General features: G+C 46.5%; 97 protein-coding genes, 1 tRNA gene and 1 pseudogene (2 of these 99 running past the window's edge). 41 read left to right on the top strand and 58 right to left on the bottom strand.

Annotation, left to right across the window (positions count from 1 at the left end):
• The 4 genes from QEP07_RS14910 to QEP07_RS14895 all read left to right on the top strand — a co-directional run.
• On the top strand, positions 1-565 hold the 3' end of the coding sequence (locus tag QEP07_RS14910; RefSeq protein WP_285011147.1) for a dihydroorotase. 770 nt of this gene lie to the left of the window's left edge; the window shows 565 of its 1,335 coding nt (coding positions 771-1,335); its start codon lies beyond the left edge, outside the window; its stop codon occupies positions 563-565.
• Positions 565-1,632 carry a DUF3810 domain-containing protein gene (locus tag QEP07_RS14905; RefSeq protein WP_285010945.1) on the top strand — a complete coding sequence of 356 codons (1,068 nt, stop codon included), beginning with the start codon at positions 565-567 and terminating at the stop codon, positions 1,630-1,632. The genes QEP07_RS14910 and QEP07_RS14905 overlap by 1 nt, the downstream gene beginning before the upstream one ends.
• Positions 1,633-1,641: 9 nt before the next feature.
• On the top strand, positions 1,642-3,498 hold the full coding sequence (gene hscA, locus QEP07_RS14900) for a Fe-S protein assembly chaperone HscA (RefSeq protein WP_285010944.1): 1,857 nt from the start codon (positions 1,642-1,644) through the stop codon (positions 3,496-3,498).
• Positions 3,499-3,566: 68 nt separating this feature from the next.
• Positions 3,567-4,358 carry a zinc dependent phospholipase C family protein gene (locus QEP07_RS14895; protein WP_256007366.1) on the top strand — a complete coding sequence of 264 codons (792 nt, stop codon included), beginning with the start codon at positions 3,567-3,569 and terminating at the stop codon, positions 4,356-4,358.
• Here QEP07_RS14895 and QEP07_RS14890 read toward each other — a convergent pair.
• From QEP07_RS14890 to QEP07_RS14855, 8 genes are all read right to left on the bottom strand, one after another.
• The gene (locus QEP07_RS14890; protein WP_256007365.1) at positions 4,355-5,032 is read right to left on the bottom strand and encodes a DedA family protein; all 678 of its coding nucleotides are present in this window, start codon (positions 5,030-5,032) and stop codon (positions 4,355-4,357) included. The two genes, QEP07_RS14895 and QEP07_RS14890, sit on opposite strands and share 4 nt — an antisense overlap.
• Before the next feature lie 75 nt (positions 5,033-5,107).
• Positions 5,108-5,779: a DUF4397 domain-containing protein gene (locus tag QEP07_RS14885; RefSeq protein ID WP_256007364.1), complete on the bottom strand. Its 672-nt coding sequence runs from the start codon at positions 5,777-5,779 to the stop codon at positions 5,108-5,110.
• A gap of 82 nt (positions 5,780-5,861) precedes the next feature.
• Positions 5,862-6,986 (bottom strand): DNA polymerase III subunit beta, encoded by a 1,125-nt coding sequence (dnaN, locus tag QEP07_RS14880; protein ID WP_256007363.1) that lies wholly within the window; start codon positions 6,984-6,986, stop codon positions 5,862-5,864.
• A gap of 32 nt (positions 6,987-7,018) precedes the next feature.
• Positions 7,019-8,698 carry a gliding motility-associated ABC transporter substrate-binding protein GldG gene (gene gldG, locus QEP07_RS14875; protein ID WP_350223382.1) on the bottom strand — a complete coding sequence of 560 codons (1,680 nt, stop codon included), beginning with the start codon at positions 8,696-8,698 and terminating at the stop codon, positions 7,019-7,021.
• Positions 8,695-9,423 (bottom strand): gliding motility-associated ABC transporter permease subunit GldF, encoded by a 729-nt coding sequence (gene gldF / locus QEP07_RS14870; protein WP_256007361.1) that lies wholly within the window; start codon positions 9,421-9,423, stop codon positions 8,695-8,697. The genes gldG and gldF overlap by 4 nt, the downstream gene beginning before the upstream one ends.
• A gap of 38 nt (positions 9,424-9,461) precedes the next feature.
• The gene (locus QEP07_RS14865) at positions 9,462-10,436 is read right to left on the bottom strand and encodes a c-type cytochrome (protein WP_285010943.1); all 975 of its coding nucleotides are present in this window, start codon (positions 10,434-10,436) and stop codon (positions 9,462-9,464) included.
• Between the two features lie 131 nt (positions 10,437-10,567).
• Positions 10,568-11,110 carry an outer membrane beta-barrel protein gene (locus QEP07_RS14860; RefSeq protein ID WP_285010942.1) on the bottom strand — a complete coding sequence of 181 codons (543 nt, stop codon included), beginning with the start codon at positions 11,108-11,110 and terminating at the stop codon, positions 10,568-10,570.
• 151 nt (positions 11,111-11,261) lie between these two features.
• Positions 11,262-11,972, bottom strand: coding sequence for an ATP-binding cassette domain-containing protein (locus QEP07_RS14855; RefSeq protein WP_285011144.1), 711 nt, complete (start codon positions 11,970-11,972; stop codon positions 11,262-11,264).
• Positions 11,973-12,027: 55 nt separating this feature from the next.
• Between QEP07_RS14855 and QEP07_RS14850 the strand changes: the two genes are divergently transcribed.
• Entirely contained in the window at positions 12,028-13,509 is a 1,482-nt protein-coding gene (locus QEP07_RS14850) for a glycine--tRNA ligase (RefSeq protein WP_285010941.1), read from the top strand.
• A 34-nt stretch (positions 13,510-13,543) separates the two neighbouring features.
• Here QEP07_RS14850 and ccsB read toward each other — a convergent pair whose 3' ends face one another.
• From ccsB to QEP07_RS14820, 6 genes are all read right to left on the bottom strand, one after another.
• Positions 13,544-16,822: a c-type cytochrome biogenesis protein CcsB gene (gene ccsB, locus QEP07_RS14845; RefSeq protein WP_285010940.1), complete on the bottom strand. Its 3,279-nt coding sequence runs from the start codon at positions 16,820-16,822 to the stop codon at positions 13,544-13,546.
• 126 nt (positions 16,823-16,948) lie between these two features.
• A complete protein-coding gene (locus QEP07_RS14840) occupies positions 16,949-18,202 on the bottom strand; it encodes a TlpA family protein disulfide reductase (protein WP_285010939.1) in 1,254 nt (417 codons plus the stop codon).
• A 1-nt stretch (position 18,203) separates the two neighbouring features.
• Positions 18,204-19,529: a RagB/SusD family nutrient uptake outer membrane protein gene (locus QEP07_RS14835; protein ID WP_285010938.1), complete on the bottom strand. Its 1,326-nt coding sequence runs from the start codon at positions 19,527-19,529 to the stop codon at positions 18,204-18,206.
• A 15-nt stretch (positions 19,530-19,544) separates the two neighbouring features.
• Positions 19,545-23,135 (bottom strand): SusC/RagA family TonB-linked outer membrane protein, encoded by a 3,591-nt coding sequence (locus tag QEP07_RS14830; RefSeq protein WP_285010936.1) that lies wholly within the window; start codon positions 23,133-23,135, stop codon positions 19,545-19,547.
• Between the two features lie 126 nt (positions 23,136-23,261).
• Entirely contained in the window at positions 23,262-24,464 is a 1,203-nt protein-coding gene (locus QEP07_RS14825; RefSeq protein WP_285010935.1) for a FecR family protein, read from the bottom strand.
• A gap of 249 nt (positions 24,465-24,713) precedes the next feature.
• Positions 24,714-25,322, bottom strand: coding sequence for an RNA polymerase sigma factor (locus QEP07_RS14820; protein ID WP_285010934.1), 609 nt, complete (start codon positions 25,320-25,322; stop codon positions 24,714-24,716).
• 120 nt (positions 25,323-25,442) lie between these two features.
• Here QEP07_RS14820 and QEP07_RS14815 point away from each other — a divergent pair, with 120 nt between their 5' ends.
• The 5 genes from QEP07_RS14815 (at position 25,443) to QEP07_RS14795 (ending at position 29,896) form a co-directional block, all read left to right on the top strand.
• Positions 25,443-26,144, top strand: a complete 702-nt coding sequence (locus tag QEP07_RS14815) for a CAP domain-containing protein (protein ID WP_285010933.1) — start codon at positions 25,443-25,445, stop codon at positions 26,142-26,144.
• A 62-nt stretch (positions 26,145-26,206) separates the two neighbouring features.
• Entirely contained in the window at positions 26,207-26,695 is a 489-nt protein-coding gene (locus tag QEP07_RS14810) for a GtrA family protein (protein WP_256007349.1), read from the top strand.
• Between the two features lie 88 nt (positions 26,696-26,783).
• Positions 26,784-28,571, top strand: a complete 1,788-nt coding sequence (locus QEP07_RS14805; protein ID WP_285010932.1) for an aromatic amino acid hydroxylase — start codon at positions 26,784-26,786, stop codon at positions 28,569-28,571.
• A gap of 15 nt (positions 28,572-28,586) precedes the next feature.
• The gene (locus tag QEP07_RS14800; protein ID WP_285010931.1) at positions 28,587-29,288 is read left to right on the top strand and encodes an SDR family NAD(P)-dependent oxidoreductase; all 702 of its coding nucleotides are present in this window, start codon (positions 28,587-28,589) and stop codon (positions 29,286-29,288) included.
• 65 nt (positions 29,289-29,353) lie between these two features.
• Positions 29,354-29,896, top strand: coding sequence for a C40 family peptidase (locus QEP07_RS14795; RefSeq protein ID WP_256007346.1), 543 nt, complete (start codon positions 29,354-29,356; stop codon positions 29,894-29,896).
• An 8-nt stretch (positions 29,897-29,904) separates the two neighbouring features.
• Here the strand turns inward: QEP07_RS14795 and QEP07_RS14790 are convergent, their stop codons facing one another.
• A complete protein-coding gene (locus tag QEP07_RS14790; protein WP_285010930.1) occupies positions 29,905-30,792 on the bottom strand; it encodes a flavin reductase family protein in 888 nt (295 codons plus the stop codon).
• Positions 30,793-30,810: 18 nt separating this feature from the next.
• Positions 30,811-31,806, bottom strand: a complete 996-nt coding sequence (locus QEP07_RS14785; protein WP_285010929.1) for a fumarylacetoacetate hydrolase family protein — start codon at positions 31,804-31,806, stop codon at positions 30,811-30,813.
• A gap of 374 nt (positions 31,807-32,180) precedes the next feature.
• Here QEP07_RS14785 and QEP07_RS14780 point away from each other — a divergent pair, with 374 nt between their 5' ends.
• The 3 genes from QEP07_RS14780 to QEP07_RS14770 are packed head-to-tail and all read left to right on the top strand — an operon-like array spanning position 32,181 to position 35,518.
• Positions 32,181-33,347: a homogentisate 1,2-dioxygenase gene (locus QEP07_RS14780; RefSeq protein ID WP_285010927.1), complete on the top strand. Its 1,167-nt coding sequence runs from the start codon at positions 32,181-32,183 to the stop codon at positions 33,345-33,347.
• A 31-nt stretch (positions 33,348-33,378) separates the two neighbouring features.
• On the top strand, positions 33,379-34,509 hold the full coding sequence (hppD, locus tag QEP07_RS14775; RefSeq protein WP_285010925.1) for a 4-hydroxyphenylpyruvate dioxygenase: 1,131 nt from the start codon (positions 33,379-33,381) through the stop codon (positions 34,507-34,509).
• A gap of 43 nt (positions 34,510-34,552) precedes the next feature.
• Positions 34,553-35,518 (top strand): YihY/virulence factor BrkB family protein, encoded by a 966-nt coding sequence (locus QEP07_RS14770; RefSeq protein ID WP_285010924.1) that lies wholly within the window; start codon positions 34,553-34,555, stop codon positions 35,516-35,518.
• Here QEP07_RS14770 and QEP07_RS14765 read toward each other — a convergent pair.
• Entirely contained in the window at positions 35,515-35,802 is a 288-nt protein-coding gene (locus QEP07_RS14765; RefSeq protein ID WP_256007340.1) for a hypothetical protein, read from the bottom strand. The genes QEP07_RS14770 and QEP07_RS14765 overlap by 4 nt on opposite strands.
• 106 nt (positions 35,803-35,908) lie before the next feature.
• Positions 35,909-36,496, bottom strand: coding sequence for a porin family protein (locus QEP07_RS14760; protein ID WP_285010922.1), 588 nt, complete (start codon positions 36,494-36,496; stop codon positions 35,909-35,911).
• A 145-nt stretch (positions 36,497-36,641) separates the two neighbouring features.
• On the opposite strand from QEP07_RS14760, the gene QEP07_RS14755 reads away from it, so the two are divergent.
• Positions 36,642-38,423 (top strand): sensor histidine kinase, encoded by a 1,782-nt coding sequence (locus QEP07_RS14755; protein WP_285010921.1) that lies wholly within the window; start codon positions 36,642-36,644, stop codon positions 38,421-38,423.
• A gap of 23 nt (positions 38,424-38,446) precedes the next feature.
• Positions 38,447-39,439, top strand: coding sequence for a tetratricopeptide repeat protein (locus QEP07_RS14750; protein WP_285010920.1), 993 nt, complete (start codon positions 38,447-38,449; stop codon positions 39,437-39,439).
• On the opposite strand, the gene QEP07_RS14745 is transcribed toward QEP07_RS14750, so the two are convergent.
• Positions 39,440-40,027 carry a riboflavin synthase gene (locus QEP07_RS14745; protein ID WP_285010919.1) on the bottom strand — a complete coding sequence of 196 codons (588 nt, stop codon included), beginning with the start codon at positions 40,025-40,027 and terminating at the stop codon, positions 39,440-39,442.
• Positions 40,028-40,032: 5 nt separating this feature from the next.
• Positions 40,033-41,514, bottom strand: a complete 1,482-nt coding sequence (accC, locus tag QEP07_RS14740; protein WP_285010918.1) for an acetyl-CoA carboxylase biotin carboxylase subunit — start codon at positions 41,512-41,514, stop codon at positions 40,033-40,035.
• A gap of 317 nt (positions 41,515-41,831) precedes the next feature.
• Between accC and QEP07_RS14735 the strand changes: the two genes are divergently transcribed.
• Positions 41,832-42,692 carry an N-acetylglucosamine kinase gene (locus tag QEP07_RS14735; RefSeq protein ID WP_256007333.1) on the top strand — a complete coding sequence of 287 codons (861 nt, stop codon included), beginning with the start codon at positions 41,832-41,834 and terminating at the stop codon, positions 42,690-42,692.
• 48 nt (positions 42,693-42,740) lie between these two features.
• Here QEP07_RS14735 and QEP07_RS14730 read toward each other — a convergent pair whose 3' ends face one another.
• The 3 genes from QEP07_RS14730 to QEP07_RS14720 all read right to left on the bottom strand — a co-directional run bounded on the left by QEP07_RS14730 (position 42,741) and on the right by QEP07_RS14720 (position 44,101).
• Positions 42,741-43,430, bottom strand: coding sequence for an NUDIX hydrolase (locus QEP07_RS14730; protein WP_256007332.1), 690 nt, complete (start codon positions 43,428-43,430; stop codon positions 42,741-42,743).
• A gap of 208 nt (positions 43,431-43,638) precedes the next feature.
• A complete protein-coding gene (locus QEP07_RS14725; RefSeq protein WP_285010917.1) occupies positions 43,639-43,848 on the bottom strand; it encodes a hypothetical protein in 210 nt (69 codons plus the stop codon).
• 82 nt (positions 43,849-43,930) lie between these two features.
• Complete coding sequence (locus QEP07_RS14720; RefSeq protein WP_285010916.1) at positions 43,931-44,101, bottom strand: hypothetical protein; 171 nt, start codon at positions 44,099-44,101, stop codon at positions 43,931-43,933.
• Between the two features lie 167 nt (positions 44,102-44,268).
• Here QEP07_RS14720 and QEP07_RS14715 point away from each other — a divergent pair, with 167 nt between their 5' ends.
• The 5 genes from QEP07_RS14715 to QEP07_RS14695 all read left to right on the top strand — a co-directional run bounded on the left by QEP07_RS14715 (position 44,269) and on the right by QEP07_RS14695 (position 48,857).
• Positions 44,269-45,009, top strand: a complete 741-nt coding sequence (locus tag QEP07_RS14715; protein WP_285010915.1) for a DUF72 domain-containing protein — start codon at positions 44,269-44,271, stop codon at positions 45,007-45,009.
• Between the two features lie 118 nt (positions 45,010-45,127).
• Positions 45,128-46,114, top strand: coding sequence for a 6-phosphofructokinase (pfkA, locus tag QEP07_RS14710; protein ID WP_285010914.1), 987 nt, complete (start codon positions 45,128-45,130; stop codon positions 46,112-46,114).
• 2 nt (positions 46,115-46,116) lie between these two features.
• Positions 46,117-46,959 carry a hypothetical protein gene (locus tag QEP07_RS14705; protein ID WP_285010913.1) on the top strand — a complete coding sequence of 281 codons (843 nt, stop codon included), beginning with the start codon at positions 46,117-46,119 and terminating at the stop codon, positions 46,957-46,959.
• Between the two features lie 10 nt (positions 46,960-46,969).
• On the top strand, positions 46,970-47,968 hold the full coding sequence (gap, locus tag QEP07_RS14700) for a type I glyceraldehyde-3-phosphate dehydrogenase (protein ID WP_285010912.1): 999 nt from the start codon (positions 46,970-46,972) through the stop codon (positions 47,966-47,968).
• A gap of 439 nt (positions 47,969-48,407) precedes the next feature.
• Positions 48,408-48,857, top strand: coding sequence for a GNAT family N-acetyltransferase (locus QEP07_RS14695; protein ID WP_285010911.1), 450 nt, complete (start codon positions 48,408-48,410; stop codon positions 48,855-48,857).
• On the opposite strand, the gene QEP07_RS14690 is transcribed toward QEP07_RS14695, so the two are convergent.
• The 6 genes from QEP07_RS14690 to QEP07_RS14665 form a co-directional block, all read right to left on the bottom strand.
• The gene (locus QEP07_RS14690; RefSeq protein ID WP_285010910.1) at positions 48,851-49,255 is read right to left on the bottom strand and encodes a VOC family protein; all 405 of its coding nucleotides are present in this window, start codon (positions 49,253-49,255) and stop codon (positions 48,851-48,853) included. The genes QEP07_RS14695 and QEP07_RS14690 overlap by 7 nt on opposite strands.
• 69 nt (positions 49,256-49,324) lie before the next feature.
• A complete protein-coding gene (locus QEP07_RS14685) occupies positions 49,325-49,951 on the bottom strand; it encodes a class I SAM-dependent methyltransferase (protein WP_285010909.1) in 627 nt (208 codons plus the stop codon).
• Positions 49,952-49,985: 34 nt separating this feature from the next.
• Positions 49,986-50,318, bottom strand: coding sequence for a hypothetical protein (locus QEP07_RS14680; RefSeq protein WP_285010908.1), 333 nt, complete (start codon positions 50,316-50,318; stop codon positions 49,986-49,988).
• Positions 50,319-50,356: 38 nt separating this feature from the next.
• Entirely contained in the window at positions 50,357-52,282 is a 1,926-nt protein-coding gene (gene glgB / locus QEP07_RS14675) for a 1,4-alpha-glucan branching protein GlgB (RefSeq protein WP_285010907.1), read from the bottom strand.
• Positions 52,282-54,750, bottom strand: a complete 2,469-nt coding sequence (locus QEP07_RS14670) for a glycoside hydrolase family 31 protein (protein WP_285010906.1) — start codon at positions 54,748-54,750, stop codon at positions 52,282-52,284. Before QEP07_RS14670 ends, glgB begins: the two co-directional genes overlap by 1 nt.
• 302 nt (positions 54,751-55,052) lie before the next feature.
• A complete protein-coding gene (locus QEP07_RS14665; RefSeq protein ID WP_285010905.1) occupies positions 55,053-57,968 on the bottom strand; it encodes a TonB-dependent receptor domain-containing protein in 2,916 nt (971 codons plus the stop codon).
• 231 nt (positions 57,969-58,199) lie between these two features.
• On the opposite strand from QEP07_RS14665, the gene QEP07_RS14660 reads away from it, so the two are divergent.
• Genes QEP07_RS14660 through QEP07_RS14650 form a run of 3 tightly spaced genes read left to right on the top strand, consistent with a single transcriptional unit; the run spans position 58,200 to position 61,931 of the window.
• Positions 58,200-60,557 carry a penicillin acylase family protein gene (locus tag QEP07_RS14660; protein WP_350223381.1) on the top strand — a complete coding sequence of 786 codons (2,358 nt, stop codon included), beginning with the start codon at positions 58,200-58,202 and terminating at the stop codon, positions 60,555-60,557.
• Between the two features lie 3 nt (positions 60,558-60,560).
• Positions 60,561-60,911 (top strand): hypothetical protein, encoded by a 351-nt coding sequence (locus tag QEP07_RS14655; protein WP_285010904.1) that lies wholly within the window; start codon positions 60,561-60,563, stop codon positions 60,909-60,911.
• Positions 60,912-60,956: 45 nt separating this feature from the next.
• Positions 60,957-61,931 carry a LuxE/PaaK family acyltransferase gene (locus tag QEP07_RS14650; RefSeq protein ID WP_285010903.1) on the top strand — a complete coding sequence of 325 codons (975 nt, stop codon included), beginning with the start codon at positions 60,957-60,959 and terminating at the stop codon, positions 61,929-61,931.
• Here QEP07_RS14650 and tyrS read toward each other — a convergent pair whose 3' ends face one another.
• Positions 61,932-63,218 carry a tyrosine--tRNA ligase gene (gene tyrS, locus QEP07_RS14645; RefSeq protein WP_256007303.1) on the bottom strand — a complete coding sequence of 429 codons (1,287 nt, stop codon included), beginning with the start codon at positions 63,216-63,218 and terminating at the stop codon, positions 61,932-61,934. It abuts the gene before it with no gap.
• A gap of 74 nt (positions 63,219-63,292) precedes the next feature.
• Between tyrS and QEP07_RS14640 the strand changes: the two genes are divergently transcribed.
• From QEP07_RS14640 to dapA, 3 genes are read left to right on the top strand one after another with little or no spacing between them, the layout of a single operon-like run.
• Complete coding sequence (locus QEP07_RS14640) at positions 63,293-63,964, top strand: ACP phosphodiesterase (RefSeq protein ID WP_285010902.1); 672 nt, start codon at positions 63,293-63,295, stop codon at positions 63,962-63,964.
• Positions 63,965-63,983: 19 nt separating this feature from the next.
• Positions 63,984-66,014 (top strand): NAD-dependent DNA ligase LigA, encoded by a 2,031-nt coding sequence (gene ligA, locus QEP07_RS14635; RefSeq protein WP_285010901.1) that lies wholly within the window; start codon positions 63,984-63,986, stop codon positions 66,012-66,014.
• A 3-nt stretch (positions 66,015-66,017) separates the two neighbouring features.
• Positions 66,018-66,908, top strand: coding sequence for a 4-hydroxy-tetrahydrodipicolinate synthase (gene dapA, locus QEP07_RS14630; RefSeq protein ID WP_285010900.1), 891 nt, complete (start codon positions 66,018-66,020; stop codon positions 66,906-66,908).
• 68 nt (positions 66,909-66,976) lie between these two features.
• Here dapA and QEP07_RS14625 read toward each other — a convergent pair whose 3' ends face one another.
• The 18 genes from QEP07_RS14625 to QEP07_RS14540 all read right to left on the bottom strand — a co-directional run bounded on the left by QEP07_RS14625 (position 66,977) and on the right by QEP07_RS14540 (position 87,498).
• On the bottom strand, positions 66,977-67,153 hold the full coding sequence (locus QEP07_RS14625; RefSeq protein ID WP_256007299.1) for a BF3379 family histone-like protein: 177 nt from the start codon (positions 67,151-67,153) through the stop codon (positions 66,977-66,979).
• Positions 67,154-67,326: 173 nt separating this feature from the next.
• Complete coding sequence (locus tag QEP07_RS14620; RefSeq protein WP_256007298.1) at positions 67,327-68,568, bottom strand: aminotransferase class I/II-fold pyridoxal phosphate-dependent enzyme; 1,242 nt, start codon at positions 68,566-68,568, stop codon at positions 67,327-67,329.
• Positions 68,569-68,688: 120 nt separating this feature from the next.
• A complete protein-coding gene (gene ftsZ / locus QEP07_RS14615) occupies positions 68,689-70,329 on the bottom strand; it encodes a cell division protein FtsZ (RefSeq protein ID WP_285010899.1) in 1,641 nt (546 codons plus the stop codon).
• A 129-nt stretch (positions 70,330-70,458) separates the two neighbouring features.
• A complete protein-coding gene (ftsA, locus tag QEP07_RS14610; protein WP_256007296.1) occupies positions 70,459-71,817 on the bottom strand; it encodes a cell division protein FtsA in 1,359 nt (452 codons plus the stop codon).
• Positions 71,818-71,819: 2 nt separating this feature from the next.
• On the bottom strand, positions 71,820-72,686 hold the full coding sequence (locus QEP07_RS14605; protein ID WP_285010898.1) for a cell division protein FtsQ/DivIB: 867 nt from the start codon (positions 72,684-72,686) through the stop codon (positions 71,820-71,822).
• On the bottom strand, positions 72,679-74,031 hold the full coding sequence (gene murC, locus QEP07_RS14600; RefSeq protein WP_285010897.1) for a UDP-N-acetylmuramate--L-alanine ligase: 1,353 nt from the start codon (positions 74,029-74,031) through the stop codon (positions 72,679-72,681). Before murC ends, QEP07_RS14605 begins: the two co-directional genes overlap by 8 nt.
• Positions 74,022-75,140: an undecaprenyldiphospho-muramoylpentapeptide beta-N-acetylglucosaminyltransferase gene (gene murG / locus QEP07_RS14595; RefSeq protein ID WP_285010896.1), complete on the bottom strand. Its 1,119-nt coding sequence runs from the start codon at positions 75,138-75,140 to the stop codon at positions 74,022-74,024. Before murG ends, murC begins: the two co-directional genes overlap by 10 nt.
• Before the next feature lie 5 nt (positions 75,141-75,145).
• Entirely contained in the window at positions 75,146-76,312 is a 1,167-nt protein-coding gene (locus QEP07_RS14590) for an FtsW/RodA/SpoVE family cell cycle protein (protein ID WP_256007292.1), read from the bottom strand.
• A 1-nt stretch (position 76,313) separates the two neighbouring features.
• Positions 76,314-77,663, bottom strand: coding sequence for a UDP-N-acetylmuramoyl-L-alanine--D-glutamate ligase (gene murD / locus QEP07_RS14585; protein WP_285010895.1), 1,350 nt, complete (start codon positions 77,661-77,663; stop codon positions 76,314-76,316).
• Positions 77,663-78,910: a phospho-N-acetylmuramoyl-pentapeptide-transferase gene (mraY, locus tag QEP07_RS14580; protein WP_285010894.1), complete on the bottom strand. Its 1,248-nt coding sequence runs from the start codon at positions 78,908-78,910 to the stop codon at positions 77,663-77,665. Before mraY ends, murD begins: the two co-directional genes overlap by 1 nt.
• A complete protein-coding gene (locus tag QEP07_RS14575; RefSeq protein WP_285010893.1) occupies positions 78,910-80,367 on the bottom strand; it encodes a UDP-N-acetylmuramoyl-L-alanyl-D-glutamate--2,6-diaminopimelate ligase in 1,458 nt (485 codons plus the stop codon). Before QEP07_RS14575 ends, mraY begins: the two co-directional genes overlap by 1 nt.
• 1 nt (position 80,368) lies before the next feature.
• Positions 80,369-82,471: a penicillin-binding protein gene (locus tag QEP07_RS14570; protein WP_285010892.1), complete on the bottom strand. Its 2,103-nt coding sequence runs from the start codon at positions 82,469-82,471 to the stop codon at positions 80,369-80,371.
• Positions 82,461-82,868, bottom strand: a complete 408-nt coding sequence (locus tag QEP07_RS14565) for an FtsL-like putative cell division protein (RefSeq protein WP_285010891.1) — start codon at positions 82,866-82,868, stop codon at positions 82,461-82,463. Before QEP07_RS14565 ends, QEP07_RS14570 begins: the two co-directional genes overlap by 11 nt.
• Complete coding sequence (rsmH, locus tag QEP07_RS14560) at positions 82,865-83,770, bottom strand: 16S rRNA (cytosine(1402)-N(4))-methyltransferase RsmH (protein ID WP_285010890.1); 906 nt, start codon at positions 83,768-83,770, stop codon at positions 82,865-82,867. The genes QEP07_RS14565 and rsmH overlap by 4 nt, the downstream gene beginning before the upstream one ends.
• Positions 83,760-84,233: a division/cell wall cluster transcriptional repressor MraZ gene (gene mraZ, locus QEP07_RS14555; protein ID WP_285010889.1), complete on the bottom strand. Its 474-nt coding sequence runs from the start codon at positions 84,231-84,233 to the stop codon at positions 83,760-83,762. Before mraZ ends, rsmH begins: the two co-directional genes overlap by 11 nt.
• A 209-nt stretch (positions 84,234-84,442) precedes the next feature.
• Positions 84,443-85,630, bottom strand: a complete 1,188-nt coding sequence (locus QEP07_RS14550) for a phosphoglycerate kinase (protein ID WP_285010888.1) — start codon at positions 85,628-85,630, stop codon at positions 84,443-84,445.
• 74 nt (positions 85,631-85,704) lie between these two features.
• Complete coding sequence (gap, locus tag QEP07_RS14545; protein ID WP_285010887.1) at positions 85,705-86,694, bottom strand: type I glyceraldehyde-3-phosphate dehydrogenase; 990 nt, start codon at positions 86,692-86,694, stop codon at positions 85,705-85,707.
• A gap of 51 nt (positions 86,695-86,745) precedes the next feature.
• Positions 86,746-87,498: a glycosyltransferase family 2 protein gene (locus QEP07_RS14540; protein WP_285010886.1), complete on the bottom strand. Its 753-nt coding sequence runs from the start codon at positions 87,496-87,498 to the stop codon at positions 86,746-86,748.
• Between the two features lie 135 nt (positions 87,499-87,633).
• On the opposite strand from QEP07_RS14540, the pseudogene QEP07_RS16565 reads away from it, so the two are divergent.
• The 11 genes and pseudogenes from QEP07_RS16565 to QEP07_RS14490 all read left to right on the top strand — a co-directional run.
• Positions 87,634-87,912 (top strand): annotated as a pseudogene (locus QEP07_RS16565) (Wzz/FepE/Etk N-terminal domain-containing protein); the annotation flags it as partial.
• Positions 87,913-87,915: 3 nt separating this feature from the next.
• Entirely contained in the window at positions 87,916-89,907 is a 1,992-nt protein-coding gene (locus tag QEP07_RS14535; RefSeq protein ID WP_285010885.1) for a polysaccharide biosynthesis tyrosine autokinase, read from the top strand.
• On the top strand, positions 89,908-91,008 hold the full coding sequence (locus QEP07_RS14530; protein WP_285010884.1) for a glycosyltransferase family 4 protein: 1,101 nt from the start codon (positions 89,908-89,910) through the stop codon (positions 91,006-91,008). It abuts the gene before it with no gap.
• Positions 91,005-91,847: an ABC transporter permease gene (locus QEP07_RS14525; RefSeq protein ID WP_285010883.1), complete on the top strand. Its 843-nt coding sequence runs from the start codon at positions 91,005-91,007 to the stop codon at positions 91,845-91,847. Before QEP07_RS14530 ends, QEP07_RS14525 begins: the two co-directional genes overlap by 4 nt.
• Positions 91,844-92,578, top strand: a complete 735-nt coding sequence (locus tag QEP07_RS14520; RefSeq protein ID WP_285010882.1) for an ABC transporter ATP-binding protein — start codon at positions 91,844-91,846, stop codon at positions 92,576-92,578. Before QEP07_RS14525 ends, QEP07_RS14520 begins: the two co-directional genes overlap by 4 nt.
• Positions 92,575-93,639 carry a glycosyltransferase family 4 protein gene (locus tag QEP07_RS14515; RefSeq protein ID WP_285010881.1) on the top strand — a complete coding sequence of 355 codons (1,065 nt, stop codon included), beginning with the start codon at positions 92,575-92,577 and terminating at the stop codon, positions 93,637-93,639. Before QEP07_RS14520 ends, QEP07_RS14515 begins: the two co-directional genes overlap by 4 nt.
• Complete coding sequence (locus QEP07_RS14510) at positions 93,626-95,059, top strand: exosortase Y-associated Wzy-like protein (protein ID WP_285010880.1); 1,434 nt, start codon at positions 93,626-93,628, stop codon at positions 95,057-95,059. The genes QEP07_RS14515 and QEP07_RS14510 overlap by 14 nt, the downstream gene beginning before the upstream one ends.
• Positions 95,028-96,182 (top strand): XrtY-associated glycosyltransferase XYAG1, encoded by a 1,155-nt coding sequence (locus tag QEP07_RS14505; RefSeq protein ID WP_285010879.1) that lies wholly within the window; start codon positions 95,028-95,030, stop codon positions 96,180-96,182. The genes QEP07_RS14510 and QEP07_RS14505 overlap by 32 nt, the downstream gene beginning before the upstream one ends.
• Positions 96,179-97,561, top strand: a complete 1,383-nt coding sequence (locus QEP07_RS14500; RefSeq protein WP_285010878.1) for a glycosyltransferase — start codon at positions 96,179-96,181, stop codon at positions 97,559-97,561. Before QEP07_RS14505 ends, QEP07_RS14500 begins: the two co-directional genes overlap by 4 nt.
• 21 nt (positions 97,562-97,582) lie before the next feature.
• Positions 97,583-98,128, top strand: a complete 546-nt coding sequence (locus QEP07_RS14495; protein ID WP_285010877.1) for an LbetaH domain-containing protein — start codon at positions 97,583-97,585, stop codon at positions 98,126-98,128.
• Between the two features lie 33 nt (positions 98,129-98,161).
• A complete protein-coding gene (locus QEP07_RS14490; RefSeq protein WP_256007271.1) occupies positions 98,162-99,391 on the top strand; it encodes a TCR/Tet family MFS transporter in 1,230 nt (409 codons plus the stop codon).
• Here the strand turns inward: QEP07_RS14490 and obgE are convergent.
• The 5 genes from obgE to QEP07_RS14465 form a co-directional block, all read right to left on the bottom strand.
• A complete protein-coding gene (gene obgE, locus QEP07_RS14485; RefSeq protein ID WP_256007270.1) occupies positions 99,375-100,376 on the bottom strand; it encodes a GTPase ObgE in 1,002 nt (333 codons plus the stop codon). The two genes, QEP07_RS14490 and obgE, sit on opposite strands and share 17 nt — an antisense overlap.
• A 12-nt stretch (positions 100,377-100,388) precedes the next feature.
• The gene (locus QEP07_RS14480) at positions 100,389-100,958 is read right to left on the bottom strand and encodes an adenylate kinase (RefSeq protein ID WP_256007269.1); all 570 of its coding nucleotides are present in this window, start codon (positions 100,956-100,958) and stop codon (positions 100,389-100,391) included.
• A 56-nt stretch (positions 100,959-101,014) separates the two neighbouring features.
• Positions 101,015-101,731, bottom strand: coding sequence for a peptidylprolyl isomerase (locus tag QEP07_RS14475; protein WP_285010876.1), 717 nt, complete (start codon positions 101,729-101,731; stop codon positions 101,015-101,017).
• Positions 101,732-101,873: 142 nt separating this feature from the next.
• A tRNA-OTHER gene (locus QEP07_RS14470) sits at positions 101,874-101,943 on the bottom strand.
• A gap of 51 nt (positions 101,944-101,994) precedes the next feature.
• Positions 101,995-104,655 carry a family 78 glycoside hydrolase catalytic domain gene (locus QEP07_RS14465; protein ID WP_496196563.1) on the bottom strand — a complete coding sequence of 887 codons (2,661 nt, stop codon included), beginning with the start codon at positions 104,653-104,655 and terminating at the stop codon, positions 101,995-101,997.
• 161 nt (positions 104,656-104,816) lie between these two features.
• Between QEP07_RS14465 and QEP07_RS14460 the strand changes: the two genes are divergently transcribed.
• Complete coding sequence (locus QEP07_RS14460) at positions 104,817-106,217, top strand: alkaline phosphatase PhoX (RefSeq protein ID WP_285010874.1); 1,401 nt, start codon at positions 104,817-104,819, stop codon at positions 106,215-106,217.
• Positions 106,218-106,286: 69 nt separating this feature from the next.
• Positions 106,287-107,543 carry an ornithine--oxo-acid transaminase gene (gene rocD, locus QEP07_RS14455; RefSeq protein WP_285010873.1) on the top strand — a complete coding sequence of 419 codons (1,257 nt, stop codon included), beginning with the start codon at positions 106,287-106,289 and terminating at the stop codon, positions 107,541-107,543.
• An 11-nt stretch (positions 107,544-107,554) separates the two neighbouring features.
• On the opposite strand, the gene QEP07_RS14450 is transcribed toward rocD, so the two are convergent.
• Positions 107,555-110,797, bottom strand: coding sequence for a S41 family peptidase (locus QEP07_RS14450; protein ID WP_285010872.1), 3,243 nt, complete (start codon positions 110,795-110,797; stop codon positions 107,555-107,557).
• 327 nt (positions 110,798-111,124) lie between these two features.
• Here QEP07_RS14450 and QEP07_RS14445 point away from each other — a divergent pair, with 327 nt between their 5' ends.
• Positions 111,125-111,757 (top strand): DUF6266 family protein, encoded by a 633-nt coding sequence (locus QEP07_RS14445; protein WP_285010871.1) that lies wholly within the window; start codon positions 111,125-111,127, stop codon positions 111,755-111,757.
• A 10-nt stretch (positions 111,758-111,767) separates the two neighbouring features.
• Here QEP07_RS14445 and QEP07_RS14440 read toward each other — a convergent pair whose 3' ends face one another.
• From QEP07_RS14440 to QEP07_RS14425, 4 genes are all read right to left on the bottom strand, one after another.
• Positions 111,768-112,448 (bottom strand): MgtC/SapB family protein, encoded by a 681-nt coding sequence (locus QEP07_RS14440; protein ID WP_285010870.1) that lies wholly within the window; start codon positions 112,446-112,448, stop codon positions 111,768-111,770.
• Between the two features lie 3 nt (positions 112,449-112,451).
• Positions 112,452-112,976 carry an RNA polymerase sigma factor gene (locus QEP07_RS14435; protein WP_285010869.1) on the bottom strand — a complete coding sequence of 175 codons (525 nt, stop codon included), beginning with the start codon at positions 112,974-112,976 and terminating at the stop codon, positions 112,452-112,454.
• A 114-nt stretch (positions 112,977-113,090) separates the two neighbouring features.
• Positions 113,091-114,725 carry a glycoside hydrolase family 32 protein gene (locus QEP07_RS14430; protein WP_285010868.1) on the bottom strand — a complete coding sequence of 545 codons (1,635 nt, stop codon included), beginning with the start codon at positions 114,723-114,725 and terminating at the stop codon, positions 113,091-113,093.
• A gap of 24 nt (positions 114,726-114,749) precedes the next feature.
• Positions 114,750-115,343, bottom strand: partial view of a carbohydrate kinase family protein gene (locus QEP07_RS14425; RefSeq protein WP_285010867.1) — the 3' portion only. It continues 330 nt past the right edge of the window; only the last 594 of its 924 coding nucleotides appear in the window; the start codon falls outside the window, past its right edge; its stop codon occupies positions 114,750-114,752.

The following is a 115,343-nucleotide window of genomic DNA, read 5'->3' as shown; positions in this document are numbered from 1 at the left end:
GGCAGAGGCCTGTATACATCACCTGTGGTTTGACGACCGTGACTATGCAACTAAAGGCAACTGGATCAAATGGAATCCGGCCGTTAAAACGGAATCCGATAAAAAAGGTATTTTGCAAGGTGTCCTTGATGGTTATATCGATGTGATTGCTACAGACCATGCCCCACATACTATTGCAGAAAAAGAGCAACCTTACTTACAGGCTCCTTCCGGCGGCCCATTGGTTCAGCATGCGCTCTCAGCCTTACTGGAAATGTATCATCAGGGAAGAATTAGTCTGGCACAGATCGCAGAAAAGACCGCACACAATGTGGCAACATGCTTTAACATTGACAGGCGCGGCTATATCCGTGAGGGCTATTGGGCAGATTTGGTGCTCGTAAATTTGAATGACCCGGTCAAGGTGACGCGTGCAAACGTGCTTTACAAGTGCGGTTGGTCGCCTTTCGAGGGGCAGATCTTTCAATCGGAGATTACGCACACTTTGGTATCCGGCGTACTCGCATACCATAAGGGTAAGTTTATGACCAACCAAACCGGAAAGCGATTAAACTTCAACAGGTAATGTATGTCGCCGCCAGCCCCGCCTTAAGAAAGCTTCTCTGGCTGATGCTGGCGTCTATTATCGTATATATATTGGGCTATAGCGATATTACGGTTGAGGTGCTGTATTCACGTGGCCTTTATCAGCTTACTGCAATTCTCCAGCGTACGATCAGCAGTATGCTACCATTCGCTATCGGCGATTTGTTGTATGTATCACTCGTTATTTATATTATCCGGCAGCTAGTCCGCTTTTGTATCCGATTAAAGTCTGGTGGCGCAGGTCGCCCTGAGTTTAAGTTGCTCTTTATACAGACTGCCAGCTTCTTGTTAATACTTTATCTCCTATTTAAGCTGTTATGGGGATTAAACTATTCGCGCCCTCAGGTACACAAGCAATTAGGCATCGCCAACGAGAAATACACAACCGCGCAGCTTGTGCAACTCGGATCGTTTTTTATAGGGAGGCTGAATAGTCTGGATCACGTCGAAAACAGGCGCTACAATATCAATGAACTTCGCGACATCGCTAGTGCAGCCTACCGGAGACTGGAAAATCAATATCCGCTCTTTCGATACAACCAGCCTTCGGTGAAGCCCGTGCTGAACAGTTACCTGATTACGCGGGCGGGGATTGAAGGCTATTACAATCCGCTTTCTGGAGAGGCTAATGTAAACATGCGCCTGCCGTCAGTATCTCTACCCTTCGTAACCTGCCATGAAATCGCTCACCAATTGGGCATAGGCCGAGAAGACGAAGCCAACCTGGTTGGTTACCTCGCAGCGGTCAACAGCACGGATGATAATTTTCGCTACTCGGCTGCATACGCTATGCTCAAAAGCATCCTGTTTGAAATCAGGATCAAATCGCCTGAAGACTATGAAAAACTCTATCAGACAATAAATCAGAAAACCATCAAAAATCTCGAGAAAGACCGTAACTTTTGGCGTCAGTACAACAGCGGGATGTTTGCTTATATGGATGTCGCGTTCGACCGCTTTCTTAAGCTGAACAACCAAAAAAAAGGCACCGACAGCTACCAGGATATAGTACTTTGGCTTTACAATATCCATAAAAAAGATTTGTAAATTTGCCATATGGCAAAGATATCCATTAACCTGGCAACAGGCTCTATACAGCAGGAAGAGATTATCGTTGGAATTGATCTGGGAACAACCAACAGTCTGGTAGCCTTCATCAACCCCGAAAAAAAACCCCAGGTGATCAATGATACCGGGAAGGGTGTACTGGTACCGTCAGTTGTCCATTTCAATGAAAATGGGGAAGCACTGGTCGGAAATGAGGCTAAAGAATTTCTCGTCTCCGACCCTGCGAATACGATATTTTCAGTTAAGCGGTTGTTGGGAAGAGCTTATAGGGATGTTGTTGACCATCAGGATACTTTTTCCTACAAAATAATTGACGATGAAACTGACTCGATGGTCAGGATCAAGGCGGGCGACAAATTTTACACCCCAGTAGAGCTTTCTGCTCAAATACTCAAGGAACTTAAGGCAAGAGCAGAGCATGCACTAAAGACTCCCGTGAACCGGGCAGTGATCACTGTTCCTGCGTATTTTAACGACAGTCAGCGTCAAGCCACCCGGGATGCCGGTAAGCTTGCGGGCCTTGATGTTTTGAGAATTGTTAACGAACCAACAGCGGCTAGCCTAGCGTATGGACTTGGCCTGGACCCCAGCGAACAGAAAACTATCGCTGTATATGACCTCGGCGGAGGAACATTCGACGTTTCTATACTGTCTATCCAAAACGGCATATTTGAAGTTCTTGCCACCAATGGGAATACTTACCTTGGGGGAGACGACTTTGACCGTGCTATCGTACATTACTGGATCGAAAAGAATCAACTAAATAGCGAAGTTGTCGCAACGGATACCGCGCTTATGCAGTCGCTTCGACTCAAGGCTGAAGCCGCTAAAAAGGCGCTTTCTACACAAAATCTTTTTAATGAGCAATTGGGAGATATCTGGTGTACGCTTGACAAACAAACCTTTGAAGACCTGATTGCGGATAAAGTTGCTGAAACGATAACCTCATGCAAACATGCGCTGGCTGATGCGAAACGGGAAATTGAAAATATTGATGAGGTTGTTTTGGTTGGAGGATCTACCCGTATGCCTTATGTAAGACAAGAAGTGGAGAGCTTTTTCAAAAAGAAACCGCACGATCAGCTAAACCCCGATGAGGTGGTTGCGCTCGGGGCAGCCATACAGGCAGACATTCTGGCGGGTAACCGGTCTGATATCCTCTTACTTGATGTTACGCCGCTGTCTCTTGGCATAGAAACGGTTGGCGGACTTATGGATGTGATCATCCCACGAAACTCGAAAGTACCCACCAAAGCTGGCCGGCAGTACACGACGTCCGTTGACGGACAGGTAAACATGAAGATATCGGTTTTTCAGGGTGAACGTGATCTGGTAAACGAAAACCGTAAACTGGCTGAATTTGATTTGAAAGGGATACCCGCTATGCCTGCAGGTTTACCGAAAGTTGATATTAATTTTCTGCTCAATGCCGACGGGATCTTAACGGTTCAAGCCATCGAACTTCGTTCGGGTGTAAAGCAGGAGGTTGACATCAAGCCGAGTTATGGTCTTACAGACGAAACGGTGGAACAAATGCTGATCGATAGCATTACCCATGCCGAAGCAGACGTCACCCAGCGTATGCTCATAGAAGCAAGAAGAGAAGGAGAACAACTTGTTTATACGGCTGAACGGTTTTTAGAAAAGCACGGCGAATATCTTTCACCTGAAGAGATCGCCGATACAAGAAGCCATATCCTCTCATTAAAAACGGCTTTAGGTCAGGGTCAGAAAGACGATATTCTTAAGAAAGCAGATGAGCTCAATGAATTTACCCGCCCATTTGCCGAACGTGTGATGGATATAGCTGTATCTTCAGCCATGAAGGGCAAAAGTATAGAATGAGGTTTGTCATTTTGGCGACAGCCGTCATAACTGTCATGCTGTGCAGTTCCTGGGGGTTTTTTGCCCATATGGAAATTAACAGAAAGGCGATATATACGCTTCCGTCAGGAATGCTCCGCTTTTATAAAAACAATGTATCCTACCTCTCCGATCATGCCGTGGATGCCGATAAAAGGCGATACGCTGATACGGCAGAGGCGCCAAGGCATTATCTTGACGTGGAACTATACGAGAAAAACATCGACAGTATACCGCGCAAATGGAATGATGCCATTACGCGATACGGGCAATCTACCTTACATAAGCAGGGCATTTTACCCTGGCAGATCGAAAAAAGCTATTATAAACTGGTGGATGCTTTTAAAGAACGTGATTCGATGAAGATACTCACCTATTCTGCTTATCTGGGCCACTATGTTGCAGACGCACACGTACCATTGCACACCAGCAGCAATCACGACGGCCAACTCACCAATCAGGTCGGCATTCATGCCTTCTGGGAAAGCAGGCTGCCGGAACTTTTCGCAGGCAATTATAATTTCATGGTTGGAAGAGCGAAATATATTGAAAATCCATTAACGGAAGCCTGGCGTGTCATTGCCCACTCACATTCACTTCTTGCATGTGTCCTGTCCAGTGAAGCAAAGGTAAGCGCGAGTTTTCCTGCACATAAAAAATACGGTTTTTCCAAAAGAAACAACAAGCTGCTAAAGCAATATTCAAAAGCCTATGCCAAAGCCTATGAGCTAGAGATGAACCACATGGTGGAGCTGCAAATGCGAGCTTCCATGCTCTCTATCGGAAGTTTCTGGTATTCCGCATGGGTAGATGCAGGTCAGCCGACGCTAAATAACTTTTAACTAACCGGAATATCTGCGTTGTCCGTAGCCGGCTTCTTTTTAAGCTTAGCCTTTATGGCAGCAAAAATAGCAGGGAAGAAGGTCACGACGGCAATTACAACGATAACCAGATCGAAGTTCTTTTTAACTACGGGTATCTGACCAAGCAGATAGCCAGCCATGAGCAAGCTTACGATCCAGGCCACTCCTCCTATAATGTTGAAAAACGTAAATCTGGCGAAAGGCATCTTTGCAACGCCCGCAACAAAGGGTGCTATAGTTCTAAAAATCGGCAAGAAGCGGCTAAAGATGATGGCTTTTCCGCCGTGCTTCTCAAAGAAAAGGTGCGATTGATTATAGTACTCCAGCTTCAGTATGCGATTCTTTTCTTTAAAAACTTTAATTCCGAGTAATCCACCGAGTTTGTAATTTAAAGTGTTGCCTAGTATCGCAGCAGCAATAAGCAGCAGCATCATAACCCAGATGCTTAAGCCTGTATTTCCTCCTGCAATAAGGGCTCCCATCGCAAATAACAGCGAGTCTCCCGGAAGGAACGGTGTAACTACAAAACCGGTTTCAGCAAAAATAATAAGGAACAGAATAGCGTACGTCCAATGCTGATAATTTCTGACGATTTCTTCCAGATGCGTATCGATATGCAACAGGAAATCTACTAACCAATTAAATACTTCCAAGACGAATAAATTAAGCCCAAAAATAAAAATATCATGGCAATAACCATGATATTTTTATTTTCAGATCACGAAAATCTAATTATCGATCACTTTATGACTTCGCAATTGCATACCCGTCTCGCCGTCCAGCCAAACCGTATAATTTTTTCCTGCTTGCAAATCCAGATCAATTACAGGTGAATCGGTAACGTCTGTTGCAGTTGCAGTAAACCTCATTCCCGGTTCCACAACAAAATACTTTGAGGTCTGTGCAAATTCCAAACCATTGCCCTCTGTCAAAACCTGATTGTTTTCGTCAAGTATTTTCACGTGACGCTCCAGATAACGGTTGAGATGCGCAAATCTCACCTTAGCTTTTCCCGCAACCGGCTCTGTATCGTTCACCAGTACTCCGGCCCTGTATTCGTCGCTTTGGGACTTAAGGAGCTGAAAAAAAACAACGGTGTAACTGCCACCAATAACACCGCTGTATGCTATGCTTGCGCTAGCTGTTTTTCCGTCAGATGAAAGCTCATACAAGTTTCCTCCTGAAAGAATTGTAGTAAATGGTGAATAAGTACCATATTCAAGAGCTACAGAATTCGCTACTTTACCGCCATTAATGTACATATCCTGAGGCGCAGAGCCCAAAGCAGCATTTAAAAACCTCACTTTTGCCTCGCCAACAGGTTCCGGCGGATCTTCTTTGATACAAGAACCCATGAGCAACACAAGGCTAAACAGGCTCAAAAAATATAATCTTTTCATGTTGATTTGTTAATTAAAGTGTTTACCAAACATAACAATGGCTCGGTCAAAAACCAAGCCATTACGTATTCTTTAACATAAATTAACCATAGTTATTCAGCATCACCGGCATTACCAGCATCAACACATCCTCGTTTTCGTCATTGGTTTGAGGAATAAGCAACCCAGCGCGGTTCGGCGTAGACAGCTCCAGGGTCACTTCATCGCCGCTCAAGTTACTTAACATTTCTATCAGGAATCTGGCATTAAATCCAATTTCCATATCTTCACCATCATACTGACAGCTAAGCCTTTCATGGGCTTCATTTGCGAAATCCAGATCTTCCGAAGATATATTTAACTCACTGCCGTTTATTTTTAACCTTACCTGATGCGTTGTCTTATTCGCAAATATCACAACACGACGCAGCGTATTTAAAAACAGGGAACGGTCTATAACCAGTTTATTTGGGTTATTAGCAGGAATGACTGCCTCATAATCCGGATAGCGCTCATCAATTAAACGACATACCAGATTAATATTTTCAAACTTAAAAAACGCACTTGTTGCATTATAATCCACGGAAACATTCACATCGCTGGACGGAAGCGCCGCTTTCAGTAAGGTAAGCGCTTTCTTAGGCAGAATAAATGCTGACGTCTTATCAGCTTTGCCGTCCTTCCGGCGATATCTGACAAGCTTGTGCGCATCGGTAGCCACAAAAGTGATATTTTGATCAGATAACTGGCAGTAAACGCCCGTCATGGCCGGTCTCAATTCATCGTTGCTTACAGCAAAAATGGTCTTTGTAATCGCCTCAGTAAGTACTGACGCCGGCAGATTCACTGACGAGGCATTTTCAACAACCGGTATCTTCGGAAAATCATCGCCATTCTCACCGCTCAATTTATACTTTCCATCACCGGCACTTATTTCAATAGAAAATGAGTTGTCATCAATGTTAAAAGAGATCGGCTGGTCAGGAAGCGTCTTAAGTGTATCAAGCAGTATCCTGGAAGGAACTGCCACCTTACCTTCCTCCTTAGATTCCACAGCCAGGGAGGTTGTCATACTCGTCTGCAGGTCGGTAGCCGAAATTGTTAAATTACCATCCTTTATTTCAAACAGAAAGTTTTCAAGTATTGGCAAAACCGTACTGGTGCTCGAAGCACCGTTCACCGTTTGCAGATGTTTTAATAACGTAGATGTTGATACAATGAATCTCATGGTTGTTTTAGTCTGTCTCAAAAATATAAAAATTACCTCGCATACCTGTACTTACGCAAGTAATGTTGAAAAATCGCAAATGATATCAACATCAGTAATGGAAGACCAATATTTAAGGCCTGCCACAATATTTTCTCGCTTTGAAGCCTTGCCCTGTCAAGCAATCTCATTTTGACATTCTTATTGCGGAGCGAGAAGAGATCATTATCACTCGTAAGGTAATCTACAATATTTAACAAAAGCACTTTATTGCCATAATTTCGGCCAGTAAATCTGTCAAATCCTAAAGGAAAAACAGATCCGTCCCTGCTGCTTACCTGATTTTTAAAGATATCCCCATCCCCAATAACAATCATTTTAGTCGCCTTACTGCGTTCAGGCACGACATACGTTTCACGAATACCTGAAGGTACCTGACGGTGGGCAAAAACAGAGGGGAAAGATCCTTCCAGCAGAACTGCGACACGCTTCGGAACACTTAAATAATCTTTAGGATCAGGCTGCTCAGCCACCGACTGCAGCGACAACAATCGCGGCGTATCATATACTTTATTGAAGGCAGAACTCCAAAGCAGGGTACGTTTAGTTATACCTTTCACACCTATCGTATCCACAGTACTTGCAAACTCAGTCCTGACGGCGTCGATATTCCTAACCAGGCTGCTCGCTGTATCAGGCATAAGAAGCGGATAATATACCCAGGGTGCCAGTTGAATTCCGGCTTCCCTCCCGCCCATACTTAAGGGAATTTCCGCACAATTGGCGTCGGCAATTAGATTGTAATTCACGCGTGCGCCATATACAAAGAGCATATCGTCCAGGTTCAGTTTCCTGTTAAAAGCAAGTTGCTCGTTCTCCTTTCCCATACTGTCCAGTTCGGCACCCACCTGATCGATACACCATACCACTTTGCCTCCCCTCATTACAAAATAGTTCAGTTTATATTTTTGGGCCTCCGTAAATTCCTGTTGCGGCTTAGCGACAATAAGAGCACTGAGTTTATCCAGACCAGCTTTTGTGATGGTGTTCAGATCTACTCTGCCAACCTCCAGATGAGCCGATAAGCTCTCCATTGCGTCGCCGAGCATGGCGTCGCTCAGTTCGCCATTTCCTTCCGTAAACCCAATTCTGAGTTGATCGTCGCTCAAAACTTTCTCGATTGCTGAGGTGAATGCATATTCGAGATTTTCAATCGAACTATTGATGTTATGCTCATAACCACCACCGGCATCCTGGTTTTGAAGCAATTTGAGAGGAATCTGTCGGCCATTCGCCTCAATCAGGGCCATCGGAAAAATGGTCTTCTGTGCAAATCCCGCATCATTCTTAATATTAAGGGTAGTGGGCTCAATACCCGCTTCATACAAGCTGTTGATGACCGAATCCTGCATGGCTACCGTAAGATCGGCTATCGGATCAACGAAATTGATCTGCACGCTGCTTCCACCGTACGCCTGATAGTCTTTAAGCAAATCCTTCGTACTATTTCTAAGACGTTTAAAAGCAGAAGGCAGATCCCCGTCCAGAAAAACCGTTATCACTACGGGCTTATCTATATTTTCGACGAGCGACCGGGTTTGCTGACTAAGCGTATATCTTTTCTCCTCCGTAAGATCGAATCGCGCGTACACAAAACTTGAGACCACATTAGCCACAAGAATTACCAGAGACAGCATAAGCCATCTACCCCATCTGTTAAACCATCTGTTCACCACTTACGCCCCTCCAGTAACACCCTGGTACCCCCCAGAAAAAACAGGATAAAGCTTAAGAAATAGACCACATCCCGCGTATCCAGCACACCTCTCGACATCGATTCGAAATGCGTGTTAACACTCAGGCTGAGCAACAGATTTTCCATATGACGCAGTGCAAAGACAGCACTCACAGCCTGAAGTCCGGAATAAGCAATAAAACATATAAAAACTGACACAGCAAAAGCTATCGCCTGGTTCTTGGTCATTGCCGATGCAAACACACCGACGGCAATAAAAGACGCACCAAGAAGGATCAACCCGAAATAGGATCCGATTACAGCACCAGTATCTATATTTCCTTCCGGCATTGCCAGACGGTGAACAGAATAAAAATAAACCAATGTCGGTACAAGCGCAAAAAGCAAAAGTACAAAGCAGGCCAGATATTTCCCAAAAATGATCTGCCAGTCGGTGAGCGGACGCGTAGCCAGCAAAATATACGTTCCCTCCTTTCGTTCCTCCGCGAAGGAACGCATCGTTAGCGCCGGAGCAAGAAACATAAGCAAAAACGGCGAAAGGCTGAAAAAGCCTGTTAGCTCTGCATATCCATATTCCAATATGGATGTATCTGGAAAAAGCCACAGCAACAACCCCAGGGCAAGCAGAAACACGCCGATGGTGATATAAGCCATCAGCGAGTGGAGTAAACTGAATAATTCCCGTTTAAAAACTGCGCGCATGCATCTTTGTTAATGCTGCCGAAGTTAGAAAAAATCCGTTATTTTTTCTCGGTAAAGCGGGTTACACGGTTACCGATCGGCTTAACTGTTTTCAGGTAGACATACATCGCCCCCAGGTCCGACTCCCTCATTCCTGCATACATTACCCATGGCATTACGGTCTGAAAGCCCCCCTTCCCTACGTCCGACGACACATTCGAAGGCGAGTGGGATTTGAAGCGTGCGATGAACTGTGCTTTGGTCCAATTGCCAATTCCGGTGGCCCGGTCTGATGTAATGTTAGCTGAAGACACTGTGCCGGTTGGCATGACGAAATCCCTTCCTCCGGCAAACTCCATTCCTTCGACATTAGCACCCTTGTCCTGTTTAGTGTGACAATCCACGCAGGCCGCCGCGTTTACCAGATACGCACCGTATTTCAGCGTATCTGATTCAGCAGGACGGTTCTGATGTACAGCCTCGGATGGAATGGTGTTCACAATAAAGTTCAACGGAAAATCCAGTTTCCTTTCCGGAACAGTAGACGACTGAGCGGGAAGTGTTCTCAAATAAGCTATGATTGCATAGATGTCTTCCCTGTCCATCCTGCCATATGCAGGATAAGGCATAATATTCATCAGTGCCCGGCCCTCTTTGGTCACACCCGTGGTAATCACCCTGTAGAGCTCTCCATCTGTCCAGTCCTTTAGGTTAAAGGGCGTAATATTGGGCGAATAAACCGAGCCGGGAAAACCTATGCTGTGGTCAAACTTCTCTCCGCCCTTTCCCAGCGAAGTTAACACAGGCGGACCGGCAAACTTAGACCAGTCGCGTTGCGAGTGGCAGTCCACACACAAGGTAACATGATTGGCAAGATAACGGCCTCTTTCAATCCGTTCAGGACTGGAGTCAACCTTCAGATCTATGGCCTCACCCACATTGGGCAAACCAAATTTAACATAACCCAGGACGCATCCGATGAGCAGTACAATAATTAAAATGACATAGCCGAGAACCTTAAACAATTTTTTCATTATTGGCGTAATTTAAATGGTCGGCAAATATAAGATATTCTGACATTTAAATTACAAAGCACAGGCAAAAAAGAAGCGGGGCCTCCACTTGAAGACCCCGCCCGTAAATTATTAACCTAAAAATATAAATCTTAGAGACCGAAGTTCCAAGCCAGTCTTAAGCCGATAGTCTGAGGAGTAACAATACCATCGCCCTTAGTCCAGCCCTCATAACGGGCGCTTAATTCCAGGGCCGACTTATCTGCTACCGGAAACTCAACACCCAGTCCAGGTGAGTAGGCAAACCGGGTTCCGAAACCGTCTTCGGTTCCAAATACAGCACCTGCCTCAGCATTAACGAAAATGTTTTCAGCTAAAAAATAACGCAAACCAGCTTTAACAGGAATCACGCCTATGCTGCCGCCATCAATAGTGACTCCACCCAATTGATAGTCCTTACCTTGAAAACTCAAATACCCCGCATTTGCCGTAAAGTTCAGTTTGTTGGCAATCGGGTGCTGATACAACAAAGATCCGCCTACGCCAAAATCAGATACATCACCGAAATCGCCGATTGGAAAACCAAATTCAACGCCAACACCCAACTTAGGTCCGGACATCGCTGGATCTTGTGCTTTCACACCAGAGAACGCAAATACACCTGCAATTGCAGTCAATAAAAATAGCTTTTTCATGCTTGTTTAATTTAAATGTTTAATCATTTTTAAACATGAGATGCAAAAAGTTGGCCATAGTTACTTGGCAAAAGCAAACTTCTCTACAAAAAATCTAAAGTCGCTTATAAACGTTTAAGTATCTGCCCAAAAACCATCGTTTTGACCATTATCATAAAATAGTCAATTTTCTGAAGATGTCTTCGAGCGAAGATGAGGGGTGTGCATTTTTAAGATCAGCGAGACTACCGTTTGTAACAATCTGTCCCTGGTGTATAATAATAACGTCATCGCACAACGCCTCTACCTCCTGCATAATGTGCGTAGAAAGGACAACTGTTTTCTTTTCGCCAAGTATTTTTATCAGCGACCTGATCTCAGTAAGCTGGTTTGGATCCAGTCCGGATGTAGGCTCGTCCAGGATCAATACCTCAGGATCGTGAATGATGGCTTGGGCCAGGCCTACCCGTTGCCTGTATCCCTTCGACAGCATTTGAATTTTCTTGTGCTGTTCGGCTTCCAATCCCACCAACGAAATAACGCGGGCTACCCGTTGAGAAATTTGCTTCAAGCCATAGGTTTCTGCTACGAAATGCAGAAACTCCTTCACATACATATCAGTATACAGCGGTGTATTTTCCGGCAGGTAACCGACTATCCTTTTTACTTCCATGCCTTGCAAACGGGTATCATAACCGCCTACCGAGGCGGAACCTGCACTTGGCTGCAAATAACAGGTAAGCATCCGCATGGTGGTCGACTTACCCGCGCCGTTCGGGCCTAAAAAGCCGAGTATCCTGCCTGGAGCTGCCTCAAAACTGATCCTGTCTACCGCTATATGGCTTCCGTAATGCTTACTTAAATCCTTGACTTTAATGCTCAACTGTGCCGACTTTAGGTGAACCAAAATTAAATATTTTCTATAAGTTTGCACCATTATGGCAAAACAGACTAACGACGAGCAATTTAAGAATGTAATATCCCATGCCAAAGAATATGGTTTCGTATTCCAGAGCAGTGAAATATATGACGGTTTAAGCGCTGTGTATGACTACGGGCAACTGGGCGCTGAGTTGAAGAATAACATCAAGACGTACTGGTGGAAAGCCATGGTGCAAATGCACGAGAATATCGTTGGAATCGATGCCGCCATCTTCATGCATCCTAAAGTGTGGAAAGCGAGCGGCCACGTCGATGGTTTTAACGATCCGATGATCGACAACAAGGATTCCAAGAAGCGCTATCGTGCCGACCAGCTGCTGGAAGATAAAATAGCGCGCTATGAAAAAGACGGTAAGACAGAAAAAGCTGCCAAGCTACAGGCCGATATGGACGACGCACTTAAAGCGGAAAACCTGCCATTGCTAAAAACTCTGATCGAAGAACACGAAATAGCCTGCCCGATAAGCGGCACCCGCAACTGGACTGACGTCCGTCAGTTTAACCTGATGTTCAGCACACAGTTTGGCGCCATGTCGGAAGATTCGGACCAGGTCTACCTCAGACCTGAAACCGCACAGGGCATTTTTGTTAACTTCCTTAACGTCCAGAAAACAGGGCGTATGAAAATACCGTTTGGCATAGCACAGATCGGTAAGGCGTTCCGCAACGAAGTAATCGCGCGTCAGTTTATTATGCGTATGCGTGAGTTCGAACAAATGGAAATGCAGTTCTTTGTACGCCCAGGCGAAGACCAGAAATGGTTTGCCTATTGGAAAGAAGCCCGTCTTAAGTGGCATCAGGCTTTAGGCACCTCACCCGAAAAGTACCGCTATCACGACCACGTCAAACTGGCGCATTATGCCAACGCGGCTACGGATATCGAATTTGAATTCCCCTTTGGCTTCAAGGAAGTCGAAGGTATTCATAGCCGTACCGACTTCGACTTGTCGCAGCACCAGGAATACTCAGGTAAAAAGATGCAGTACTTCGATAACGACCTGAACGAGGAAGGCAAGCCATATGGTAATTATATCCCATATGTTATTGAAACGTCCATCGGTTTAGATCGCATGTTCCTGCTCACCATGATCAATGCTTATGATGAAGAAGATCTAAGCGAGGGCGACAAGAAAGATAGCCGCACTGTGCTCAGGTTACACCCCTGCCTGGCTCCTTATAAAGTTGCGATTTTCCCGCTCACTAAAAAAGACGGCTTGCCAGAGAAAGCACGTGAAATCATGAACAGCCTTAAGTTCGACTTCAATTGTGTTTACGAAGAGAAAGACGCTATAGGTAAGCGCTATCGCCGTCAGGACGCCATCGGCACGCCTTTCTGCCTAACTATCGATCACCAGACACTGGAAGACAATACCGTTACCATCCGCCACCGGGATACCATGGAGCAGCAGCGGATTGAGATCAGCCACCTGCATGAAATTATCGATGCGAAAACCAACTGGAAAAATCTGTTAAGATAATCCAGGCAGGATATTACGAGAGCCGCTTAATTAATTAAGCGGCTTTTCTTTTGCTATATCTGTTGTAAGACACTACTGCCAGCACAAAAACAACCCCTAAGGTAACATACACCCAAGCGGGAACCGGAACCGGATCGCCCTGCGCATAAGAATGCAGACCTGTGAGATAATAGTTTACACCGAAATAAGTCATAATGATGGTCGAGAAGCTAACCAGCGACAACAGGTTAAACAGATACTTGCCTCTCATATTTGGAATCAGGCGCACATGCAGCACGAAAGCGTATACAATAACAGAGATAAAAGCCCAGGTCTCTTTCGGGTCCCAGCTCCAGTACCGCCCCCAGCTTTCATTAGCCCATATTCCTCCCAGAAAGGTACCTACCGTTAGCAGGAAAATGCCTATTGTGAGCGACATTTCGTTAACGATCGTTAATTCGGCTACCGACGATCTTACCTTCCCGGAAATCTTGTCGTTGTTAATGGTAAAAAGAACCAGCACCACGGTACCCAGGAGAGCGCTTAGTCCGAAAAATCCGTAACTCGAAGTAATGATGGCCACATGGATCATAAGCCAGTAAGATTTCAATACCGGAACCAGGGGTGTAATCTGTGGGTTCATCTGGGAACCGCCATGGGCAAATCCCATCAAAATTACGGCGATCAAGCAGCCAGCAGCCGGAATAAAGGCATTACTGTTACGGTACATCAGCATACCCGATAAAACACCGATCCAACTGATAAACAATACCGCCTCATAACCATTGCTCCAGGGTTCGTGGCCCGAAATATACCAACGTACACCTAAACCCATTGCCTGAAGTGCGGCAGCGGTAGCAATTAACACAAGCAGCACATTTACCATACGGTCCAGCGTCTTGTTCTGCTTAAAAAGACGTACAAAAGCCAGCGTGAGAATAATGGCGCCCAACACCGCATATACGATCATCACCTTAAGAAAAAGATTCCAGGAATTGTACCGGATCTCCCATTCCACTTTTGCGGCCGATGGCACAACATCTTTACCATGCTTCTGCTGCAAATCCGAGATATGATTCAATTTAGCATCAACGCCGCTCCAGTCGGCCGACTGCTGAGCGGCCAGCACACTCGAAAAGTACATCGCTACAGGATTGGTAAGCTTCTCATCACCAACCGGATTAAAAGGCATAGCCACCCAGCTGTTATTTTTATCGCCCGCTACCGGTAAGACCCTCAGATAGTGCCCCTCCAGCAATTGCTGCATCGCATACAGTTTATCATTAAGCTCCAACACAAACTTATCATATGTGCCCTGATCGGCCGGCTTCTTTGCAAAAGCTGTCCTGTAATCATCTGCCAGAATAAACTCTGCGGAACCATCAGCTTCCAGCCTGAGCATGTTTACCATCGTTGTGTAACCGCTTTCATCTGCCTTGAGCGTTTTTAAGACATCCTTTCCACCTTTATTGCCAACTTTTACCACAGGAACGTTAAGCCATACATACGGATTTGTAGAAACCGACAGCAGAAACTGGTTGGCATTCAGGTTATGGAAACGGTCTTTCCCATGCACCTTACGCAAGATCTCGAGAGCAAGGGTATTCACCGGTTCAATCCTACCGTCAATGTTCTGAACAAGCAGCCGCCCAAACCTTTCGGCATGCGCCTCATCTATTTTCACGCCGGCGGCAAACGACTTGGCGTCGACCGACTCCATAGTAAGCACCTGCTGGTTTTCAGCACGCTGAGCCTGACTTGGCCCTTCTGCATGTCCTGATTCATGGTCATGGTCGTGATCATGCCCGGGTTCGTGTATATGGCTGCCGCCATCCTTGCCATGCATGTCAATTTTCTGAGCATAGCTTGTTTGCGTAGCTGCCAGCAAGCCGGCAAACAGTATAAAGATCTTCGTTGTCCTCGACATGCTTTTAAGCTGCTCATGAAGTTTGTGGAAATGCGTACCTCTCCAGAACAAGGTCAGGAACATACCAAGAAACAGCAGCGTATAACCCAGATAAGTAATGTTAGTTCCCCAGGCATCATGATTCACCGAAAGAATAGTCCCTTTTTCATCAGGATAAAAACTCGACTGGAAGAAACGGTACCCCGAATGGTCAAGTACATGGTTCATATAAATCTTGAAAGGCGTTTCGGTACCATTGTCCTGTATAATTACATCCGACGAATACGACGAGGGACTTTCACTTCCCGGATATTTTTCCATCTTAAAATCGGCCAGTTTGAGTGAAAAAGGCGTTTTATAAACCTTGGACCCATAACCCAGTGAAAAACGTAGATTGCCTATCTGCGATTGATGCTGAAAATTCGTCATGCCCTTGCCGCCGTAAAAAGATATCGTATCAGTAACTGAACCGGTCTCAACTTCAAGCTTGATCAGATCAGGATCGTTTTCATGTGTCTTCTTATCGCCCTCAAAATACATGACTTTACCTCGCTCTGCAGGCTGAGGCACCACAAATGCCAGGCTGCCAAACGTATACAAACTCCTCAGATTGAAATCCTGAACCTCATTATGACCGGCTACAGGTTTCCGCTCCTGTGTGGTCATGATCATATAATCACCATCATAAGGCGAGGAAATCTGAAATTTCCCATCCCGCTCGCTGATGTTAATGGCGCCAGGGGTGTCGTTATTGAAACCAATAAGCAGATTCTGGATCAGCTGTACCGTTCCCGAAGGGATATACTTGTTCACACGCTGACCCTGTTCCAGTACCACCAGGTGCAAAGTAGGAACGCCCGAAGCATCCCTCACCAGGGAATCCTGTGCGCGTGGATAAAAACCCACCACCTTCAGCTTAACCCGTTCGCCTTTGAAATCATACTCCTCTTCGAAATCATTTTTGAAAGGCTTCAGATAAAACGGCACACGGTCAGACAGCAGCGTTACCGGCAAATCCTTATAGGCCAGCGCATCGTTGTCGTTACCGATCTGCACCTTAAAAAATGTTTTGTCCGAAATAACCTCATCACTTGATTCCCCTTCCCGAATGGCCATAGAGCCCTCGAAACTAATATAACGCGTAACTGCCCCGCCAATAAAAATGATCACGAAAGCCAGGTGAAACATCAGTAAAGGCAGCTTTTTACGCTCGTACAGGCGATACCTTCCAATGTTCCCGATGAAGTTGAGCACCAATATGATCATGATCAGTTCAAACCACCAGCAGTCATAGATCAGCGCTTTAGCTACAGGCGTGCCATAATCATTTTCCACAAAAGTGGCCATCGCCATAGAGAATGCATACAAAAGTAACATCAACCCCATAGTGCGGGTAGAGAACAGGATAGAGCTCAGTTTTTTAATCATTTCTTATATTCGGTATTATCCAACCCTTCGGTTCAAACCGCAAAGGTACACATCTAAAAACAGTTAGCACCCTGTTCAGGTGCTAACTGTCACAAATGCCCTAGAAATGACACAACTTGTCACAAATCAGTCACTAACCAGCTCCTCAAGTTGCTTTACCAGCGCCGGATCGGAAGGCCTTCTGGCGTTTGTCTCCACAATGTTACCCTTAGGATCAATTAGCAGGAACCTCGGAATATAACTGATACTGAATTTCTTAATGAAATCAGATTCGATATTATTGTCAGCGATCACCTGTATACCCTGAAGCTTATTGTCGTTGACATACGATTTCCATGCCGCATGGCTGCTCATCTTATCCACCGAGATGCTCACGAAATGAATGTTCTTACCCTCAAAACGCTCTTCGATTTTAGTGAGGTATGGGATCTCCGCTTTACAGGGACCGCACCAGGTTGCCCATACATCAATATACACATATTTTCCTTTCAGATCTTTAAGCGAAACCGGCTTACCGTCAACATCCTTATACGTGAACAGCGGGGCAGGCTTGCCCGCCACATACATCAGCGCATTGTTCAGTCCGCTTTTCATATACTCCCGGTAATAAGGTTCTTTTACCTCAGGTAAGATCGTATTATAAATCTTCTGCAGCGCTAAACTGTCCTTATCCCGGTTGAGGGCCTCCTCCATCACCTGGTAAGCATAATAATCGCGAATGAACGGATCGGTAACCAAACGCTTCACCACCGTCATTTTTAAGAGACCCTCCTCCTCGCCGGCCATCAGTTCCTTCTGATACTCCTTAAACAGCAGGTTCTGGATCTTATTGTCGAGCGCCCGTCGGTGTGGCAGCGACCGTCTGAACAGTTCTGCATTGTTCATGTCCATGGGCTTATTTAGCAGCTCCGCAATTCTGGAGCTGTCGGCCGGCGACATCTTCAGGATAAATCTCGCACGCTCGGCCTGCTCTACTTTTTTCTCATAATCGCCGCTCCTGTCCTCCTGCTGTAAAAGCGTGAAGAAGGCGGCATCCCTGGCAGAATCCAGACCATAATTCGCCTGATAATCGCGAAGCAGCATGGCACAATAAGCATCTGTCGCAGCACGCTCCAGCTGGTTCCCAGTGAAAGAACTCAGCACCGCCGCATTCGTGTAACCAGCCTCTCTCATTTGCTGAAGCCTATTCAAGAAATCCTGGGGCGACAAGTTATATACGCTATAGTCAAGCCCCTGCCCCGTTACACCAAAATACTTCGTCAGCAAATCAAATTTCCGGGCAAACAGGTCGTCGCCGATCACCGGCTTTTTAGTCTGCGCCATACTGCCTGCGCACAACAGCAACAGGACAAACGCGGTTATTATTTTCTTATACATCATGTTAATGGTTTTTAGTCATACCAGGATTAAACAACAACACCCGGCTTGGTATTTCAAATACATAGTTCGGGCTCTTAGGCGGCAGGCTGCCCAAAACTTCCCCCGTTTCGATGTCCTGCCGGCGAACCTCGGGCATACGTCCCTCCCTGTCGAGCCGCTTCATATCCATCCATCGCAAGCCACTAAAAGCCAGCTCCCTTCTACGCTCGGCCAGCACCTTTTGCAAGGCGTCCTCATCCGAACTCGCAGAAAGGTCGGTATATGCAGCCGTCTTTATGCGCTTAGCGCGAAGCATATTCACTATAGTCATGGCCTCCGATCTGTTCCCTGTTCTGGCCAGCGACTCCGCTTTGGTCAGATAAACCTCCGGAAAGCCTATGCCGAAGCTCACATTTCCATTCGGTAATGTCCGCTCCTCAGGTGTGGCGTCGCGGGTCAAATAGTCGAGCCGCAGATCATTCTCATCCAGGTAACTCAGCAGGTCGGCCGAGTAGATCATATAGCCCGGCACCACCCAGTTTTCTGAGAACCGCACCCACAGCGATTCCGGATTCAACTCAGCGATGGGCATCGACTCCCTGTCGGGCACCTCGTTCAGGTCCAGCAGCACATGAGGGACAGCTAAAGCCTTATCGGCATAAAGCAAAGCGTTGCTGTAATCGCCCATATACAGGTACACCCTGGCCAGTAAAGCATAAGCACCGTAGCGGTTTATCCTGACTTTACTTTTACTGCTCAGGGGCAAGTGCTCCGATGCCTTCTTCAGATGAGCGATCACCTCGTCGAACGTTGCCTGTAAAGTGGCCCGAGGAGGCGTCGAGTTGGTTACATCAGTACTTGTCACCAAAGGCAGGCCCGGCGCAGTTGCTGCCGCCGCCTGATCGTAAGCCTTCGCAAATACCGTCAGCAGCGTAAAATAACATTCGGCCCTGATGGCCAGCGCCTCGGCAAGCACCTCATTTTTTTTCTGTTCGGCCGCGCTGGTCTCGCCAATGTAGTTGATCACCACATTGCAATTGTAGATGGCGCGGTACAGTTGCCCCCATACCGGCGGACTAACCTCCGTATTTGGTTCCAGCTGGGGTCTCCAGAAGTACATGTTTGCTGAGCTTCCCCGGTCATTTTTGCTGTACAAACCTTGCAGGTCGTCCGTACAGTTTATCAGGATACCTGGAAAAGTTTCGGTAAGCGTAGACGAATTGAACATCGCCTCATAATCGGCCAGTTTCTCCGGCAGTACTACCCCTTTTGGCTTCACGTCCAAAAACCTTTCGCAGGAACTGAACATCGCTGCAAGCAGGATAAACGGGACCATATATCGTTTCATTTTCATGTCTTAGAATTAAAAGTTCGCATATAAAGAAAAGCTGTAGAAAGGTTGCAGCCTGAGCGTACGGATGCCAGATCTTCTTTCCATGGCATCAGGATCGATATCGTTGCCGCTAAACGTATAATTCCAGAGGTTCTGCCCCTGAAAGCGCAACTGTGTATTGCTTAGCCCCAGCCGTTCAAAAACCTTCTGCCTGAAATTATAGGTAAGCACCACATCCCGGAGCCGGATATGATCAGCCTTTCGCACATAACGATCTGCATAAATGTAGCCAGCACGCGAATACGCGTCAAAATCGCCTTCCGAACCATATTCCGGCAGCCCCGGCACATCGGTGTGCAATTCATCGCCAGGCTGCTTCCAGTAGTTATCAGAACCCTGCAGGATGCGCTCAAAATTAATGTCATCAGGGTTCGGCTGCTCCACCCGCGTCACGTGACCGCCATAGTACATGAACAAAAAGGACAGGTCGAAATTCCGCAGGCTGAACTGGTTGTTTAAGCCCAGTACATACTTCGGCGTAGTGGTTCCGCTGTAAACCAGGTCGTTCATCGTTACATCCACCTCGGGGTTCATGGTCATGATCACCTCAGCATTGTTCCGGTCGTACACCACGGGCTGACCAAGCGCATTCAAGCCTTTATAGCGATAGCTAAACAGTGCATCCATCGGATAGCTCTTTTGAACCGAAACGGCGTTAACGATATAATACGTTGAAGAAATATCGCTAGGCATCACTTCTGTTACCTTGTTGTGATTGAGCGTGGCCGTGAGACCGGTACGCCAGTTGAAGCGCGGACCTTGAATATTAAGGCTGTTCAGACCAAGTTCAACACCTCTGTTAAGTATGCTCGCCGTGTTAGCCGTATAACCGTTGAACCCGGTGGTTGGGTCCGACGAGAACTGTCCGAAAACGTCATTGGCATCCTTGTAATAGTAATCAGCCGTACCCGCCAGGCGGTTGTTAAACAAAGCAAAATCCAGCCCCACATTATAATTCTTGGTGCTTTCCCAGCGTATCGACTGATTTTCTGGCGAAAGAATGTCGTTATAGATCTCCGCGGTGTTCAGTCTGCTGTTCAAACCTGATTGCAATATAAGGAAAGGCCCGTTGTTGCTCGTAGGCACGTTGCCGTTAAAGCCATACGAAGCACGTAGTTTAAGTTCATTTACCCATGCCGCATCTCTTAGAAAGGTTTCCTTGTTGAGCCGCCAGCCTAGTCCGGCCGACCAAAACGGCTTGTTACGGTACTCCGGTGATGTGCCGAAAAGGTTAGAGCGGTCGAACCGGATACTTCCCGTAGCAATATATTTCTGCTGATACATATACGTACCTTCGCCATAAGCAGAAAAGAACCGCCTGTCGTCAAACGACTCGGCAAAATATTCTGACGTTACAAAGGAAGGGCTCACATTGCCAGCCTCCGGGAATGCCGGCGCCGTGCTCGAGGCCAGCGCCTGCAGGTTCACCGGTTTAATGGTGAGCGACTGTCCGTCATATCCGAACGCAGTACTCTTATCGCCCGAAACCGCCTGACGGCGCTGCTCTACACCCATAATGCCCGAAAGATCGTGCACCTGGTCCTTGGTATTATAATCAAAATTAAGCTGCCCTCTTACTGTATAGCCCCAGTTACGGGTATTGATCCTGGTCAGGAACGCGCCCTGCGGAAGGTCGGTAAAAAGGGGCTGACCGGTAGACGGGTCTTTCAAAGCTTTGCCATTCAGCAAACTCCGCACCTGGTACGATTCCTCCGTCCGCAACTGATCTTCTTTCGATGATTCATGCTCATAAGCGCCACCCAGATCAACATTAAGCCAGTCTGTTATCCTGGCATTTAAGCGGCCCTGGAAACGCACCGCATCACGTTTTCCCGAAAAAGTATTGGCATTCAGTTCCCCGTAAGGAAAATAACGCTGGTCGTACAAGCCCTGCGCAATCAAGGCGTCGTTACGGGTCTTATTGATGGCACCGTAGAATTGTCCCCCAGGTGCATTAACCACAGGCAGCGGATGGCCGTTATCATCGGCCAGTCGCTCGTAAGGCAAAGCATCGTTAAAGGTCGGGATCGAACCGCGTTCGGTAGCTGTACGTGTATATGAGCCTCGATAATCGAGCTTAAAAACATCTGAAAAGTTATAAGTATTGGCCGAGTTCAGGATCAAGCGCTGATACTTAGACCTGCGTTCATTCGGACTTTCCCCAATATAGTTCAGGCCGAGCAGGTAGGTCGACTTATCGCTGCCTCCGCTTACATCAAAGTCGATTTGATGGGTCTGCCTCGCACGGTAGAAAAGATCGTTGTACTCGTTCAGGTTATTGTAAGTACCTATCTGCGCTAGTTGGGCCTGTGCCTGTGCATCTGTAATTTCATTGCTTTGCCGGTCGAACACCACCTGCTGCACGGGGTTCACCGGCCATCCTATCAGGTCAAAAATAAACTCTGGGATGCCTTGCAACTGCAGGAAATCGTACTGCACCTTAGCGTATGTAAGTCCATCCCCTATCTTCAGATAATCAAAATCCGGCTTATCCTGTACAGCATATGTACTCCGGAAGCTGAACACCGGTTTGCCCTGCATACCGCGCTTAGTCTCGATAACAATGACCCCGTTCGAAGCCCGCGCGCCATATATCGATGCAGCCACCGCATCGCGGAGCACGTTCACCGACACAATATCGTTGGGGTTGATCGTGTTGATGTCGATCTCAGTAGGAAAACCATCTACCACGATCAAGGGCTTTTTAACTGCGTTAAAAGTAGATACGCCTCGGATGGACAAGTTGCCCGACTGACCATTGTACACCAGACCAGGTATTTTTCCTTCCAGACTTTCCAGGAAGTTGCCGCTCACAGCAACCCGCTGGTCGTATGTTTTCTGGGAAATTGAACTCGCAGCGCCCGTAAGCTGGTACTTCTGGATTTTCTGATAACCTGTACTGATCACCCCCACCTCTTCCAGATCGCTCGCACTTTCCTGTAAGGTGATTACCAGTTCCGTATCTGTACCACCCAGGGTACGTTCCTGCGTGCTGTAACCTACATAGGTGATCACCAGCGTAGCATTCTTTTCCACCACGAGCGAAAATCGTCCGCCACTTTCTGTGACCGTGCGGTTCTCAGTGCCCTTTTCCGTAATTCCCGCACCGGGTATACCGTTTCCGTTGCGGTCGACCACCGTGCCCGTTACCCGTATGCCCTGCTGCGCCTCGGCCGCAGGCATTATAGTCATATCACGCTGGATGACCACCGTTTTATGCTTTATCGTATATTTTAACTGATAACCTTTGAAAACTTCAGACAACACTTCGTGGATATCCGCATTTTTAAAGCTAACGGATACCTTACGGTTCGTTCCAAGCATTTCATTGGTGTAAAAGAAGTCGTAACCACTCTGCTGACTGATCTTATCGAGCAAAACAGGCAGGGAAATATTTCGTTCAGTCAGGTTGATCATCTGCGCCGTGGCGCCAAGTCCGGCCTGGAGAAAAAATGATGTCAGTATTAAAATGGTCAGGTTTAGTCGCATTAACAATTTTCTTTTATCAGCATGGCACAAATACCACCATACCGAATGGATCATTAACGTATAAAATTTCATAAATTTGGTTGTTTGGATTAATTGAATGGTTGCTAAACATCAAGTTCAATGGCTTATCCGAATACCGACCGGGGGTATTGCCGTACCTCCGGTTATATTTCAGGATCGCCAGCTGCTGGGTAGAATTTACGGCATAACGATCACCCTCCTTCCCTCTATCTTAAAATGAACAAGACCGGTCAGTTCTACCAGATCGAGTACTTCCGACAGGTTTCTGAACCGGGATATTTTTCCGCCGAAGTTTTCCTCCGATACTTTTCCGCGGAACACAAACTCCACGTCGTACCAGCGGGACAACTGGCGGGTAATGCTCTCGATGTTATCGCCGTCGAAGATGAACTTATTGTTTTTCCAGGCGATAAACTGCTCGGGGTTAACCTGCTTTATTTTTAATCCGCTGCCCGTTAAGGCCGACTGCTCGCCTGGTTTAAGCATCGCTGTGCGCTTTGCTGCACCACCGCCCGCCGCCAAAACCGACACACGCACACTACCTTCCAGCAAAGTGGTTTTCCATGCCGGTTCGTCGGGGTAAGCGTTCACGTTGAAATGCGTGCCCAGCACCTCGATCTCCTGCAAGGCCCGCCCGGCCATGCCGTCTAGCGCCACGATAAAGGGTCTTTTTTGGTCGTGGGCGACCTCAAAATAGGCTTCCCCGGTAATTTCCACCTTTCTGCGGCTCGCTCTGGCGAGGTTTGTCGGAAACCTGATGGTCGACCCCGCATTTAACCAAACGCGAGTGCCATCGGGCAAACTGATCTGGTACTGCCCGCCTTTTGGCGTAGAGATCATATGATACACCACCTCAGCGCTGCTTTGCTGAGCCAGGGTATCTACCACATAGTTGAGCTGCCCATCTGCCTGTTTCAGTACTTTCAAACCAGCTTGTTTCAATATTTGGCCATTATCCAGACCGGTCAGCACCACCTGTTTTCCACCGGCCAGCGTAAGCACGGCCTTATTGCCTCCCGGGCGTATTTCATTGCTCAGGCTTACTGCAGGTCTGCCAGTATCGGAAACCCGTCGACGGCCAAGATAGGAATACAAACCAACCGACAGGATCATCACCACAATCGCTGCAGCAACCGATCCCCATATCCGCAGCGCCCTGAACACAGGTCTGCGTTCGGCTAAATGCGTGAAAATGTGCAGGTCGCTTCCGGCAACAATCCGGTTTACCGCCTCCGTGCGGTCGGGCAGAATATCTGTTCGACCTATTTCAGCATTAACCTGCTCGCGAAGCCAGGCCTGGTCTTCGGGGCTGCCAAAAAGTTCGATCAGCTCAGCCAGTTCTTCCGGCGAACAACGGTCTTCAAGGTACCGTTTATACAAATCCCTTTTATTTCCCTCAGTTTTCAATTTGCTTTTTTATGGCTAATACGCTTAACGGAAAAAAACTACCTGCTCCTGTCAATAAAACAGCCACTTCGTAGCTAGTGAGTCCGCCGTGAGTCCGCCATGAGTCCGCGGTGAGTCCGCCTTTTCGCTGAAAAAAGGCGGACTCACCGCAGTGCCATAGTTGTGGCAAAGCGCACTCATATGTAACCAGGCAGCCAGGAAGGCCGTCCTATATTTTAACCATCAGGAAATCCCGGTAAACATCGCGCTGAGCAATACCAGCTTTACCATACCGGAATCTGACCGGAAATAAGCTTTAAGAAACAGGTTGGCTTTATACAAATGATCGTTGATGGTGGAAGGTGAAATAGACAACAGTTCCGCTACTTCCTTGTACGACTTGCCCTCCATTTTACACAAGATGAACACCTGTTTACGCTGGGGCGGGAGCTGATCAATTGCCTCCTGAAGCAGGCGGCTGTTTTCCTTGCTGAATATATCTTCCTCTATATGAGAATAAAGTTCTGAGACCGCAGCGGTCAGTTTTTCGCGCATTCTTTTATCCCTAGCCATCCTTCGGTAATAGTCCATGACCTTGTTTTCGGCCACCCTGAAAAGATACGATCGGAAAGACTGTTCGGGGTTTATGGACGATCGGCGGTCCCACAAACGGACAAACATATCCTGCAATATTTCTTCTGCAAGCTCTTCCGACTTAAGCAACCGGAGGAGGTTTGCGGCTATTCGGTGTTTGTAGCGATGGTATAAGCTTTCGAACGCCTGCTTATCGCCCGCCTTTAAGCGGATCAGCAATTCTTTTTCCTCAAAATCATCAGATTCTTTCCCCTGCATCAGAAAAAACTTATCCCTTCGTAAATGTAAAAATGTTTTCGTGATCTTGTATCAACGCTGTGTTCTTTATTTGATGCTCCGGTAACTTTCAAATGGCCTTTTATTTGTAATAGCTTTTTTATGAAGAAGCTGATCATACTTTTCCTGGCCATTGCACCGGCTTTTGGTTTCAGGTCTGCAAGCTCCGGTGAACTGAGCCAATCAGGTGCGAACGGTTGGACCAAAGAGGAACTGAGCCGGGCCAACACTGCTGGTGCCGCTAAATATCTTACGCCCGAGGAGCGCGACTTTATCATGTATACCAATTTGATCCGGATGGACGGTCCGCGTTTCCTTAATACGTTTTTTGAGGAATTTATGGAAAGTCATAACCGGCAAATGCGGCAGTACAGCAATTACAACGATCTTAAAATAACAAAATCGGATCGATATTATAAAAGCCTGCAGAAAGACCTTGAAGGTATTAAAGATCTGCCCGTGCTATGGCCGGATGAGGCGCTGAGCTGGGTGGCCAGGCAACATGCTAAGGACATGAATAAGTACAATTACGCCGAGCATAAATCGCGCGACGGCCGGTCGGCGAAAGACCGGATCAGCCAGATGTATCCTAAAAAATCTATGGGAGAAAATCTGTCGTTCGGCTTTGCTACGGGACTTGGAAATGCATGTATGCTGGTGCTCGACAAGAATGTGCCCGACCTTGGTCACCGTAAACTTATACTGGACACCGGCTATAAATTTAACTTCGTGGGCGTAAGCATACAGCCTCATAAAGGCTACCGCTATTGCGCTGTAATGGATTTTGTTGCCCTGCCCAGGTAAAATTTTAATCACCATCATGGCAATATAAAAGGTTCTGATAACTTTGTGGTCTTAACCACAATATGCGCAAGGCCTTATTAAAACTCATAGATTTCTTTCATCCACCCTTTGCCAGATGGCTGCCCATACACACTTTCCGGTATATCGTATCGGGCGGCACCACGGCGGTATGCGGCATCGTCTCTTACTATATCGCGTACAACTGGATTCTGCGCCAGGAGGATATTCAAGTTGATTTTCCTTTTTTGCCGGAGCTGATTACTGCGCACTCCATGGCGCTGGTCATAAGCACTTTCGCTGCTTTCCTTGTAGGCTTTATTCTTAATAAGTACCTGATCTTTACAGAATCGAACCTGAAGGGGCGCATACAGATGTTTCGCTATGCGGTGGTACTCTGCGTTAATTTCGGGTTGAATTATGCCATTCTGAAATATCTTGTGGAGGGACTTCATTTCTATCCTTCCGTTGCCCAAGCGCTGATTACGATAACACTGTCGCTTTGCAGCTACTTCCTGCAAAAGCATTTTACGTTCAGGGTGCGCCGCGATTAGCTCATCACCTAAGCGTCATTACCGGGTGCCGATTTGGTTGGTAAGCGCATATTGGATTATATTAGTCGCACATCAGTAAGACAGCGAGATGAACGATTTCAATGACTTTAACAATCCGCAGGTAGCCCGGTTGCCTAAGCACCTGAGACAGTATATTGTAGATCAGCATTATGAAAAGTATACACCGGTAGATCAGGCTGTATGGCGTTATGTGATGCGGCAAAATTACAGCTACCTGAAGCATGTGGCCTACTATCCGTACATCAAAGGACTACAGCGTGCGGGATTAAGTATAGAATATATCCCCGATCTGCAGACGATGAACGACAACCTGGGCAAAATTGGCTGGGGCGCCGTAACTGTCGACGGTTTTATACCTCCCGCGGCCTTTATGGAATACCAGGCTTACCGTGTACTGGTTATTGCGGCCGACATCAGGCAGATTAATCATATCGAATATACACCGGCTCCTGACATTATTCACGAATCGGCCGGTCACGCGCCGATCATCGCAGATACAGACTATAACAATTACCTGAGTTATTTCGGGTCCATTGGTGCAAAAGCGATGTTTTCGGCCAAGGACTTTGAATTGTATGAAGCCATCCGGCACCTTTCCATATTAAAAGAAGCAACGGATGCACCGGAGCATGAAATTGCGAAGGCAGAACAGCAGTTGGCACATATCAGTGAAAATATGGGCGAGCCTTCGGAAATGGCCTTGCTGGGACGCCTGCATTGGTGGACCGTAGAGTACGGCCTGATCGGTACCTTGGAAGACCCGAAAATATACGGCGCGGGACTCTTATCGTCTATCGGCGAGAGTGCATCGTGCATGAAACCGGAGGTAGAGAAACTCTGGTACAACCTGGATACGATAAATTACACATACGATATTACCAAGCCGCAACCGCAGCTTTTTGTGACGCCAACTTTCCAGAACCTGATTGATGTGCTGGAGGCTTTTGCTGATACCATGGCTTTTCGCAGAGGTGGAAGCGAAGGGATCATGAAAGCCATTGCCTGCAAAAATCCGGCTACGGCCGTGTATAGTTCTGGGCTGCAGGTAACGGGCGTGTTTTCAGATATGGGGCTGGATACTGATGACCAGCTCACCTTTATTAAAACCAGCGGGCCATCGGCACTTGCCCTGCGGGGCAAACAGCTTGAGGGTCATGGTAAGCATTATCATAAAGATGGTTTTTCGTCGCCGGTGGGGCGACTTAAAGGCTCGGAAAAGCCGTTGGAAGACATGGATGACATAGAATTGCGCGCCTTGGGGATTGAACGAAACAGTGTGGCTTCCCTGGAATTTGAAAGTGGTATCCGGGTACAAGGGCTTGTGTTAGACCTGCTCCGTGATGCGGGCAAAACGGTGCTGATCACGTTCAAGGATTGCACGGTGAAGGAAAGCAACGGCAATATTTTGTTCCAGCCGGATTGGGGGCTATATGATATGGCTGTTGGTGCTCGTATTGTATCCGTGTTTAACGGGGCGGCCGACAAAGAAGCTTATGAGGAGATCACATATGTGAGCGGCAAGCAGACGCATAAAGTGGTTTACGACGGAAAGACGCTTCAATTACACAATATTTATACGCAGGTGCGCCATATACGGGAGCAAGGGGAAGGCTATGAGGCCTTGGCAGACTTGTTTGCTGAGCTGAAAGCACAGTTCCGTGACGACTGGCTGGCAGCCCTGGAGATCATGGAGATTCTGTACCACAAGCAGGTAAATCCTGACCTGGAGAAAGAAGTACGTATATACCTGGAACTGAAGGCCGCGGCCGAACCGGAACTAAGCAAGCTGATCAACGACGGTTTGCATGTGATTAAAAATCCTGTAACGCAACTCATCAACGAAGAAGAAGATTAATTTTTAGCCCTAATCATGAATATTATATTAACAGGTGCAAGCAGCGGGATAGGCTTTGAAGCAGCCCTGGAGCTGACCTTGAATAGCCAGAATAAGGTTGTATGCATCGCACGCTCGGCCGATAAACTCCGTAAGCTTCTAGAAATTGCCAAAGGCATTAATCCGGACTGCACGCTGTTTCCGGTCGAATTCGATATTGTAAACGACGATTATGCTGCGCTGGTTCCGTTTTTAAAGGAGCGTTTGGGGCAGGTAGACATTTTGATCAATAATGCCGGCGCGCTTGTAAACAAGCCCTTTTTAGAAACCTCACCGGCAGAGCTATACCAGATGTTTGACAGCAATGTGGTGGGGCATTTTAATATGATTCAACATGTGTTGCCCTTGATGGGACCCGGTGGCCACATTGTCAATATCGGGAGTATGGGAGGCTTTCAGGGCAGCGTAAAATTCCCGGGTCTTGCCGCCTATTCTGCCACCAAATCAGCCCTGCATACGCTTACAGAATGCCTTGCCCAGGAGCTGGCTGAAACAGGCATTAAGATAAACTGTCTGGCATTAGGTTCGGCGCAAACCGAGATGCTGGAGGCGGCCTTTCCGGGTTACGAATCTCCCGTTATGGCGTTCGAAATGGGCAAGTATGTTGCAGATTTTGCACGGACGGGACATAAGTTTTTCAACGGAAAAACACTCCCCGTTGCAGTAACAACGCCGTAATCAGTAAGTTATCAACATTTTTAGGGGTCTGGGTCTTTTTTGAATATCTTTAGGCTGACTAAGATATGAAACAAACCACCTTTCTATTTAGTTTCCTGCTGCTCTGTAGCGTGGTTGTGCGTTCGCAAACGACCATCCCCTCTTCTTATCAGGAGATGGTACAGAAACTCAGCAAACAATTGCCGGAGCAACCTGTAAAAGCAGCCGAGCCGGATATGCCATCCCGGTTGCTTGATTTCGCCAAAACGATGATCGGTGTGCGGTACCGGAGTGCTTCGAGCAGCCCAAGCCGCGGGTTCGACTGCTCCGGTTTTGTGAATTATGTGTTCAGTAACTTTGGTTTCAAGGTGCCCCGCTCCTCTCGCGCCTTTGCGAGCAGCGGTTCGTCCAAAAAGCTGGAAGATGCGAGCATTGGCGATGTGATTGTGTTTACCGGAACCAACAGCAGGTCTCGCACGCCGGGACATGTGGGTATTGTTTACGCGGTTAACGGCGACGAGATTAAATTTATCCATTCCTCTTCGGGTTCCCGGAAAGGCGTTACCATATCCAGTTTAAACGAAGGTTTTTACCGGAAGCGTTTTCTCAAGATCGTAAGTATCCTTTAGTCTCCGGTTTATAACAGGACAAGCTTAAGCGCATCGGCGACCCGGCCTTCGCTGATCCAACGTTTTGCAAGCGCATGAAGTTCACGCTCACGTGTGGCTACATCACCTATGGTGGCATCCAGAATGTCTTTCACCTCATCATTGAGGGAAATTTCACTAAGTTCCTCGTCGGCAGGCAACTGCTCCAGGTTACCCAGCATACCCAGATCATTGCCGGTCAGCACCGACGAAAAGCGCGCCGATCTGGGAAGTGCATCTACACCAATGCCCAGCGTGGTGAGGGGTTTGGCCACTTTAAAAAGATTATCTGCAGTGACACGGCAATACCAGTCGCCCCCCAGACGCGCAACAAGATCTATTTTTTCCTGGTCTATCTTACCCTCTGCATCAAGTATGCCCTCATTAATATGGATCAGCTTCACTTCAGCCAGAACGAGATTGCCTGCACCGGGGTTTTCGCCCAGCCCTATTACCTCGCGGACGATGCACTCCATTTGTACGGGCGCCTCGGCCACGCGGGGCGGCTTAACGAGCTGGGAAGATAGCATGGTAAAACCCGACTTTTCGAACTCGTTTACGCCTTTTGCATATTCTGTGCTGGCCAGGCTCATTTGCTGCACCATGCTATAGTTAACGATATTGATAACACATTCTCTGACCTCCAGAACGTTCTCCAGCGAATGCTTAGTCGTATTGTCGCGCACCCGGCGTGCCGGAGAGAAAATACAAAGCGGCGGATTGCTGCTGAACATATTAAAAAAGCTGAAGGGGCTCAGGTTGATCGCCCCCGAGCTGTCGACGGTAGAAACAAAACAGATAGGCCTTGGTGCAATGGCGTATTGCAAATAATTCTGCAGCTGAGCCGGAGCGAGCGTGGTCGTGTCGATCGTTAGCATGGACGAATTAAGGATGGTTTATTTCTTTAATGCAAGGATGGAAAAGTCGGTGTCAACGGCCTTTATGGTGTTGCTCAGACGTCCCAGTCCGGTAATTTCCATTTCGACAATATCGCCGTCCTGCAGCCATTGTACGGGATATTGCGGATCGTTGAGCAGTCCAGTGCCGTTCAGTTCCAGGAAACAGCCTGTGCCAACGGTGCCCGACCCGATCACATCGCCGGGCAGAATGTCTACACCATAGGCACAGCGTTCAATGATCTCGGCAAAGGTCCAGTCCATATCGGCCATGTTACCGGCGGAAACCTGGATACCATTGACCGTACAGGTCATTTTAAGGTCGTAATTATTCCCGGTATGTCCGGCTTTTGCGGCCATCTTGTAAGGCTCAAGTTCATCGGGCGTGACCAGCCATGGCCCTATCACTGTTGAAAAGTCCTTGCCCTTGGCCGGACCTAGATTGAGCAGCATCTCTTCCATCTGCAGCGTACGGGCGCTCATGTCGTTCATAATCATATAACCCGCTATATAGCTGTCGGCTTCAGCAGCGGTAATATTGCGCCCCTTTTTTCCGATGACTACCGCCACCTCAAGTTCGAAGTCGAGTTTCTGGAAGTGGTCGGGCATACAAGCAATTTCGCCCGGGCCCTGAATGGCATTGTGATTGGTGAAGTAAAATATCGGGTACTGATCAAATTCGGCAATCATCTCTACCTTACGGTTGCGCCGGGCGGCAGCCACATGCTGCCGGAATGCATATCCGTCGCGGCACGATGCCGGATGGGGCACTGGGGCCAGCAATTCATAAAAAGCTTCCTCTTTGGGCTCAATGCCGCCCCCTTTAATCTGTTGATCGACCTTTTTGGCCCGTTCCATCAGCACCTCGCCTCCTTCAAGAAAGGCGTTCATGTTGTCGGGTATTTGTTTATCGCATGAATTGAGGTTATAGATGTGCCCGTTTACAAAAACACCGAGGTGTTCCCTGTCTTCCGTTTTGTAGGATACCAGTTTCATATCTTCAGTCCGTTTATTGAAGAAGCCTGATTGCTTCAAAAAATTAGTTGCTCCAAAGCTAGTTAAAAATAGCACAAAGGTGGTTGTAAAAATATTTCAGGGAGAAAATCGGTGCTGTACTTGTTGTTTGTTTACGGAATTACTTACTTTAGCAGACGAAAACGATATGATGAGAACTAACAGCATAGCACAAAACCAGTTAGCCCGCGAAACGCTGGCGGCTTTCCGCTATGCGATGCTCTCTAAGATCATCTTTGCGCAGTATTCTCTGTAGTTCCCCTTTTATGCTGCTGCGCGGTCGCGCGGGCCTTTGAAACGAAAATACGTTTTAACCGTTATTATATTATTCTGTTTAATTTTTCTAACCTAAAGCTATGCCTGTTTATCATACATTAGGAAATATACCTGCGAAACGCCATACGGTTTTTCGCAAACCAGACGGCAACCTGTATGCAGAGGAACTGGTATCTACAGAGGGCTTTTCAAGCCTTTATTCCCTGGTTTACCATTGCCATCCACCCACGATTGTGAAGTCGCTGGGCGAACCTTATTCGGTGGAACCGAAGATTGCCCGCGAGAAGCACTTACGTCATACCAGTCTGATCGGCTTTAACATAAGACCGGAAGATGATTACCTGGACAGCAGGAAACCAGTACTGGTCAACAGCGACCTGCATATATCACTGGCCGCGCCGCGAAAGTCTATGACCGACTATTTTTATAAGAACAGTCAGGCCGACGAGGTGGTATTCATCCATGAGGGCAGCGGTGTGCTGAAAACGGGATTCGGCAAACTGCGCTTTGGTTATGGGGATTATCTGATTATCCCGCGTGGCACGATTTACCAGATGGAATTTGAAACGGAACAGAACAGGTTGTTCATCGTGGAGAGTTTCAGTCCTATACGCACGCCGAAACGCTATCGCAATGCGCATGGGCAATTGATGGAACATGCGCCGTTTTGCGAGCGCGACATCAGGAGGCCTTCGGAACTGGAGACCTTCGACGAATTTGGTGATTTTAAGGTACTTATCAAGAAACAGGGACTGATATACCCCTACATCTACGGGACGCATCCTTTCGACTTTGTGGGCTGGGACGGCTATCATTATCCATACGCCTTGTCCATTCATGATTTTGAGCCGATTACCGGGCGCCTGCACCAGCCGCCCCCGGTACATCAAACCTTCGAGGGACACAACTTTGTGATATGCTCGTTTGTACCTCGGAAATACGATTATCATCCACTTTCCATTCCGGCACCTTACAACCACAGCAATGTGGACAGTGATGAGGTGCTGTATTATGTAGACGGTGATTTTATGAGCCGGAAAAGTGTGGCAAAAGGGCAAATTACCCTGCACCCTGGCGGAATACCGCACGGTCCGCATCCGGGAACGGTAGAGAAATCCATCGGTAAAGAAAGCACGGAAGAGCTCGCCGTAATGATTGATCCCTTCAGGTCGCTGATGCTGACCGACCATGCAGTGGCCATAGAGGATGAGGGCTATCATAAGAGCTGGCAGGAAAATATAGAGTAGAACAGAACTGATTATCATAAAAAAACGAACCATGTCAACACAAACATTTGCGGAAAAGATCGCACAGGCGCAGGATTTTTTACCGATCAATGGAACAGACTATATTGAATTTTATGTTGGAAACGCCAAACAAGCGGCACATTACTATAAGACAGCATTCGGGTTTCAGTCGCTCGCCTACGCGGGACCGGAAACCGGGGTGCGCGACCGCGCCTCATATGTGCTGCAGCAAGGCAAGATCAGGCTGGTGCTGACCACCGCGCTCAAGTCTGATCATCCTGTTTCTGAACACGTCAGGAAACATGGCGACGGGGTTAAAGTGCTTGCGCTTTGGGTGGATGACGCCTACAGTGCCTTTGAGGAGACGACGAAAAGAGGGGCGCAGCCCTATCTGGAACCGGTAACCCAAAAGGATGAGCACGGAGAGCTGCGCATGTCGGGTATCTATACCTACGGGGAAACCGTGCATATGTTCATTGAACGGAAAAACTATACCGGACCTTTCATGCCTGGGTTTATAGCCTGGAAGAGTGATTATGCTCCTGCGGAAACAGGCTTATTATACATTGATCACTGCGTAGGCAATGTAGGCTGGAACCGGATGAATGATACTGTTAAATGGTACGAAGAGGTGATGGGCTTTGTGAATATCCTGTCTTTCGACGACAAACAGATCAACACCGAATACTCCGCTTTGATGAGCAAGGTGATGAGCAATGGCAATGGCTATTCCAAATTCCCCATCAACGAGCCTGCTGAAGGCAAAAAGAAATCCCAGATTGAAGAATATCTTGAATTTTACGAAGGCGAAGGGGTGCAACATGTTGCTGTAGCTACAAAGGATATCCTTGCTACAGTGCGTGACTTAAAAGCTCGGGGGGTTGAGTTTTTAAGTGCACCCCCAGAAGCCTATTACAATATGATGCCGGAACGCGTTGGCGTGATTGACGAAGAAATCGCGCGGTTACAGGAACTCGGTATTCTGGTAGACCGTGACGAAGAAGGTTATCTATTACAGATCTTTACAAAGCCCGTAGAAGACCGGCCGACCTTATTTTTCGAGATTATTCAGCGAAAAGGGGCACAGTCTTTTGGTGCAGGCAATTTCAAGGCGCTTTTTGAAGCCCTGGAACGCGAACAAGAGCTGAGGGGCAACTTATAGCCTCTTATTTATTTGAAAACTGGAGAGGGCATCCGTGACACGGATGTCCTCTTTTTTTATTACTTTCGGCCGTAGTGAGGTACGAGCCATGAGATTTGATCCGGTTAAGAGGGCTATACTGCTCTATTATCGCCTGAAGGCGGCGTTCAAGCTGTTCAGCAAAAACGACCCGCTGCGACTGGCAGGTGCTACGGCGTTCTTTACCAATTTTGCGCTCCCCCCTATTCTTTTAATCCTGATCCGGCTGTTTGGATTCTTTATAGACCGCAGGATATTGGCTTCACGGATATTTGAACGTTTAGCCAACGTGCTGGACGACAGCAGTACGGTACAAATCAGGGAAACCCTGCGCAACATACGTGGCATAGACCATCAATGGTATGCTACTTTGATCAGTTTCGTGTTTTTTCTGTTCGTGGCTACCACCTTATTTACCGTAATCAAGAATTCCCTGGATCAGATCTGGTCTATAGGCAATAAACCAAAGTCCGGCTTCTGGTTTAATATCAAGCTCAGAGGAAGATCTATGGTGATCATCTTGCTGGCAGGTATCCTGTTTATGCTGGGCTTTGTAACCGACAGCATTCAGACTTTTATAGGCGAGTACATCAATACCGCCGCGCCAAGCTTCGGCAGGGTCTTATTATGGATAATCAATCAGCTGGCCTTCATCGGCATTGTCATGATTTGGTTTACTGTGCTGTTCCGCTATCTGACCAGCGGGCGTCCAACCTGGATCGCAGCCATGCGCGGAGGGCTGCTTACCGCGGTTTTGTTCAGTTTGGGAAAATACCTGCTTCGTATACTGCTGCCTCTGAGCGGCATAGAGAATATTTACGGAACATCAGGGTCGATTGTTCTGATCATGCTGTTCGTATTCTACTCGTCGTTCATCTTTTATTTTGGCGCCTGTTATGTAAAAATCCTGAGCGACGACAGAGAAACGCCTATACGCCCGATTAAAGGAGCTTTCAACTACGAAATTAAAGAGATTTTGAAGGACCGTTAACTGGCACACATCTGCTGGCCCGACTTCTGTTCGAAGCCTTGCATTTCGAAAACTGCCAATTTGTTGAGAAGGTTGCAGTGAAGTGTCCCAAAGAAGCTAATGATTCCCTGCTCGTTCTTTCCCTCAATACAGATGTCTTCTTTTAATATCTCTCGGTGTTCTAAATTCTGATCATTTAGCAGGACATCTTCGTCCCGGATCCTGAAGTCCTCTGCCTTGATTGCGAATTGTTTCAGGAGCTCAGCGAAGTTCTGATGCTTTAGCAATAGTTCTTTGATGTTCATAACAGTTTTGATTAGGTTGACTAAGTAACATACTCAATTTTGGCGCCAAAAAAAGGGGCAGACTTTTCAGCCTGCCCTTTTTTATACATTTTACAGAAATGCCGGACTAAAAGAGTTTATAAGCTAATCCGAACGTGAACAAGCGCAATTTCTGTCCCTCATACTGGTCTTCACCAAGCTTAGACAGACCGGCTTCATACCTCAGGTCGACACCAAGGCTACCTATATCCAGTCCGGCACCAAATTGCCATGCGATGTTCTGACCTTTGAAATCCCCTGAAAATGCGCTTGATGCTGCATCACCGAAAGACTGCTCGTCGTCCAGAATGAAGGATACCACGGGACCGGTATTTAAACGCAGCCCGACACCCGCAGCACCAAGTTTGGTACCTACAAGGATAGGCACATCCATACTGGTAAACTTCACTTTGTTTTCCTGGCCTGCTGAGTTCGTAAGCGTAGTGTTCTTACCGCTTAAATACAGCTCTGGCTGCAGATGGATACCCGCCGCGCCAACGCGTGCCCACAGACCCGCGAAATAACCCGCACGGTTATCGCTGCTGAATGTATTCTCGGTACTCAGTTTTGATAAATTTGCACCTGCTTTCAAGCCCAGTTGAAAACTAGGCATCAGCTGACTGAATGCGGCAAGATTGAAACCCGTCAACAGTGCCACAAGTAGTATTTTTTTCATAAATGACTAAGAGTTATTTAAACAATGTAAAACTAACAACATTTTCAGTTTAAAACTAAATTATGTAGATTTAGGCATATAATGTTCAAACCTGCGTTATTGTTTTATTAATCGAGTTTTTTTGTACTAAGTGTGCGCGCAATAGATGGAATTTAGTTTTAACGTTTACTCAACGATTCTGATCATATGCGGGTCGGTTACATTATTTTTTTCTTATTACGTTTATAAAAAAGAAGGGGGCGCGGTAAGGTTTTTTGGCATTATGATGCTGGCAAATGCTATCTGGGCATTGGGTTACGGCTTCGAACTTGCCAGTCCGACGCTTGAACAGGCGACCATTTACATCAACATACAATACCTTGGTATTACAGCCCTGCCGCTCAACTGGTTTTTGTTCTGCCTGCATCTGTCTGGCAAGGAGGCCTGGTATAAACGGAAGCGAAACCTGATCTTTTTGATCAGTGTGTCGGTGATAACTACCCTGCTTGTATGGACGAACGATTACCACCATTTGCACTACGAGCGGCTGTACATGGATACGAGCGGCGATTTTCCGATGGTTGCGATAGAGCCTGCAATTGCTTACCGCTTATTTACAGTCTATTTTTATGCTTTGCTGGCCATTGGCAGTTACCTGCTGATCATCAAGTTCAGGCAGGCCGACCCGATTTACAGACGGCAGAACTATATGATCATCATCTCTGCGATGATACCCTGGGCGGCCAATATTTCGTATCTCACCGGTCTGCGCCCTGTCCCAAACCTGGACCTTACGCCTTTTGCCTTTATTGCAACGGTGTTTATGATCTCGCTGGCCATCTACAGGTTTAAACTCTTCGATATTCTGCCTGTAGCCCGTGAAAAAGTGCTGGACCTCATGCAGGATGGCTTTGTGGTGCTTGACCATAGAAACCGTGTAATCGATTATAACCGAAGCTTTAAAACCTACCTGACAGACTATCACAACAGCAAGATCATCGGTACACCGATATCGGCACTGATGCCGGATCAGACCTTACTGTTCGACTACCTTAACCGCAAGGAATCCGGGAAAATCGAGCTTAACGTTCAGACACCAAACGGATTATATGCCATCGAGGCAGACATCAGGTATCTTAACGAAAATCAGTTGAGTAGCGAGGCAACAATCATCAAGTTGCAGGATCTTACCTCATTACGGGAAGAGTCGCTCCGCTCGAGACTGCAGGCGGAGGAACTTCAAAGGCTGAACCAGTTGAAGGACAGGATATTTTCGATCATTGCGCACGACCTGAGAGGTCCGCTGGTGAACCTGTCGGAAGTACTCAAAATGATCTCTAACAACCTGATCAGCATGGAGGAGTTTAAAACGCTCGTGCCAGCCCTGTCTAAAGACATTCTTTATACCACCGACCTCCTCGAGAACATTTTACATTGGTCGAGAAGCCAGCTTAAAGGTTATGGCATCAACCATGAATTTTTTGACCTCAAAAGCCTGGTTGTAAACGAGGTCAATTATCATTTGCCCTCTGCAAAATCAAAAAATATCGAAATCATACAGGATGTGTTTCCGGGCGCAACGGTGTATGCAGACATTATCATGATGGAGATCGTTGTGAGAAACATCCTGAACAATGCCATTAAGTTTTGTCAATCTGGTTGCCGGATTCATATTACGGCAGTTTATACTAAAGAAGCGTTCATCCGGCTTAGCATAGCGGACAACGGTCTGGGTATGCCTAAAGAAGTGCTTGAAAAACTGTTTACGGGCGAGAACCAATCAACGCGCGGCACTGCCAACGAGAAGGGCACCGGATTAGGCCTGGTGGTGTGTAAGGATTTTGTGGAACGGAATAACGGCATGCTTACGGTAGAGAGCGAACAGGGCGTGGGCTCTACCTTTAATATCTATCTGCCCGTAGACGACCGCGATATAGAACTGGAATGAAGTTTGGGGTACTTGTACGACACATGAAAAAGATTGCATTATTTCTGATGACGCTGATGTCAGCACAGTTCGTCCTGGGTCAGGATACGCTTGCTGTAGACAGCGTTCAGTCCGTCGTAAAGTCTGACTCCGCTGGTTTCCCGGAGCTGACAAAACTTGCAGAAGACCACGCCAGTAGGGGCTATATGAACAAAGCCAGATTTTATTATCTGGCAGCAGCAAAAGCGGACAGCACCAGTATCCTACCTTATAAGCGGCTTTCAGAACTCGAAAAGGGCTCGCCCACCGGCCGTCGACTAACTTATCTTGAACTGGCTCATAAAATGGATCCGGTAGATGCGGATATTGCCAGCGAACTGGCGGCACTGTACCTGGAAAACAAAGATTTTAAACGTGCGGCAGCAGTCTTGGCGCCTGCACTCAACGCAGACGCTGAAAACCTGCGGCTGAAAAGACTGATGATGCCGGTAGACCTGGAGAACCGGAAATACCGAGAGGTGATTAAAACGGGGCAAGTTTTGCTGAGCGAAGGCGACAGCACCGTTATGGTTTTGGACCACTTAGGCAAAGCATATTATCTGACACTCGACTACAGGAATGCAGTGAAACATTTTCTAATGATTCCTGAAACAATGAGCAGCGATAAGGAAGCGCTCTATTACGATCTCGCCAGAAGCTACCGGGGCATAAGAGACTATAAGAGCGCCATCACTTACCTGGAAAAGGCCATCAACCTCGGCGTTTCTCCGCGCGCAGCAAGTTATTATGGGTTGCTGGGCGACTCATACGAGCAGATACAGCAAAATGAACCCGCTACAAAGGCTTATAAACGGGGGCTCGATTTCGAGAATGATGGAAGCCTGCTGTACAACATCGCTCTGCTGTATGAAATGAAGATGGGCGACAAGAAGAATGCGATAGACTATTACGAGCGCTATCTTAAAACCATAGATGAAAAGAAAAAGGTCAAGCAGGCCAACTTCATCAAGAATAAGATCGCTGAGCTGAAACGCTGATCAGCTTTTATTGATCAGTCTGGCAACATATTTCCCGATAATATCGAACTCAATGTTAACCGTGTCGCCCTCTTCCACTTCGTGCAGATTGGTATATGCGTATGTATAGGGAATAATAAACACAGAAAACTCGTCGGACGCCGAATTGACCACCGTTAAGCTGATGCCGTTAACGCACACGGATCCTTTCTCGACGGTTACGTTTCCCGGCGCAGAGTCATACTTAAAGCGGTATTCCCAGCTTCCTTCCAGTTCAGCTTTTTTTATGCAGACGGCTGTTTGATCCACATGCCCCTGCACGATATGCCCGTCCAGCCGGCCGTTCATCTGCATGCAGCGCTCCAGATTTACCGCCCCGCCTACACGCAGGCTACCCAAATTTGTTTTTTGTAAGGTCTCGTGAATAGCCGTCACCGTATGCGTTTCTGCCGCCACTGCAACTACAGTGAGGCATACACCGTTATGAGCCACACTCTGATCAATCTTCAGCTCACTGCTTATGGGTGAACTTACGGTAAAATGAATATTTGTGCCTTCCTCGCGTATCTCGGTAATGGAACCGGTTGTTTCTATAATTCCTGTAAACATGTAAATCAGTTATAACGTGTGCGATTCCTTTTCCAATTGGTTTGAGGCGCTGAAGCCTGTGCGGCCACGCGGGCGATCCGCTTGTTTGAAAAAAGCACGGCAGCGACTGCCGCGATCATGGCCTCATCTTTATCCTCATAGTGGCTGCCTGGCTCAAAGTATTTGCTCACGAAATGTGTATCGAAAGCGCCGGTCCGGAATGCTTCATGCCGCATCACAAACTTACCAAATCCCAGCGTAGTTTTAATACCGGTAATCTCATATTCATCGATAGCCCTGATCATTCTATCCATAGCCTCGCTCCGGTCGTGCCCCCAGGTAATCAGCTTAGCGATCATCGGATCATAATAAATAGGCACTTCCATACCCTGCTCAAATCCGTCGTCGATCCGCACACCATTTCCCTTTGGCGTACGGTAGGTTTGGAGCACACCAATATCGGGCAGGAAATTGTTGTCCGGATCTTCTGCATAAACCCTTAATTCAATGGCATGGCCATTGATATGAAGGTCCTCCTGTTTATACGACAACACCTCTCCCCTCGCTATCCGGATCTGCTCCTTTACCAGGTCGAGCCCCGTGATCAGTTCTGTAACCGGATGCTCTACCTGCAGGCGTGTGTTCATTTCCAAAAAGAAAAAGTTAAGGTTTTCATCCAGGATAAACTCTACGGTTCCGGCACCAACGTAGCTCACCGAACGTGCGACATCGACCGCACAGCGTCCCATTTCTGCCCTGACCTCCTCGGTAAGTATGCTGGACGGTGCTTCTTCCACAACTTTTTGGTGCCTGCGCTGGACTGAACATTCCCGTTCAAAAAGATGAACAATATTGCCATGTGTATCGCCCAGAACCTGTATTTCAATGTGCCGCGGCGATGAAACATAACGTTCTATAAAAACAGAACCATCGCCAAAAGCAGAAGTCGCCTCGCTTACTGCAAGCTGCATCTGGCTTTCGAAATCGTGTACCTGCTCTACAATCCGCATTCCTTTTCCACCACCGCCCGCAGCAGCCTTGATGAGGATCGGGAAACCAACTTCCAAAGCACGTTGTTTTGCCTCGGCGATATCTGTTATTGCCTCGGCTGTGCCCGGCACCATTGGAATGTTGTACTTCAACGCGGCAGCTTTCGCAGAAAGCTTGTTGCCCATAATCTCCATGGCTTCGGGGGTTGGACCAACCAGGATCAATCCAGCTTCCCTGACCATACGGGCAAAAGAGGCATTCTCCGACAGAAAACCGTATCCGGGATGAATAGCCTCCGCACCGGTCTGACAGCAGGCATCAATAATACGCTCGCCTAGCAGGTACGATTGGTTGGAGGGGGCCGGTCCTATGCAAACGGCTTCATCGGCATAACGCACGTGCAATGCCCTACGGTCGGCCTCCGAATAAACCGCCACTGTTTTAATTCCCATTTCCCGGGCAGAGCGCATGATTCTTAAAGCTATTTCGCCACGGTTGGCCACAAGTAATTTCTTCATGTAAGGGCTGCCTTTTACGCTGGCAGATACAAATGTATTATAACTTTTTAAAACCCTGTAACCCGCTTCTGTGGCCTGCTGCTTTTTCAGATATTATATTAAAATTGGGATTATAAAATAAAAGTGTATTTTAGCTTAGTGTTTATTTAACAATATGGTCGGGTTACAAACCTGCCAAACGCGGATAAAAGAGCCGTTTTTTAAACATTAGAGCAACATTATACAACGACAACCAAAACCAATAAATTAAATTATGAAAAAAAAACATACCAAAGATTTAGGATTATTTACTTTTATCCCGAAAAAGACGAATTAAGATGATAGTTATTGCAGACGGAGGATCGACCAAGACAAATTGGTGTTTAATTAACGAGGCAGGAAGAAAAATCCTTTTCAATACTGAGGGATATAACCCCTACTTTTCCAGTACAGCGTATATTGTTGAATCCTTAAAAAAGTCCCTGCCGGACTTTCTGGAGACGGATAAACTTACCGAAGTAAATTATTACGGCGCGGGCTGTTCTACAGACGCCAACAAGCAAATCGTTGCTGATGCAATGAAACAAATCTTCGTAAACGCTAAGATCAATATCGGACACGACCTTTTAGCTTCATGCCGTGCGCTTCTGGCTGACCAGTCGGGTTTTGCTGCCATCCTTGGTACAGGTACAAATACTTGCTTATATGATGGAAAAGACATCACCCTGAACATCGATTCCCTGGGTTACTTCCTGGGCGATGAAGGAAGCGGATGTTTTATCGGCAAGCGTATTTTGGCCGATTATATGAAAGGTTATATGCCTAAAGGCTTAAGAGAAAGCTTTTATGACAACTTTGCGCTGACTAACGAAGACATCTTTGATCATATTTACAACAAGCCGTTGCCAAACCGTTTCTGTGCAAGCTTCAGCAAATTCCTGTATGACTTCAAAGACAGTTATGAAGATTATACCACAGCTACTGTCGATTATGCATTTACCGCATTCTTCGAGAACCTGGTGAAGCACTATCCTAACTACAAGGAATATCAGCTTAACTGCGTAGGATCTGTTGGATATAGCTTCCGGGATATCCTCAGTGTGGTGGCCGACCGCTACGAAATGGGCGTTGGTAAGATCATCCGCTCGCCTATAGATGACCTGGTAGACTACCACCTCAACATCGCACCAAAGTCATAATCAAATTGACATAAAAAGAAACCCTAAGGAGCCTTAGGGTTTTTCTTTTTAGAAGGAGATCTCTTTCCCGAACAACTTGGCATATTTACGCTTGTCAAACTTGTACAAAGTTGCCGCTCTGAACGACACCCCCTGTTGCTTTTCTTCCAGATCCTTTAACACACCAAAACTGAGCATTTTCTTCCTGAAATTACGCTTATCCAGTTTTTTGTTCAGAATTACCTCGTACACATTCTGAAGCTGGGTAAGCGTGAACTTTTCGGGCAGCAGTTCAAAAGCGATTGGCTGATGCTTGATACGCCGTTTGATTTTTTCAAGTCCCTTCTCAAAGATCTGCTGGTGGTCGAACGCCAGTTTAGGAAGATCCTTTACGTTGATCCAGTAAGCCTGCTTCGCGTAATTACTTTGCGGCTTTACAGTCTTCTCTCCGCCCAGTCTGAGCAACGCATAATAGGCAATACTCACAACCCTACCCTGCGGGTGCCTGTTTACATCACCGAAGGTATAATATTGCTCCATATATATATTGGTAAGACCAGTCAGCTCTCTTAATATGCGTGCAGCCGATTGGTCCAAACTTTCATCCTCGCCAACAATATTACCAGGCAAAGCCCACCAATCCTTAAACGGTTCTTCATTTCTTTCTATCAAAAGGATTTTCAGCTCTCCTTCATCAAACCCGAACACCACACAGTCGATAGAGAAAGTGGAATCAAACTTTGGTAAGACTTCTTTCAAAACATTCTAATTTTAGTTTGGGCTAAACTAGAAAAATTTATCAGTATTTCATCCTGTTTTTTATTTCTGCAAACGGCGCAGCAGTCTTTAAAGACGGCTTGCCAAAAAAGCTAAACCCTGCCCTGTGGCAATCGTTATTCAGCTGCGAGCGATAATCAGTAGAAAAAGAGATAGCAAGCCCCAAAACGAGCTTGCTATCTCCGGTGCGTTAGCGGATCGTAGTATTGGTATCCATTGTGGTTGTATCTGCCATACCCATGGTGTCGACCATATTGGTATCTGCACTCATCGTCGGATCATCCATAAGCGTCGTGTCCGACATTGTTGAATCTCCACTTTGGTCCCCGCTCTTGTCAGAGCTGCACGCAGCAAACCCAATGGAAACTACTGCGAACATCAGTAAAATTACTTTTTTCATAACTGTTTATTTTTTAGGATAAATATTCCCCTGTTAAACATGGGCTCGGCCAAAAGGTTTTGAAAGACTGAAAAACAGGCATTTACCTGTGTGTACTTGTCGATTTATCCTCAACATCATTTGAGTCCGATATATCCAACTCCGGATTGGTGTCGGCATCACTGCCTTTAATCTGTTCTTCCGGAACTACAACTGTGTTGATATGCTTATCGCGCTCGGCGTCATTCTGCAGCTGTTCATTTTGATTTTCCATAACGATAGGTTGATTAATTGTAGATGATTAACAACGCAAGCCTGAAACTGTGTTGCTCCTAACGTTATCGGGTATTTTGCCCGCTGAAAGAAGTAGAAGTACTAGGTTTGCACGCGTCAGTTCAGAGGCGCACGTTTTTTGCGGAAGTCTGTCAAAGGAAACAAGATATGCGTACATCAATCGGTTGCTCAGGGTTTCACTACAAGCATTGGCTAGGCGGTTTCTATCCGGAAGGCTTACCACAAAAGAAATGGTTTGAATTTTACTGCCAGCATTTCAAAACCCTGGAACTGAACGTCACCTTTTACAGGTTCCCGCGCCTACCGGCTTTAGAGAGCTGGTATGCGCAGAGCCCCGACAACTTTCTATTCGCCGTTAAAGCGCCAAGATCCATTACACATTATAAGAAAATGAGCGGGGCATCACAAATGATAGGCGACTTCTACACGGTTGTGGAGAAGGGCTTAAAAGAAAAGCTGGGTTGTACGCTCTGGCAGTTCCCCCCAAACTTTACCTATTCTGAAGAACGGCTGAGCAGGCTGACGGGCGGCCTGGATAGAGACATCAGGAATGTGGTCGAATTCAGGCACAGCAGTTGGTGGAAGAAAGAGGTGTGGAACCAGCTTGCCGAACACCGTATCAGTTTCTGCGGGATGAGCCATCCGGACTTCCCTGATGACATGGTAAGCAACACGGATCTGCTGTATTATCGTATGCATGGAGGGCAGCAGCTTTATACCTCTCGGTATTCAAAACATGAACTGGACGATTTTGCGAAAGAGTTGAAAATGAGCACACATACCAAACAAGCATTCATTTATTTCAACAATGATGTACAGGGCTATGCAGTGACCGACGCTAAATATTTGCAGTCGGTTTTACAGCCTACTGCACAAGACGGAAAGTAATCGGTCTTTAATTTTTTTATGTTGACGCAAATAAATATACTTGCGGCCTAATTGCATCCGAAAATGCAAAATAAATTACTTAGTGTAAATAATACACGCTATATTCGTATATACAATCATGAAACCAAATATTAAAAATATAGCTGTACTCACCTCAGGGGGCGATGCGCCCGGAATGAACGCCTGTATCAGGGCGGTAGTGCGGACAGGAATTTATAATGGCGTTAACATGTTTGGTGTGATGCAGGGCTATCAGGGTCTGATAGACAACAACATCAACCCCATGAATGCCAGATCTGTGAGCAACATCATTCATCTTGGAGGGACAATTTTAAAGACCGCCCGTTGTCTTGATTTCAAGACCGACAAAGGACTTGACATTGCATTTGAAAATCTTAAAAAAAGAGATATAGACGGCCTCGTTGTTATCGGGGGCGATGGCACTTTTACCGGTGCGCTGCGTTTCGCAAAAAAACACGGCGTTCGGGTTATGGGTGTACCGGGCACTATTGATAACGACCTTTATGGATCTGACTTTACCCTGGGATACGATACCGCAATTAACACGGTAATTGAAGCTATCGATAAGATCAGGGACACCGCCGATTCGCACGACCGGTTGTTCTTTATTGAAGTAATGGGCCGCGACTCCGGCTGTATTGCATTAAGGAGCGCTATATCAAGCGGCGCCGAAGCGGTGCTCCTTCCTGAGCGCCACACCAGTTTAGACGAGCTTATCGCTCAGCTGGAGTCAGGTGCTTCTACCAAAAAGTCTTCAAGCATCGTTATCGTATCTGAAGGGCATAAATCGGGCGGCGCGTACGACATAGCGAAGAAAGTTAAGGAGCGTTTCAACCATTATGATACCAAGGTAACCATACTCGGGCACCTTCAGCGTGGCGGTAGCCCGAGCAGCTTCGACAGGATACTGGGCAGCAGATTGGGATTTGCTGCAGTAAACGAATTGCTTCGCGGAAATACCATGCATATGGTGGGTCTTCGCGGCAACGACATCCAGGCCACCAGCATCGAGGAAGCGCTCAACAAGCACAGCTTTAAGCTGGAAAGTGATTTGTTGGAAATGACTAAAGTATTGTCTATATAAGCATGATCGCAGTAGTGTACAGCGGCTCAAAAACAGCTTTCTGGAAAATAGCCAGGGACGGCAAGGCAGTGGCAGAATGCACCATGCCAGGCATTAATCCCTGCTTAAATGATCCGAAAGCTATTTTAAACGCACTGAACAAAAAAACTACGCTGATCAATCATGCTGAAAGCATTAAAAAGATCTATGTGTTCGCGGCAGGTGCCTCCTCTCCCGAGCGGAAAAACGAACTCGCAGAAACACTTGGACAATTCTTCCGGTACAGTAAGATCCTGGTAAAGGATGATATTTACGGCGCAGCTATTTCAGCATGCTACAACCATACCGGTATTGTAGGTATTTTGGGTAGCGGGGCCAACTGTGCCTATTTTGATGGGAAAAACCCGGAGAAGAACAACTACGGATTAGGTTTCATTCTTGGTGATGAAGGTTCGGCAAATTACCTGGGCAAAGTGCTGCTCAAGCATTTTATGCAGAATAAGCTGCCTGACGACCTTCACAAAAAGTTCGAGGTGAAATACAATCTGGACCGGCCCCAGATATTGGAGCGGGTTTATAAAAAACCAATGGCTCAGCAATTTTTGAGTTCCTTTTTTGACTTTTTTATAGAAAACAGGGACCATAAATATATACTTGACGTGGTAAACCAGGCGTTTGAAAGGTATTATCATATCTATATGCTGCCTACTGTAAAACAGCACCCCGGCCATGATATTCATTTCGTGGGTTTGGTAGCCGGAACATTTCAGGATCAGCTGCGTGCCATAGCAAAACAGCATGGGCTAACCATTACATCAATAACTAAAGAACCGATTTATAATTTACTAAACTACTATTCAAATTAATTCAATAAAAATGAGCAAAATTGGAATAAACGGCTTTGGCCGTATCGGCAGACTGGTTTTCAGAGCTGCATTGAAAAGAGGATTGGACATCGTTGCTATCAACGACCTTGTAGAACCAGATTACATGGCTTACATGTTGCGTTATGATTCTACCCACGGTAAATTCGATGGAACAATTGAAGTAAAAGACGGAAACCTTGTAGTAAACGGAAAAACAATCCGCATCACTGCAGAGCGTGACCCTGCAAACCTGAAGTGGGATGAAGTAGGTGTTGAGACCGTTATCGAATCAACAGGTCTGTTCCTTACTAAAGCAGATGCTGAAAAGCACCTTGCGGCCGGAGCAAAAAGAGTAGTATTCTCTGCCCCTGCCAAAGATGACACTCCTACTTATGTAATGGGCGTTAACCATCACAAACTTACTGCAGATCAGACCATCGTATCTAATGCATCATGTACTACGAACTGTTTAGCACCTATCGCAAAGGTATTGAACGATAAATTCGGTATCGTTGAAGGTTTAATGAGCACTATCCACGCAGTAACAGCTACACAAAAGACTGTTGACGGTCCTTCAGCTAAAGACTGGAGAGGCGGACGCGGTGGTTTCTCTAACATCATTCCTTCATCAACCGGTGCTGCAAAAGCAGTAGGCCTGGTACTTCCTGAACTTAAAGGTAAATTAACCGGTATGTCGTTCCGCGTTCCTGTGGCCGACGTTTCTGTTGTTGACCTTACTGTACGTTTAGAGAAACCAGCTACTTATGAAGAAGTAAAGCAAGCCATGAAAGAAGCCTCAGAAGGCGAATTGAAAGGCGTACTAGGATATACTGAAGACGAAGTGGTATCATCAGATTTCATCGGAGACGATCATGCATCTATCTTCGACGCTAAAGCGGGAATCTCACTGAACGATAACTTCGTTAAAGTGGTTTCATGGTATGATAACGAGTGGGGCTATTCAACAGCATTGGCCAAATTCGTAGAGTACTACGGAAACTTAAAATAAAACCCGTTCATACAGGTTTATATTTGGTTAGAGAAAAGGGATGTATCCGGATGGATCATCCCTTTTTGTTTTTTCAACAGGCAACCTACCCTTCGGCTGGTTCGGGCTTAATCAAGGCATTATCCGTACTTTCTTCGGAAAAAGTACCCCATTTCCCGAAGAAAGTATGAGTTAAGCCCGAAGAAGGACCGAAAGAACGAAGAGCAAACATTTAGGTTAATTCACCCAAGGATGCGAAACAATATCACTTTTTATAAACATTTCCGCTTCAACTGCGTTATGCACAAACTATGAGAAAACTGGAATCCTTCGACTGGCTATTAATATTCTTATTTATCGGAACCCTTGTATTCGGGGTCGTTGTTGCAATTGAACGCGATCAAAAGGTGGCGAAAATAAATCTACACACTTCTCAGCCCGAAAGAATTATAAATACCTGATGGAAATAGCAGAAGACGGTTTCATATTTTCTGATGACAAGAACCGGATCGACCTCCTGGCAGTGCATCAGTACCTGTCCAAAGAATCGTACTGGGCTAAAAACATCCCCTCGGAAGTCGTGCAGCGATCCATCGAAAATTCCTTATGTTTCGGCATTTACAAAGAAGCCCAGCAGATAGGATTTGCCCGATGGATTACAGACCGGGCTACATTCGGTTATCTCGCCGATGTTTATATCCTGACGGAATATCGTGGTTTGGGGCTATCCAAGAAACTAATGTCGCTGATGCTGTTCCATCCAGACCTGCAAGGTCTCAGAAGATACATGCTGGGTACTTTAGATGCGCACGGGCTTTACGCACAGTTTGGATTTAAAGCGGTAGAGCATCCCGAAAGGTTAATGGCAATCGTTATAGCCGACGCTTATAAACAGGCTGGCGATCAGTGATCGTCGTTAACCTCAAGCCAGTGGCCGTCGGGATCTTTAAAATAGATCTGCTGTATGCCATCGGGCCTTTTGGTAACAGTGCTCAGCTTACCTGCCCAGTTCTCATACTTTACACCCATTTTATCGAGTGCCTTTACAAAGCTGTCCATCGAAGCTACACTGAAACAAAGATGCTCGTTTTTATCATGCACCTGATCTGGCTTTGCGCCCTGAATTAAATGAAGCTGTCCGGCCGGGCCCAACGTAAACCAGGTATGCCTGTTGTCTTTAAAAGGCTCCGGGATAATCTCCAGATCGAATACGTTTTTATAGAAGTCGGTAGCTTTTTGCAGATCTGCCACATAGACAGCAATGTGGTTTAGCTTTACTGCTACTTTCTTTTGGGTGGATTGCGCCATAGACTGATGGATAAATACAGATGACAATAAAAAAACGGCTGAGCAAAATAATACTTTCATAAGCAAGGTCTAAACTTTCTTCAACAAGATCGTCAAAATCCTTGGTATAACCGTGCGGTTGTTGTTATCAAAATATTCCTCGAGATCTACCAGGGCAAGTCCATGTTTTTTGCCCGCCTGTATAAAATCAGACACATTATGATTAAATGCATCAACCTCCTGCCGGCCTTCTTCCGTTTCAAACCGGGCACGGGTCCCTTCGTACTGCTTAAACGGATGCAGTTCGCCTACATAAACATATCCACCGGAGTTTAATGATTTAGCGGCCTGATTAAAAATATAATCCAGGTTATCGATATGTTCCAAAACCAGGCTAAAGGTTACCAGGTCGTAGAGTCCGTCCCTGAAATTCCATTTCGAAGTAATATCCGCCTGTTTAAATTCCACACGGTTTGAACTGATCTTGTCTTTGGCCCGCGCCAGCATCTGCTCGGAGAAGTCGACCGCCGTAATCAGCGCCGCTCTTTCCATAAGCCATTCCGTATTCTTGCCAGTACCGCAGCCAATTTCCAATACTTTGTTGAACGGAATACTGGCTAGACAAATCTTCAAGGCCAAGCCTTCAAGGTCGCGCGTTTTATTGTCGTTCGTATCGTACTGAGCAGCCCAGATGTTATATGCCTGTTTGGTATTCATGTTTCCAAATTAAGGCTGCAAAGATAGCGAATAGCTAAATATTTTTAGGGTTATATGCGCCGTGGTCGCGATCATTTCCGCGATTCATGGCGTCGTCCGACTGATCATCGTCTGAGTCACTATCGGCAATATCTCTCAATCCAGCTGCTTCAGGACCTTCTTCTTCATCGTGTTTGGTTTTGCCCTCGCGCATCTCCGAGATACTAAGGTTAACATCAATGTCGTTCACACGCTTATCTTCTCTACCCTTAAGCGTATTGTCATCACTGCTGTTCTCGAAACCAGGATCTACACTTGGATTCTCCAGATGCGCATCATCATTGATCTGAGCAGGTACTTTATTGCTCTTGTTATCTTGCGTTTCCATTGCTGTTGGTTTAAATGTATACCACTACAACAAAGCTGTTACACGAAAGGTTTGCGGGGAGATACCTGCTTTAAAACTACCGCAGCCAAAGGCGGCACGTTCAACACAATAGAGGAAGGTCTGCCATGGCATTCTTCAGCCTCTGGCAACAATACGCCTGTATTTCGTTTGCCGCTGCCATAGAACTCTTCGGCATCGGTATTAAATATCTCCTGCCACTTAGCCTTAACGGGCAAACCTACCCGGTAACCCTCACGGTATACAGGTGTCAGGTTTAAAATAACGATCAGCGTGTCCTTAGCTTTTAAACCCTTCCGGACATAAATATAAATGGAATGATCGGAATCGTCGGCGTTGATCCATTCAAATCCTTCATAGGAGAAACTATGCTCGTACAAGGCAGGTTCCGACCGGTACAGGGTGTTCATCGCACGCACAGCCTTTTGCATGCCGAGGTGACTTGGGTACTGGAGTAAATGCCAGTCGAGCGAATTCTTAAAATCCCATTCATGGGTTTGAGCAAACTCGTTGCCCATAAACAAAAGTTTAGTACCGGGGTGGGTAAACATATATGCGTATAAAGCACGCAAATTCGCGTGTTTTTGCCACTCATCGCCAGGCATCTTATAAATCATTGATGACTTGCCGTGCACCACCTCGTCGTGAGAAAAGGGCAGCATAAAATTTTCGCTGAAGGCATATGTAGCACTGAAAGTGAGCTGATGGTGGTGGTGCTTCCGGGCAATCGGATCCAGCTTAAAATACCTCAGGGTATCGTTCATCCAGCCCATCATCCATTTCATCCCGAATCCAAGTCCCCCCGCATATACCGCATTTGTAACACCCGGATAGGTACTGCTTTCCTCTGCGATGGTCTGCACACCAGGAAAACTGCCATAAACTGACTCATTCAGATCTTTTAAGAACTGTATAGCTCCCAGGTTCTCGCTACCCCCGTATTCGTTAGTAGCAGCCTCAGCCGCTGTTCGTGAAAAGTCGAAATACAACATTGACGCTACCGCATCGACCCGCAGTCCGTCTACATGGAACTGATCGAGCCAATACATGGCATTACTGATTAAGAAGGACCGTACCTCGTTCCGATCGTAATTAAAGATATAGGATTTCCAGTCAGGATGAAAGCCCTTACGCATATCCGCATGCTCATACAAGTGCGTTCCGTCAAATTCATATAAACCATGCGCATCACCCGGAAAGTGTGATGGCACCCAGTCTAAAATAACCCCGATGTTGTGCTTGTGGAGTTGTTCTATCAGATACATCAATTCCTGGGCAGTTCCATGTCTGGAACTTGCAGCAAAGTAACCGGTGATCTGGTATCCCCAGGATGGATAATAAGGGTATTCCATAACCGGCATCAGCTCGACATGTGTAAAACCCATGTCGAGTACATAGGGCACCAGTGCCTCTGCTATCTCCTTATAGGTCAGGATCCTTTTTGGGTCAGACGGGTCCCGCCGCCAGGAGCCGAGATGCAGTTCATACACCGTCATAGGCTGTTTCAGTGCATCTACCCGTGCGCGACGGTTCATCCAGGTTTTATCTTTCCATACATAAACCGTATCCCATACCATAGAGGCCGTGCGTGGAGGGCGCTCCCATCTTCTCGCGAAAGGATCGCCTTTTTCCCGTTCCACGCCATCAAAACCTTTGATGGCATATTTGTAAATCTGGCCCTTATGAATTCCCGGGATAAAGCCCTCCCAGATCCCCGAAGAATCGAGTCGCCTATACAACTGATGAGACGCCCAGTTCCATTGGTTAAAGTCGCCGATAACACCAACCGACTGCGCATTGGGCGCCCAGACGGAAAAGTAAACGCCCACTTCGCCATTTACCGTAATGATGTGCGACCCAAACTTTTCATACAATCTAAAATGTTTACCTGTTACGAACAAGGAAATGTCGAAATCGCTGAACAAGCTGTGGGTCAATACTTTCATTAGCTGTAAATTTTTATTGTCGTAAAGTTCTTATTTGACTTAAAATGCAGGCAATTGCGGTCATCTATGCTGTAATCGGTTACTTCCTTATCGTCTACCGTAATACGCACCACGCTAAACGGTAACCCTACCACATTATAACTGTACCACTCATAATTTGGGGTATACAGGCCTTCCCTGCTTTGTTCAATAATCAAGCCACTGCTGCTGCCTTTTACGGCAAACTTCTTTTCCGAGTATATATCCTGCTCATACGCAAATGTGTCGCCATGATCCTCGTAAAGGAAAGAATTTACTTCATAGTCTGCATAATAAATATTCAGTAATACTTCCGTTACTTCCTGCTCGCCCACGTATTGCATTACAGGGTACTCCGGAATAACTGAACCTGAGCGGACAAACAACGGCATATGATCCAGCGGCGTTTCGATCAGGTGCTCGCTCTCGCCCTGCAGCACCTCGTGTGTCCAGAAGTTAAACCAGTTACCTTTAGGCAAGTAGACCCTTCGTGAGGCAGCGCCCTGTTCCAGAACCGGGCATACCAGTATCTTGTCGCCAAAGGTAAACTCATCCTGACGGAAACTCATACTTTCATTCTCCTGCTCTAACATAACCAGCGGACGAAGAATAGGGAATCCATAACGGTGATGCTCCCAAAATACCGAATACAGGTAAGGCAACAGGCGGTACCGGAGCTCAATGTAGGTACGGTTTATGCTCGTATAGGGTTCACCGAAACTCCATGGTTCCCTTTCGGCGGTATCTCCGGCCGAATGTGCACGCATAAAAGGAGAAAACGTTCCAAGCTGAATCCATCGGGTAAACAATTCCGGATCAGGCTCACCACTAAAGCCCCCGATATCGGTTCCACAGAAAGGCACGCCTGAGATCGACATCCGCTGACACTGTATGTTCCCAATCTTGAGGTGTTCCCAGGTAGCCACATTATCGCCGGTCCATACACAGCCATAACGCTGCATGCCGGAGTAGCCCGCGCGGGTAATGGTAAAGGGCCTCTTGTTGCGCATCAGTTTCTTTAAGCCATCGTACGTTGAACGCACCATTTGCATTCCGTAAACGTTATGTGCCTTGCGATGTGAGCCTCGGTAGCCGTCGTAATTGTGACGTACATCGTTCGGGAATGTACCTGAACCAAATACTGCAGGCTCATTCATGTCATTCCATACACCGGCAACACCAATTTCTACAAGCTCCTTATACAAACCGCCCCACCATTCTCTAACGGTTGGGTTCGTGAAATCCGGAAACTGGCAACGGCCCGGCCATACGTGCCCTTCCATAAAATAGTCGTCACTACGGCGACAGAAGTAGTTGTTTTCCTTTCCTTCTTTAAACACCCAGTAATTATCGTCTACTTTAATTCCCGGATCTATCATCACCACCGTTTTGAAACCATCGGTGGTCAGTTCCTTGATCATCCGTTTCGGGTCCGGGAAATGACTTTTATTCCAGGTAAAACAACGGTAACCATCCATATAGTCGATATCCAGGTATATCGCGTCACAAGGAATACTCCTGGACCTGAATCCCTCGGCGATCTCCTTCACCTTGCTCTCGGGATAATAGCTCCAGCGGCATTGGTGGTATCCCAAAGCCCATTTTGGAGGCATTGGATGGGTGCCCGTTAAGCTCTGGTAACGCTTCACCACATCCATAAAATGCGGCCCATGCATATAGTAATATTGCAGCTCCCCGCCGTCGGCCCAGAAACTTGTCTTCTCGGCATCTTCCCTGCCGAAGTCGAAATACGAGCGAAAGGTGTTATCGAAGAAAATTCCGTAGGCGGATTTATCGTGTACGCCAATATAAAACGGAATGGTGCGATACAACGGGTCCTGATCCCAGCCAAAGGAATATGCGTCTGTATTCCAGTTTTGAAAATGCCTGCCACGCAGGTTCATATTGCCCGATTTGTCGCCCAATCCGAAAAAGTTCTCCTCCGTGAGACATTTTTTTGTGGCGTATACATAATAGCCACCAAAGTCTGCATTCTCCTCCCAGTGCATAGGAGATACATCCTGACTCATTACTACCTGCGTTTGCTTATCCAGAAATGAGATCAAAAAATCGTCTTTGCGCACACGGCAAACGACCGTATTCGTAGATATATCAAAGTGCTCAGGGAATTCCTCCAGTCGGAATGTAGTTACTTTCTGGTCGACCACCGGCACGGCGTATGAGAAATCATCGAGGAACACGCCATGCGGAGCAAGCCGTATACGAATGATCTCATCGCTCACTATTCTGATCTCTACCTTGGCGCTGCCATCACCAAAAATGTATCTGTTACCATCCTGCCAAACCTTTTTAACTGAGTCCAGATACTTTTTTACGATGGCTTCGGCCCCAGCCACCGGATTGTTGAGATGCTGAACCACCTCATCACCTGTACTATCGCTTATCTTCTGATTAAATATTTCCTTGCCAACTTCTGTTTGCTCTTCCATGAAAATCGTTTTATTATCCTATCCCTCCAATACCTGATGTATTGTACCATCTAAAAGTGTAAAAATTTCAATTAAAACCCAAGAGATATTGAAAGAACGACGAGCAAGCTTAGAAAGTACTGTGTAATACCCGCGCGCTGACGTACGCTCTGCACTTTTATGTCGCTTTTCCTTCGGATTGCGACGAAGCGATGCCGGAGCGAACACGACTGAAAGACGAAGGAAAGCCGAAGAGATAAAGGTCTTTCAAAAGAAAATCCCCGGTGTTTGCCGGGGATCTGGATTAGCCTGTTTAGAACAACCTATGGGTTGTATGTAAAACCTACATAGTACAGTGCGCCTACAGACGGGTTACCGTAAGAGGTAAAATAGTACTTGTTCAGGATATTGGTACCGCCTATTTTGATCATTGAGTTTACAGACGGCACTTTGAAGTTAACCTGTGCATCGGCTGTGCCAAATGCAGGCACTGTTCCGGAAGCAAATGATGAGGTCCAGTAGAACGAATCCTGCCAGCGGTAGTTTACATTAAAGCCCACATTTTTAACAATCTCCCGGTTACCCAAACCAACGTTATACCGGATGGTAGGTGTGTTGAAGTCGTTCAGGAAGCCTGCGGGAAGATCGCCGATCTCGTTGTACGACACGTTTCCAGACAGGTTATACTTGGCGATCAGGTAATCGATACCCAATGCAGCTCCGTAAGTATCCACCTCGCCGTCGGCGTTCACAGGTACTCCAAACTTTTGGAAGGCTTGTCCGCGACGCTGGTAAACCTCTACTGCAGTAATGAAGTTCTTATAGGTGTTATAGTATGCATACGCATCGATGAGCAAGCGTCCGCCTAACAATCCTTTATAACCGATCTCGTAGGCTTTAACGCTTTCCGGAACGACGCCTCTTGGATCAAACTGATAGGCCTGTAACAAGCTCTCGTTGGGCGTACCAGCGATGGCGGAAGCGACGAAAGCACGGTAACTTGCGTCGGTATACGGCCTGTTATTGTACAAATCGTACTTAGCGAGAAGGCTCGGCAAGCCTCCGATAAGCTGGAGCTGACCACCACCTACAGTAAGATCAATGTATTGGTTTTGGGTGGTAGGGTTGCGGTAGCCGGTTTGATAAGACACGCGGATGTTGTTGTTTGGCGCCACGGTATAAACTCCGGAGATCCTTGGTGTTAAGCGGCCTTCGAAGTTCTGATTCTTATCGTACCTGCCCGACAAAGAAAGCTTGAATTTGTCTTCGAAGAATTTCTTCGACAACTGTCCGAATACGCCATATTCATCGATATCTATTTTGTTGGTGCGGTCGTCAAAGATGGTTCCGTTTGAACGGAGCTGGAAGATGCGGTAAGAGCCCCCGATCTGCAATTCGACGACATTGTTTAACAGGTTGGAAAAGTTGTACAGTCCCTCGTAATGGTAAAGGTTGGTTCTGTCGTCAAATTTTGCACCGTAAACCCCGGCAGCACGGTCTGTACTTACAATCGTAGTATTAGCGATACGCGTGCGTGCCTCCTCAAATGCCGGTGTTCCCGGTATCAGCCGCCCTTGGTCGGCAGCAGCACGCGCGGCAGCATGTGCCTGAGCATCTGTAAGTCCGGCCGGGTTTAGCTTGGCACCTATATACGTTCCGATGTATTGCGGAAACCAGTCTTCCGAACGTTTGTAGGTTTCGTTAATGAACGCGCCAACGATGGAGGAGATATATGAATCGCCGGAGCGTTCCTGGGTAGTATATCCGCGCACGAAGAAGTCCTCCCCTTTTAATTCCAGCTTATACTGACCAATGCTGAAGTTACGCAAAGAATAACGGTCGGTACCGGTATAAACAGAGGTTCCGGTTCCCCAGTTGATTTGAGCGATACCTTCAATACTGGGCGTAAATTTATAGTGCAGTGCACCAGATGCTTTCATCGACTCAGTATTGTAATCGACCAGCGTGTTTTCGTTGTACCCTGTTCTTGTCACCTCCTGATTAGGCAGTACAGCGGGGTTGGCGAGTCCAAAATAGAAGGGCAGGTATTGATTGGCCACCGCACTACGGAGCGGTGCAGGAATTGGGAACGAATTGATCGCAGTTAAATAGGTAGCATAGCTTGAACCGGCAGGCACGTTGTTAAGTGCAGCTCTCGGGTCGAACAAACCACCTGAGGCGCCCAAAATTCCCTGCCGAACAGCCGGCTCAATGCTCTGACCTACGATGGCGCGCATATTTTGTGAAGTTTCGTCGCCATACACGTTAATACCGTCATACGCAGGATCCGAGTTTCGGTCGCCCGCCTTCTGCGTGCGGCTGATACGGTCGAAATTGCTATAGTTGGATGCCTGCCAGTCTTTGGCCTGCAGGAAGGAGAAGGTGCCCTTTACCGCCAGTTTATTGTTCCACGCTTTTGCCATACGCAGATCGAACTGGTTATATTGTTGTGTACCGGTCTCATCGTCGTTGACATGGTTGATACCTGTTTTGAACTGAAAACTTGGTCCCTGATAGGTGAACGGGTTTTTGGAGGTCATGAGCATGGTTCCGTTGATACCGCCCGCGCCATACAGGGCGGAAGCGGCACCCGGAAGGAGTTCCACGTTATCCACGTCAAGGTCGTTCAGTCCGATAATGTTGCCTACTGAGAAGTTTAGTCCTGGTGCCTGGTTGTCCATTCCGTCGACATACTGATTGAAGCGGATGTTTCCGTTGGAGTTAAAGCCCCTGGTATTTATAGATCTGAAGGTAAGGCTCTGTGCGCTTGTTTCAACACCCTTTAGGTTTGCCAGTGCGTCGTAAAATGACGGTGCAGGGAGCTCCCTCAATACTGCAACACCCATCCGTTCAATGGATACCGGCGATTCAAGGATACGCTCGGGCGTACGTGATGCAGACACCACGACTTCCTGGCCGAGTATGACGCCACTCTCGAGTTCGAAATTGAGGCTGGTGCTTGCTGCAGTTACTTCCTGTTCGATGGTATTGTAACCCACATAGCTGATTACAAGAGTAAAAGGAAGTTTCTGACTGGTACTGAGCGCGAATTTTCCTTCGGAGTTTGTGGCTGTGGCAGACGTTGTGCCTTTGACCGTTATGCCAACGCCGGGCATGGGTTCCCTGGTGGCCTTGTCGATCACAGCACCACCAATCGTTACATTCTGTGCTAACGCCACGAGCGCCGAAACACAAAGCAATACCATTGTAAAAACAGCTTTTGTAAGAGTGTTTGTCATAAATCTATATTTGGGTGAATTTTAATTTAAATCTAGCACATTTCCGCAATAATCCAAACTTGGTTAAGTGTACGGAAAATTAAATAAATTATTAAATTGCAGATCTAACCCGCTTTTACACTTTTAGTAAAGGCGTAATTGCCTGAGCAGATGATGAACAAGGTCAAAGCATTCATTAGTGTTGTTATTCCTGTTTTTTTAGGTTTTTTATGTAATTCTAAGTTTGGGGATATGCCCCCCCTGCTGAAGTTTCTTAATCCGTTTACAGGTTTCTGGCAGAACGCGGAAAGATATAGCGTGGATAAAAGCCGCAAGTTGGTACTCAAGCATGCGCATTCGCCGATTGACATTGCTTTTGATGACCGTATGATTCCACATGTATTTGCGCAGAATGATCATGATGTATATTATGCACAGGGCTACGTAACAGCTATGCACCGCCTGTGGCAGATGGACTTTCAAACCAGATTTGCCGCGGGACGCTTGTCGGAAGTAGTGGGTGCAAAAGCGGTCGAGCTTGACCGCTATCAGCGCCGTATGGGCATGGTATACGGGGCAGAGAATTCGCTGGCCGGAATGATGGCCGACCCCAAGTCGAAAGAGATGATCCTGGCTTACACAGAGGGTATAAACGACTATATTGGTTCGCTCAATGCGGCGCAGCTCCCATTGGAGTATAAGCTGCTGGATTTTAAACCGGAAAAATGGACACCCTTAAAGTGTGCGTTGCTCCTCAAACAGATGTCGGCCGTGCTTGCCATGGGTTCCGATGAACTTTATATGACGAATATCCGAAATACCTTCGGATCATCTGCGGTTGCGGATTTGTTCCCTGACTACCCGTTTCGTGAAGACCCGATTATCCCCGTGGGAACTACATGGGATTTCGAGCCGCTGGCCGTGCCTTCCACGCCGCCGGATACTGGTATACGTTCAGTGTATAATGTGCGAACCAAACAAAAAGAGGAGGGGATCGGAAGCAATAACTGGGCGCTTTCAGGCGCTAAGACGGCTTCTGGCTATCCGATTCTGGCCAATGATCCGCATCTGGATTTGTCGCTCCCCTCCATTTGGTACCAGATTCAACTGCATGCTCCGGGTTTAAATGCCTATGGCGTTTCATTGCCGGGCGCGCCGGGTATAATAGTTGGTTTTAACAAGCGTATTGCCTGGGGGGTTACCAACGTGGCGGCGGATGTGCTGGATTTTTATTCGGTAAGGTTTAAGGACGAGACTTATACGAGTTATTGGTACGATCATAAGTGGAAAAGCACAAAAATGGTCAGGGAAAAGATTCGGGTGCGCGGAGGCAAAACTGTAACAGATACGGTGTACTATACCCATCATGGCCCTGTAGTTTACCTGAGGAAACCGAACGGTTTCAACAGATCTGAAAACATCCCCGCGGGCAGTGCCTTGCGGTGGATTGCCCATGAGCGTTCTAACGAACTGAAGACGTTTTATTTGCTGAACCGGGGAAATAATTATTCAGACTACCGGAAAGCGCTGGAGTATTTCACTGCGCCGGCGCAGAATTTCGTGTTTGCTTCTGTAGACAACGATATTTCGATCACGTCGAATGGTAAGTTTCCGCTTAAATGGAAAAATCAGGGAAAGTTTATTTTGGATGGTTCAAGAAAAGACAATGACTGGCAGGGATGGATCCCTGCGGAGCATAACCCCACGGTGAAAAACCCGGCACGAGGATTTGTGAGCTCAGCGAATCAGTCGCCAACAGACCCTGGCTACCCTTACTATATTAACTGGGAGTTCAGTCCTTTTGAACGAGCCAAACGTATTAATGACCGGCTGAGCACTATGAAGCGCGCCACTGCAGATAGCATCAGGCTGATGCAAACGGACAATTACAGTGTCCATGCTGAGCTCGTGCTCCCCGCCATGCTAAAGCTGGTCGACAGCAGCAAGCTTAATGCGACACAGCAGGAAGCGCTCCATTTGCTTTCGGTTTGGAATAAGTGTTATGATAGCGCTGAAATTGCGGCCAGTGTATTCGATTTCTGGACAAAACGGCTGCAATTTGCCATCTGGGATGATGAGTTTACTGTTAAGGATATGCCGATGCGATATCCGTCGAGAGACCGGACGGTTAAGCTGATCCTCGAAGAACCTGATTCGCGCTGGGTTGACGACGTTCGTACACCTGCCCGTGAGACACTATCTGATCTGATAAGTGCGTCGTTTAAGTACGCCTGCGATACACTTGAGCGCAAATATGGGCCTATTGGTGAGCACTGGGCCTGGGGCCGGGTGAAGAATACCAGGGTTCAGCATCTGGCAAGGATACCGGGTCTTGGATCGGAGCCCTTGGTAACAGGTGGAGGAAAGATGACGATCAACGCGATGAACGAGGGCAACGGACCTTCATGGCGCATGGTTGTAGAACTTGGTAAGACACCGAAGGGCTACGGGGTATACCCGGGCGGACAATCGGGCAACCCGGGCAGCCGCTTTTATGACAACATGATAAACAAATGGACTAAGGGGGAGTTATTTGAACTTCTGTTTATGGAATCGCCGAATGACAGCCCAAATAAGGTGATATCAAAAATTAGCGTGACTAGCAAGTAAAACATGGTATTCATTATTATAATCGTCGCTGCGTTTTTGCTGCAGCTTGTGCTACCCTGGTGGGTGGTTATCGTGATCTCTTTCGCGGTATGCGGATTGCTCGGAAAAACGGGTCGGATCAGCTTTTGGTCGCCTTTCTTTGCGGTCTTGTTGCTCTGGACAGGTATGGCCTTGTTTAAGAGCTTGCCGAACCATCATGTGCTGGCTTCGAGGATTGCCGTGATGCTGGGTTTGAAGCTATGGTGGCTTGTACTGTTAGTTACTGCGGTACTTGGCGGATTGGTTGCCGCGGTAAGCGGCCTTTGCGGCTATAGTTTCAGGAAGGCAATTCTGGCGAATAAACACAGTCAGTAGATTTTTATTCGCTTTCTGTTATGTATTTTTGCCGTTGTGAAAAACATGACGAAGGAAATTTTTTCGATAAAAGATGAAGATGGTTTTGAGGCGATTGCTTTGAAAATTTTTGCCTTTCAGGCCGTGCATTGTGAGGTATACAAAAAGTATTTGTCGGTACTGGGCATTAGCCCGCTTGACGTGCGGCGCTTACATGAAATCCCTTTTCTTCCCATTGGTTTTTTCAAGACTCAGGAGGTGGTCAGTTCGACAGATCCAATAGAAGTGGTATTCAGCAGTTCAGGCACTACCGGCATGATACAGAGCAGGCATTTGGTGACTGATATTTCGGTGTATGAGGAGAGTTTTCTGCGCGCGTTTAAATTGTTTTATGGTGACGTTGAGGAGGTGTGTTTGCTTGCCCTGCTGCCCTCCTATCTGGAGCGCGAGGGTTCTTCGCTGATATATATGGTTGACGCCTTACTTGCCAAAAGCAGGCATACAGACAGTGGATATTTTTTGCATAACCATGATGAGCTATATGAAGTTTTGATAAGGCAGCGACAAGCTGGACAGAAGACTGTGCTGATCGGGGTAACTTATGCACTACTCGACTTCATTGAGCGATTCAAACCTGATTTCCCCGAACTGATTGTCATGGAGACCGGAGGAATGAAAGGTAAAAGAAAAGAAATGGTACGCGAGGAGCTTCACATGGCCTTGTGCAATGGCTTTGGTATTGCGGGGGTGCATAGCGAATATGGGATGACAGAACTGCTTTCGCAGGCATATTCCCCCGGGGCGGGAATTTTCCATTGCCCGCCCTGGATGAAGGTTCTTGCCCGGGACACCAACGATCCGCTGACTTTGCTGGAGGCCGGAAGAACCGGCGGAATCAACATTATTGACCTGGCCAATGTCAATTCCTGTTCGTTCATTGCCACTCAGGATCTCGGCCGCGTGTATGTAGATGGCTCGTTCGAGGTGCTGGGCCGCTTTGACAATGCCGATATCAGGGGCTGTAATCTGCTGGTTGGTTGATTATTCTGCGATCAGCAAATAGTAGTTCTTCTTCCCTTTCTGAACAATGATGAATTTTTCGTTCAACAGATGACCTGTGTTCAGTAAGGCCGAGGGGTCAGTAAGTTTCTCTTTATTAACGGAGACGCCTCCACCCTGAATTAACTTTTTAGCTTCACCTTTAGATGAAAAAACTTTGGACTTTTCGGCGAGTAATGTCGCTGCGTCAAGTCCTTGCTCCAGTTCCCTTTTTGATATAGGGAATTGGGAGATACCCTCGAAAATTTCCATCACCTGCTGTGCGTCCAGTGTCCTGAAGAATTCCAGCGAGCCGTTGCCAAATAAAAACTCTGAGGTCTTGATCGCTGTTTCCAGGGCATCTTCGGAATGGGTCCGGATGGTTATATCTGAGGCCAGCGCCTTTTGCAGAATGCGCAGATGCGGAGCTTCATTATGCTTGGATTCAAGGGTTTCTATCTCTTCTTTTGTTTTGAGGGTAAATATCCTGATCCATGTCTTGGTATCTTCATCGGAAGCGTTTAGCCAGAACTGGTAGAATTTGTAGGGTGAGGTCTTGTTTGCATCAAGCCAAACCGCGCCGCTTTCAGTTTTGCCGAATTTGGTTCCATCGGTTTTCTTGATGAGCTGGGTGGTAAGCGCGTAAGCTGTCCCGGCATCCTTGCGACGGATCAGTTCTGTTCCGGTAACGATATTTCCCCACTGGTCTGAGCCGCCCATTTGTACCAGGCAGTTATGGTTTTTCCACAGGTAGTAAAAGTCGTAGCCCTGTATAAGCTGGTAGCAGAATTCTGTAAATGACAGACCTGAATCACCTTCCAACCGGCGTTTAACACTGTCTTTCGCCATCATATAATTGACGGTAATGTGCTTCCCGATATCCCTGATGAATGTAAAGAGGTTCATATCCTTGAACCAATCAGCATTGTTGATGATTACAGCGCTGTTGGGGGAATCATTAAAGTCAAGAAAACGGGATAACTGCTTTGTTATCGAGTTAAGGTTATGTTCAACCATCTGCTCAGTTTGAAGGTTCCGTTCGGCTGATTTTCCGGACGGGTCGCCCACCATACCTGTAGCCCCCCCTACAAGTGCGTAGGGCTTATGACCGGCCCGCTGAAAATGAATGAGGGTCATGATCTGCGTAAGGTGCCCAACGTGCAGCGCATCTGCAGTAGGATCAAAGCCGATATAACCCGAAGTCATACCTTCATTCAGCTTTTCCTCTGTTCCGGGCATAATATCCTGCAGCATTCCTCTCCAACGGAGTTCTTCAACAAAATTGGTCATGTGATTTACTTTTGCGCAAATATAGGAAAAGCTGTAAAAATGGCTATTTTTAGCTGATCAACTTCCCATTATCTATGAATTTTCTTTCGCATTACTATTTTGAACGGGACAACCCTGACGATAACATGGTGCTGGGCGTGGTCTTGCCCGATCTGATTAAGAATGCGCAGAAGAAAAACCTCTATCTAGACAAATTTCCGGAAGCATTCCTGGATGATGAAAGGCAGATGGCCATTCTAAAGGGCTGGGAACGACATTTGGAGGCTGACCGCATTTTCCATTCTTCTGAGTTTTTTACATTCTATACCAATGAACTAAAACTGCTTACTGCCGCGGCCTGTAAAGGCAGTGTGGTAAAACCATTCTTTCTAGCTCACATCGGCCTGGAGCTTATGCTAGACCATCTGCTGGTAAGTGAAGGGATAGTTACACCGGAACGTTTCTATGAACATTTGGAGTCGGCCGACAGGGAAGCATTGGATATTTTTCTCTTAAGAAGTGGTTTGGATAGTACCGCCCCCTTTTTCTCCTTTTTCGACTCGTTTATTTCAAGCAGGTATTTACTCAGCTACAGGAAACTTGAAAATATTACCTATGCACTGAACCGGATATGTATGCGTCTATGGCCAAATCCTTTCACTGATAGGCAGCAGGAGATGCTGACACAAAAACTGGAGGAGTTTAGGGCCTTCATTTGCAAGGATTATTTCTCAATCTTTAAGACCATGGAAAAGCAGATGCGCTAAATATTGTATCTTCGCACATATGTCAGCATCTGAGGTTAAAAATACAATGGACGCCCTTGTAAGGGAACTGAATCAGCATAATTACAATTATTATGTACTGGCAATGCCAACGATTGCCGATTATGATTTTGACCTGAAGCTCGCTGAACTGGCGCGATTGGAAAAGGAACATCCGGAATTTGCGGATCCGAACTCTCCTACACTTCGGGTGGGTGGTGAGATTACCAAAACTTTCCTCACCGTACCACATAAGTGGCCGATGCTCTCGCTGGGCAACACCTACAGCGAACAGGAGCTTCGTGATTTTGATGAGCGGGTTAGGAAGGCTCTGGGTAGTGATTTTGAGTATGTTTGTGAATTAAAGTTCGATGGCTTATCTATCAGCCTCACTTACGAGAACAGAAGGCTTGTTAGGGCCGTTACGCGAGGTGATGGATCGAAAGGTGATGATGTAACGACTAACGTAAAGACAATCCATACCATTCCGCATCATCTGCATCCGGGAGATACGGTAACTGATGTACCGGATTTGTTTGAGATAAGAGGTGAGATTTTTATGCATCGCGCGGCGTTTGAACGCCTGAACAAAGAACGCGAGGAACTGGGGGAAGTGCGGTATGCGAATCCGCGAAACTTTGCTGCCGGTACGGTTAAGATGCAGGACTCGGGCGAGGTAGCCCGGAGGCCACTCGATTGCTTCCTTTATGCGTTGCACACAGATAAGACGCTTTTCAAAACGCATTTGGAAAGTCTGCAAACCTTGAAAAAATGGGGCTTTCATGTTTCTGAAGATACGAAACTGGCTTCGGGCATTGATGATGTGCTGACATTTGTGAGGTACTGGGAAACAGAACGCTTCAACTTGTCGTACGACATAGACGGGATCGTAATTAAGGTGAATAGCTATGGGCAGCAGGAGGAACTTGGATTTACGGCAAAATCGCCCCGATGGGCCATTTCGTTTAAATATAAGGCTCAGGAGGTGGAGACAATCCTGGAAAAGGTTACTTACCAGGTGGGGCGTACAGGCGCGGTTACACCGGTAGCTAATTTAAAACCTGTCGTTCTTGCGGGTACGACCGTGAAACGGGCGACTTTGCATAATGCAAATGAGATAGACCGGCTGGATTTGCATGAGGGGGACACTGTAGTGGTTGAAAAAGGCGGCGAGATTATTCCGAAGATTACAAACGTAAATCTTGATAAGCGAAAGCCGGATAGTATGCGGATCGTTTATCCTTCGGTATGCCCGCGTTGCGGTACAGCGTTGATCAGAAAGGAAGGTGAAGTGGCATACTACTGTCCTAACGACGAGTGTTGTCCGCCGCAGATTGTTGGTAAGATTCAGCATTTTATAAGTCGGAAGGCTATGAATATTGATGGCTTAGGCGATGAAACTATTGAAACTTTTTATCAAAAGGGATTGGTACGTCACATCAGCGATTTGTATTCGCTTCATCAGAAAGCTGACGAACTGAAGATGCTTGATCGTTTTGGGGAACGTTCTATTGAGAATATGCTCAACGGGATTGAGGCATCGAAGCAAATGCCTTTTGAGAAGGTATTGTTCGGACTGGGCATCCGCTATGTAGGAGAAACGGTGGCGCGAAAACTGGCTGCCGGATTAAGGAATATCGAAAACCTGATCGGTGCCTCCGCTGAGGAGCTTACCGCTGTGGACGAAATCGGACAGCGCATAGCAGAAAGTATCATAGAGTATTTTGGTAAACCAGAGCATGTAGCTCAGGTGGAACTGCTGAAAAGTTATGGCTTGCAGTTTACTGCGACCGAAAGCAAAATTGACCGGCAAAGTGACAAATTAAACGGAAAAACATTTGTAATTTCGGGAGTTTTTGACGGCTACAGCCGCGATGAACTAAAAAATATAATAGAAGCCAACGGGGGTAAGATGCTTAGCGGCATTTCATCTAAATTAGACTATTTGGTTGCTGGTGATAACATGGGACCTTCTAAACTGGAAAAGGCTAAGAAGCTTAATGTACCGCTGATTGCAGTGGTAGATTTAATGGAGATGTTGAATAATAATTAAGAAATGAAAAAATTTCATGGTACTGGTGTAGCGTTAGTTACGCCATTTAACGCAGATGGGTCGGTAGATTATGATGGTTTGAAAAACCTGATCAATTATCTGATCGACGGGAAAGTGGAATACCTGGTGTCTCTTGGCACAACAGGTGAAGCATCAACACTCAATAAGGAAGAAAAGAAAAAGATCTGGGAATTTACAGCGGAAATAAACGGTGGAAGAGTGCCGCTGGTTGCAGGCATTGGCGGAAACGACACCGCAGAAGTGGTACATTGCATACGTAGTTTTAATGCCATTGGATATGACGGTATCCTTTCGGCCAGCCCTTATTACAACAAGCCTACACAGGAAGGTATTTACCAGCACTACAAGGCTGTTAGCGAGGCTACTGAACTTCCGATCATATTGTATAATGTGCCGGGACGGACAGCGAGCAATATGACCGCTGAGACCACATGCAGACTTGCCACAGATTTCTCTAACGTGGTGGCGGTGAAAGAGGCCTCGGGTAATTTTGACCAGTTCAATCAGATTATGAGAGATAAACCTGAGCATTTTATGCTTATTTCGGGGGATGACCCGATCGCGTTGCCTATGATATCTCTTGGCGCTGTGGGTGTTATATCGGTTGTGGGTAATGCTTTACCTGAATCTTTCTCCCGAATGATCCGTTTGTGTCTGGAAGGAAATTATTCGGAAGCCTTACCGATTCATTTGGATCTGATTGATTTTACGAGGATGATATTTGCAGAAGGGAATCCTGCAGGCGTTAAAGCAGCATTGAAGCACTACGGCGTATGTGCCGACCATGTGCGGTTACCACTCGTCAGTGTATCTGAGGGCCTCAGGGCATCGATTGTCGGGCAACTTGCCGACAGACTTAAAGTAGTGGTTTAGAATCACATCAAAAAAACAAGCCTGCAAGAGTTATCATGCAGGCTTGTTTTTTGAATCAATAAAGCGTATTAACCTTTATTTTTTGCTTCCTGAATCTCAAGACGGATGGTTTGAGCAAGGTTCTTAAGATCTTGCATACCCTTGCGCACTCTTGTTCCGGCAGCGCTGTTTGACTTGTTGTAGAACTTATCTACATCTGCCTCTAAAGAAGCAATGAGCTCCTTTACCTCATTAAATTTTTTCATCGTTAACTTACTTTTAGGTTCTTTAAGGTTTTGATTATTACGGTATTACTAATGTAAGCGGTTTGAATCAATAAAAAAATTTTTGCCCCCCGATTTGAATGTAAGCAATCTTGTTTTTTTCCACAATTTGGAAGGTTATAAACATACCGGTCGCTTTTCAGCACATTTAAAAGTTAGGCTACAGAAGGCTGGCTCGTTTTGTAATGTCCTTTCACAAGCTTTTCAGACACTTCGCTAAACGCCTCAAGTGTGCGTTGAACATCTTCAAGGCTGTGAGCCGCTGTAGGGATTAACCTTAGTTCTATAAGCCCCTTAGGAATAACAGGGTACACAACTATTGAACAGAAAATACCGTAGTTTTCGCGTAGATCCATGGTAAGCGCTGTTGCTTCCAGCAGTTCGCCTTTCAGGAAAACCGGAGTTACCATAGTATTTGTTACCCCAAGATCAAAACCTCGCTCACGGAGCCCGTTTTGCAGGGCGAGCGCTACGGTCCACAGTTTTTCGCGCAAGGCCGGATTGTTCTTGAGCAGTTCGAGCCGTTTGAGAAGTCCAATAACCATTGGCATAGGCAATGCTTTTGCGAAGGTCTGCGACCTCATGTTATAACGAAGATAGTTGGTTATATCTTCGGTAGAAGCTACGAATGCACCTATACCGGCCATAGATTTAGCAAAGGTGCCAAAATAAACATCTACGCCTTCAATACAGTCCTGGGCCTCATGAGTGCCCGCTCCGGTCGGCCCCATTGTTCCAAAGCCGTGCGCATCATCAATCAGCAGACGAAACTGAAATTGCTTTTTCAATTCAACCAGTTCCTTCAGCTTCCCCTGTGCTCCTGACATTCCGAAAACGCCTTCGGTAATCACCAGAATTCCTCCTCCAGTTTGTTCAGCTAGCTTTGTAGCGCGCTCCAGCTGTTTACGTGCACTTTCGATATCGTTATGTTTGTACACAAAACGCTTACCCATATGCAAACGTAGTCCGTCGATAATACAGGCGTGAGACTCTGCGTCGTATACAATGACATCGTTACGGTCGACCAGGCTATCGATAATGGATACCATACCCTGATAACCATAATTTAACAGGAAAGCGTCGGGCTTACCTACAAAGGCCGCAAGTTCCTGCTCAAGTTGCTCATGATATTTTGAATTACCTGACATCATCCTTGCTCCCATCGGATATGCCATTCCAAATTCTGCTGCTCCACGCTGATCGGCTTCTCTTACCTCTGGATGATTTGCCAATCCTAAATAGTTATTCAAACTCCATACCAGATGTTCTTTACCGCGAAAATTCATATGTGGTGCAATTTCCCCTTCCAGTTTGGGAAAGGAAAAATATCCATGTGACCACTTTTGATGCTGGCCAATCGGCCCCATATGTTTCGCTATCTTTTCAAATATGTCCAATGTTATATGTTTTTAGTAAGTACGCGCAAATTTACGGTTTATATCATAGATAATCAATCCAAGGAGGACGTCAGAAGCAGCAAGAGTGCCCGTTGAGGCACTCTTGCTATGTAATTTTGATTAGTCTACGTTATCGTGCAAAAAAGAATTATTTGGTCTGATACCTGTAGAACCATCATCTTCGTTGCTTAAAGTGAATCGTGATATCTGTGATTCTGATGAGTGCTGGACTTGCTGCAGCTGCATTTGCTTCCGCTTATAGGCAGGTTCATTCTCCAGTTCTTGCAAACCATTACTTGTGCGTAACTTCATGCTAAGATCTTTAAGTTTTAGAATACGCTCCTTAGACTTCCTCAACTGGTCTTCAATGGACTCATCACTTTTATCATCATCAGGTCCGGCAGATTGCGCTTCCTGCTGGGGCGTCTGTGTTTCGGGCTCGTTGAAGTTTGCCACCGGCGATTCAAAAACGAAATTAGTTTCTGATACTTTAACCTCGAATTCATAGGCTGAATCCTGACCTTCCTGAGTATTGGTGATAATTTCCTCGTCTATTAGCGTATGCCTGACTACATTATTTTCAGGCTCCTGAACGGCTTGCTTATTTGCATTGAACAGATCGCCGAAAAGATCTGACTGCCGGATCTGCTCGTCTTTAACCTTCAGCACCGGCTCCTTATAGGACGATTCCGGCTTCGGTTGTATAAACGTATTAACTGCTTCAACTGGTCTTATAAGAGGAGCCTCCTCCGGTGTAAGTAGAGATATCTTTTTAACGTTCTTCTTATCCTCTTCCCGTTCTTCCTTGGTCTGAAACCCGGTGGCAATAATGGTTACAGACAACTTATCCTCAAGGCTTTCGTCGATACAGTTACCCCAGATCAAATCGGCTGAAAGTCCGGCTTTGTCTTGAATATAATCAGTAATAATTGTCACTTCGTCCATGGTTACCTCGCGCAGCCCGGAACTAATGTTAAGAAGGATGTACCTGGCACCTTCTATTTCATTGTCCTTTAGCAGTGGCGATGCGAGCGCACCCTCTACTGCGCTCAATGCACGGTTCTCTCCTTCGCATGCAAAACTGCCCATAATGGCCACACCGCTTTCTTTCATGACGGTTCTAACATCCTTGAAGTCAACGTTAATATAGCCAGGTACAGTAATGATCTCTGCAATGCCCTTAGCTGCAGTTGTCAAAATATCATCAGCTTGTGCAAATGCAGATCCAAGTGTTAAGTTGCCGAAGATTTCGCGTAAGCGATCGTTAGATATAACGAGGTAAGAGTCTACATATTTTTTAAGTTCCTCCAGCCCGTCATTCGCCTGCATTTTCCGCCTCTTGCCTTCGAATGCAAATGGAGTAGTTATAATGGCAACAGTTAAAATATCCAGCTCCTTAGCTGCTTTAGCGATTATTGGGCTGGCTCCTGTTCCGGTTCCACCGCCCATACCAGCAGTTATAAACAACATCTTTGTTGTATTGCCCAGCATCTGCTTAATATCGTCGATATTTTCAATAGCTGAATTTTTCCCAACCTCAGGTATAGAGCCTGCGCCCATACCCTCCGTTAAGCTAGCCCCCAATTGAACCTTATTTGGGATAGGACTGGACTCCAAAGCTTGAGCATCAGTATTGCAAATTATAAAGTCGACACCCGTAATTCCCTGGCGATACATATGGTTTACCGCATTACCACCACCGCCACCTACACCAATTACTTTGATTATTGATGACTTATCTTTTAACATTTCGAACTGCATATCTCTAAGAATCAGTTGTTTAAAAATTCATGTTGCCTTCTCATCTCAATATGTAATATTAACACTTTTTTAACAGGCGTTTTCCACATCTGTTGGGAATGTGGAAAATTTCTGCTTTGTTGAAAAATATTACGGCTTGATGTAATCTTCGTCGCTAACGTTCATATCGTCTTTGATGAAATCCTTGGTTTTGGCTAGTAACTTATCGAAAAGACCTCCTCCGGAACGCTTTGCTTTCTCTTTATCCTTGGGTCTTTCAACGAATACGCCCGGCTGGTTCATTTCCTCTATCAGCTCTTCTGCCTTCTGGATACCCTTGATCAGCAGGCCAACGCTGGTCGCATACATCGGACTTTTCAGGTCGTCATAAATCGTTTTCGGCATATCTTCATACTTCGACAAATGTTCGTTTGGATAGCCGACTCTGCAGTCAAGTCCGGTAACATATTCTACAAGCTGCGAGAGATGCTTCAATAAGGCACCTCCACCAGTGATAACAACACCGCCGATAAGTTTCTTCTCATAACCCGACGACTTTATTTCATAGTATACATGCTCTATGATTTCTTCCATCCTGGCCTGAATTACATAGGCCAGGTTCTTCACGGATATTTCCTTTGGTTCTCTTCCTCTCAGCCCCGGCACACAGATGATCTCGTTTTCTTTGTTTTCTTCAGCCAGAGCCGAACCAAACCGTGTTTTAAGCAGTTCAGCCTGGTTACGCATGACGGAGCAACCTTCCCTGATATCTTCTGTTACGCTGTTTCCGCCGAAAGGTATTACCGCTGTGTGTCTAATAATGCCTTCATGGAATATGGCAATATCCGTAGTACCGCCGCCGATATCGACCAGCGCTACACCCGCTTCTTTCTCTTCGTCGCTCAACACCGACTCTGAAGACGCTAGTGGCTCCAGGATTAACTCCTGGGTTTGCAAGCCGGCGTTGGTAACGCAGCGCATGATGTTCTTAACCGCTGTTACCTGGCCAGATATAATATGAAAGTTAGCTTCTAACCGGACTCCGGCCATACCGATAGGGTCTTTGATACCGGGCTCATTGTCTATAGTGAACTCCTGAGGAAGAACATGGATGATCTCCTCTCCAGGAGGCATCACTAACTTAAACATATCATCAATGAGTTTATCGATATCTTTTTTAGCTATCTCATTATTAAGTTCCCTTCTTGTTAGAATACCTCTATGCTGGAGACTTTTGATGTGCTGACCTGCAATGCCAACGTTCACAACGCGTATCTCAACATTTGACTGTGCGCTTGCAAGTTCAACCGCTTGTGATATACCCTGCACTGTCTTTTGTATGTTAGACACTACGCCGCGGGTAACACCGGCAGATTCTGCTTTACCTATACCCAACACTTCAATTTTGCCGTGCTGCGTTCTGCGCCCTACGATCACGCAGATTTTGGTAGTACCGATATCCAATCCTACTACAATTGGAGACTGAGTGGTTAATTTTTCTTTGCCCATGATTATATCGATTTGTTGAGTTGATTATTTATTGTTTCCTTAGGTATTTGTTTTTTTATTGTATCTACTGAGTTAGTAAGCTGCGTCGAATCTATTTTGTTCAACTCGCAGACGACCTGGTTTGTGTACTTAATATTGATTGTTCTGTAAGTATTCCATCCAAGCTTAGGCATAACCTGTTTATAGAATTCAAGCAAATTATTCATCTTCACATCCAGTGAATCGGCACTGCCTAGTACAATCTTTTGATTGCCGACCCTGGGTATTAGCAAAATATCTTCTTTATCGTTTACGAACATCTGCTCAATTTGTGCGTCCCATAACGAATCCTGCTTAACATATAAGGCAACCTTAAACAGATCTTTAGCTTTCTTCGTGATCAGTGTGTCTACCTTTCCGGAAAAATGCTCCAGAATTTTTCCGTTAACAGCTAAGACATTGGCTGTAAAATTAGGGGATACAGGAATCTTTAGTCCGGTTCTTTCGATATAAAATTCCTGATCTCCAGAGTTAACCACACGTAGTACCGGTTCGCGCTGCTCGAGCGCTATGTTGATAACACCGTTCATATCGGCATATACTTTTGCAAATGCGATATAGGGGTTGTCCTTTATACTCTGCTCAAGGTCCTGAAGATTTATTTCTTTCAGTTTGCGCCCTACCAATACTCCCTGGCTCCTTGCTAATATGGCGTCAATCTCCTCACGCTCAATAAAATTGTCGGCCCCAGGGATTCTAATATTGATGTTTTGACAGATGATGTCTTTCTTTTTTACGTCAATAAAGCTCATGAGCACGACTATTCCCGCGAGACTGCCCGTCCACGCAAAAATTTTAAATACCCTGGTCCAGTTGATCCGCTTAAGCATATGATAGAATATTTTTCAATGGTTCAACTAAAGTATCAATGTCTCCAGCGCCCACGGTAACCAGTAACTCGGGGCTTTCACGGGCGATAAGCTCCAGGACATCATTCTTGCCGACCAGTGATTTTGCTTGCATTTCCACCTTTTCAAGAAGAAAATTCGCATCGACACCGGTTATAGGTATTTCCCTTGCGGGATAGATTTCCAATAATATTAGTTCGTCGACCGTGCCCAGCACAGTCGCAAACTCCTCTGCAAAATCACGGGTACGACTGAAAAGATGGGGTTGAAAAATCACCGTTAGCTTCTTATCGGGATATAATTGCCTAACGGCGCTAAAACAGGCTTTCAATTCTTCGGGATGATGAGCATAATCATCTATATATATGTGGTGAGACGTTTTGACTACATATTCGAACCGGCGTTTGACCCCCTTGAACGTCTCGATTGACGTTTTAATTTTCTCAGGTGATACCTCTAAGGCTCTTGCAACCGCTATGGCTGCCACGGCATTTTCAATATTATGTACACCGGGCAACATCATTTTTATATTTGAAATAGTTATATCGCCGTCTATATAGTCGAACACAAAACTGCCACCCTCAACCCGTATGTTGGTCGCTTTGATGGCTGATTCTGATGTTGCACTATATGTTGTTCCGGAAACCGGCAAGCCAATCTTTACGAATAATTTGCCGTTCTTTTTGAGTTGTCCGGCAAACATCCTGAACGACTCATGCAATTGTGTTTGATCGCCATAGATATCTAAGTGATCCGCATCCATTGATGTGATGACTGCGATGTTTGGGTGAAGCGTTAAAAATGACCTGTCATATTCGTCCGCTTCCACAACAACCAGCTCATTATGCCCGATAAGGAAATTTGTGTTATAATTTGAACTGATTCCTCCAAGAAAAGCTGTGCAACCTACACCGCTGTGGGTAAGAAGATGCGCAATGATTGATGATGTGGTCGTTTTTCCATGGGTACCAGCAACAGCAATGCAAAACTGACCTTTACTGATCATCCCAAGAACTTCAGACCTCTTTTTAAGATTGTAGGCTCTATCCTGAAAAAAATTAAGGATCGACAGATCTTTGGGTACGGCGGGCGTATAGATTACCAGGGCACCTGCCTTACTGACAATAAACTGTTCAGGCAGTGATTCAGGATTGTCACTATGAGATACATGAATTCCTTCGTGCTCCAAAGCCTTCGTTAGCGCAGTCGGCGTCTTATCATATCCGGCAACAATTACTCCTCTGCGAGAGAAATATCGTGCGAGCGCACTCATGCCTATACCTCCGATACCAACCAGATATACAATTTTAACATCCCCTAATTCCATGTCTCCTCCTTTCGGGCCAGTTTCATCACCTCCGTTGCGATTAGATCATCTGCAACGGGCAGAGCCAGGGATGCGATCTGATCAGAATACGATTTCATCCTGTCGTTGTCTTTAAGTAATGTGATCGCCTCTTCGATCAACATTTCTTCAGCAGCATTGTCGGTAACAAGCAATGCCGCGTTATTTTTTACTAATGCGAGTGCATTCTTTGTCTGGTGATCTTCCGCTACGTTGGGTGAAGGCACTAAGATAACCGGCTTGCCTATCAGGCAAAGTTCAGCAATTGTACCAGCACCAGCGCGGGAGATAATGAGATCTGCCAGTGCATAGGCCATATCCATATGCGTAAGAAACTCCAGAATGCGAACGTTCGGATGATAGTTGTCGCCCAAACGGGATATTATTGTGCCATAGTAGGCCTTGCCTGTCTGCCATATCACCTGAATGTCGTTTTCGATGAGTTGAGACAAATGCTTCTCTACACTTCTGTTTAGAGTCCCGGCGCCGAGGCTTCCACCAATAACCAAAATAGTCTTTTTGGTAGTGCTAAGACCAAACCATTCGGCGCCTAAAGGTTTTTTGCCCTTGATCTCAACAACATCTTTCCTGACAGGATTTCCGGTTTTGATGATGTCGCGGCCCGGGAAAAACTGATCCATCTGGTCAAAGGCCACACATATTTTTGATGCTTTCCGACCGAGCCATTTATTGGTGATTCCTGCGTAAGAGTTTTGCTCCTGAATGAGATAAGGAATGCGTCTCAAAGAGGCAGCAAAAAGAACAGGACCCGAAGCGTAACCGCCTACCCCCACCACAACGTCCGGTTTAAATTCTTTAATAATCTGGAGTGCTTTCCTGACGCTCCGGACCAGCACCATTGGAAGACCCAGGTTTCCTATGACAGAGCCTCGCTGGATTCCTCTGATATCGAGTCCGACGATGTTATAACCAGCCGAAGGTACTTTCTCCATCTCCATGCGACCTGTGGCACCCACGAATAATATTTCGCACGCCGGCTCCATACGTCGAAGCGCATTTGCGATCGATATAGCCGGAAAAATGTGTCCGCCTGTTCCTCCTCCCGAAATAATTATTCTTGTACTGCTCATTATTTTTATGCCATTGCTGGTATTTCTCCGACAATCACTTTTTTACTATTATACTCTTCAACGTCTTTGCTTACGCTCAAAATTATTCCAAAGGCGATACTGGTGAACAGCAAGGACGTTCCACCCATACTAACCAGCGGTAAAGGGACGCCCGTTACGGGACCTAATCCTACGGCCACTGCCATATTCGCAAAGGCCTGAATTGTTAGGCTAAAGCCAAGTCCGGCTGCCAAAAGTGCGCCAAAAGCTTTCGGGGCCTTAGTTACGATCTTGATGCAGCGATAGAGCAGGACGAGATACAGCGACATCACCAACACACCACCTGCGGTGCCATACTCCTCTATAATCATTGCAAATACGAAATCCGAATACGGATGCGGCAAAAAGTTTTTTTCTATACTATTACCCGGACCCTTTCCAAGTAATCCGCCAGATGCCAGGGCTATTTTGGAATGGTCGGACTGGAAAGTCTTATCTGAGTTTTGAAGTTCAGGATGCAAATACGTATTGATACGGGATTTATAAACCTCCTTACGCGGACCTAAAAAGGCAACAAATAAAAGCAATACGAATCCTCCGGCACACACGATCATGATTTGCTTTATACTGATCCTGCCAATGATAAGCAGCAGTATACTCACTCCAAAAAGCATGAGGGCGGTTGATAAGTTTGCCCAGGCTATGAGCACGAATACCACACATACCGATCCCATGATAGGTACAAATGCACGTTTTACATCTTTAATATTTTCCTGCTTTTTTGTTAACATTCTGGCTAAGAATGTAATCAAAGCGAGTTTTGCTAGATCGGACGTCTGAAATGTAAGGCCGATTACAGGGATTTTTACCCAGCGGGAAGCTTCGTTATAGTTTGCACCGAATATCAGCGTATATACCAAAAGAGGAATGGTAACAATCATCAGTATCTTGGATATCCCGGCGTAATACCTGTAGTCGAGCAGGTGTGCGATGTAGATCATCGCAATCCCAATAATCACAAAGATGACGTGTTTGGTGAGCAGCAGCTTTTCTACACCTACCCCGCGCTTGTAAGCCAGCGTACTGGTTGAACTGTATACAATCATCACCGATATGATGGATAGCATGATGATGATCAACCAGATCCACCGGTCGCCTTTTGTTTTGTCCAGAAGTGTGTTTACCGCAATCATACTATAACTCTTTAACAGCCGCTTTAAACTGGTCGCCCCGATCTTCATAGTTCTTGAAAAGATCAAAGCTGGCGCAAGCAGGGGACAATAGCACTGTATCACCTTTTTTTGCCAGATGGTAGGCAACCTGAACGGCTTCATGTGCCGAGAAAGTGTTTACAATAACGTCTACATCGTCTTCAAATGCTTCGTGGATCCGCTTGTTGTCTTTACCCAAGCAAACGATAGCTTTCACCTTCTGCTGAACCATATCTTTAAGCATGCTGTAATCGTTGCCTTTATCTACCCCTCCCATGATCAATATCACGTCTGAGCTCACGCTTTCCAGAGCATACCATGTGGAATTGACATTGGTAGCCTTAGAATCATTTATATAATCGACCCCAGAGATGCGCGCTACATGCTCGAGCCTATGCGCAATATTTTTAAAATCGCCCATACTCTCGCGGATGGTAGAATTTCTGATGTCCAATACTTTAGCTACGATTCCGGAAGCCATTGAATTATAAAGATTATGCTTGCCCTGCAGAGCCAACTCACTGATAGACATGGTAAATTTGTTGTTTTGGTTCGGGTTTATATTGATTTGGATGCTTTCCTGTTTTACGAAGCCACCCAGCGGCAATTCCTGGTTGAGCGAAAAAGCGTACTTACGGGCGTTGATCTGCATAGTATCCATTACGCGCAGTGTCTCCACATCGTCGGCACAATAGACAAATACATCTTCTGATCCTTGATTTTGTGTGATGCGCATTTTAGATTTGGCATAGTTTTCAAGCTTATAGTCGTACCTGTCAAGATGATCTGGGGTAATATTTAGCAGAACAGCTATATCGGCTTTAAAATGATACATGTCATCCAGCATGAAACTGGAAAGCTCGAGCACGTACCAGTCAAAGGAACTAGTGGCGACCATTTCAGCGAAACTGTTTCCGATATTGCCTGCCAGACCCACGTTTAAGCCCGCCCGCCTTAAAATATGGTAAATCAGCATTGTAGTGGTTGTTTTACCATTAGAACCGGTAATACATACCGTTTTTGCTGATGTAAAGCGCTTGGCAAATTCGATCTCGGATATTATCGGTATCCCTGCCTCCTGCAAAGATTTGATCAACGCAGTGCTGCCAGGGATGCCAGGACTTTTTATAACTTCGGCGGCTGACATTATCTTTTCGTAGGTGTGACCAAGTTCCTCGAAAGAAATATTCAGTTGGCGAAGCTTTGCCTGATATCTTTCCTGTATATGGCCAGAGTCTGACAGAAATACCTCGTAGCCCTTCTGTTGCGCAAGCATTGCCGCACCTACCCCACTTTCTCCCCCACCCAAAATGACGACTAGTTGCTTTTCCATTATCTTAATTTTAGAGTTATTATGGTAATGATGGCCAGCAATATTCCAATAATCCAAAATCTGGTAACGATTTTAGCTTCGTGATAGCCCTTTTTCTGGTAGTGGTGATGCAAGGGTGACATGAGAAAAATACGTCTGCCTTCGCCAAAGCGCTTGCGGGTATACTTAAAATAGCTCACCTGAATAATTACGGAAAGGTTTTCTATCAGGAAGATCCCACATAAGGTTGGAATGAGAAGTTCCTTTCTAATCATTATGGCAAAGGCTGCTATGATGCCCCCAATGGCCAAACTACCTGTATCGCCCATGAACACCTGTGCGGGGTAGGAGTTATACCACAGAAAGCCTACGCATGCTCCGACAAAAGCCCCGGCGAATATCATTAACTCACCAGAGTTAGGGATATACATAATGTTCAGATAATCCGCGATAACGGTATTACCAGAGACATATGCCAGTAGCCCCAGAGTTACGCCAATAATTGCGGACGTACCGGTGGCGAGCCCGTCAATGCCATCGGTAATGTTGGCTCCATTGGAGACCGCAGTTACGATAACGACTACAAATAGCAGAAATATGAACACCGCGTATTTTTCATATCCGGGGCCCAGGAATTTAAGCACTTTTGCATAGTCGAATTCGTTATTCTTATAGAAAGGTACGTTAGTAAGGGTCGATTTTACGTCTTGAGTGTAATAGAAGCTCTCGCCCTTCTGTCTTAACACCATTGGAGCTGATGCCTTCGAAGCACTGTTTTCGTCTACCGTTTGTCTTACCACGATATTTGGGTGAAAATACATCGTCCACCCTATGATAAGGGCCAGACCCACCTGGCCTACGATCTTAAACCGGCCCGCTAGACCCTCTTTGTTCTTTCTGAAAACCTTTATATAGTCGTCCACAAATCCGATTATTCCCATCCATACGGTTGTGACAACCATCAGGAGCACATAGACATTGGTTAGATTTGCAAGGAGCAAGGTAGGAACCAGGATACCCAAATGTATCATAATACCTCCCATAGTCGGTGTACCTTGCTTCTGCATCTGGCCTTCCAGCCCTAAATTCCGAACGGGTTCTCCGACCTGCATTTTCTGAAGGTAGCGGATTATCCTGCTTCCGTATACCGTCGTAATAATAAGCGACAAAATAATAGCCAGAGACGTGCGGAAGGTTATGTATTGGAACAACCTCAACCCTGGAAAGTCATAATGCTGGTTCAGATACTCAAATAGATGATATAACATTAACTCGTCAGATTAAATTGTTCCATTAATATCTCTTTATCGTCAAAGTGGTGCTTTACCCCCTTGATCTCCTGGTATTTCTCGTGACCCTTACCTGCCAATAAAATGATATCACCGGCTTTGGCAATATGACAAGCCGTTCTTATTGCTTCCCGGCGATCTGAAATGGTCAGGACCTTACGCTTATTGGTAGGAGACACACCTTGCTCCATGTCGTTTAATATAGCCAGCGGATCTTCAGTACGGGGATTATCGGATGTTAGGATAACCTTGTCACTCCAGTCGCAAGCCACCTGAGCCATAAGAGGACGCTTGAGCTTGTCCCTGTCTCCTCCGCAGCCCACCACGGTTATAACCTGCTCGGTACCCTTGCGTATGTCTTGTATAGTATTAAGCACGTTTTGCAGCGCATCCGGAGTATGTGCATAGTCGACAATTGCCATGACGTTTTCTGCAGATACAATATGATCAAACCTGCCTTCGGCGCCGTCCAGACTGCTCAATGTCGTTAATACTGACAATTCATCCTGACCTAGGGAAACCGCTGCACCGTATACGGCTAGTAAATTATAGGCATTAAAGGATCCTATTAACTTGAAAAAAACTTCCCTACCTGCAACTTCAAGATGGAGCCCTTTGAAACCGTTTTCAAGGACACGGGCATTGAAGTCAGCAAGCTGCTTGAGCGAATAGGTCTTTTTAGCCGCCTGTGTGTTTTGCAACATAACCATACCGTTCTTGTCATCAATATTTGTAAGTGCAAAGGCGCTTTTGGGCAAGACATCAAAGAAACCTTTTTTTGCCCTGATATAGTTGTCGAAGGTTCCGTGAAAATCGAGATGGTCGTGGGTGATATTGGTAAAAACACCTCCGGCGAAAACGAGTCCTTTGATCCTTTTTTGAACTACGGCATGCGAACTCACTTCCATGAAGCAATAGGTACACCCAGCATTCACCATCAGTTGAAGAAGCCGATTTAAAGACAAGGGATCTGGCGTCGTATGCGTGGACGGAAATACTTCTGCCCCGATCTGATTTTGAACCGTGGAAATTAGTCCTGCTTTATAACCCAACCGCTGGAACAACCTAAAAAGCAAGGTTGCTATGGTTGTTTTCCCGTTGGTACCTGTAATACCCAACAGCTGCAGTTTGGCAGAAGGATGGTTATAGAAGTTGGCCGCCATGACACCTAATGCGTCCGCACTGTCGGCGACCTGTATGTAAGTTACTTCCGCCAAAACAACCGGTGGAAAATGTTCACACACAACAACAGATGCACCATGATCCACAGCAGAAGTAATATGATCGTGCCCGTCGGTTTGCGTACCTTTAACAGCGATAAATGCTGCACCAGACTTCGCTTTGCGCGAATCAAAGGTTAGCTCAGTTATGACGACATCAACCCTGCCCTTCACCGCTAGTGTTGCTACCCCATATAAAACGTCCTGTAGTTGCATGCTATCGTAATTCTAATTTTACCAAGAGACCTTTGCCAATTCTTACGCCCGCGGGAATTGATTGGCTTATGACCTGACCATGTCCGCGAACCTTAGTTTTCAACCCGGCATTCCCCAATACATAGAGCGCATCACGCAGTCCCATACCGTTCACATCGGGCATAATATCCTTAGCATTGTTGAGTTCCTGATAACCTGCACCACTATTTGCGTCGCTCACACTCCTGTAATTGGAAGCTGATGCATGAAACGATGTTATGCCAAAAGCATGGTATACTTTCCGGACAACCTTGTTAGACCCTGCCTTAGCCCTCGGCGCATTATCGTTACCAACAACATACTGCGGAATGTCATTATACATCTCCATATCACTTGCATAGATTCGGTCAGCTATCTCCTTGAACACGGGACCCGCTACGGTTGCGCCGTAGTATCCGTTTTTTGGGCCGTTGATTGCCACCATAATCGAATACTTAGGCTTATCTGCAGGAAAATAACCACAGAAGGAAGCTTGGTAACTCCGTTTAGCCTTATATCCTTTATTGGCATCGGCAACCTGGGCTGTACCCGTTTTACCGGCTACCCGGTAGTACGGCGAACCCATCAACTTTCCTGTTCCCTCCTTTACAACACCTTCAAGCATCGCCTGCAGTTTCTTGACCGTCTCAGGCGAACAAACCTGATCATGGATCACCCGCGCTTCAAATCGTTCTATCGGATTCCCCAGACGCCGTATTTCCCGTACAAAAATTGGTGCGATATACTTCCCGTTGTTTGCTATGGCGTTATAAAAAGCAAGCATCTGCAAGGGTGTGATCTGCATTTCATAACCATAGGCCATCTGAGGCAGGGTCATATTTTTATTCCAGCTTTTGAACTCAGGATTTTTTATAACGGGTTGCGCTTCACCAGGTATTTGTAATCTTAGCTTTTCATTCATGTGTATACGATACAAATGATCTGTAAATGCTGATGGGTTATCCTTATAATGTATGTTGACCAATTTAGCGATTGCCGTATTTGCCGATTCTTCAAATGCCTTCTTTACCGTCACCGTACCGATGCCACCATGAGAATCTTTTATGGTATGACCGGGGATGCGGTAAAACCCATCTCCCGTTTCAACTAAGGTGTTGGTATCAATTTTCCTATCTTCAAGCAGCGCCATGTAAGAAGCCAACTTGAAGGTGGAACCCGGATCCTGCCGGCCTCCGATCGCGTAATTAAACTGTTCCGAATACACGCCCTCTGCTACCCTGGTGTAATTAGCTACCGCGCGGACTTCTCCAGACGAAACTTCCATCACAATCACAGTTCCATGGTCAGCGTCACTTACTTTCAGTTGTCTTTCCAGCGCGCTCTGTGCGAGGTCCTGAACATTAATATCAATTGTAGATATAATATCAGCACCCTCTTTCGGGGCAACTTCCGCTTCCTCATTGACAGGCATCCACACGCCTCCAGCCAAACGCTGCACTAACCTCTTTCCCGATTCCCCATTGATGTACTCGCCATACGCACCCTCCAGACCAACGCCGTTACTTACGTTTTCATTTTTATAACCAATAGTACGTGCAGCGAGATATTTAAAGGGCCTTATTCGTTTGTTTTGCTGAACTGCAATAAGTCCGCCGGTATATTTACCTACATTGAACAGAGGAAATGTTCGCACTGTCTTAAGATCCTGATATCCTACTTTTCGTTTTATGAGAAGATACCTAGCGCTATCGCGTCTCGCCGATCTCAGATAGCGAGAGTATTCCTTGGCGCTTTTATCACCGAAAAACGATGACAATTTAATCGCCAATGAATCGACTTTTTCTTCAAAAATGTCGTTATCAGCTATACCACCAGCATATGTATCCATTCTAAGTTCATACTCAGGGATTGAGGTAGCCAGCAGACTTCCGTCGACAGAGTAGATATTGCCTCTCGCAGCTTCGACATTTACATATTTTGTAGACAGACTATCCGCCATAGCCCGCCACCTCTCGCCCTCAACGTACTGGACATCAAACAGCTTAACTAAGACCGCTACTGCGAACAGCACAATCAAGCCGAAAGCAAGATACACCCGTAATAATATATTGGCCCTAATGCTCATTCTTGTGGATAACTATTTTCTTTGGAGGCTCCGTTAATACTTTAATACCGAGGGTATCTACCTTTTTTGCAACTTCGGTGAGCTTACTCTTAAACATCAAGTCAGCCTTCAATGACTTGTATTCCCAGCTAAGTTCTTTGACTTCTTTATTTAACCGGTCGATATCACGAATATTCCCAATCGCCATGTGACTGTTTGCGATATACAGCATTCCAAGCACGGAAAGAAAGATCAGAAAAGGAAGCAATTTAGTTGCAGCCTCTTTACTGATAACACCATCAGCGAAGAGTTTCCTGACGAAAGAACTATCTGATTCGGGAACGATTTTCATCCGAATATCCAGCGCATCGTCAGCCTCCTCATTCAGCCGAGGGCTTTTCACAAACTCGTTATTCATAGCCTACCTCCTATCCTTAATTTAGCACTTCTTGCACGGCTGTTTTTAGCGAGCTCATCGGCCCCTGCAACAACAGCCTTTCTCGTAATCACCTCAAAGGGCTTTTGCTGATTTCCATAAAAATCTTTATCAACTTCTCCTTTGAATTTCCCTTTTGAGAGAAAATTTTTTACTGGCCGGTCTTCAAGTGAATGGTACGATATGACTACCAAACGGCCGCCAGGCTTCAAAACCTCAGCACTTTGCAAAAGAAACTGCTCAAGCACATGCATTTCTTGATTTACTTCAATACGTAAGGCCTGAAAAACCTGGGCGAGATATTTATTTTCCCTGCCGCGCGGAATCAGACCTGAAGCGAGGCTCTTGAAATCAGAGAGTGTGGTAATTGGTCGCTCCAGTCTGGCCGTAACCACCGCCTTGGCTAAAGATCTCGCGTTCTTTATCTCTCCATAGACACCAAATATCTTGTGAAGCAGATCTTCCGCATAGGTATTCAATATGGAAGCAGCAGTGAGATCACCCTGTTTATCCATGCGCATATTCAGCTCGGCGTCGTATCTCGTGGAAAATCCCCTGTCAGCTTCGTTGAACTGATGCGATGATACACCGAGATCAGCTAGAATACCATCTACTTTAGCGATACCGAGCAAACGTAAGTTATTTTTTAAGAAAGCAAAATTCTGATCCACAAACTTAAACCGCGAATCTTTAATGATATTTCGCTGAGCGTCGGGATCCTGATCGAAAGCCACCAGCACGCCTTTATCCCCCAAAGCCTTCAAAATTTCCCTTGAATGCCCACCACCACCAAAAGTAACGTCGACATATACACCATCTGGCTTGATCGCGAGACCTTCCACCGCTTCTTTTAACAATACAGGCGTATGATAGCTATATTCCATCGTCCCTCCTGTTCTTATCGCCCATTACATCCGCGGCAAGTGCAGCAAAATCAGCTGGATCTTTATCAAACAAAGCCTCGTATGCTTTCTTTGACCATACCTCGATCTTGTCGATCTGACACGCAAGAACCAAATCTGTACTGACATCTACACCTACAGATTCAAGAAGCGTTTTAGGCAAATTTACCCGCCCTGCAGCATCGAGTGTTAATTCTGTAGCACCTCTGGTAAACAAACGAATAAACTCCCGGGTCTTGGGTTCGTAGGGATTAAGTTTACTCAGATCAGCAACCACAGCTTCCCATACTTTTTTGGGATAGATAACCAGATGCTTTTCAAACCCCCTGTTTATTACGAGACCCTCTTGTTCCACATCAGGCAATTGTTTCCTCAGACTCGAAGGCACCATCAAGCGTCCTTTCGCATCTAATTTGCAATCAAATTCCCCTAACAATTGAAACATAATGAATAGTGCACCTTTATGTAGTGTAAAAATAGGTAGTTCTACCACATTCTACCACATTCTACCACAAAAAGTTTTCCACAAAATCAAAAGCCCCCAAATGCAATCAAAAATGTCATTTTACGAGGCTTATAACGTGGGAAAAAGTGACTTAAAAAAAACGCTCCGGTCTGTAGACCGGAGCGTTTAGCAGTGTTATGTACACTAAATTATTCATTTATTGCTTTGACACCAGGCAGTTCTTTACCCTCCATATACTCCAGTAAAGCACCCCCTCCGGTCGAAACATAACTTACTTCTTCTTCGAGGTTAAATTTAGCAATCGCCGCAGCGGAGTCTCCGCCTCCTATTAATGAAAAAGCTCCTGCTTTTGTTGCCGAAACCACAGCCTCTGCTACTGCACGAGTACCTTGCTCAAAGTTTGCCATTTCAAAGACGCCCATCGGGCCATTCCACAGGAGGGTTTTTGAACTTTGGATCACTTCCGAAAATAATTCAGCAGTCTTAGGACCAATATCTAACCCCATCCAATCTTGAGGAATTTTCCCGCTCTCGACTACATCGCGGGCCGCATCATTATCAAACCTATCCGCTATCACCGTATCTACAGGCAAATATAATTTAACACCTTTTGTCTTAGCCTTTTCGAGTAATTCCAGACAAAGTTGCATACGGTCTTCCTCCAGCAACGAAGTACCTATTTCTCCACCCTGAGCTTTCGCAAAAGTGTAAGCCATACCACCGCCAATGATCAGATTGTCCACTTTTTCCAAAAGGTTTTCAATAAGCAGGATCTTATCCGAAACCTTAGCACCACCCATAATTGCAGTGAATGGCTTATCTGCCCCATTAATGACTTTCTCTGCGTTTTTCACCTCCTCTGCCATTAGGTAGCCAAAGTATTTTTCTGCAAAAAACTCGGCAATAACTGCCGTTGAGGCATGAGCACGATGAGCCGTACCAAAAGCATCATTAACGTAAACGTCACCAAGTAAAGACAATTTTTCAGCGAAGGCTCTGTCGCCTTTCTCTTCTTCTTTGTAAAAACGAAGGTTCTCAAGCAGAAGCACTCCACCAGGCGTCAGATTTTTAGAAGCTTCAATAGCTTGGTCGCCTATACAGTCTGAAGCAAACGAGACTTCCTTCCCAAGCATCCTGGAAAGATCACCAACGATATGTTTAAGCGAAAATTTATCTTCCGGGCCGCCTTTTGGCCGACCAAGGTGAGACATCAGAATAACGCTTCCTCCGTCATCGATTATTTTATTGATCGTAGGGATCGCCGCACGCATACGTTTGTCGTCGGTTATATTGAAGTCGCTATCCAGAGGCACATTAAAGTCGACGCGGATAAGCGCTTTTTTATCCTTAAAATCAAATTGATCAATAGTTTTCATAAAGGTTGTTAATAGTTATTAATGAGATCACCAAATATAAGGAGCCTGGCCGGATGTGAGTACAGTTTCTTTAATTAATTATTGATCATCTTAAGAATCAGGTCGGCCAACCGGGCAGAGTAACCCGATTCATTGTCGTACCAACCTACGACTTTCACAAGATCCCCTACTATAGAAGTGAGGCCCGCATCGAATATACAGGAATGCGTATTATCTAATATATCTACCGAAACAATAGGATCGGCTGTATACTGAAGAATACCTTTCAATTCGCCAGCTGCGGCAAGCCTAAAAGCTTCATTTATTTCCGGAACCGAAGCTGTAGATTTAAGAATACAGGTAAAGTCGGTTAATGAACCGTTAAGGACAGGCACACGAATACCTGCGCCGCCCAGTTTATCGGTCAGGTGAGGAAATATCGCGGTAATAGCCTTCGCAGCGCCAGTGGTGGTCGGTATTATAGAAGCTGATGCTGCACGGGCTCGCCTGAGGTCTTTGTGACTCGCATCATGCAGATTCTGATCGCCGGTCATAGAATGCACAGTTGTTATATATCCATCTGAGATGCCCCACAGCTCGTCCAGTATTTTCACCATAGGCGCTACGTTATTGGTCGTACATGAAGCATTGGAAAGTATTGGCGCAGTTAGGTCAACACGATGATCATTAACTCCCAAAACCACTGTAGGTACTTGCCTATCTGACGAAGGCGCTGACAACACAACCTGTTTGGCACCGGCATTAATATGCATCTGTCCGCCTTCTCTTGAGGCAAACCGGCCCGTGGCCTCTACAACAATATCAATATCGAGTTCCCGCCAGGGTAACAAGTCAGGTTTACTTTCATGAAATACTGAAATCTTCTTTCCATCGATCAGAAAGCCGCCCTTTACAATATCAACGGACCCCTTGAATCCACGATGAACACTATCATACTTAAACAGGTGCGCGAGCGTTTCGAGCTCTCCTACATCGTTTATGGCTACAACATTAATACCTCGCTCCAATGCCGCACGGAGAAAAATACGGCCTATCCGGCCAAATCCGTTTATCGCTATGTTCATCAAACTCGTTTAGAATGCAAAGGTACATAATCTGAATTATTGCCTGTGAGCTCAATCCATAATTAAAAACTGATCCAGCTTTCTCAATCTTTTAACCAGGCAAATTGCAAAGGGCATCTTCAACCCATTTCGCCTGATGATTTTATAATCGTTCATCAAAGAATGATACGCCTTTTTCATAGAACCGTTACTTATGCCCCCGTTCCGCATACAAACGAATAACTTATCGACATACGCCGGGGCTGGTTGAATGTTCAAAAACAGCCTAAGGAGAAAGTCGTAATCAGCACTCGAGCCGCAGTTGAGTGAGTAACGTGCCCCGGAACCAATCAATCTGCGCTGAATAAATACGGTCGGGTGCGGAGGCATCCAGCCTCGTCTCATACGACCAAATTGAAAACGCGAAGAAGTCCACTTCCGCGTTATCCTGACCGGGTCGCGCCTGCATACAACGTTTAAATTTCCATAAACTGCCAGGACGCCTGTGTCACGAATCGTTTTGACAACAGTTGATATTATATCTGGAGAAGCATAAAAATCGTCGGCATTTAAAATGCCGATTACATCGCCTTCAGCAACATCAAGCCCATAGTTAATTGCCTCATACATACTTGAATCTGCCCTTGAAATAAACTTGATGTCTGATCCTGCTAAGGAATGAACAAGACCTATTGTCCCATCTGTTGACCCGCCGTCAATAATGATGTGCTCCATGTGAGGATGGTTCTGCGCTTTTACAGATGCAATAGCGAAACCAATAAATTCAACACAATTTAAAACCGGCGTCACGATAGACACTTTCATATTAATAGTTTATATTTGCCAAATATGATAATATATTCTTTAATAAAACTTATATTTTCTTATAAAAATTTATAATTAAATTTAAATACACTGTGACACACTACAACAATCTCGACAATCACTCAAAAAATTGATATGCACAGCAGAAACTCATCGAACTCATCTTTGGATTATGCTGAAGTATTTAAAATGGTGCTACGCCAAAGACTTTGGCTTATTGGGTTTTTGACAGCCGGGCTTTTTGCAGCGCGAATATTTTTATGGCTTGCAGAGCCAATTTATATAGCTTCAGCTTCCATTAAGCTGGAGGACCGGCGTTACGAATTATCCGAATTGCTTCAGGTGAGGAACTTTTATGATCGGGTTAACAGGACGGAATCTGAGCGATTAATACTTAAGTCGCGGACAGTGTTAACAATGGCTTTAGCATCCCTGGACTATAAAGTGGCTTTTTTGACAAGAGATAAATTCCGCCTTCAAGAGACTTATCCGCACGAGCCCTTAAAAATTTCCGTGGGCAAGCTCCCGGCCAGCCTGCCACGCAATGAATTTGTATTTTCAAGAATAGGGCATAGCAACAAATACCATCTAACTTGGCAATTGGGGCAGCTCCGGTCTTCAGGCACCTATCAGTTCGGCGAAAAAATCCGGCTTGCCGGATTGCAGTTCACAATAAGAAAGAATGGCAACAGTCCCACCACTTGCGTCTTCAGGTTTATCAGCCCTATGGCATTGGCGCAGCGGATAACAAGCGCTCTGCATGTAAATGATGTGCAAAACGGTAACATGATAAATTTACAAATACGGGATCCCGATCCTGAATTTGCCAAAGATGCACTCAATGCCGTTCTCGAGAGTTACCTGACCTTTGATAAGGCACAGCGAACACGCTCAATCAACCAGTCAAAGGCATTCCTGACGCAGATCTTAGGAGATATTGACCAAAAAACATCAAACTCGGGCGCATCAGTTCAGAAATACAAGGAGAACCAAAGAATTAAAACAATAAGTTCTACTTTAAACGAACAAAACGAGCAATTGTCTGCACTCAATACACATAGACAAACTTTAAGGATGAACAGACTTTCTATAGCAGAACTTGGCCTTAGATTGTCGTCGCCCGACAGCAATGGAATTGTGAGCTACGGGCTTGAAGCTATAGCAGACGAACAACTTAAACACCTGTTTTCTCAGCACAACGATTTACTTCAAAAGAGACAAACTCTTTTAACCGTTCAACGGCCCTCAGCTCCTGCAGTAAAAAATATCGACGAGCAAATACTGTTCTGTAAAAAAGCGATAACCTCAAAGGTCAACACCCAGAAGCATCATATTGACGGGCTATTAAGGTTGATAGACTACCAGCTTGACAGCCTGCAAGATTACTCAAGCCGATTCCCTGGAATTGAACGCCGTTTAAACTCGCTGGAATCGAAATTTGAGGTAAACAAGAAGATTCATGACTATCTCCTGGAAAAAAACTTAGAGGCAGAAATCTCAGGGGCAGCGGTAGTACCAGGGGCATTTATCGTGGACAAGGCTGTGGCGCCAGCAGAAGCCAGCTTCCCTGTGCCGGCTAGAGTATACACTCTTGCCGCACTAACAAGCTGTGCCATGGGAGTCTTATTCATCTTCCATATAAGCAAAACGCCCTATCTGCTACAGGGCGACAATATAGAGGAGCTTACTGATGTACCTGTTCTCTCCACCATTCAAAAATATACGGCGAGCCTGCCATCTGCCCATATACTGCCGGTTTATGATGACCCGCGCTCGGCTACTGCGGAATCATTTCGTATGCTTAGAAGCCGAATAAACTTCCTTTGTCCGAATAAGCCCAATAAGATCATTTGCGTTACCTCCGAAATATCCGGAGAAGGGAAATCTTTTGTAGCGGCCAATCTCGCTGTTGCGCTAACGCTAATCAATAAAAAGGTCCTGCTTGTATCGGCCGACTTAAGAAGGCCTGGCCTTAGCCAAATGCTGAAATCCCAGAGGACCATTGGACTGAGTCAGTTTCTGTCCAAACAGGTGGGATTGAATGAAATCATTTCCGCGACAAAAATTGGAAATTTAGATTTTATCGATTCCGGACCGCTGCCCCCAAACCCAGCGGAGTTATTGCACAGTAAAGAGATGCGCGACGTACTCGACCATCTCAAAGAGCACTATGATTATATGATCATTGACAGTGCTCCTACCGGACTGGTGGCCGACAGTGCTGAACTGATACAATACTCAGACATCAACCTCTTTATTTTACGATATGGCGTTTCAAGAAAAAACCTCTCCGCGACCATGGGCGCATTACAAACCAATACCCCAGTTCCGAATTTATATCTGGTGCTAAACGAACATAAGCGGGACAAGTTATACATGTCCTATTACAACAATCAAGATAATAATTAGATGAAATCTTCCTGCCTGCTTCTCACCCTTAGAACCTTTAGCGACAATGGAGGCATCCAACGGTCGGGCCGGATACTTGCAAAATCTTTACAGGACATCTACCAATCTGAGTTTAAGATGTACTCTTTATATGACGGAGATCTTGATCAAAGGTATATTGAGCCGGAACACTTTACAGGCTTCAATGGCAGAAAACTCAGCTTTGTATTTCGAATTCTGAAGTCCACGACTAAAGTCCTGATCGTTAATCATATCCACCTGATTGCTTTCGCCCTCCTGTTAAAAATTTTCAATGTTAAGCTTAAAATTGTCCTGGTTGCACACGGAACAGAAGTATGGAGAGCTATGCCATGGTGGAAGAGGTACTTTTTGAGGAAGCATGTTAACATATGGGCAGTAAGTGACTATACAAATAAAGTGCTGCGGGACAAACATGGTCTTGTCAAAATTAATACCATCCATCTCTGTCTAGATCCTTTCTGGCAGCTACCCAGAGACTTCAAAAAGCCTGTTTATCTGCTGCGCAGGTACAACCTGCCACATGACGCCCGAATAATGTTTACACTTTGCAGAAAAAACACACATGACCGTGAAAAAGGTTATGAACGGGTTATTAATCTTATCCCAGGCCTTAAAAAAGAGATTCCTGAGCTGCATTATTTCATTGCAGGAAGAACTAACCGCTCCGAAAGCATCCGATTGCGTAAAACCATAGCAGCACTTAACCTGAGCAATTGCGTTCATTTGATGGAACAGATTGATGAGGCTGAACTCGTTGACCATTACCTGCTGGCTGACCTTTTCATTATGCCAAGTACAAAAGAAGGATTTGGAATGGTGTTTACCGAAGCGGCGGTCAGCGGCTGCATGGTGATAGCCGGAGATGCTGACGGCAGCAGAGAGGCCCTCATCTATGGGCATTTAGGCCTAACGGTTGATGCCTCAGACCCTCGTGCGCTACACAATTCCGTGAAGAATAGTCTGGCAAATCCTCTAAACAGACAGCGCAAATATCAGCAACAGTCGTTAGCACTTAATGAATTCAACTATGAAAAATACCGAACTAAAATTCAGCAATCTCTGGAGCAATGCGAATCATGATGGAAGATAACCATAGCGTGTGGATAGTCGACGACAAAAAAGCTTCCTGTAAATCGCAAGTAGCGGCACTTTGGAGGTGCCGCCATCTCGTTCTTCAACTTGCCATTAGAGATGTAACCGCATTTTACCGGCAAACTGTGCTTGGCCCTATGTGGTTGATCGTTCAGCCAATACTTACCACTGGAGTATATGCACTAGTTTTTGGTCAGGTGGTCAAAGTGCCGACCGACGCCATTCCAAAACCGCTTTTCTATTTTACAGGGGTTATCTTGTGGAACTACTTCTCTGAATGCACACATAAGGTTTCATCTTCACTGAGGGATAACAACATCTTATTTGCTAAGATATATTTTCCGAAACTGGTCGTGCCTGTAAGTATTTCCATTGCCCTGATGTTTAGGTTCGCTATCCAGTTCGCACTCTTGATAGCCCTCGTTTTAGTCGTCGGAAGCTATAACATTCATTTGCATAAATATTGGGTCATCTTGCCGTTAGTACTCCTGGTGCTCATTATACACAGTGTAGGTTTTGGTCTTGTCCTTGCTGCGTTCACGTCGAAGTATCGCGATCTGGCCCTGCTTGCAGCATTCATCACCCAGTTGATGATGTACACCACAACCGTCATTTATCCGCTATCAATAGCACCCAAGCAACTTTACTTGTTCATCGTCGCCAATCCAATGACCGCTGTTATAGAAAGCTTCAGATGTATCCTGTTGAATAAGGGAGTACTTAACATATCTCAACTACTAGTTGCTGCTACCTGTGCAGGCATTCTTTTAGTGACGGGAGTCTATCTGTTTATCCGGTCGGAGCAAAAATCTGTCGACGTGATATGAACAGGGATACAGCTATACATGTAAGCAACCTGTCAAAGGTATACTATACCGGCCAGATAAATTCCAGAACCCTGGGCAATGACTTAAAAGCATGGTACAGAAAACTGCTTGAACGCGGCTATTCACGCTCCACATCAGCCACAAAAAATTTTCCGGCTGAAGTACACTGGGCACTCAGAGGCGTCTCTTTCCAAATTCAAAAGGGTGAAACCCTGGCAATCTGCGGCGGTAATGGTGCAGGAAAGAGTACACTTCTGAAAATCATCAGTAAGATAACAACACCTACATCGGGATCCGTGATCGGAAGAGGCCGCGTTATACCCATGATGGAGGGCGGTGCGCCATTCCATCCGGAATTAGGCGCGCTGGAAAACATCTACCTGTATGGCGCTATGTTAGGGTTAAACAAAATCTCGATCAACAAGTGCATATCAGAAGTCTGCGATTTTGCGGACATTTCCGAGTACCTCAACACACCCATGAAAAAATACTCCTCGGGCATGTACGCAAGACTCGCCTTCTCGGCTGCGACACACCTCGAACCAAACATATTAATAGCAGATGAAATATTGTCGGCAAGCGACGCAGCATTCCGCGAGAAAGCAGCGAACAAGCTGAAAGACCTTGCTCGCAAGGGATGCACAATTATTCTTGTTGGCCACAATGACCATATACAGTCGATCTGCGACAGACAACTCACACTAGATAAAGGAGAAATCATTAGACAATGAGACTAGCAATAATATGCAGCCATCCCATACAATATTATGCGCCTGTATTTGCGCTGCTTGCGAAGCAATTTGAAACGAAAGTGTTTTATACCAGCAAAGAACGGAATGCATACGACACCGCGTTCGGGCGGGAAATACGTTGGGATATACCCCTGCTGGACGGCTATCAGTATGAATTTACGTCTTCCATCAAGAAAATTAAGGCCTTTAATCCCGACTTTTTACTCCTATATGGCTGGTCATACCTCTTCCATTTAAGGGTCTTGCGGTTCTTTTATAAGGATTCATCAATATTGTTCAGGGGAGACTCCACCCTGATTGAGCCCAGAAGCAAACTGCGGAAGCTATTGCGAAAGCAAGTATTAAATTGGGTATACAGCCACGTGGACATGGCTTTTTATGTGGGAAGCGCTAATAAGGCATACTTCATAAGATACTGGTTAACCGAGAAACAACTACGATTCGCGCCACATGCAGTTGACAACCTACGCTTCAGGGAACCAAGCGAGTCACCTTGCCTCAGAAAAAAACTTGGAATAGCTATGTCTGATACCGTAGTGCTATACGCTGGAAAGTTCACAAGAACTAAGAATGTACAGTTGCTTATCCGTGCTTTCACCGAGCTAAACCTTACTGACGCTCACCTTATCCTGGCAGGCAGCGGAAAGCTCCAGTCAGACTATATACGGTTAACGGAATCGCGACAAAACATCCATTTTGCTGGCTTCTTAAACCAAAGTGAAATGCCCGGAGCGTACCAGGCCTGCGACTTATTTTGTCTTCCCTCTTTAAGTGAGTCCTGGGGCCTTGCGATCAACGAAGCGATGGCAGCAGGAAGAGCAATACTCGCGTCTGATACCGTTGGCGCGTGTTCCGACCTGGTAAGCCGGAAGAACGGTAACATTTTTAGAAGTAACGATTTGTCTGATCTGAAACATAAACTTCATCGACTGCTAAGCTGCAGGAAAACCTTAGAGGAGATGGGAAGACACTCAGAACTCGTCATTAGCAACTGGACATTCGAAACGCAGGTCAAAAATATCACAAATGTATTGCAGTAACCGTACAAGTCTCATCTCGCTCATCTTTGTCCCCTGGCTTGTCAGCGAAGCAGTTCAGCTCCATCCAATATCATCCTACCTCATAGCCTGGCTGGGATCGTTTTTCATCTTCTACCTCACCATAATTTCTCCTCAGCGGTGTATACCTGAAGATATCCCGATATACGCACAGGTGATGCGACCAATCATACTTGTACAGGTCATATTTGCCGGCTTCATGTGCTGCACCTCTATATTCTACTTTTTGAATCACACTGGTTTTTATCCTGACGACCGCACCGAAAACTCTTTTTTTGAAACGGAGGACACCGAACTCCTCGCTAAGTGCCAGCGTCTCTGTCTCCTTGCGCACTGTTCCATAGCAACAGGTATCATCTCAAGGATAAAAGCAGATATTCAGCTTCGTTATAAGCTAACTACTGCCGGACTGCGCCCCTTCTTACAGATAGGCATCCTGGCTTACACCGCCGCGCTCCTCGCAGAGTTACATCCAAGTTTATATCAATTGACCTTACCGCTGCGCTGTATTTCCTGCGCATCCGGTGCCTACCTCCTGATTAAAGGCATGGTCGGCAAAAAGGTGTTTCCCGCCGTGTTTGGCGGCACTCTTTTCCTGTTACACCTGCTCAGTTCAACATTAACGGGCTACAAAGAAAATATTATCGTAAATATCATCGTGCTGGCTTCGATTGGTTTTGCTTATTACAGAAAATGGGTTATCGCTCTGGCTGTCCCGCTTTTGGTGACATTAACCTATGTCCTTCCCACTTTTACTATCGTATTTCGGAAACAATCCTGGGAACATCATCAAAGCAGAGAGGAGGCTCGTGCGCAGGCCTATCAAACTTTAACAGATGAAACAAAAACACCTTTCATAGAAAAAAACAGCCTTGACTTCCTAACACACCGATTAAGTGAAATCGGGATGTTCATGACTTTTGTACGCAATGTTCCGCTTTGGAACCCATACAGTATGCAGGCACTCGAAAATGCCGTATTGGTATTCGTACCCCGCTTTTTCTGGGATTCCAAGCCCAGCATGGAGGAGCTGGCCATGGAAAGGGTATATACTGCAGGCGTTGCAAACAGGTCTTCAGCCGTTTCGGCGAAAACCCGGCCGGTAGTTGACGGATATCTGTTTGGCGGCTCATTAGGCATCTTCATATATATGTTATTATACGGTGTCCTCGCTCAATCGATTTGTAACTATGCCGAACAAAACTTCGGTGGATATCCGCTTGGCTGTATCATTATATTTAATAGCGTCTTCCAGCCGCTTTGGAGGGGAAACGCATTTGAATTTCTCTTAAATAACATTGTCTACGGCTGGTTGCTGATGATATGCATTCACAAAATACTGCTAATGACAAATACATTAGTCTCCAACCATGAAAATAATCCACATAACGCCATCCTATAAGCCGGCATATGTTTATGGCGGACCGATCTTTTCCGTCGCAGCCTTATGCGAAGCATTAGCAGACCAAGACGTCAGGCAGGAAGTTATGACCACTACCGCCAACGGACATGACGAACTCCGGGGTGTCACCGATGGTCAAAGGACGTATATAAAAGGTGTGAGGGTGACCTATTATAGTCGTGTAACGGGCGGCTCCAGTCACTTTTCTCCATCATTGCTATGGTCTTTGTATAAGAAAATCAAAAAGTATCCAGGCGAAACCGTTGTCCATATTCATTCCTGGTGGAACTTTACCTCTATTTTTTCCTGCCTAATATGCGTCATGACACAGACGGCTATTGTGCTTTCGCCCAGGGGTATGTTATCTGCCTATAGCTTCAAACACAGACATAGTTTGATAAAGAACCTCATGCATAAGATAGCCGGCGTCCGACTGTTACAGCGTTGTCATATACATGCCACTAGTGAGCAGGAGGCACGGGAAATTACCGAAGTTGTTAGTGCAAAGACAATTGCGACCATATTTAACATCCTGAGCTTCAAGCCAACGGCTTTGTCTAAGCAAATTCGCGAACAGCAGGACAAAGCTCAGTTCCGCATACTTTTTCTTTCCAGGATTGACCCTAAGAAAGGTCTTGAGCAGCTCATGGAAGCCGTAAGCTTGCTAAACTTCGACTGGCAGCTTAACATAGCGGGAACGGGTTGCACCGCATACATAGACAGATTGGAAAGCCTCTCCCGAAAACTGGGTATCGACAGCAGGATTGCCTGGGTGGGTTATAAAAAGGGAATTCAAAAATATGATCTGCTCATGAATAACGATCTACTTGCTTTAACCTCGCACAACGAAAATTTCTCTAACGTCATCGCCGAAGGCCTCATGGCGGGAATACCAGTCCTTGCCTCAAACGCTGTAGGCCTGGCCCCGTTGATCAGGCAGTTAGACCTCGGCTGGATATGTGGTTTGGACCCCTGCGAAATAGCAACAACCATTGAGATGGCCCATCAAGATAGCATGAAACGAGCCTTTATCCGGGACACCGGGCCATCGCTCGCCTCAACATTTTTCTGTGAAAAGAGCCTTACTAACCAATACCTCAGGCTTTACCGAAATGCCCTATGAAGAACCAACACATCTCTTTCATCGTTCTTACGCTCAACGAACAAATGCATCTTCCACGGCTTTTTGATTCCATCCGAAACCTAAATAGCCAGATATACGTGCTCGATTCGGGCAGTAACGATGAAACCTTAAATATTTGTGAGAAATACGGAGCCGAAGTCAAATATCACCCCTTTGAAAATCATCCGAAGCAATGGAACGCAGCACTCCATGCGTTTCAAGTTAATACGCCATGGGTAATCTGCCTGGATGCCGACCAGTATATTGCGCCTGATCTTTCCAAGAAACTGACCGCTTTTAGCGACGCAGAATATGCTACGGTAAACGGAATCTACTTTAACAGGAAAAACTATTTCCAGGGCAAATGGATAAGATACGGTGGCTATTATCCAAAATATATGCTTAAGATGTTCCGATACACCGCAGGCTTCTCCGATCTGAGTGAAGCAATGGATCATCGCTTTCAAGTATCTGGAAGAACGCTGATATGGAAAAACGCCCATATTATTGAGGAGAACCTCAAGGAAAATAAGATACACTTCTGGATCGAGAAGCATAACAGGTATAGCGATTTGCTGGCAGAGAGTAACTCAAGCAATCAATCCCTTTATCAGGCAGAAAGCAGAATTTTTGGCAACCCGAATGAGCGCAACGCCTGGTGTAAAAAGATCTGGGCGGACCTTCCCTTACTTGTGAGACCATTTCTTTATTACTTCTACCGACTTATCTTCAGATTGGGCATTCTTGACGGCATCCGCGGAAACATATTCCACTTCCTGCAAGCCTTTTGGTTCCGGCTGATTGTCGATATCAAAATTCTTGAATCGCGGAAGTGTCCTGAAGGACCGGCAGAACAAGATCAACAAATGGGCGCTTTCCTCTGCCGGTTCCTAATCGTGTTTGCTGTATCATATTGCATTAACCTGGGCACCATTGCAGGGTCTGCTCCGGGCGGCTTCTACAGCCCCTTCATCGAAGAACATTTCAATTATATCGAAGGATGGCGGCGATTTTACATCGAGGTTGCGGCCAGACTATTGAAAACACTTGGATACCAGGTACGCACTACAGCAACAACATTGTCAGTTGCTAACCACGCCGGATTCCGGATCATATATTCTTGTCTCGGTTATGGAGTTGTCTCCGTTTTTATGGCCTTCGCATTAGCCTATCCTCAAAAAGCCCTGCGTAAATTCATCTTTCTCCTCTCTGGCATAACGTTGATAATAACCTTGAACCTCGTCCGACTCTGCCTGGTTGCCATCTATTTCAACCGGGGATATGGGTGGGATCTGCAACATGTACTGTTTAATTTCGCTGTATATGCTTCACTCGCAGTGTTCAGTATTTTCTGGATCAACCAGATACCCGAAACCTAACCCAAAAAAATCCGTATCTGAATGCAGCTTAAAAAGAACTTCGATAAAAAAGGCTTTTCCACGGGCGCATCCCTTCTCAGAATATCACTATGGTATTTTACAAGCACACTGCTTGTGCGTTCAGGAATCATTCCTTCCAGCAGTATTCTGGTGTTCATACTCAAACTCTTCGGGGCCCGAATCGGCAAAGATGTGAGAATTAAGCCAGGTATCCAGATAAAATATCCATGGAAATTAAGGGTGGGCGACCACTGCTGGCTTGCTGAATGTACCATTGAAAACACAGACTTCGTCCTTATCGGCAAAAATGTCTGTATCTCCCAGCAGGCCATGATCATTACCGGAAATCACGACTACACCTCTGCTTCTTTCGATCTGCTTACGAGACCCGTTATCATAGAGGACAGCGTCTGGATCGCTGCCCGTGCCATATTACCACCCGGCACGAGGGCACACAAAGGCTCAGTACTCACGATAGGCTCAGTGGCATCAGGCAATCTCGCTGAGAACATGATATATAAGGGTAATCCGGCTGCCATTATCCGGCAAAGAAAAATTCAAAAATAGTTCCTACCTTGCGTCCCCAAAAAATATTTTTCCATGGCAGGTTCACGTAAGGCAGCATTAAGTTTCATCTTTATCACACTTCTCCTGGATGTCATCGGCATCGGAATTATCATTCCCGTGTTTCCGCTTCTCATTGAACACCTGATCGACGGAACCATCAGCGATGCTTCCAAATGGAGCGGATGGCTAACATTCGCCTATGCCATTATGCAGTTTGTGTGCGCACCGATCATAGGTAATCTTAGCGACAGGTATGGTCGCCGCCCGGTGCTGCTCCTTTCTCTCTTCGGCTTTGGGATCGACTACATTTTCCTAGCCTTTGCGCCTACCATATGGTGGCTTTTTGTTGGCCGTGTTATCGCTGGTATTTTCGGCGCAAGCTTCACTACAGCCACGGCATACATTGCTGATATCAGCACAAATGAAAACCGCGCCCAAAACTTCGGCATGATCGGCGCGGCTTTCGGACTTGGTTTTGTGATAGGCCCTGCCCTTGGAGGCTTGCTTGGCGAGTTTGGTCCAAGAGTGCCCTTTATTGCCGCAGCCATACTTACGCTCATCAATGTGGTATATGGATTTTTCGTTCTCCCTGAGTCGCTCGACAAAGATCACAGGCGGGCGTTCGACTGGAAGCGGGCAAACCCACTAGGCTCACTTCTCCGTTTGACGCGGTACAAGGGCCTCGGGGGACTTATCGTAGCCCTGGTATTCGTGTATATTGCGGGTCACGCCGTGCAGAGCACCTGGACTTTCATCAACATTGAAAAATTTAACTGGAGCACTTTTACCATCGGTATCTCGCTTACGACCGTGGGCTTACTTATTGCCGGTGTCCAGGGCGGACTAATCCGTGTCATCAATCCGAAACTTGGGAATGAGCGAAGCATTTACATTGGCCTCGGATGTTATGCGCTTGGGCTTCTGCTATTTGCCTTTGCAACAAAAAGCTGGATGATGTTTGCCTTTCTGGTGCCCTACAGCCTTGGTGGCATAGCAGGCCCGGCACTTCAGGCCGTGATGTCCGGGAACGTTCCTCAGAACGAGCAAGGGGAACTTCAGGGAGCGCTGACAAGTCTTATGAGTGCGACTTCTATCATTGGTCCCTTAATGATGACCTACCTCTTCGCATGGTTCACCAGGCCCCAGGCACCCGTTAAGTTCGCCGGCGCACCTTTCCTTGCCGGAGCCGTCCTTATGATTCTCAGCGCCTGGATTGCAGCCCGGTCAATGAAAAAAGAAGCTTTTCTTAACCGGCATCAATAGCCGACCAGAGTTTGTCTTTCAGCTCCTGAATGCCTTTTTGTGCTACTGAAGAGATGAAAACATACGGAATACCGGAAGGAAGTTCCTTTGTCATCTCCGTCGTAAGCTCTTCGTCAAGCAGATCCGATTTAGTAATAGCCAGCAAATGCGGCTTTTGCATGAGTTCGGGATTATAATCGTTAAGCTCCGACTTCAATATGGAGTATTCCTGTGCAATCGTACGCTGAGTATCTGCCGGAACCATAAAAAGCAACACTGAATTACGTTCTATATGCCGTAAAAACCGGAAGCCAAGGCCTTTTCCCTTAGACGCACCTTCAATGATTCCGGGGATATCGGCCATTACAAAAGATTTGCCATCACGGTAAGAAACAATGCCAAGGTTTGGCACAATGGTCGTGAACGGATAGTCAGCGACCTCAGGTTTCGCGGCCGATACCACGGAAAGTAAAGTAGACTTACCCGCGTTTGGAAAACCTACCAGTCCGACATCTGCTAGCACCTTCAACTCAAGAATCATCCATTCTTCCCGTCCCGGTTCACCAGGCTGCGCAAAGCGCGGTGTTTGCATCGTAGAAGTCTTGAAGTGCCAGTTACCCAGACCACCACGGCCGCCCGGCGTTAGGATGCGTGTCTCACCATCTTGTGTGATTTCAAACAAGACGTTACCGGTCTCTGCATCTTTAGCGATTGTCCCGAGCGGAACATCCAGAATCTCATCTTTACCAGATTTACCGGTAGATGTTGCGCCCGACCCGGGTTGGCCGTCTTCGGCTATAATATGTTTACGATATTTGAGATGCAGTAAAGTCCAGAATTGTGCGTTTCCGCGCAAAATAATATGGCCGCCCCGGCCGCCATCCCCACCGTCCGGACCGCCTTTGGCCGTCCGTACATCACGATGCAAATGCGCGGAACCAGCGCCGCCCTTACCAGAACGGCAGCAGATCTTCACATAATCTACAAAATTTGAACCCTGCGACATGTAGTCTGTCGATTAGTATTGGTCAACTACCGTACAAAGCGCCGAGAAGATATCCTCAATCTGGCCGATGCCGTTCACTTTAGCCAGTTTGGCTTGCGATTCATAGTAGGGCAATACGTGAACCGTCTTATCAAAATACTCCTCTATCCGCTTTTGAAGCTTGTCGGCCTGATCATCTACCCTGCCGGTTTCCAACTGGCGCTGTGCAATGCGCTTAGTCAACTCAGCCTGATCAACATCAAGGGCAATAACCCCCGCGATCTCAGTACCTTTACTTACAAGAAAATCATCTAATGCCTTTGCCTGTGGCACAGTGCGCGGAAAGCCGTCAAAAATGAAGCCTTTAGCCCCCGGATTCTTATCTACTTCTTCCTCCAGCATCGCAATAGTGATCTCATCGGGCACCAGCTGACCTTCGGCAATTAAGGCACTAACACGCTGCCCCAACGCCGTTTGATTTTTTATATGCGCCCTGAACAAATCACCGGTCGAGATGTGAACCAATTGGTACTTGTCGATTAATTTTTCAGACTGAGTGCCTTTGCCTGCACCCGGAGGACCAAATAGAACAATATTCAACATCGGAATTATATTTTAAATTTTACGAGGGGGCAAATATACGAATTAATCGGGAATACCTATTTGTGCGTTATTGGAGTAGCCAGACGCCTTTTCAACCGATTGGCCTCGGCCTTTGACAGAACCTCCGCCTTAAATATCACCGGTACTAAAGGGACATCGCTGGTATCGGTTTGTACACCATTGATCAGACTGGCCACATCCATACCCGAAACAACCTCCCCAAACACCGTATACCCGCCGTCTAGATGAGGCGTGCCGCCCCTCGTTTTATATATTTCCCTGGCAGCAGCTGACAGCCGCCTGCCTGTCTTCTTCTCCAACTCGTCCAGCTGCAGATCTGTAAACTTTTTCCCTGCCACCAGATAGATCTGATTAAAATATGAAGCTTTCTCCGGATTGTCGTCGCGACCCGCACCCAAAGCACCCGCTTTATGAATATACGAATCGACGAATTCTGCGGGTAATCTTTTGCGGCCGAGCTCAGGATGCTTCTGCTCGCGGGTCAAAATACTATCGTCCAACTCGCCTGCCTGGCTCACAAAATCTTTGATTACCCTATTAAATGCTGCGCTGCGATAAGTCCCCGTGCTGATCTCCCGTAGAAACATGTCCCGATGTCGCGGCGTCTTATCGTACAACATCAGTACGATATCCCCTTTCGTCGTTTTAAGCCTTACCAACTTTTGCTGAGCCTGAACACCGAAGGCAAAAGCAAATAAGAGCGCAGCCGTCAGCATCAAACGCTTACAAACACCCGAAGCAAGTCCAATCATAGTCTTATAAATTCTTAAGCAAATATACCAAAAGAAAAAGGGCTGATCACTCCAGATACAGCCCTTTTCAAACCAAATATAAACGAGTTTGGACAAGTCTTCCGACAGACGTCCGGGATAGGCAATTATATTATTTGCCTTGTCGTCATGGACGGACTCGAACCGCCATTAAAGGTTATGAGACCTCTGCCTAACCTCTCGGCCACATGACTATGCGACAAATATAAAAATAATCTAGTAAACCGGTAGACTTTATTTAAAAATTATTTATTCAGTCTGCACTCAAACTCATAAACACCTGATCCTACGGTCGTCGTGGTGCCGGTTTCAGCTCCCGATTTCAGGATTGGCGCCGGTAAAATAACCGTTGCCTTCGTATTGGCAGGTACCTCCACCCTAAGTTTAAACAGGCCATCCTCAATTTTCCAGGCAGAAGCGACCGGACCATAAGGCGTGCTTAGCTCGGCCGAAACACTACTCAGCTTGCCTCCCGGCACAGGCTGAATCACAATTTCCTTGTAACCCGGGCTACTTTGATTGATACCCGCCATATTTCTATACATCCAATCGCCTATCGCACCATAGGCATAGTGGTTATACGAATTCATATTAGGTGTCTGGAAACTACCATCAGGCTTTATACCATCCCAGCGCTCCCAAATGGTTGTTGCGCCCATCTTTACCGGATACAACCAGGAAGGATAACTTTCCTGCATCAGCAGGTCGTAAGCAACATTCGTATGTCCGAAACGCGACAACACATGACATAGATAAGGTGTACCCAAAAAGCCCGTGGTCAGGTGATTGCCATAACTCCGTACATTCTGCACCAGGCGGTCGGCCGCCTGCGCACGCAACGACTCGGGCAACATATCAAACTGCAGCGCAAGCACATAAGCTGTCTGGGTAGACGAAATCAATCGCCCACCCGGGGTCATATACTCTTGTACGTAGGCCGTTTTAATTTTTTTAAGCAGATCCTCATACTTGCCCTCTATATCCGGCTTACCTAACACCTTTGCCGCGTTAATAAGAATCTGAACAGAGTTTGCGTAAAAACATTGTGCAATCATATACTTGTCTGTCACCGCAGCGCGACCGTCATTATCATCGTCGGGGCGATAAAAAAGCCAGTCGCCAAAGTGAAATCCGGTATTCCAGAGGTTGTCCTTCGACCGGGATGTCATAAAGTCGACCCAAGCCTTCATACTGTCAAACTGCGCTTCCAAAATACCTTTATCGCCATAAGCCTGATACATCGACCATGGAATGATTGTACTCGCGTCGGCCCATCCTGTAGCACCTGCATCATTTTGGTTCATCACATCAGGAATAACAAAAGGGACATTACCGTTTTTATGCTGATCGGCTTTAAGGTCTTTCAGCCATTTGGTAAAAAACCCAGCTACATCCATGTTATAAGCAGCAGTATTTGCAAAAGCCTGCGCATCACCAGTCCAGCCCAAACGCTCGTCTCTCTGCGGACAATCGGTCGGAACATCCACAAAGTTCCCCTTCTGCCCCCACTGGATATTATGCTGCAACTGGTTAAGCAGTGCATTTGAAGTGCTTAACTTACCGGTGGTTTCCATTGCCGAGTACACGGCAACTGCGGTGAGTTGCTCCGGTGATACGTCACCCGGGTAACCTTCTATCTTCACATACCTGAAGCCCTGGAATGTAAAATGCGGTTCGAACGATTGCTCAGCATCACCTTTCAAAATATACGTGTTCTGCGCTTTGGCCGAGCGCAGGTTGGTGGTGTAAAAATTCCCGGACTTGTCCAGCACCTCAGCATGACTTAGGGTAATCTTGGTACCGGCGGGACCTTTTGCTTTTAAAACTACCCAACCCACCAGGTTCTGACCGAAATCGGCCACCGTTTCTCCCGCAGGGGTTTTAAAAACCTTTAACGCTTTAAAAACCTCATGCTTTTTCACGGTCGGCCCACTCATCCCGACCAGTTGCTCAGTACCCTTTTCTATAATCCGAACGGGTTTCCAACTTGCATCTGCAGTGTAAGAGACCGTTCTCCAGCCTGTCTTCTCCTGCCGTGCGTCGTAAACTTCGCCATCGTAAACATCAGAAGCCACAATCGGACCATAAGACGAAAGCCAGCTTTCATCTGTATTTACAACCTCTTTCGTTCCGTCGGTATACGCTACCTCGAGCTGCATAAGCAGTGCTCTGGTATCTCCATAAAAGCGACGTTGATGGTTAAAGCCGATCCGGCCTTTGTACCAGCCATCGCCCAGGGTGACGCCGATGGCGTTGGCGCCCGACAGCAATAATCCGGTTACGTCATAAACCTGATATTGCAAATGGTTTTTATAACTCGTCCAACCAGGCGTAAGGTAACTGTCGCCCACCCTGCGACCATTGATGTATGCTTCATAAAGCCCCTTGGCCGTCACATACACGGTGGCCGACTTCACACGCTTCTTCAGATCGAATGTTTTTCTCATAAGCGGACTTCTCGAGGAAGTATCCTTTTCCGGTACAGCTATCCACTTCGCGGTCCAGTCGCCCGCCTGCAAACCAGTTTGCCAATACTGCACTTTGCTCCATGACGAGGTATTACCGTGATTATCCTTTACGCGAACCTGCCAGTAATAACGCTGTTTCGACTTCAGGGGCGTGCCTCCATAAGGCACCAACACCGACTGATCTGACTTTACCGAAGCATTCCAGACCAGCTGCTTACCCGACCTGATTCCTTTTTCGTCAGTTCCAACCCGGATTTCATAGCCGGTCTGCAAGGTATTTTTCAGGGACGACGAAATCTTCCATCCGAGTCTGGGTTTGGCTGCGTCTACCGACAAAGGGTTTTCTAAATGTTCCACCCTTAGATCATAAACACAAAGCTTTTGTCCGAAAACACTAACACTGGAAAAAAAAGATAATAGTAAAAAAAGAAATTTCATTTGAATGCTGTTTATATTGGTTACATCTGATATACGAGTATCTGTATTATTTTTTAGATCTGCATCATGAACCGTCCTGACAGGACCTGGAAGCGGAAGTCCATTTTAACATTAACTTAATACACTTCAATTAACTTTGCATAGAATATTTACAAACAGTTATGAGTTCAAGAAGAAGCTTTTTAAAAAATACTGCCCTGGTCAGCCTCGGTTTTACAGGATTAAACAATTATGCGGCTAAGGCAGCAATGTATCTTTTAGACGCCGATCCGGGCGCAGGCTTTGGCCCGCTTTTTCATCGCGAGGGCGACATTCTAAGTCTTCCTAAGGGTTTCACCGCCAAAGTTATCTCGCGCAAAGGAGACCTCATGAACGATGGATTGCTCATGCCAGGCATGTACGACGGTATGGGATCTTTTTCTCATACCAACGGCAAAACCATTCTGATCAGAAACCACGAAAACAGTCCGGGCGCTGATATACTAGGACCGTTCGGAAAGGACAATGAACTCATTCATAAAATTGATAAAAACAAAATATATGACTTCGCAGGCGGCGATAAAACTTGTGTTGGCGGAACCACTACGTTAATTTACAACGAAAAAACGCAGACCGTAGAAAGTCAGTACCTCAGTCTTGTAGGTACGGTCAGAAACTGTGCCGGAGGCATTACGCCCTGGAAATCCTGGATTACCTGCGAAGAGAGCAGTTTAACCCCAAAAAATGAGGGACTTGGCCTTGAAAAGGAGCACGGCTTCAATTTTGAGGTTCCGGCTACCGACCGGATCGGAATTACAAGCCCTGAACCTATCAAAGCGATGGGTCGCTTTACGCATGAAGCAGTAGCGGTTCAGCCGGGCACAGGAATCGTATACCAGACAGAAGATGAAGGAGATAGTTTGTTCTATCGCTACCTCCCCAACGCTTATGGCAAACTGCACAACGGCGGAAAATTGCAGTGCTTGTCCATCAAAGAATGGAAAAGTGCCGACACACGCAATTATAAATCGCTTACCACCGATAAATTTCCGCAAAAAAAATCCTTTGAGGTGGAATGGATCGACCTGGACGACGTTGAGGCGCCCGATGGAGACCTCAGGTTACGCGGATTTAAAATGGGTGCGGCAAGATTTTCACGCGGTGAAGGTATATGGTTTGGTAACGGCGAATTATTCTTCGCGTGTACAGACGGAGGGCACAATAAGCACGGACAAATCTTCAAATACGTTCCAAGCAAATTTGAAGGTAAGCCGGAAGAGAAAAATAGTCCGGGCAGGCTCGAGCTTTTTATTGAATCCGATAACATTGAGACCTTCGAGAATTGTGATAACTTAACCATTGCGCCTTGGGGCGACGTCATTATCTGTGAAGACAAAAAAGATGCGCGGGTAATCGGTATTACGCCAGAAGGCAAGACCTATGTTATCGCAAAAAATATAGGCTACCGCAATTCTGAATTTGCAGGACCGGTGTTTTCGCCAAACGGGAACACGTTCTTTATTAACATCCAGAATCCGGGGCTCACTTTAGCGATAACAGGCCCCTGGAAAAAACGCAGATGATACAGTAATACCACGGGCAACTTGGTGCTGTAGCTGATAAAATGTTAAGTTTGCTAAAAACTATTGCTTATGAACACCAGTCTGCAGTCCCCAAAAAGTGAAAAGTTCATCCACCTCGAAGAAGAATACGGCGCACATAATTATCACCCCTTACCGGTGGTGCTCGAGCGTGGCAGCGGACCATTTCTGTGGGATGTAGACGGAAAAAGATATTTTGATTTCCTGTCGGCTTATTCCGCGGTAAACCAGGGGCATTGCCACCCGCGTATTATTGCAGCGCTTACCACGCAGGCGCAGCGGCTAACATTAACGTCACGCGCCTTTTACAACGATAAACTGGGCGATCTGGAGCAATACATGAGCAAACTTTTTGGCTACCAGAAGGTGCTCATTATGAATTCAGGAGTAGAAGCCGTAGAGAGCGCCATGAAGTTATGCCGCAAATGGGCCTACCTTGTAAAAGGCATAGCGGCAAACCAGGCCAAAATTGTTTTTGCAAAAGATAACTTTCACGGGCGTACCATCAGCGTCGTTTCGGCATCCAGCGATCCGGATGCACGAAAAGATTTTGGCCCATTTGTAGAAGGGATTGTCCAAGTGCCTTATAACGATGCAGGGGCATTGGAATCATTACTTAAGTCCGATAAAAATATAGCCGCCTTCATTGTAGAACCCATACAGGGCGAGGCCGGCGTTGTGGTACCTGAGTCAGACTACCTGAGGACTGTGCACGATCTGTGCAGAAAATACAATGTGCTGTACGTAGCCGACGAGATACAAACCGGCATTGCACGGACCGGCAATATGCTGGCATCTTATGATATTCACAGCAGCGATACCCCCAGGCCTGACGTACTCATCCTCGGAAAAGCCATTTCGGGCGGTGTATTACCTGTTTCGGCCGTTCTGGCTGATGATGAAGTGATGCTGACCATTAAGCCAGGCGAGCATGGCTCTACATATGGCGGCAATCCACTTGCATGCGCAGTGGCTAAAGAAGCGCTGCAGGTCGTATTAGATGAAAAGCTGGCTGAAAATGCAGAGATACTTGGAAACCGGTTCCGTGCCGGACTTCAGGAAATAGCCGGGCGAAATCGACTTATCAGACAGATCCGCGGCAAGGGACTGCTCAACGCTATTGTTATCGATAGTGATGAGCACTCAGACCTGGCCTGGAATATATGCCTCGAGTTTGCAGCGAACGGCCTTCTGGCCAAACCTACCCATGGCAACAAGATCAGGCTGGCCCCGCCACTGGTGATCAGTACCGAACAGATCAACGAAGCACTGGCGATCATAGATAAGTCGCTCGCCAGCTTCGTATAAATGCTGCCTCCCTATCGGGAAGCAGCGTTCAGCATTTCTTTTACAGCAACCTCAATCTGTGTATCCTTTCCGCGAAGATAATCTTCGTAGCTTACCGGCACGCGGATATCGGGCTCAACCTGCAGGTTTTCCGTCGTACGGCCTTCCTTGCCGATGGTACCGATCATCGGGATTCCGAAAATAAGCGTCGGATCAATCTGGCGCTCCCACCAAACGGCTGTGCCAGTACCCGCTACCGGCATCCCGATCAGCTTACCGATGCCATTCTGCTTATAGATGTAAGGGAAAATAAAAGCGTCACTGTAATTCGCCTCGTTCATCACCACACAACTCGGTTTGGTCCAGCGCACATTAGGTTCGCCGCCTTTAAGCCTGTTGCCCTGCGGCGCAAACTCCAGGTATTTTTTGCCCGACAAGAACGTATTGAGATCATCGTGCAGCCAGCCTCCGCCGTTAAAGCGGGTGTCGACAATCAGCGCTTCTTTTTCTATATTTTTGCCCATTACCACATCAAAAACTTCCCTGAAACTGGCATCATTCATTCCCTCTACATGCACGTAGCCCACCTTGCCGCCGCTTAACTTGTCCACCATTTTCTCCATCCGGGCTACCCAGCGCTTATACATCAGGCTGTTTTCATCGGCAATACCGATTGGTCTGATGCGTTCCGTCCACCGCTGCTTGCTGGCCGGGTCATAGAAACTTAGCAGTACGTTCTGGCCTTTTTTATTGTTCAGCAATTTAGCCCAGTCCAGATCAGTTGATAAAGTAGTCTGGTCTATAGCCTCAAGAACATGCCCCGCTTTCACCTTGCTTGTATTGGTGGCTAGCGGTCCACCCGCAATAACCTCTGTGATCTTTAAACCATCGCTGGTTGAGGTCTCGTCGTAAAGCAGTCCCAGAGCGGCAGTCTCATCGGCGTTCGGGATAGCCGGCGAGAAACGACCACCGGTGTGTGAAGCGTTCAGTTCACCCAGCAGCTCACTCAAAAACTCCTGGAAGTCGAAGTTATTACTGATGTGCGGTAAAAACCTGGCGTATGTGGTGTAATACATATCCCAATCAACCCCGTGGAGTTTAGGATCGTAAAACTTCGCCTTGGTTTGCCGCCATGCATGTTCAAAAATATAGCTTCGCTCAGCAGCAGCGTCCAGCGCCACATCGCCATTGATACCAATTGGCGTTACCCGGCCACTCTCACTCTCCACCTTCACCAGCTTACCTCTGTTGGCCACAAACAAGCTCTTGCCATCCTTACTCATCTCAATTCCGCTGGGCGAGCCCGATAGTTTGGCCAGAATCTTTGTCTCCCTGCTTCGCGTATCCGTAACCCAAAGGTCGTAACCGCTTTCAAAGGCCGACAAATAATAAAGTTTGCTTGCATCTGCGTTCAGTACATAGCCACCAAGCGAACTGCTGTTTATGGTAAGCTTAACCCGGCGATTCTCCAGGTTGTTGAAGTCGGGCACAAAACCTTTTTTGGCGGTGTCCGTCTTTTTGGCTTTCGACTTGGCCGGGAGACTATCCTTCGGCGCTATGCGCTCCCTTTGCTGACGCTCTTTAAAAAGCTCATAATCTGCCTTGGTCATGTTGGCCTGATCGTAAGCCGCCTGATCGAAGAACACGCCAAATATATCCATCTCGCGGTTGCCCTGTATGGCGAGCGACTTCCGCCCGTAGCGACTGCTCGCCCAGGTCATCATCTTGCCATTCAGCGCCCACTTGCCCATAGCCTCACCAAATCCGCTGTTGACCGGATATAACCTTTCACCCGATCCGTCGGCCTTAATTATCGCAATATTACTTCTCGACATATAGCCGTTCTCATCGTCGGTCAGAATATACTTACCATCCGGGCTCCACTGGAAACTCCAGTCGCCGTCACTATACGAATAATTATGCCCTGCAGGAAGCAGCGTGCGACTGCTCTTAGATTTGATGTTGAATACCCGCAGCACATTTCTGTTCTCCACATAGGCAATCTCCTTACCATCGGGTGAAATCTCCGGCTGATACTGCTCCGTTACACCCTCAATAAGCGGTTCGTCGCGGATTACCGTAGCCGCATAGAAATAAGGTTCGTCTTTCTGCACAATTACACTGCGGTATACGTCCCAGCTTTTATTTCGCTCGGTCGAGTAAATAATAGCCTTGCCATCAGGCGCCCAGGTTACCATGCGCTCCTGCTGCGGCGTTTTCGTGATCTGCTTGGTCTGACCGTTCTCTACGCTCGTCACAAACACCTCGCCCCGGGTTACAAAAGCAATCTCCTTTCCATTGGGGCTCAAGGCGAACTCCGTAATGTCGCCATTTACCGGCATCGTTTTAACCAGATTATCGCGACCGTCGTTCAAGATCCTGATCTGGACTTTCGCTGTCTGACCGTTTTTCAAAAGATAGATCTCGCCGTTTTGTGAGAAACAAAGCGTATTGTCCGAAGCGCGGGTCAGGTGCCTTACCGGGTTATCTTTAAACTGAGTGAGCTGAGTGTAACTTGCAGCCCCCGATGCCGGTGTACTGTATATATTCTGGTTACCGTTCTTTTCACTTAAAAAATAGATCATGCTGTCGTCGGCACTAAAAACCGGGTTACGGTCTTCCCCCTCAAAGGTCGACACCTGCTTATAGGTATTCGCCTTGACATCCATGACCCAGATATCGCGGGTTACCGATGAGGTATGATGTTTGCGCCAGGCATCTTCAAATCCCTTTTTATCTTCAAAAACAAGCTTACTGCCATCGCGGTTAAACCGTGCATACTCCATACCGGCGGCGCTGATCAGCACCGGGCGGCCACCGCCTAGCTTAACCGAATACAGGTTCTGGAATACGCGCGGACTATGAAAGCGTGCGCTTTCGGCGTTGCCGTTTCGGGAACTGCCAAACACGACACTCTTGCCATCGGCGGTAAAATCGTAGGGGTAGTCATTACTGCTGTGGAATGTCAAACGTTGGGGACTTCCACCCGTAACAGGCACCGTATAAACATCAAAGTTGCCGTAGCGGTTGCTCGCAAAAGCCAGGGTCTTCCCATCGCGACTCCACACCGGCATCATATCGTGCGCCTCGTTCAAGGTCAGCGGCACGGCTTGTCCACCACCACTGCTAACCAGGTAGATATCGCCTTTATAACCGAATGCAATCTGGCTGCCATCGGGCGAAATTGCGGGATAGCGCAGCCAAAGCGGATTGTCCTGCGCAACTACTGAAACTGCTGCGCTGAGCAGCGCAACGACAAAAAGAAGTCTTTTCATGAATACTAATGCTAATGCAACAAAGATGCAAAGTAAAATCCACTATTCCGAAAATAAAATGCCCAATTGCCTGCAACGTTTTTGTTGCGATTTCCTCAACAAGATGGCGGTGATACTTGGCTCTTTCAAAAAAATCGATTAATGGCTATGCAAGGTTTGAACAAGATCTTTAGTAGGAATCAAACACCCACTTAATAGGGGGTTTATAGGGAGATCATAGGGGCAAATTCCCTATAAACTTCCTTTTAGATTCGTATTAAATTCATCTGAATTAGTTTGATTCTTTCCTTTCATTTTCTTAAATTGGTAATACCAAATAAAACCTTTATGGCTAGATTAAAACAGGGCTACATGGGCCCTTTCATTGGCAAACTTGGTACCGCCGTTGGTTATATACTAAACGGTGAAGGTATCATCCGCTCCTTGCCCCGGGTAAATGAGCATAGGGAATTTTCGGAAAAGGAGCTGGCAAACCAGCAGGCGTTTACAGTGCTTCAGTATTGGTTGCGACCGCTAAAGTTGTTTCTGCGCGTAGGATTTAAAAATTATGCTCCCAAGTTCGAAGGGTTTAGCGCAGCTAAATCTTATAACAGTTCCAGAGCTATCGCCGGCGCCTATCCCGACTATTTTATCGATCCTTCTGCAGCTTTTGTTAGCTACGGGCATCTGGAGCCATCAACCGAAGCAGCGGCGGTAGTACAGGAGCCCGGCAAGATTTTGCTCACCTGGAGCGGTGGAGATTACATCAACGGTGAGAAGATGATGTTTGTGCTTTACGATACGGAGGCTGGCGAAGCACTGACAGACACCGGTGCGGCTTTTCGTGCTAAGGGGCGTTACGAGGTTGACCTGGAGGGACGATATTCCGGCAGGAAATTCCAGGTTTATATTGCTTTTGTAACCAGTGATCAGAGTAACCAGAGCACGAGTCAGTATTTAGGTGAAGTTACTGTCTTATAACAGTATAGTTTTACAGATCCACCTCATCTACTCCGGCCATTCGGTATACTTCATTCATCATCTTCATCAGGGTGTTTCTGCTGTTAAACTTGCTGAAAACAACGACAATTTCCCTGCCCCCGTTGGCCGAGGCTTTAATGGCGATCTTCCTGACTTCGATATTGTAACGGGCCAGAATAGTTTCAATATCCATGACGGACAATTCTGATTCGGCAGAGATCTTTACCGACATTGTGCGCACGGGTTCGCGGTTAAGGAAACGTCTTTCGAGCCACTTCACACCGGCCAGCACAAACAGCATCAGAAAGGTAGCGGCTATGGCCGCCACATACATACCCCCACCGCAGGCCAGCCCTACAGCCGCAATGCTCCAGAGTGCAGCAGCAGTGGTTAGTCCTTTCACCACTTCCTGCTTCAGGAAAAGAATAGTTCCGGCGCCAAGAAAACCGACGCCGCTGATGACCTGAGCCGCCACGCGGGAAGGATCTACATCGAAACCTTCCACGCCCAGCACGTCGCTGTAGCCATACGTGGATACAATCATAGCCAGGGCCGAACCTACCGACACTAAAGTATGGGTGCGCAAACCGGCGGCCCATTCGTTTCGCTCTCTTTCAAAACCTACTGCGGCGCCAAGTATCATCGCCACAACCAAACGCAGTATAATTTCGAATACAGAAATCAGTTCCAATCTCTACGCTGTTTTATAATAATTTACTTCATAAATCTTCAGCTGCTTTTTCAGGATATGACGGGCCACATGGATACGTGTTTTCACTGTTCCAAGGGGTATACCCAGTTCGTCAGCTATTTCGTGGTATTTATACCCTTCAAAATAACGAAGAAAAGGAATTGCGTACTCAGGTGCAACTTTTCCGAAAGCTTTATTTATATCTTCACTGGTGAACTTCCTGTCGCACAAGTTGGTTGCAGCGCTGCTGGCCAACTGGTATGAGGTAAGCTCATCGGTGGTTTCGACCACTGATTTTTTCTTTACCGAGCGTCGGTAATTGTTGATAAACGTGTTTTTCATAATGGTGAAAAGCCAGCCTTTCAGATTGGTTCCTTCCTTGTACAGGTGACTGCAGCGTATGGCTTTAATCAGGGTGTCCTGTACAAGATCGTTGGCATCATCATAGTCGTTGGTGAGCGAAGTGGCATACCCTTCCAGGGAGTGCCGGCAGTCGCAAATGTCGTGGTTCAATGTCGGATTGTTCATGATAGGGATGTTTACAGAAAAAACGGTAATACACCCGTCATGTTTTCGCTTAGTGTGAAATCACGTAGTCCCCGAGTGTGTACAGGTATTTGTTCGCAACTGTCCCGGTATTAGTTACTCCCATATGGATTTAACGGTAAATACCTCAAGGTTTTTCACCTCAATATTGTTTCCCCAGAAATGGAAACCCTCCCGGTTATTGCGGTCGGGCTTGCGCTCCATGGAATAGGAGTATGCTCCGCCATCAATAAATACTTCAATGGAACTGCGATCGATATAAATATCTGCCGTAAGCTCCATACTGGTCGGGTCCTGTGGTGAATAGAACATGCCGTTGAGCATATTGAAATTCATGTCGTAGCCCACCATGCGTTGCGCGAATAGATTGAAGCCCGCCTCGGTGGCGTGCGAAAGCTTTATGGTTGTTTTTATACGGAGCTTATCAGCATCGTAAAATTCCTTCATTTTATCGTTGGCTTCAGCGGAGCTTAGTCCAGACCATTTCTTTACCGGCGTACACAATTGTTCCACCTCCTTTACCGGCAGGCTGTAAAGCCTCAGGCCGTCTTTGGTTTTGCGAAGGGTCAATTCTGTTGGCAGCAACATCATGTTGTTGAAGGGCATACCTGCTTGTGGAACGCGGCCCCAGCCTATCTGGATGCGGCGACCGTCTGATTCTGGAATGTTGTTAAAGGTTTGTGCAGCGTAAATAGATCCGGATGAAAAATAATATTTCCCGCCCTCGGGCTTAAATACTTTGCCATCAAACGAGCCGATCATATAGGTATTTGAAGCGCCATACATCACCCATTTGCGGTTGTTCTGATCGCCGTCGACCGGCAGTTCAAACAGGTCGGGACACTCCCAGAACCCGGTAATGTGGCTTTCAAAAGTCCAGTCCTTCAGGTTTGCCGAGGTATAAATAGAATGCCCGTCACGTTCGTTGAGTACCATCACCCAATGTTTTGAGGGCTTGTGCCAGAACACTCTTGGATCTCGCGTATCTTTACTGTTCCACTTCTCCTTGGAGTCTATAACCGGTTTACCGCCATTGTATTTGGTAAACGTCCGGCCTTTATCCAGACTGTAGGCCACGCATTGTACCTGCCGGTCGGGGTTATCGGCCGTGTAAAACACTACCATTGCGGGCTTACCCGGTTTACCAAAACCGGAGGTATTGTCGTAATCGATCACTGCAGAACCCGAAAACATGGTTCCTATCTTGTCGGGGTGCAGGGCCACCGGCAGCTCTTCCCAGTGTACGAGGTCTTTGCTTACGGCGTGGCCCCAGGACATATTTTCCCATTCCCTTTCAAAAGGGTTGTGCTGATAGTACAAATGATATTCGCCCTCGTAAAACACCATACCGTTAGGATCGTTTATCCAGCCCCTGCGGGTAGAAAAGTGATATTGCGGACGCTTCTTTTCCTTGTACAAAGAGTCCTGTCCGTTGATCTGATCGTCCTGATATATCTTACTCAAAGCAGTGGCATCGCCTTCAAAACTGATCTTGAGGGTTTTGCCTTTGTAAGCGCTCATGTCTGAGAATACCCAGTATTCCGGGTTAGCAGAAAGGCGGATCACGAAGCGTTGCTCTTCTTTTCCGTTGATGATATAGGTCATCACCGACCGCTTTTCCTTCTGCGATACGGGGAGGTTGAGGTAACGTTTGGTAATTTTAATGCTGATATCGGCCGCTGCAGCGTAGGTCGCCGCACTGCATAGCATTAAAGCTAGTAAATGCTTCATTAAGTGTTTCATGTGATTGAGATATTATATTGTGGTTAGAGATTCGCTAAAGGACTGGTACTCAGAAATGGTATAGTCAGGGCAGCCACCCTTTCGGGTTGCGATGAAACTGCCCATGGCAACGGCATTGCGTAAAAGCTGCGAAGGCTGGGTCTTTTTCGAATGACCAGAAAGGAATGCAGCCAGAAAGGAGTCGCCACTGCCTATGGTATCTGCAACCTTCACCTCCTGACTAGCCATGTGGAATGCATGCCCTTCTTTATAATATGACGCGCCGAATTCACCCTTGGTCACGATCACTTCAGGCACATTAAAAGCTTCGGAAATAAAAGCTACCTTGCTGTATTCACCTGAATAACTGCCGCCGAACATCGTTTGCATGATATCAAGTTCCGCTTCATTGAATTTGACGATATCGGCCTTGAGCAGGAGCGACTGAAGCAGCGAACGGCTAACGAAAGGTGGACGCAGGTTTACATCGAAAACGTGTACCGACTGATGAACCTCAAGCAGTTCAAGCAGTGTCTGACGCGTTGCATCGTGCCTTGAGGCAAGACTGCCGTATACAAAGTAGCCGGTCTCAGCCATTGCATCAGTCAATTGCCTGGTACCAGAGAT

Source organism: Pedobacter faecalis (genome assembly GCF_030182585.1).
Classification (GTDB): domain Bacteria; phylum Bacteroidota; class Bacteroidia; order Sphingobacteriales; family Sphingobacteriaceae; genus Pedobacter; species Pedobacter faecalis.
Note: the sequence above shows the minus strand (reverse complement) of the source record. Positions and strands in the feature narration are given on the sequence as shown.

Coding starts and splice junctions, on each gene's coding strand:
- QEP07_RS14650 (WP_285010903.1), top strand. CDS start 60,957: ATGACGAAGGAAATTTTTTCGATAAAAGATGAAGATGGTTTTGAGGCG.
- QEP07_RS14435 (WP_285010869.1), bottom strand. CDS start 112,976: ATGAACAATCCGACATTGAACCACGACATTTGCGACTGCCGGCACTCC.
- ligA (WP_285010901.1), top strand. CDS start 63,984: ATGTCAGCATCTGAGGTTAAAAATACAATGGACGCCCTTGTAAGGGAA.
- QEP07_RS14705 (WP_285010913.1), top strand. CDS start 46,117: ATGATCGCAGTAGTGTACAGCGGCTCAAAAACAGCTTTCTGGAAAATA.
- QEP07_RS14695 (WP_285010911.1), top strand. CDS start 48,408: ATGGAAATAGCAGAAGACGGTTTCATATTTTCTGATGACAAGAACCGG.
- QEP07_RS14520 (WP_285010882.1), top strand. CDS start 91,844: ATGAACAGGGATACAGCTATACATGTAAGCAACCTGTCAAAGGTATAC.
- murG (WP_285010896.1), bottom strand. CDS start 75,140: ATGAGCAGTACAAGAATAATTATTTCGGGAGGAGGAACAGGCGGACAC.
- QEP07_RS14590 (WP_256007292.1), bottom strand. CDS start 76,312: ATGATTGCGGTAAACACACTTCTGGACAAAACAAAAGGCGACCGGTGG.
- QEP07_RS14510 (WP_285010880.1), top strand. CDS start 93,626: ATGTATTGCAGTAACCGTACAAGTCTCATCTCGCTCATCTTTGTCCCC.
- murD (WP_285010895.1), bottom strand. CDS start 77,663: ATGGAAAAGCAACTAGTCGTCATTTTGGGTGGGGGAGAAAGTGGGGTA.
- QEP07_RS14670 (WP_285010906.1), bottom strand. CDS start 54,750: ATGGAAGAGCAAACAGAAGTTGGCAAGGAAATATTTAATCAGAAGATA.
- QEP07_RS14450 (WP_285010872.1), bottom strand. CDS start 110,797: ATGAAAAGACTTCTTTTTGTCGTTGCGCTGCTCAGCGCAGCAGTTTCA.
- QEP07_RS14540 (WP_285010886.1), bottom strand. CDS start 87,498: ATGAAAGTGTCTATCGTGACGCCGGTTTTAAATTGTGTTGAATTTATT.
- QEP07_RS14535 (WP_285010885.1), top strand. CDS start 87,916: ATGGCTTTAGCATCCCTGGACTATAAAGTGGCTTTTTTGACAAGAGAT.
- accC (WP_285010918.1), bottom strand. CDS start 41,514: ATGAAGAAATTACTTGTGGCCAACCGTGGCGAAATAGCTTTAAGAATC.
- QEP07_RS14810 (WP_256007349.1), top strand. CDS start 26,207: ATGCGCAAGGCCTTATTAAAACTCATAGATTTCTTTCATCCACCCTTT.
- QEP07_RS14830 (WP_285010936.1), bottom strand. CDS start 23,135: ATGAAATTTTATACGTTAATGATCCATTCGGTATGGTGGTATTTGTGC.
- QEP07_RS14685 (WP_285010909.1), bottom strand. CDS start 49,951: ATGAATACCAAACAGGCATATAACATCTGGGCTGCTCAGTACGATACG.
- QEP07_RS14765 (WP_256007340.1), bottom strand. CDS start 35,802: ATGAACATCAAAGAACTATTGCTAAAGCATCAGAACTTCGCTGAGCTC.
- QEP07_RS14760 (WP_285010922.1), bottom strand. CDS start 36,496: ATGAAAAAAATACTACTTGTGGCACTGTTGACGGGTTTCAATCTTGCC.
- QEP07_RS14725 (WP_285010917.1), bottom strand. CDS start 43,848: ATGAAAAAAGTAATTTTACTGATGTTCGCAGTAGTTTCCATTGGGTTT.
- dapA (WP_285010900.1), top strand. CDS start 66,018: ATGAAAAAATTTCATGGTACTGGTGTAGCGTTAGTTACGCCATTTAAC.
- QEP07_RS14780 (WP_285010927.1), top strand. CDS start 32,181: ATGCCTGTTTATCATACATTAGGAAATATACCTGCGAAACGCCATACG.
- hscA (WP_285010944.1), top strand. CDS start 1,642: ATGGCAAAGATATCCATTAACCTGGCAACAGGCTCTATACAGCAGGAA.
- QEP07_RS14820 (WP_285010934.1), bottom strand. CDS start 25,322: ATGCAGGGGAAAGAATCTGATGATTTTGAGGAAAAAGAATTGCTGATC.
- QEP07_RS14430 (WP_285010868.1), bottom strand. CDS start 114,725: ATGAAGCATTTACTAGCTTTAATGCTATGCAGTGCGGCGACCTACGCT.
- QEP07_RS14665 (WP_285010905.1), bottom strand. CDS start 57,968: ATGACAAACACTCTTACAAAAGCTGTTTTTACAATGGTATTGCTTTGT.
- QEP07_RS14575 (WP_285010893.1), bottom strand. CDS start 80,367: ATGCAACTACAGGACGTTTTATATGGGGTAGCAACACTAGCGGTGAAG.
- ccsB (WP_285010940.1), bottom strand. CDS start 16,822: ATGATTAAAAAACTGAGCTCTATCCTGTTCTCTACCCGCACTATGGGG.
- QEP07_RS14805 (WP_285010932.1), top strand. CDS start 26,784: ATGAACGATTTCAATGACTTTAACAATCCGCAGGTAGCCCGGTTGCCT.
- QEP07_RS14490 (WP_256007271.1), top strand. CDS start 98,162: ATGGCAGGTTCACGTAAGGCAGCATTAAGTTTCATCTTTATCACACTT.
- QEP07_RS14815 (WP_285010933.1), top strand. CDS start 25,443: ATGAAGAAGCTGATCATACTTTTCCTGGCCATTGCACCGGCTTTTGGT.
- QEP07_RS14800 (WP_285010931.1), top strand. CDS start 28,587: ATGAATATTATATTAACAGGTGCAAGCAGCGGGATAGGCTTTGAAGCA.
- pfkA (WP_285010914.1), top strand. CDS start 45,128: ATGAAACCAAATATTAAAAATATAGCTGTACTCACCTCAGGGGGCGAT.
- ftsA (WP_256007296.1), bottom strand. CDS start 71,817: ATGGGCAAAGAAAAATTAACCACTCAGTCTCCAATTGTAGTAGGATTG.
- QEP07_RS14750 (WP_285010920.1), top strand. CDS start 38,447: ATGAAAAAGATTGCATTATTTCTGATGACGCTGATGTCAGCACAGTTC.
- QEP07_RS14565 (WP_285010891.1), bottom strand. CDS start 82,868: ATGAATAACGAGTTTGTGAAAAGCCCTCGGCTGAATGAGGAGGCTGAC.
- QEP07_RS14505 (WP_285010879.1), top strand. CDS start 95,028: ATGAAAATAATCCACATAACGCCATCCTATAAGCCGGCATATGTTTAT.
- QEP07_RS14865 (WP_285010943.1), bottom strand. CDS start 10,436: ATGAAAAAATTGTTTAAGGTTCTCGGCTATGTCATTTTAATTATTGTA.
- QEP07_RS14690 (WP_285010910.1), bottom strand. CDS start 49,255: ATGGCGCAATCCACCCAAAAGAAAGTAGCAGTAAAGCTAAACCACATT.
- QEP07_RS14500 (WP_285010878.1), top strand. CDS start 96,179: ATGAAGAACCAACACATCTCTTTCATCGTTCTTACGCTCAACGAACAA.
- QEP07_RS14755 (WP_285010921.1), top strand. CDS start 36,642: ATGGAATTTAGTTTTAACGTTTACTCAACGATTCTGATCATATGCGGG.
- QEP07_RS14790 (WP_285010930.1), bottom strand. CDS start 30,792: ATGCTAACGATCGACACGACCACGCTCGCTCCGGCTCAGCTGCAGAAT.
- QEP07_RS14860 (WP_285010942.1), bottom strand. CDS start 11,110: ATGAAAAAGCTATTTTTATTGACTGCAATTGCAGGTGTATTTGCGTTC.
- QEP07_RS14495 (WP_285010877.1), top strand. CDS start 97,583: ATGCAGCTTAAAAAGAACTTCGATAAAAAAGGCTTTTCCACGGGCGCA.
- QEP07_RS14735 (WP_256007333.1), top strand. CDS start 41,832: ATGATAGTTATTGCAGACGGAGGATCGACCAAGACAAATTGGTGTTTA.
- QEP07_RS14475 (WP_285010876.1), bottom strand. CDS start 101,731: ATGATTGGACTTGCTTCGGGTGTTTGTAAGCGTTTGATGCTGACGGCT.
- QEP07_RS14570 (WP_285010892.1), bottom strand. CDS start 82,471: ATGAGCATTAGGGCCAATATATTATTACGGGTGTATCTTGCTTTCGGC.
- QEP07_RS14785 (WP_285010929.1), bottom strand. CDS start 31,806: ATGAAACTGGTATCCTACAAAACGGAAGACAGGGAACACCTCGGTGTT.
- QEP07_RS14850 (WP_285010941.1), top strand. CDS start 12,028: ATGGCAAAACAGACTAACGACGAGCAATTTAAGAATGTAATATCCCAT.
- ftsZ (WP_285010899.1), bottom strand. CDS start 70,329: ATGCAGTTCGAAATGTTAAAAGATAAGTCATCAATAATCAAAGTAATT.
- hppD (WP_285010925.1), top strand. CDS start 33,379: ATGTCAACACAAACATTTGCGGAAAAGATCGCACAGGCGCAGGATTTT.
- gldF (WP_256007361.1), bottom strand. CDS start 9,423: ATGCGCGCAGTTTTTAAACGGGAATTATTCAGTTTACTCCACTCGCTG.
- gap (WP_285010887.1), bottom strand. CDS start 86,694: ATGAACATAGCGATAAACGGATTTGGCCGGATAGGCCGTATTTTTCTC.
- QEP07_RS14885 (WP_256007364.1), bottom strand. CDS start 5,779: ATGAAAAGATTATATTTTTTGAGCCTGTTTAGCCTTGTGTTGCTCATG.
- QEP07_RS14715 (WP_285010915.1), top strand. CDS start 44,269: ATGCGTACATCAATCGGTTGCTCAGGGTTTCACTACAAGCATTGGCTA.
- QEP07_RS14720 (WP_285010916.1), bottom strand. CDS start 44,101: ATGGAAAATCAAAATGAACAGCTGCAGAATGACGCCGAGCGCGATAAG.
- mraY (WP_285010894.1), bottom strand. CDS start 78,910: ATGTTATATCATCTATTTGAGTATCTGAACCAGCATTATGACTTTCCA.
- QEP07_RS14680 (WP_285010908.1), bottom strand. CDS start 50,318: ATGGAAACGCAAGATAACAAGAGCAATAAAGTACCTGCTCAGATCAAT.
- QEP07_RS14530 (WP_285010884.1), top strand. CDS start 89,908: ATGAAATCTTCCTGCCTGCTTCTCACCCTTAGAACCTTTAGCGACAAT.
- QEP07_RS14795 (WP_256007346.1), top strand. CDS start 29,354: ATGAAACAAACCACCTTTCTATTTAGTTTCCTGCTGCTCTGTAGCGTG.
- QEP07_RS14515 (WP_285010881.1), top strand. CDS start 92,575: ATGAGACTAGCAATAATATGCAGCCATCCCATACAATATTATGCGCCT.
- QEP07_RS14480 (WP_256007269.1), bottom strand. CDS start 100,958: ATGTTGAATATTGTTCTATTTGGTCCTCCGGGTGCAGGCAAAGGCACT.
- murC (WP_285010897.1), bottom strand. CDS start 74,031: ATGGAATTAGGGGATGTTAAAATTGTATATCTGGTTGGTATCGGAGGT.
- mraZ (WP_285010889.1), bottom strand. CDS start 84,233: ATGTTTCAATTGTTAGGGGAATTTGATTGCAAATTAGATGCGAAAGGA.
- QEP07_RS14445 (WP_285010871.1), top strand. CDS start 111,125: ATGGCTAGATTAAAACAGGGCTACATGGGCCCTTTCATTGGCAAACTT.
- QEP07_RS14525 (WP_285010883.1), top strand. CDS start 91,005: ATGATGGAAGATAACCATAGCGTGTGGATAGTCGACGACAAAAAAGCT.
- glgB (WP_285010907.1), bottom strand. CDS start 52,282: ATGAAAGTATTGACCCACAGCTTGTTCAGCGATTTCGACATTTCCTTG.
- obgE (WP_256007270.1), bottom strand. CDS start 100,376: ATGTCGCAGGGTTCAAATTTTGTAGATTATGTGAAGATCTGCTGCCGT.
- QEP07_RS14550 (WP_285010888.1), bottom strand. CDS start 85,630: ATGAAAACTATTGATCAATTTGATTTTAAGGATAAAAAAGCGCTTATC.
- tyrS (WP_256007303.1), bottom strand. CDS start 63,218: ATGACCAATTTTGTTGAAGAACTCCGTTGGAGAGGAATGCTGCAGGAT.
- QEP07_RS14745 (WP_285010919.1), bottom strand. CDS start 40,027: ATGTTTACAGGAATTATAGAAACAACCGGTTCCATTACCGAGATACGC.
- QEP07_RS14840 (WP_285010939.1), bottom strand. CDS start 18,202: ATGATGTATAAGAAAATAATAACCGCGTTTGTCCTGTTGCTGTTGTGC.
- QEP07_RS14905 (WP_285010945.1), top strand. CDS start 565: ATGTATGTCGCCGCCAGCCCCGCCTTAAGAAAGCTTCTCTGGCTGATG.
- QEP07_RS14655 (WP_285010904.1), top strand. CDS start 60,561: ATGGTATTCATTATTATAATCGTCGCTGCGTTTTTGCTGCAGCTTGTG.
- QEP07_RS14835 (WP_285010938.1), bottom strand. CDS start 19,529: ATGAAACGATATATGGTCCCGTTTATCCTGCTTGCAGCGATGTTCAGT.
- QEP07_RS14460 (WP_285010874.1), top strand. CDS start 104,817: ATGAGTTCAAGAAGAAGCTTTTTAAAAAATACTGCCCTGGTCAGCCTC.
- rsmH (WP_285010890.1), bottom strand. CDS start 83,770: ATGGAATATAGCTATCATACGCCTGTATTGTTAAAAGAAGCGGTGGAA.
- QEP07_RS14625 (WP_256007299.1), bottom strand. CDS start 67,153: ATGAAAAAATTTAATGAGGTAAAGGAGCTCATTGCTTCTTTAGAGGCA.
- QEP07_RS14640 (WP_285010902.1), top strand. CDS start 63,293: ATGAATTTTCTTTCGCATTACTATTTTGAACGGGACAACCCTGACGAT.
- QEP07_RS14660 (WP_350223381.1), top strand. CDS start 58,200: ATGCCCCCCCTGCTGAAGTTTCTTAATCCGTTTACAGGTTTCTGGCAG.
- rocD (WP_285010873.1), top strand. CDS start 106,287: ATGAACACCAGTCTGCAGTCCCCAAAAAGTGAAAAGTTCATCCACCTC.
- QEP07_RS14895 (WP_256007366.1), top strand. CDS start 3,567: ATGGAAATTAACAGAAAGGCGATATATACGCTTCCGTCAGGAATGCTC.
- dnaN (WP_256007363.1), bottom strand. CDS start 6,986: ATGAGATTCATTGTATCAACATCTACGTTATTAAAACATCTGCAAACG.
- QEP07_RS14465 (WP_496196563.1), bottom strand. CDS start 104,655: ATGAAATTTCTTTTTTTACTATTATCTTTTTTTTCCAGTGTTAGTGTT.
- gap (WP_285010912.1), top strand. CDS start 46,970: ATGAGCAAAATTGGAATAAACGGCTTTGGCCGTATCGGCAGACTGGTT.
- QEP07_RS14605 (WP_285010898.1), bottom strand. CDS start 72,686: ATGCTTAAGCGGATCAACTGGACCAGGGTATTTAAAATTTTTGCGTGG.
- QEP07_RS14770 (WP_285010924.1), top strand. CDS start 34,553: ATGTCCTCTTTTTTTATTACTTTCGGCCGTAGTGAGGTACGAGCCATG.